This window comes from Alloalcanivorax balearicus MACL04, assembly GCF_025532145.1.
In the GTDB taxonomy this organism is placed as follows: domain Bacteria; phylum Pseudomonadota; class Gammaproteobacteria; order Pseudomonadales; family Alcanivoracaceae; genus Alloalcanivorax; species Alloalcanivorax balearicus.
Map to the genome: position 1 here is coordinate 112,899 of NZ_ARXS01000006.1, position 102,008 is coordinate 214,906.

Sequence of the window (102,008 nt, forward strand, 5' to 3'; positions counted from 1 at the left end):
CCGGGTCAATGACCGAGGAGTGCTTGCAGGTATTGGTGGCGGCGGTGCAGGGGCGGCGCAATATTCTGGTCAGTGGCGGTACCGGTACCGGTAAGACCACTATGCTCAATCTGATCAGTCAGTACATTCCCAAGAATGAGCGGATCTTGACTATTGAGGATTCAGCCGAACTGGTATTGAGTCACCCCCATGTGGTGCGTTTGGAGACGCGCCCCGCCAATACCGAAGGCCGTGGCAGGATTACTGCCCGGGAATTGGTGATCAACGCCCTGCGGATGAGGCCAGACCGAATTATCGTCGGCGAGGTGCGTTCGGGGGAAATTATCGAGTTGCTGCAGGCCATGAACACCGGCCATGAAGGTTCCATGAGCACTATCCATGCTAACGGCACTCGGGAAGCGTTGGTACGTATCGAGACCTTGCTGGCGGTAAGTGGCTACGATGCCAGCGAAAAGGCGATTGCCCGTCTTATTGGCTCGGCGTTGGATATGATCATCCAGCTTGTGCGGCTACCGGATGGACGCCGCATGATCAGTGAGGTGGTCGCGCTTGACCCCCGTGAGGATGCCCCCTATCACATGGAATACGTCTATCGGGGGAACTATGACGGCTGATGCCTTGCTTGGTGCCGCCCGCAATCTCGCAATCCTGGCGGTAGTGCTGATCGTAGCTCAACTGCTTTGGGTGGCACTGCGCGAAAAGCAACGGGTAAAACGGAACGTCGCGGGCCGTCTACAAATCCATACCGAATTGCCTGGTGGTGAAGAGACGGCACATATCGCCAACGGACGTTACCAGCGCTTTCTGGTTAAGGCCGGCATGTCCTTGGATCAGTCATCGTTGGTGATGGGCATGTTGCTAATCTTCGCCACTGCCGGGCTAGTGTTGGTGTTTCTGGGGCCGCTCTGGCTGCCGTTAGTGCCCGTCTCTGCCCTCCTGCTTCTCGCATTGCTATGGAAAGTACGCTACGAACGCCGCCGCCGGATCATTTTTGAAAGCCTGCCGGGCCTGATCGACAACGTGATTCGAGGCATCGACGCCGGGCGCTCCCTGGATCAGGCCATGGTGGACAGTTTCCGGGATGCCCCCTCCGTTTACGAGGCCCTGTCATTCCGTATCCGCAGTGCGGTGGAATCTGGCCGTGATTACACCGACCTTCTCGATGATTTTGCCGAGCTGTATCAGATTCCACCTCTGGTGTTCGTGGCTGTGGCATTACGGACGTCCAACCGCTTCGGCAGTGCGGTCCGCCCGATCCTGAAGCAGACTTCCCGGGCTCTGCGTGCTCAACAGGAGTTGCGACGCGAGTTCATGGCTGCCACGGCGGAGACCCGTTTCACCGCTATTGCCTTCTCTGTGTTGCCGCCGGGAATTGGTGTGGTGTTGATCGCCATGAACAAGGGTTTTCGAGATATTCTTCTTGATACACAAGCTGGACACATCATGTTAGCGGTGTCAGGAGGACTGGTTTTGCTGGGCGTAATCATCATTTTTAGAATGGTGCAAGGGGTGGGCCGTGGTTAGCTTCTTTATGGTCATCGTACTGGCTTGTGTCGCCGCTTGGCTGGCCCTATTCCAAAGTCGGCGTTGGGAACAGCGTCGCAATGTCCTGGAGCGGCTCAATCTGCAAAGAGGAGACGAAGAGCGAGGCAACTTAGCCCTGTCCAGCCTGTCCCATCGCCTCACCAGGATCGGATTCGTCCGGCAGGATTTCAGCGAGGTCCAAACAGCGCTCAAGATCACTGGGAGGAGTTCCGAAAACATACAGAACACTTATCTATTGGTGTGTTGGCTGGTTCCCATAGTAATGACTGTGTTGGGCGGTCTGGTTTGGGGTGTGCTCGGCGCTTTGGCTTTCGGAGCCATTGGCTTCATCGGATCCCGGCGTTATGTTCGCGCGGTGGCTAAACGCTCTTGCTACCAGCAGAACCTGGAATCTATTGAGCTGGCTCAGGTCCTGCGAATGCTGCTTGAAGCGGGGCTCTCCATCGAGCGTGCTTTCCGCATTGCCGCCCTGCAGGCCCGCCCTCTTATTCCTTCCCTGGTTTATCGTCTGGACCGTTTCAATCGCCTCATGGACAGCGGCGCTGATCGAGGAGATGCATTGGATGATATCGGAGAAGGCAAGGAAATACCGGTGCTGCACAACCTCACCCGTCTGCTGAAGCAGGCCGGGGTCTTGGGCGGTGGCATTACTGAGAGTATTGAACAGGTAGTAACCGAGGCACAGGAAATTGAAAAAAGTCACGTCAAAGAGCAGGTGAACAAACTTGGGGCCAAGATGACCGTGATCATGATGGCGCTGATGTTGCCGGCACTCTTCATCATTATTGGTGGTCCGGCTGGCATGAATATCGTACAGGCGCTGTCGCGCTGAATGAGGCAGGAGTAATCATAATGAAATGGACACAATGGGGTCTTGCATTCGGGATAATGGCGGCGCTGGGCGGTTGTGCCCATCAGCAACCGACTACGCTCGGCGATGGAATAGGTAATTTTGAACCAGAAATCAAATGTGGTTCTGAACCAGCCCCTGAGCAGAGAGTGGAGCTGGAGATGGTGGACACTTTGATGGCACGGGAGCGGAACTATGCCGCCCTTGCCCGGCTTCAGACGGCGGCTCAAAACAACGTCGAGTACTGGCAACGTTACGGGCAGCTTCTGGCGTTGACAGGAGACCTGGCCACCTCAAAACGTGTATTCAACATCATGCGTGAAGAATGCGATAGCGGTGAGTCTTACCACGGGCTTGGCATGGTGGCATTGAAACAAGGCCAGCTTGACCAGGCGCTGGCTAATCTGGAAAAGGCGGTGCGCAAGCTGCCCGCTTCCGCCGCGGTTAGAAACGATTATGGCTACGCCCTTCTTATGGCGAAAGATTACACCGCCGCCCAGCGCCAGCTCAGAACCTCCCTGGAGCTTCAGAATGGTACGGGCAAAGTCCGCCAGAATCTCGCGGTTGCCTATTTGTTGGACGGGAATGAACAGGGGATAAAGGATCTCCAGGAGCAATATCGCTTTACGGACGATGAGTTGAACCATGCCAGAGGCTTGGCCTTCCAGATCGCGGAGATTGATTATGAATAAATGGATGCTTATTACACTGACCTGCTTAGCTTCAACGGGAGCCGTTGCCCAGGAGAAGAGCTACGAATTCGGGCTGTCGGATAGCATATCTAACCCTAAGCATGAAACCGTGACGGACTGGCTTTTGGAGCAGCAACGTAAATCTCCTCTTTCTCAGCAGAGTGAGCTGCCTGCTCAGCTATACGTGGATAGCCAGCGGCGTATTGGCGACACTTTCAAAGCTAAGATCCCCGAGAGCCTGCAGGAGAAGGCCAGTTCGATGAAGAGGAACAGCAACTAACGGAAGGTGCGATTGTGAGGGCACTGTCATGAAGCAAATTGGGCTGCTACCTAAAAGTCAAAAGGGGACCGCTCTGACCTGGGTGGTTTCGCTGTTTTTTATCTTCATGATGGGGGCGCTGGTTGTTGATGGTTCGAGGCTTTATCACGATAAAAGGAAACTGCAGACGGTAGCCAATAGATTGGCAACAGAACTGGCTAATGAAGTCCAGGCTTGCGGCGACGTGGCTGGATCCATAGATCTAGGGTTTGAAGCCAAAAAAGCCATTTCAGGAATGAACAACCTTCCTTTTACGGCAGATGAGATCAACGTTGAGTACGCTGAACTGGTTTCTATTGATAGCCAGAAACTCGAAGGTGTTCGCGCCTATAAGGTTAATAGGATTGAGGACATATATAGAAGTAACGGCGTCTCCGTATCCATTTCGAAGAGTGTTGATGGTCTGATTGGATTTGCCATGGATAAGCCGCTGACCGCGGAGGCTTCAATCAGGAAGGAACTGATTGCCGGAGTTCGGATTGATAGCGGTATAGCCACCTTAGATCCCTCGTCATCCCAACTGCTTGGTTTGGTATTTGGGGAAATACTTGGTACTGACTTCTCTCTTAACGTAACAGGCTTGAACGATCTTGCTGGTGTGGTCACGGATATCGGTGGTTTGGTGAAGGATCTTGGTGTGAGCTCGGTTCTCGATACACTGGACGTTGCCACAGTGCTGGAAGCGGTGCTGAATTCCACGGAGGGGCTGACTACGCCGGCGATAAGCGCCCTTGATACCTTGATTGACGCCGCGGCGGGCAACAATCTATCTCTGGAGGATGTGATTCAGGGGGTTACGGAAGCGGAGGTTCCTCAAGGGTCGGAAGCTCCTACTCTAGATTTGATAACCTCAATCATTCTGAACGTCGATCACTCGCTCCCTAGCCCAATCGAAATTGATTTGAATGAGGGCCTTGGTATCCCTGTCGTTTCTGATCTATTGTCCAGCCTCGGTTTGGCAAAAACAAAACTAGAATTAGACATAACACCCGCTCCAGGTTTTATCCTGTCTTCGGCGAGAAAGAATAAAGATGGTGAGTGGCCTAGTGCACGATCTACCAATATTTCGGCGAGAGTGTTAACGGAGGTAGGATTTGGTAGTGCATTAAAGTTGGTTGAATTGGATGTTGGAATTAAGGCAGCCAGCGCGCTGGTGACGTTGACTGGTGCAGAATGTGTGTCAGGGTCCGATAATATTGTTGACTCTATATATATGTCTGGTTCTGCGGACCTGCTTAAGCTGGATGCGGATGTTAAAGTCTTGGAGTTGGGAACATTCTCGATCCTTGGCATATCATTTGACGATCCACCAAAAGAATGGGCAGGGGGAATTGATATTGATTTCAATAATATTGATTTGGGGTTTTATGGGGGGGAGGAAAATCCTTCTCGAAAAGCTGAGTTTGACGGGACGAATGAGGCTATTGGAAGTTTAGTTGAGAGGCTTCTAGATGGTTTAAAAGTGAAACTCTTGGGGCTCGATCTGACAGCCATATTGGGACCAGTTGTTGACCCCTTGTCTGGTGTGGTTGGAGAGCTGCTGAATGGTTTGCTAGGCCCGCTTTTGACCGCATTGGGTGTGTCTTTGGTTCCTTCTGAGTTGGTCCTTGAATCCGTCGACCAGTCCTACACTTTGATGGAACATGGTATTGACCAATAGTCTGACTAATACCCTTGCTCTTTATTGTGCCGGCGGGTTAAGTGACGATACGGCATCGACCAAGTGCAGAAGCTCAGCGAGTTAGGCCTTGCCATTTAACCCCATATAACGGGGTTTTTTATAGGGCAAGTAACACAGTGATAGGTGCTGAATTAGAAGCGCATATTCAAAACGACCCACTTTCGGAAAGTGGCGGTGCTCGTTATGGAAGATTATTTTAATAAATCGGCGAGAGATTTCTGTGCCAAACATAAGGGGGGCTGGCGGACTGCCTTGATGCGTCAGTGCCGGCAGCTATGGCATAAAGATGGAGATATAGTTTCGATCATTGTTTTGGTGGTCTTGATGGTATGGTTTCTCGTTGAGTCCATGGGTTTGAGTGATCATTTTTCCTTGCTTATATACCCAAAGCTGGCGATTAGAGTGGTTGGTTTCTTTCTAATATCAAATTTTATGATTTATGGAAGCTATGTGCTCTTCTTCGTCCGGCCAGAAAGGCCTTTGTCTTATGTTCTAAAACGGGCATGGAGGCTTGCAGATGAAGTGGGTTGGATAAGAATATTCTTGCTTCTCTTTCTGTTTACCTTTTTCTTTTCAGCCATTTCTTCGTTTAAAACACTGATTCCTTTGATTGTGCCATACCATTGGGATCATACATTCTCGCAATTAGATAGAGCGCTTCATGGTGAGGTCGATCCTTGGAGATGGTTTCATCCCTACATAGAAAAATACAATCTAAGTATGGCGATAAACATACTATATAACGCTTGGTTTCTTGTTGTATTTTCATTTCTTTTTTGGTTTATATTTGATAATAGAAGACCGGAGCTTAGGAAGCGTTATCTACTTTCTTATATTTTTTGCTGGGTTTTAAATGGCTCTTTTTTGGCTGTCCTCCTGTCCTCGGCTGGGCCATGTTTTTATGGCGCCTTATATCCTGGTGTGCAGAATCCATATGAGCCATTAATGGCATATCTCGGTTCTGCGAATGCAGGTGAGCCCGTATGGGCAATTGGGACGCAGTGGCATCTGTGGGACCTATATCTGTCGAGTAAATCCGGTATTGGGGCAGGGATTTCCGCCATGCCAAGTATGCATGTATCTATAGCTTGGTTGATGTTCCTTTTATCAATTCAGATCAGGGCCTGGCTGGCGGTGTTATTTTTCATTTACGCATTGATTGTTGTAATCGGATCAGTACATTTGGCATGGCATTATATGATAGATGGTTATGTTTCAATATTTTCAACTACATTGATTTGGTTAGGGGCTGGACTTTGGTGTCGAAAGTCCAAAAAGTGCGGAGAATCGAGCACAGTAACGACGTTTAATAGTATAGAAAGCTAGGGGAATAAAAATATCAGTTCTTACCTCTTAGGCATGACTGAAACCATAACAAGACGTTACTTCTGCTCAGGTAGCTGGGTTTAGCTTAGATTTAGGCGCAATGTAGGCTTTTCAATCGCCCCCCTACCGCAACTCCCGATTAATCTTCTCCGCCGTCTTCCGCAGCTCAGGCAATAACCGCTCAATCATACCTTCCTCATTGGCCTTGCTCGGCGCCAAAGTGAGGTTGATCGCGGCGATGGTTTTGTTTTCCCGATTCTTGATCGGCACGGAGATGCCGAACATGCCTTCCTCCAGTTCCCGGTCAACGATGGACCAGCCCTTGGCGCCGTCTTCCTGGATCGCTCGCTTGAGCTCCGCTTTGTCGGTGATGGTGAAGCGGGTGTAGGGGGTGAGTTCCAGGTTGTTGATGTAGTGGTCGAGTTCCTCTGGGGGCAAGTCGGCCAGTTGGATCCGTCCCAGGGAGACCACGTGCGCGGGCAGTGTGCTGCCCACGTTGAGGGTGCTTTTGAGCAGTTTGCGGGTAGGGACCCGCATCACATAGTAGATGTCATAGCCTTCCAGCACCGCGATGGAGCAGGATTCCTGGACGGTTTGCACCAGTTCTTCCATATAACTCTGGGCGAAGGACCAGATCTCCATTGAGGAGAGATAGGAGAAGCCCAGGTTCAGCATGCGCGGGGTGAGCCAGAACTGCTTGCCGTCGGTGTTGGCGTAGCCCAGGGCGGTCAGGGTGTGCAGCAGGCGTCTCGCGCTGGCCCGGGAGATGTCGGCCCGCCGGGCGACATCGGACAAGGACTGCCTGGCGGCCCCTTCACCGAAGGTGGTGATCACCTTCAAACCCCGCATGAATCCGCTGACCAGCAGGGAGTCATCCCGTTCTCCGTGTTCCGCCATCCGTACCACTCCGTGCAAAGACGTTTTGACATTAACGAAAGGTTGGTCTTATCGTGTTGGTGTTCTTTTAGAGAACAACATGTGCGTATAGCGAACAATAATCAAAATGGGGTTGGAAGACAACCCCAAACTCGGAGAAGGCTCCGAGAGAGCCCGGAGAGAGTCCCATGGCTAACAACAACAGCAATCCATTGATATCCGTGTTACTCGGCGGCCTGGCTGTCGTGGCGTCCCTGATGCCGACGTTGGCATCCGCGCGAGATCTTACCTATGCCAGTTATTTGCCACCGCACCATCCCACCAGCGAAGGGATCACCACCTTCATGGCGGCGGCCAAGGCACAGTCCGGTGGCGAGGTGTCCTTCAAATTCTTTCCTTCCGGGGCGGCGGCCTCGGGCAAGGAGATGCTGTCGGCGGTGAGCGACGGCATGATCGATGGCGGTTTCCTGGTGACCGTTTATTTCCCTACTTCCGTGCCGGCGAACATGATCATCAGTGATTTGTCGTTCTGGGATCAGGACTCGCTGGCTGCGTCCGCCGCGTCGGTGGACACCATTCTCAACGATTGCCCGCAATGCCTTGAGGAGTACAAGGAGCACGGCGTGCGCTTTCTCGCCAGTTACGCCACGCCGCCTTACCAGGCCATGTGCAAGGACCGGTTCGATGATGGCTTCGAAGCCGAGGGCAAGCGCATGCGCGTGGCTGGCGAGGAAATCGGCCGCTGGGTGTCGGGCATCGAGGGTATTCCGGTCAACATTCCCAATAGCGAATCCTACGAGGCCATGGAGCGCAGCCAGCTGGACTGTGTCATCGGCGCCACCAGCTGGTTGAAGTCCCTGTCGCTGATGGAAGTGGCCAACAGTGTTGTCGAGCTGCCCATGGGTGCTTTTCTTGGCGGTTCGTTGCTGAACGTGCGCGAATCCGTCTGGGAGGATCTGGATGAGAAAGGACGCCAGGCATTAATCGATGCGGCGCCGGTAGGGCTCGCTCGTACCTTGTATGCGTATCAGAAAGAAGAACAGGACGTACGAAAGCTGGCGCGGGAACAGGGCATCAACTTCGTTGAAGTGTCCGATGCGCTCAAGCAGCGTCGTGAGGCCTTCATGCAATCCCAGATCGAACAATCGGCTAAAAATGCCGCCGAGCGTGGTGTCGAGAATCCGGAAAAGATCGTCGAGAGTTTCATCAAGAATCTGGAGAAGTGGGAAAAGCTGCTCGAAGGCAAGCAACTCACCGAGCAGCAGTACGCCGAGTTGTTGAAAACCGAAATCTACGACAAGGCGTTTTGATGGCCCGTGCCGGTTCAGGGCTCTAATGGTTGCTACAAGGCCGCTGTGGGAGCTTGCCTGCAAGCGAATTGGGCTTGTCGGACGTCATTCGCCAGCAGGCTGGCTCCCACAGCGGCTTCGTAGTTCGCTCTATGAGAACTGCACCGGCTTTTTTTCACTTCACAGGTTATTTGATTGATGAATACAGCGACAACGCAGTTCAAGCCGTTTGATGGGGTCCGGGTCCTGGATATGAGCCAGGGACTGGCCGGGCCCTATGCGGCGCAGATGCTTCTGATGATGGGTGCCACGGTAGTGAAGGTGGAACCTCCCCAGGGCGATTGGGGCCGGGTGATGGGATTGGCACGCAACGGGCACAGTGCTTTGAGCGTGATCGCCAACTGGGGCAAGAAAGGCATTTGCGTGGATGCCCGCAACGAACAGGGCCGGGAGGTCATCAAACGCCTGGTCGGTTGTTCGGACCTGGTGATGGAAAGCTTCCGGCCCGGCGTCATGGAGAAGCTTGGGCTGGGGTATGACGTTCTGAAATCCCTGAATCCCGGCATTGTGCTGGGTTCTATCTCCGGCTTTGGACGCAGTGGGCCCCACGCGCTGCGAGCCGGCTCGGACAGTATTCTTCAGGCCGCCACCGGTATGGCGGCCATGAACGGCACTGACGAAGGGGCTCCCCGGCGGGTCGGCATGCTGGCGGTGGATATGATCACCGGTTTGTATGCCGGCTACGCGTTGTCCGCGGCGATCCATGAGCAACGCGCCTCCGGTGTTGGCCGGCACCTGGATCTGTCACTGCTTGGCGCCTCGATGGCTTTTCAGGCCATGCCCATGGTGGAGTCCTTTCTGCAGGGAGGGGAGAAAAGAAAACCGGTGACGGTGCCCTCGGGCAACTTCGACGCCGCCGATGGCCAGCTTTCGGTGGTGTGTTTACGCAATGAGATGTTCCACGCCCTGGCAAAGGCGCTCGGCCATGAAGAATGGGCAACCGACCCACGTTTTGCCGATAACGAGGCGCGCCAGCGCAATGTGGATACCTTGCATGATCTTCTGGCGGGCATCTTCCCGACACAATCCCGGGAATACTGGATCAACCGGCTCAACCAGGCGGGCGTGCTTTGCGGGCCGGTGAACAGCTACTCGTCGTTGCGTGAGGATGCCCAGGTGGAGGCCCTGCATTTGTTGGCGGATGTGGATCATCCGGACTTCGGTGCTTTTCCTTTCCCGGCGTTTCCGGGGGCGCAGAGGGCGGCGGACGAGTTGCCGCCGGCGCCGGCTTTGGGGCAACACACCGTGGATGCCCTGCGAGGCGCGGGCTTCGCCGAGGCGGAGATCCACAACTTGCTGTCATCCGGTGCCTGCATGCAGGCGTGACAAAGAATAAGGAGCAGGTGATGCGAGCAGTGCTTTGTGACCGGTTCGGGTCTTATCAGGACCTGGTGTTATCCGAGGTGCCCCGTCCGGCGCTGGCGGAGGGCAGTGTGCGTATCGCCGTGCACTTCGCCAGCGTCAGTTACGCCATCTCCCTGATGGTGGCGGGGACCTATCAACGCAAGATGACGCCGCCTTTTGTTCCCGGCACGGAGGTATCCGGTGTCATTACCGAATGCGGCCCCGGCGTTAGCGATCTCAAAGTGGGGGATCGGGTGGCGGCCATTGTCGATTGCGGCGCCTTTGCTGAAGAGGTGGTGATCGACCGGGCCACCGTCTATCCGGTCCCGGAGGCGGTGCCCTTGGAACAGGCGGTCGCCTTGCCCTTGTCGTTTGGTACCGCGACCACGGCGCTGAAGCGGGCCGGCGAACTGGCCGATAAAACGGTTTTGGTCACTGGCGCGGGCGGGGCTCTTGGGCAGGCCGCCGTGCAGGTGGCGTCCTTGCTTGGTGCCAGGGTGATCGCCATGGCCAGTTCACCGGAGAAACTGGACGCGGCGATGAAGGTGGGCGCTTCGGAAGGGATCGATTATTCCACCGGGGATGTGGTGAAGAAGGTCAAGTCGCTGACGGAAGGCCGGGGCGCCGATGTGGTGTTCGATCCGGTGGGTGGCGATGTGTTCGCGTCGCTGATTCGGGCCACGGCGGTGGAAGGCAGCATTTTGTCCCTGGGTTTTGCCAGCGGCAAGATACCCGCCGCGCCGGTGAATCTGTTGTTGGTGAAGAACATCGGTTTACTGGGAGTGAATTTTTCCGAGTACGTGGGTTGGGGAAAAGAAGACCGGCGTCATCAATTTTCCGATGAAATCCAGTCGATGATGCGCTGGCTGTTCCAGTCCGCGGCGGAAGGAAAAATAAGGCTCGCCACGCCCGAGCTGTTCCGTTTCGAGCAAGTGACGGAGGCCATCGATCAGGTGGTTCAGCGCCGTGCCGTGGGCAAGGTGGCGTTACGTATTCGATGAGGTTGGGTTATGAACCGGCTAATAAAAAAGACAAAGAATCTGGCCACCAATGTGGTCGGCGCGATGATCGTTTTGATGATGGTGCACGTGACCACCGAGGTGCTGCTGAGGCTGCTGTTCGGCATGCACATTCCCGGAACCATGGAAGTCGTTGCCTACTACTACATGGTGGCCGCGGTCTTTATCGGTATTTTCATCTGCGTCGTTGAGGACAGTCACATCCGGGTGGATGTGCTGGTTCAGCATTTCAGCGAGCGTATGCGATCCGCCACGGACATCTTCGGGCTGCTGGTAATGACGCTGTACTTCGCCCTGTTCTCCTACGGTTTGTACCTGCAGGCGGCTAAGAGCTGGGGGCGTCGGGAAGGGGTGGACGCGGTGTTTTTTGAACTGTCGATCTGGCCGTCCCGTTGGATTGCCTGGGCGGGCGTTTTCATGGCCGCCCTGGCGGCGGTGTATCTTCTGATCCGTTTGTTGCGCGGAAAATCCGGGCGGGAGGTTTCGTCATGAGCGCGGTGCAGATCGGGTTCGCTTGTATCGCCTTACTGCTGGTGCTGTTGGCATTGCGCGTGCCGATCGGGGTGTCACTCGGGGTGAGTGCCTTTACCGGGCTGCTCTCCCTTCGTGGCCTGGATGCGGCTTTCGCCCTGATGGGGTCCACCACTTTTCAGTTCATCGCCCATTGGTCGTTGACCGCCATTCCCATGTTTATCCTGATGGGCGCGATTGCCTTCCACACCGGTTTGACGCGGACCTTGTTCGATGCGGGCAAGGCCTGGCTGGGTTTTCTGCCGGGGGGGTTGGCGATCGCCACCAATGTTTCCAGTGCCGGTTTTGCCGCCGCCAGCGGTTCCAGCGTGGCGATGGCCGGTGCCATGTCCCGTCTTGCCGTGCCGGAAATGCTGAGGGCCAGGTACGACCCTGGTCTGGCCACCGGGGTGGTGGCGGCTTCCGGGACGCTGGGGGCGTTTATTCCTCCGAGTATTCCTTTTGTACTATATGCCGTGTTCATGGAGGCGTCCGTCGGGCAGCTGTTGATGGCGGGGATTATTCCCGGCCTGCTGACCATGCTGGCTTATGCCGTGCTGATCGTCACCCGGGTAAAACTGAATCCGGATCTGGCGCCGAGGACTACGCAGGCTTATTCCAATCGGGACCGGTGGCTGTTGCTGCTGAAGTCCTGGCCATTGCCGGTGATCGTCGCCGGCGTTGTCGGCGGGTTGTATACCGGAACGGTAACGGCCACCGAAGCGGGCGCCTTTGGTGCTTTCGTGGCGATTGCGGCCGCGCTGATTCAGGGCTCCTTCAGTTGGACGGCGATGCAGCAGGCGGTATCGGAAACCGTCACCAGCACGGCGTCGATTTTTCTCATCGCCATCGGCGCGGTGTTGTTCAGCCGTATGCTGACACTCAGCCAGATTCCCATGAACATCGGTGTCTGGGTGGAAGATTACGCGGTGGCGCTGTGGATGTTCCTGCTGGCGGTCACGGTGTTCTACATCGTTCTGGGTATGTTCCTGGATCCCATTGGTCTGATGCTGGTGACCCTGCCGGTGCTGGCGCCTTTCGTCATCGCGTTCGATATCGACGTGATCTGGTTTGGCGTTCTGGTGGTGAAGTTCATCGAGATCGGTTTGCTGACACCGCCGATTGGATTGAACCTGTTCGTGGTCAGCGCCGGTGTGGGGGACAAGGTGCCGTTCGGTCAGGTGGTACGAGGCACGGTGTGGTTCCTGGCCGCGGAAGCGGTGGTGCTGATTCTGCTGATGGCGTTCCCGCAGTTGTCCCTGCTGTTGCCATCGCTGATGTACTAGTTGGGATGACGCTATATTGACGAGATGCTGCATTTGATGCATGGTGGCATCAATAATGATGATGAAGGATCGATATGCGTACCACAATTACGATTGACGATGCTCTCTACGAGCAGGCATTGGAGCTGGCTGACTCAGGCTTGGATAAACCCGCGGATATTCTTCGGGAGGCCGTCAAAACCTATGTTCGGGTCCAAGCCGCGCGCCGCCTGGCCGCTTTGGGAGGAGCGTCACCTGATATGGCGGATATCCCGCGGCGGCGTGAGGAGCCGTTGCAGGAATGAACGTTTTGGTGGATACCTCGGTATGGGTGGCGCACTTCAGAGAAAAAAATGAGGCGCTGATTAATCTGATAGAAATGGATCGCGCCATGGTGCATCCCATGGTCTTGGGCGAGCTTGCCTGCGGGACTCCGCCTGAACCTCGGCAACGAACTTTGGGTTACATTGGTTTATTGCGGCTGAGTAATCAGGCCAGCCTTAAGGAGGTCATGACGTTCGTTGAGCAAGAACGCTTATACGGGCGAGGTTGTGGTTTGGTGGATATGATGTTGCTCGCTTCAACCGTCATCACTCCCGAAGGGAGGCTTTGGACGTTGGATAAACGCTTGGCTGGATTGGCGGATGAGTTCGACGTGGCGTACCAGCCGCATATGCATTAGGCAGAACCGCGAACGGAAACTTAGAGCTTTCTTTCTACAAGGCCGCTGTGGGAGCTTGCTTGCAGGCGAATTTGAGACCCAATTCGCCAGCAGGCTGGCTCCCACAGCGGCTCCGAGGATCCGGCTGTGGGAAATGATCAGGCCCGGGCCGGTTGGGGCTGGTAGCCTTTCAATGCGGTGACGAAATCCTGCAGAGCGTGAATGCCGGACTCCTCGGCTTCGCGGCACCATTGTTTCAATGCATCCAGCATTTCCGCGGAATTGCGGCTGGTCTGGCCCCAGATTTCCTGCAGGCGCAGGCGGTATTCGTAGATGGTGGCCAGCGTGTGATTGTGTTCGGTCAGCCGCTCCAGGCGTTGCTGATGACGCGGCTTGAAGAAACGCTGATCGCGGTACAGCAGGGCCCGGGCGCGACGGTAGAAACCACGGGTGGTTTCGCAGGCGCGGGCTCGCTCCTGCTGGAACACCGGTTTGATCACCGTGCGGCGGTAATGGGCCATCACCTGGAAACGGTGTTGCACCAGGGCACGCAGGGTATCCAGATCAATGCTCGGACGGGCGGCGGCCAGCACCGGCTTCGGCGCCAGTTTTTTCACTTTGGCCAGGCCCAGCATTTCAAACAGGCGGATCCAGGCCCAGCCCATATCGAACTCGAACCGGCGTACCGACAGCTTGGCGGAGCTGGGGTAGGTGTGGTGATTGTTATGCAGCTCTTCGCCGCCAATCAGAATACCCCACGGCAGAATGTTGCGTGAGGCGTCCTTGCATTCGAAGTTACGGTAGCCCCAGTAGTGGCCGATACCGTTGATCACGCCAGCGGCCAACAGCGGAATCCACATCATCTGCACCGCCCAGATGGTCACACCGGCGAAGCCGAACAGAACCACGTTGGTCAGTGCCATCAGCACAATACCGAGCATGGGGAAGCGGCTGTAGACGTTGCGCTCCATCCAGTCATCCGGGCAGCCGGCGCCGTATTTGTCCAGGGTTTCCTGGTTGGCGGCTTCGGCCTGGTACAGCTCGGCGCCTTCGCGCAGTACTTTGCGGATGCCAAGTACCTGCGGGCTGTGCGGATCTTCCTCACTATCGCAGTGGGCGTGATGCTTGCGATGAATGGCGGTCCAGGCGCGGGTGTTCATGCCTGTGGTCAGCCACAGCCAGAAACGGAAGAAGTGTTTCAGCACCGGGTTCAATTCCAGCGCGCGGTGGGCGGAATAGCGGTGCAGATAGACGGTGACGCTGACGATGGTCACATGGGTCAGGGCCAACGTGATCAGCACCAGACTCCAGGGGCCCAGGGCCAGCAGACCCTCGGACAGAAACATCAAGATGGTGTGCATAATAATCCGGCTTGCGGCGGTAGTAATCCATTGGAAAGCGAATGTGGCCGATTCGTTCCTTGATATACGGCTTTATAAAGAGGTAAGCAATAAATGGGCCGATGGATGCACCCGGGCCTGCCAATCAGCTTCTATATAGATGGTGCCTACCGGTTCAAAGATCAATGCGGGGCCGTAGATTACCTGATCGGCTCCTAATTCGTCCCGCCGGTATACAGGAATTTTGGTTTTGTTTCCTTCTTTGTTTTGGGCGGCACTTTTATCCCCTGCGGAGCCGTAAACCGGAGCCTCCCAGGCCGGCGTGCCCTCGCCCCGAGGCGCCTGGCCCGGAGAGGGCGGCCGCGCCTCGGCCAGACACCGGACCCGCAGGTTCACCCGCCGCACCGGCAATGACAGCCGGTGGCCATAACGCTGTTCGTGCAGATCGTGGAAGGCGGCTTCGCTTTGAGCGGGATCCTCCCCTTGCCAGGGTAAGGTCAGCACGGAGGACTGGCCTTGATAGCACAGGTCCAGGCCGGTTTCGGTGCTGATCCGGTCGGCTTCGATGCCTTCCGCTTCCAATTCCGCCCGGGCCTGGCGCTCCAACTGCCGAGCCAGGGTCTGAATATGCGCGGCCTCGGCATCCGCCGGCAGAGCCTGGATGCGTTCGCGCTGGCGCGGTGCGTAGACCAGCCCTTCCGCCGACAGCACGCCGGCACGTACCGGCACTACCGCCTGGTGCATGCCGAGATTGGTGGCCAGGGCGCACACGTGCAGGCCGCCGGCGCCACCGAAGCTCACCAGCGTGAAGTCCCGCGGGTCAAAGCCCTTCTGGATCGAGATCACCCGCAGCGCCTGGCTCATATGCTCGTTGGCCAGATCGATGATACCTTGCGCGGCCTGAGGGATCGGCATGCCGAGGCGTTCCGCCACGCGGGCAACGGCGTCGTGGGCCTTGGCGGGGTCCAGACGCAGGTTGCCGCCCAGGGCGAATTCCGGCTGCAGGCGGCCCAGCACCAGATTGGCGTCGGTGACCGTGGCTTGAGTGCCGCCCTGGCCGTAGCAGGCGGGGCCGGGGCTGGCGCCGGCGGATTGCGGTCCCACGTGCAGCAGGCCGGCATCATCCACTTGGGCCAGGGAACCGCCGCCGGCACCAATGGTGTGCATGTCGACCATGGGGACCGCCACCGGATAAGGCCCGATGCGGCCCTGGCGGGTGAGCCGGATGTCGCCATCCAGCAGCGCCACGTCGGTGGAGGTGCCGCCCATATCGAAGGTCATCAGATGATCGCGGCCGAGGGCCTGCCCCAGGCGGCGGGCGGCGTTGAGGCCGCCGGCGGGCCCGGACAGCAGCAGGTTCACCGCCCTTTCGGCGGCCTGATCAGCGGCAATGGTGCCGCCGTTGGACTGCATGATGGTCAGCGGCGCCGGAGCGGTGTGCTGTTTCAGCCGCGCCAGATAATCCGCCATGCGAGGGGAGAGCCAGGCGTTCAGCCAGGTGGCCATGCCGCGCTCGTATTCGCCCCGGGTAGGCAGGATGTCGCTGGAGAGGCTGACCGGATAGCCGGCCTGCCGGAGTGCCTCGCCGAGCCGTTGTTCCGCCGCGGGATCCAGGTAGCTGAACAACAGGTTTATGGCCACGGATTCCGGGTCATGGCGGCGAACCGCTTCCACCGTTTGCCGGATTGCCTCGTCGGTGAGCGGGATCAGGGTGGCTCCCTGGGCGTCCTGGCGGGTGTCGACGCCGATCACCGGAGTGTCGTGCAGGGCGGTGTGGGTGGGCAGCGGCCGCAAGTTGTATAACTCGGGCCGGTTCTGGCGGCCGATGAGCAGCAGATCCTCTATGCCGGAGTTGGTAATCACTACCGTTTTGGCGCCTTTGTTCTCCAGGGCTGCGTTGGTAGCCACGGTGCTGCCATGGACGATGACCAACTCCCCCAGGGCCAAGGCCCCGGAGAGCCCCATGTCCTCGATCCCCTGCAGGATGGCCCGCTCCGGGGCGGCCGGCGTGGAGAGTACTTTATGGATGCGCGGTTGCTCGCCGCCCAGCAGAACGAAATCGGTGAAAGTGCCGCCGGTGTCCACCCCTAGCCAGTACTGCATCTTTGCTCCGCTCGTGCTTAAACCCTTTACCGCCTGCGCAAGGACGGTGCCGCGGGTATCATAACCGTCCTGGCCGCGGGCTGCCCATTGCCGCTGTATTCGCGAGCAAGCTCGCTTCCCGCAGGGGGCTACAGGGTCCCTGTGGGAGCTTGCCCTGCAAGCGAATCTTTGTGTTCGCGGGCCAATTCGCTTGCAGGCAAACTCCCACAGCGGCTTCGTAGTGCAAACCGTGGGATATTCGCTTGCAAGCAAGCTTCCCACAGCGGCTTCGTAGCGTAATCTGTGGGAGCCAGCCCGCTGGCGAATCCTGTCCTGACCCATATTCCAAGGAGCCATTAATGCCCGAATTACCCGAAGTGGAAACCACGCGGCGGGGGATCGAGCCGCATTTGACCGGACGCCGTCTGCGCTCGGTGACCGTGCGCGAGCCGCGGCTGCGCTGGCCCGTGGACGAGCGGGTGGCGGCGTTGCGGGATCGGCCGGTGCTGGCGGTGCGGCGGCGCGCCAAGTATTTGCTGCTGGACCTGGATGGCCTGCATCTGGGGGTGCATCTGGGCATGTCCGGAACGCTGCGGGTGGTGCCGGAGGCGGCGCCGCTGCGCAAGCATGATCATGTGGATCTGGTGCTCGATTCCGGGCAGCTATTGCGCTTCAACGACCCCCGCCGGTTCGGCGCGGTGCTCTATCTGCCGGACCTGGAGCAACACCCGTTGTTCACCGGCCTCGGCCCCGAACCACTGGACGCGGTCTTCACCGGGGAATGGCTGCACCAGCGTAGCCGTGGGCGCAAGGCCTCGGTGAAGACGTTCATCATGGATAACGCCACGGTGGTGGGCGTTGGCAACATTTACGCGCAAGAAAGCCTGTTTTTGGCGGGCATTCACCCCTCCCGGCCAGCGGGACGCATCAGCCTGGCTCGCTACCAGAGTCTGGCGGAAGCCATCCGGCAAGTCCTGGCACGGGCCATCGTGGCTGGCGGCACCACGTTGCGGGACTTCACCCGGGTTGACGGTCAGCCCGGCTACTTCGCCCAGGAATTACGGGTCTATGGTCGAGCGGGGGAGCCTTGCCGGCAGTGCGGAACGCCGTTGCGGGGTGGGCGCCACGGTCAGCGCAGTACCGTGTATTGTCCCCACTGCCAGCGTTGAGGCGGGTTCAACCGTTTTCTGAGGTCAGTGTGCTATCGTATTGTTTCTCTACGAATAAAGATTTAGATTGTGAACCAGTAGTCAGCACGACTGCTGAATTGGGGTAACAATGCCCCGGCGACTCAGCAAAAGGGGGGAGCCCGGACCATCTTCTTGTGTGTGGGGGTTGAACCTGTGGGGGGTGAGTCGCCGCTCCCGCGGTCGAGGGACGGCCGCGGGGGCTCCTATTCAAAAGGCTGGGTCAAGACGGTTGGGACTGCCCGGCCAATCCTGCTATCCAACGAGAACCTGTCGAAGAGGGACTCACAATGAAGCGAGCCCTGCGCCTGCTGGCGGCCGCCACCATCATCTGCACCGTATCCCAAACCGCACAAGCCCGTCCCATGGACGAAGACGCCGATCAGCCGTCGGCGCTGGCCATGTTCGGGGACGCGGTGATCGTCCGGCCGGTCATGGCCGTCGGTACGGTGGGCGGTCTGGCCGTGTATACGGTAATGTTACCGTTCTCCGTGCTCGGTGATAATGAAGGCGAAGCCGCCGAAGTGCTGGTGAAGAATCCCGCCCGCGCCACTTTTTTGCGTTGTCTGGGCTGCACGCCGACGCAACATGAGCGCAAACAGGCGGAGAAAAAAATACGAGAAGCCAACGCGGCGCAATAATCGCGCCGCTACCGATTGATCTTTCGAGGAGTCCGCTATGCAACGTTGCGTGGCTGCATTGGCCGCCGTGGCCATGGGCATGGGTGTATCCGTGGCGCACGGCGAAGCCTACGTATCCCTGGGATACGGATATCATGAACAGGATGACCGCTTTTTCGGCGACGACCGCTTCGAGACCGGTGACCTGATCGCCAAACTGGGCGGCCGTATCAACCGCTGGTTCGCGGTGGAGATGCGCGGCGGTTCCACGCTGAACAGCAACGAAGACCGTCTCAATGGGACTCCCGTGAAAGGCGAGTACCGTCAGAAGTATTTCTATGGCGCCTATGTGAAGCTGAGTGGTCCCAACGCCACCATGGCCACGCCGTATCTGATTGGCGGTTATACCGAAGGCAAGGAAGAAATGGACGTGGACGGCGGCGGCAAGGTCTCGGACAAATGGTATGACTCGTCCTACGGTCTGGGGATCGATTTCGGTGTCAGCGAGCGCTTCGACGTCAACGTGGAATACATGTTCTATCGTGACAAGGACAACGTCACCCTGAAAGGCCCCGCCCTGTCCGCTTCCTGGACGTTCTGAATTCGCGATACGTAATCGCTCTCCCGCCAAGGGAGGACGAAGCCGCCGTGGGAGCTTGCCTGCAAGCGAATCTTGGGGCCGGAAGCTCATTCGCTTGCAGGCAAGCTCCCACGGCGGCTTCGTAGCACAATTGTAGGAGCCAGCCTTGCTGGCGAACCGCTTTCCTCAACCCCTCATCCACTCTCCGCCGGTTCCGGCAGTGTTTCCGTCTCTTCGTCACCATGCCCTTCGTTGCGGCCCAGCAGCATGTACATGGCCGGCACTACGAACAGGGTAAACAGGGTGCCGATGGTCATGCCGGCGGCCACCACCAGACCGATGGCGAAGCGGGCGCCGCCGCCGGGGCCGGCGGCGATCAGCAACGGAATCATCGCCAATACCAAAGCGGCGGTGGTCATCAGTACCGGACGCAGGCGCACGGCGGCGGCGTGTTCGATGGCCTCCCGCTTGCCCATGCCTTCTTCCTGCATTTTGTTGGCGAACTCCACGATCAGAATCCCGTGTTTTGATATCACCCCGATCAGGGTCACCAGCCCCACCTGCGTGTAGATGTTGAGCGTGGCCAGACCGAGGCTGACGAAGATCATGGCGCCGCACACGGACATGGGCACCGTGATCAGCATGATGATCGGATCACGGAAGGATTCGAACTGGGCCGCCAGAACCAGATAGATCACGATCAGGGCGAAGAAGAAGGTGATCATCAAGTCGCTGCCTTCCTTCTTGAACTGCCGTGACTGGCCGGAATAGTCCACGCTGTAGCCGGGAGGCAGCACTTCCTGCGCCGCGTTTTCCAGAATGCCGAGCGCTTCACCCAGCGTCACCCCGGGGCGCTGTACGCCGGAAATGGTCACCGAGTTCAGCTGCTGAAAGCGTTTCAACTGTTGCGGCTGCACGGTTTCTTCCAGGCGCACCAGGGTGGCCAGTGGAATCAGATCGCCGGAGCCGGTGCGAATGTAGTATTGCTGCAACTGCTCCGGCGTCAGCCGGTCGCTGCGCTGAACCTGGGGAATCACTTTGTAGGACCGGTTTTCCAGGGAAAAGCGGTTGGCGTAGGCGCCGGACAGCATGGCGCCCAATTCCTGCGCCAGCTGACGCATGGTGATGCCCAGCGACGCGGCTTTCTCCCGGTCGATCAGAATGTTGTAGCGCGGTTTGTCGATCTTCAGGTCCGTGTCCAGGAAGATGAACTTGCGGCTCTCCTGGGCCTTGCCCAGGATCTGGTTGGCCAGTTCCTGCAGATTCTCGGTCGGCTCGGTGGTGCCGATGACGAATTCCACCGGCAACATGCCGCCGCCGCTGGGCAGGGACGGCGGGACGAACACCGCCGATTGCAGACCGGCGATGCTGTTCACCTGTTCGGACAGTTGCTGCTGGAATTCGTTGGTGGTGACGTCCCGCTCGTTCCAACTGTCCAGCACGAAACCCGCCAGGGCGGTGTTGGAGGCGGCGGTACCGGCGCCGCCGCCGAGACCATTGAGCAGGAAAATGTTTTCCACCGCCGGGGCGTCGGAGGCAATCTGTTCCAGCTCCCGGGTGAACGGCTCCAGATAGTCCAGTGTCACGTAAGGGTCGGCGGTGGCGGATACCAGCACAAAGCCCTGGTCTTCCTGGGGTTCCAGTTCGCTCGGCGAGGTGACGAACAGGAAGTAACAGGACACCAGAATGATCAGACCGAACACCAGCACCGTGGGCACGTCGTTCAAAGCGCCGTGCAGTCGCCGCTCATAGCTGCCGGCCAGTTTCTCGAACTGGCGGTTCAGCCAGGCCTCGAAGCGATTGCCGCGATGCTCCGGGTCGTGGGCCTTGAGAATTTTGGCGCACATCATTGGTGACAGGGTCAGCGCCACCACGCCGGAGAGCAGCACGGCACCGGCCAGGGAGAAGGCGAATTCGACGAACAGGGTGCCGGTGAGCCCGCCCATGAAACCGATTGGCAGGTACACCGCCACCAGTGTGGTGGTCATCGCCACCACCGGCCAGGCCAGCTCGCGCGCGCCCTTAAGCGCCGCGTCCTTGGGCGAGAGCCCTTCCTCCACATGGCGGTGCACGTTTTCCAGAACAATAATGGCGTCGTCCACCACGATGCCGATGGCCAGCACCATGGCCAGCAGGGTCAGCAGGTTGATGGAGAAGCCCATCAGCAGCATCAGGAACAGTGCGCCGACCATGGAGAGCGGCACGGCGATGGCCGGGATCAGCACCGAACGCAGGGAGCCAAGGAACAGGTAGATCACCAGGATAACGATGATCACCGCTTCCACCAGGGTCTTCACCACCTCGTCGATGGAGTCCTGGATATACTCGGTGCCGTCGTAAGGAATATTGCCTTCCAGGCCCTCCGGCATTTGCGGGAAGATCTCGTCTTCCAGCACCTTCCTTACCTCGGCGATCACGTCCAGGGAGTTGGCGTCCGGCGCCACTTCAATGCCCATGAACGTGGCCTTCTGGCCGTTGAAGGTCACCGAGGCGGCATAGGACTCCGAACCCAGTTCCACGTCGGCCACGTCCTCGAGGCGCACGATGGCATTGTCCTGGGAGCGGATTACCAGACGGCGGAAGCCGGCGACGTCGTTGAGGTCGGTTTCCGCCTTGAGATCCAGCGCCACATTGGTGCCCTTGGTGCTGCCCACCGCGGCGAGAACATTGTTTTGCTCCAGCGCGGCGTAAACATCGGAAGGGGTAATGCCCAGCGCCGCCATGCGCTCCGGTTTCAACCAGGCGCGCATGGCGAAGGTGCGGTCACCAAGAATTCGTGCCCGTTGCACGCCGTTGATGGTGGCCAGTTTCGGCTGCACCACGCGCACCAGGTAGTCGGTGATCTGATTGTTATCCAGCACCTCGGAGGAAAACGACAGGTACATGGCGGCGATATCATCGCCGATGGCCAGCTCCACCGTGGGGTCCTCGGACTCCTCCGGCAGTTCGCTGCGCATCTTGTTCACCTTGGCGACGATCTGCGTCAGGGTTTCGTTGGGATCCTGGCCCAGCCGTACATAAGCCTGGATTGAGGATGCCCCCTGCAGGGACGTGGAAACCAGATAGTCGATGCCGTTCGCCGAAGCGATTTCCTGTTCCAGCGGCGTGGTGATAAAGCCCTGAATCAGATCCGCGTCGGCACCAGTATAGATCGTGGTGACGGTGATCACCGCGTTCTCCAGCTCGGGATACTGGCGCACGTTCAGTTCCGTGGCGGCGCGTAACCCGAGCAGGAAAATAAACAGGCTGACCACCGAGGCCAGAACCGGTTTATTGATGAAGATATCCGTGAATTTCATGAGCGACCTCAGCTGTTCGCCGGCTCGGGCGTGGCTTCCGCGGAAGGCTGTACGTCATTCTCAATGGCCACCGGCGCATCATTGCGCAACTTGAGCAGGCCACTGGTGGCGATGATCTCTCCGGGTTCCAGACCGGATTCCACCACCACCAGGTCGCCGCGCTGGCGCCCCAGCTTCACGAACCGCTTGCGCACTATCTTGCCGGCGCCGTCCTCACTTTGCTGTTCGGCCTGTTCGCCTTCTTTTGCCGGCGCGTCCTGGATCACGAACACCGCGTTGCCGTAAGGCGCGTAGGCCACCGCCGTGCGAGGGATCACCACCACCGGTTCGGATTGCGGCAACTGGATCGTTACGTTGGCGAACATGCCCGGACGCATACGCTGATCCGCGTTCTCGAAGGATGCCTGAATGGTGACGTTGCGGGTGGTCTCGTTGACGCCCGGTTCGATGGCGGTGATGGTGCCCTCGAACTTCTGATCGGGGTAGGCGTCCAGCGAAGCGCGGGCGGTCAGGCCGGTTTCGATTTTGCTCAGCGTTTGTTCGGGCAGGGCGAAGTTGACAAAGATCGGATCCAGTTGCGCCAGGCTGACCACCGGAGTACCGGGTTGCAGGTACTGGCCGATATCCACGCGACGGATCCCGAGGACCCCGTCGAAGGGAGCGCGAATGGTCTTGTAGCTGAGCTGCTGCCGCTGCGCGTCCGCCTGGGCCATGGATTGATCCCGCTGGGCTCGCCGGCTGTCCAGCTCGGATTGTGAGATCGAACCTTGTTTGAACAGCCGCTGATAGCGATCGTATTCCTGGGCCGCCAACTGAGCCGTGGCCTGCAACGCCTTCAACTGAGCCTGGTCGGCGCGGGATTCCAGCCGCACCAGAAGGTCGCCTTTTTTCACCTGGTCGCCGGAGGTGAACTCGATGGCCGCCACTTCGCCGCCCACCTGGCTGGTGACCTCGACGCCGTTGACCGCTTCCACGGTCCCCACGGCATCCAGTGACAGTGCCCATTCGTCCCGGGTTGCCTCGGCGGTGGAGACGTTCGCCACTGGCATGGGCATATTGTCGAAGAAGCCCGTCATCATATGGTTGACGAAAGCCTTCCAGCCAAAGATGGCGCCAAACAATACGCCAACGCAGACCAGCATAATCACCATGCGTTTTGTCATGATCGAAACCCCGATGTGCAACCTGCTTATTTAGATATGTTCGTTGCCTGGCAGCCTTGCATGAGAGCGTCCAAAACCAGAGGATCGCATTCGCCAGCAGGCTGGCTCCCACGGATTAGGCTACGAAGCCGCTGTGGGAGCTTGCTTGCAAGCGAATCTTTTGGGAAACAAGAGCCCTGCCTGCCGGTGGCTGTGCATCAAAAGCTGCGTCCCTGTGGTTTTGGTTTTTTCTCTCCAGGCTGGGTCGCTCGGGGCAAGGGCAAATCGACAAATCGGATCAAAATAATGAGGGCAGACCCGGCGGCCACGGCGTCCAGAAGGCCCGAGTGTGCCCAGAAATCAGGCGGGCATCAAGAGGCGGAGAGGGATTCCCCAATAAGCGCCAACACGGTGTTGAGGTGGCGTAATCCCAAAGCGGTGCAAACGATTCGATCTGGATCCGGTTGCAGCAGACCGCGTTCACGCAAAGGGGCCAGCAGAACCGCGATGCGTTCCTGATCCACGCCGCAGTATTGGCTCAATGTGCATGAGGGAACGCCGTTGATCAAACGCAGTGCGTTCAGCAATGCTTCGAACAGAGGATCTTCTATGGCGCTGACACTACGGCGTGTCTGTTCCGGCGCTCGCAGATAGGCTTCCGGTTGCCGGGTTTTTTGATAGCGCAAACGTTGTCCGTCACGGCGGGTCAGTTTGCCGTGGGCGCCAGCGCCGATCGCCAGGTAGTCGCCAAAGCGCCAGTAGTTGAGATTATGACGGCAGCGGCGTCCCGGCTGGGCGAAGGCGGAAACCTCATAACGCTCATAGCCATGGTGCTGCAACAGGGCAAACCCCTGTTCCTCGATGTCGGCCATGGTGTCCTCATCCGGCTGGGTCGGAGGGGCGCGGTAGAAGGCGGTATTCGGTTCAATGGTGAGCTCATACCAACTCAGATGAGCGGGTGATAACTCGATGGCTGCTTGCAGATCCGCCAGCGCCTGCGCCGGCGTTTGTCCGGGCAGCGCGTGCATCAGATCCAGATTGAAATTATCGAAACCGGCGGCGCGGGCCAGGGCCACGGCACGGCGGGCTTCCTCGGGGCCGTGAATACGCCCAAGAGCCGCGAGCTGGCCGGGATCGAAGCTCTGTACCCCGATGGACAGGCGGTTGATGCCGGCCTCGCGGAAGCCTTCAAAGCGGCCCGCTTCCACGGTGCCAGGGTTGGCCTCCAGGGTGATTTCCACGTCGTTGGCCATTGGCAGGCGCTGGCGTAGGCCATCCAGCAGGCGCCGGTAAAAATCGGCGCTCATCAGGCTCGGTGTGCCGCCGCCGATAAAGATCGAAACAACGGGCCGGTCCAACTCACCTTCCAGCCAGCGCCGGTCCGCGTCGAGATCCGCCAGCAGGGCGTCGAGGTATTGGGTTTCAGGGAGTGTGTCGCGCTGATGGGAATTGAAATCGCAATACGGACATTTGCGCACGCACCAGGGTACGTGCACGTATAACGCCAGGGGCGGCCGCTCCGGGGTCACGGCAGTGGATGCTCCCGCAGTTGCGCGATCAGCTGCTGCAGAGCGCGAGCGCGATGGCTGACGCGGTTTTTCTCTTCCGGCGGCATCTCGGCGGCGGTGCGGCCGTCACCACTGATCTGAAAGTGCGGATCGTAGCCAAAACCGAACTCGCCGCGTGGTTCAAGAACGATTTCCCCTTCCCAACTGCCCTGGCAGACCAGCGGCGTCGGATCCTCGGCGTGGCGCATCAGTACCAGCAGGGCCTGGTAACGAGCGGTGCGGGGGGCGTCGGGCAGGTCGCCGAGCATCTCCACCAGCAAGGCGTTGTTTTTCGCGTCGCTGGCACCGACACCGGAGAAGCGGGCGGAATAGATGCCGGGGGCGCCGTTAAGGGCGTCCACTTCCAGGCCGGAGTCGTCGGCAATGGCCGGCAGGCCAGTGTGTCGGGCGGCATTGCGGGCCTTGAGAATGGCGTTCTCGACGAAGGTCAGACCGGTCTCTTCCGCTTCCGGCACATCGAAATCGCTCTGCGGCACGATGGTCATGTCCAGCGGCGCCAGAATGGCGTTCATTTCCTCCAGCTTCTTGCGATTGCCGGAAGCCAGAACCAGGGTTGCCATGGTCTCTCCTTGAATGTGGTGCGCGGTTACCGGGTCACCCGATAGATAGCGATCTCGCCGAACAGATTCGGCAGCAGCCGGGGCAGGGTGCTGCTGCTGTGATCGCGGTTGACCACTTCCCGCTGAATGATGCGGATGTCGTTTTTGCGACAGTGCGTCTCGAAGTCATTCACCGTGCACAGGTGAATATTGGGAGTATCGTACCACTCGTAAGGGAGCGCGGAAGATACCGGCATGCGGCCTTTGAAGGCGAGATAGCTGCGCACCCGCCAGTGGCCGAAGTTGGGGAAGGTGATGATCGCCTCGCGGCCCACCCGCAGCATTTCCGCGAGGATGCGGTCCGGGCGTAACACCGCCTGCAGGGCCTGGGTCATCACCACGTAATCGAAGCGGTCGTTCTGGAAGTTGTCCAGGCCGTTGTCCAGGTCCTGTTCGATCACGTTGACGCCGTTCTCGAAACAGGCGGCCAGATTGTCCTGGTCGATCTCCAGGCCGTAACCGCGCACCCCTTTGTTGGCTTTCAGGTACGCCAGCAGCGCACCGTCGCCGCAACCCAGGTCCAGCACCGAGGCGTTGCGCGGAATCCAGTCGCTGATCAGGCTCAGATCATTACGCTCCGGCATCCACTCGCGGATCCGCTGTACATCATTGGCCATCGGCATCCACCTCATCGGCCACCCGGCGCAGGTAGGCGCCGAACAGTTTCACATACTCCGGGATCGGCAGCAGGAACGCATCGTGCCCCTTGGGCGTGTCGATCTCCGCGTAGCTCACGTCCCGGCCCACATGAGTCAGGGCGTTGACGATTTCGCGGCTGCGCTCCGGTGAGAAGCGCCAGTCGGAATTGAAGGACATCACCAGGAAGCCGCAACGGGTACGCTCCAGGGCTTGTTCCAGGGTCCCGCCCTGCTCGCGGGCGGGATCGAAGTAATCCAGCGCCTTGGTCATCAGCAGATAGGTATTGGCGTCGAAATTGCGGGAGAAGGTTTCGCCCTGGTGACGCAGGTACGACTCCACCTGGAATTCCACATCGAAACCGAAATGGAAGCGGCCGGAGCGCAAGTCGCGGCCGAATTTCATGCGCATGGCGTCGTCACTGAGATAAGTGATGTGCCCCACCATGCGCGCCAGGATCAGGCCCTGACGGGGATAGGTGTCGTGCAGATAATAGCGGCCGCCATGGAAGTTCGGGTCGGTGAGAATGGACTGGCGGGCCACCTCGTTGAAGGCAATATTCTGCGCCGATAGCTTGGGGGCCGCGGCAATGACCACGGAGTGGCGCAGGCGCTCCGGGAAATCAATCGCCCATTGCAGGGCCTGCATGCCGCCGAGGCTGCCGCCAACCACCGCCGCCCATTGCTCGATGCCCAGCGCATCCGCCAGCCGGGCCTGACTCTTGACCCAGTCCTTCACCGTCATCATGGGAAAATCCGGGCCCCAAAGCTGGCCGGTCTCCGGATTGGTGGAGGTGGGGCCGCTGGAACCGTGGCAGCCGCCCAGATTGTTCAGGCACACCACGAAGAAACGATTGGTGTCGATGGGCTTGCCCGGGCCGATGCAGCTGTCCCACCAGCCCGGCCGTTTCTCGTCCATGCTGTGATAGCCCGCGGCGTGGTGATGGCCGGACAGGGCATGGCAAATCAACACCGCGTTGCTGGCGCTGGCATTGAGATTGCCGTAGGTCTCGTAGACAAGATCGTAGGATGGCAACTGACGCCCACATTCCAACTCCAGCGGCTGGTCCACATGGAGGGTATGGGGCTGTACCAGGCCCACGGAGTCCTGGGGGATTGATTCGGGCATTTCGGGTCATCATCCAAAGGTGAGGCAAAGTCTATCGACCCCCCCCAAGGCATGCAATGCGGCCACCCCGGTATCGTGGTCCATGGACTCCGGGTTACCAAGCCCCCACAGCGGCTTCGTAGTGTAATCTGTGGGAGCCAGCTTGCTGGCGAATACGGCTTCCGGTGTTGGGACATTCGCTTGGGTGAGAAGGGGACATGATGAACAACGGGAACGTTCACGGCGCGGGGACACGGGCAACGGTGGACCGCCTTTATGCCCTGGTCGCCAACGACGAGGATGCGCGTACCTGTACCGATATCAGCGAAGAAGCCTGCCGCGAGGTGCCGGGCAACTTCTTCAAGATCATTGTCGCCAATCTGCTCTCCAAGGTCGGTGATCTGCTGATCAATCCGAAAACCATCCTCGCCTGGCTGATCGGCGCGGTGGGGGCGCCAGGGTTTCTCACCGCCGCCTTGGTGCCGATCCGGGAATCCGGATCACTGATTCCGCAGTTGCTGATCGGCGCCTGGATGCGCCGGCATCCCGTGCGCAAAGGGTTCTGGGTGCTGGGTTCGGTGATTCAGGGCGTGTGTGTGCTGGGCATGGCGCTGGCGGTGTGGCAATGGCAGGGGCTGGCCGCCGGTCTGGCTATTGTTAGTTTGCTGGTGGTGTTCAGTCTGGGGCGGGGTTTCTGCTCGGTGGCGATGAAGGACGTGCAGGGCAAATGCATCCCCAAAGCCCGGCGCGGCCGTCTTACTGGCCTTGCCGCGACCCTGTCCGGCCTGGTGACCCTGGGGGTTGGCGTGGTGCTGTTCCGCGGGGGCCAGGATCCGGGCATGGTGTTCTATTCGGTGTTGCTGGTGGGGGCGGCCCTGGCGTGGTTGCTGGCGGCGGGAGTATTCGCCTCGGTGGATGAATTCGCCGGCGAAACCGCGGGTGGCGGACACGCCCTGAGGGATGCCTGGCGCAGCCTTGGGTTGCTGATCAGCGATGCGCCTTTCCGCAACTTCGTGATTGCCCGGGCCCTGCTGATGGCGTCCGCTCTGGGCTCGCCGTTTCTGGTGGTGCTGGCGCAGAAACAGAACTCCGGCGCCGCGCTGCTGGGCGCGTTTCTGGTGGCGTCGAGTCTGGCCAGCACGGTCTCCGCCAGTGTCTGGGGCTTCATGGCCGATACCTCCAGCCGCAAGGTGATGATTCGTGGTGGTGGTCTGGCCTCGGCCACCTGCCTGCTGGTGGCGGTGCTGGCCCTGGCCGGGGAAGGCGCCGCCGCCTGGTTCTATCCTTTCGCCTTCTTCGTGTTGGCCATCGCTCATGCCGGTGTGCGCATTGGCCGCAAGACCTACCTGGTGGACATGGCCGGCGGCGTCAAGCGCACCGACTACACCGCGGTCAGCAATACCGTGATCGGCGTGCTGCTGCTGGTGGCCGGTGGCATCAGCGCGGCGGTGTCGCTGCTGGGCACCGAGTGGGCGTTGATCAGCCTCGGTGCGATGGGCGTGCTGGGGACGTTGTGGTCCTGGAAGTTACCGGAGGTGGAGTAGGGCGCTATCGCGAGTTGGCCGGGAGTGGATTGGGCGCTGTTTTTTCGGCCTTGGCGTCACGGTGACCTGTGCTAGGATTTGCGCTTCGGCCTCGATTTGGGGGAGGCCGGATCACAATAACCAACGGAGGGAAACCGTGAAAAAATCGATTGTTAAAATACCTGTTGTTCTGGCCGCTGTCGCGGCAACGCTGTCCCCGCTCGCCCATGCCGAGGATCCGCGCCTGCTGGTCGGCGGTTCGCTGATGCGTGACGAGAGTAATCTGGATGAGGTGGTGGAGAGTATCGATCCGTTCATCCATGCCAGTGCGCCTGATGCCGAATGGGGGACGGACCTCTATGTGGGGGTCGCTTTCAATCAGTATTTCCAGGCTCGTTTCGGGCATCGCCTGTTCGGTGACTCCGAAACCCGGATTTACAGCGGCAAGATGGAGGTGGAAGCAGACGGGGTCTATGTCGCCCTGGACGGTCTGATGCCAGTGACGGAACGGTTGTCACTGGGGGGGACGCTCGGCATACAGAGTGTGGACGTCACCCTGAAAGTCAGCGATGGCTACAATGGCTTCAAGGATGATGACGATGCCCGTGATTTCTTCTACGGCTTGCGGCTGCAGTATCTGGTAACCGACCAGCTCGCGGTGACCGCGGCCTATCACCGCTACAAGTTCGAGATCGACGCCAATGGCGTGGATGATCTGGAATACGACAGCGTGGGGATCGGTGCGCAGTACCGGTTCTAGGCATTACAGACCGGACTACGAAGCCGCTGTGGGAGCTTGCCTGCAAGCGAATCTTTTCCCGAGAGCCGATTCGCTTGCAGGCAAGCTCCCACAGCGGCTTCGTAGTGACGTCCGAATACAGGGGTTATACCGCCTCGAACAACAAATCCCAGACGCCATGCCCGAGCCGCGCGCCGCGGCGCTCGAATTTGGTTTCCGGCCGCCACGCGGGGCGTTCGGAGAACTGGCCGCTGCCGGCAAGATTGCGGAAGCCCGGCGTCTGGTTCATTACCGCCATCATCTGTTGCGCGTAGTCTTCCCAGTCGGTGGCCATGTGCAGCGTGCCGCCTTCCTTTAATTTGCCGCGCACCAGCGCCACCCACTCCGGTTGGACGATGCGGCGTTTGTGATGCTTCTTCTTGTGCCACGGGTCGGGAAAATAGAGTTGCACCCGTGACAGGCTGTGATCAGGGATGCACAGCGTGAGGATGTCCACCGCGTCATCGCAGTAGCTGCGCAGGTTGCTCAGACGCTGTTCCTCAATCTCCATCAGCAGCGCGCCGACACCGGGCCGGTGCACTTCCACGCCAATAAAATCCTGCTCCGGGGCGGCCGCCGCCATGGTGGCGAGGGAATGGCCCATGCCGTAGCCGATCTCCAGTACCCGGGGGGCGTCGCGGCCAAACACTGCTTCCGGTTCCAGCTGGCCGCCGGCACGTTCCAGGCCATAACGCGGCCACAGTGTTTCCAGGGCGTGACGCTGGCCGATGGTAAGACGACCTTCGCGCAGTACGAAACTGCGCACCTTGCGCATCACCTTACCGGTGACCGGGTCTTTGTCCTGGTTGATGAAGTCGAGCATGGCACCGGTCTTGATGGAGTCGGGGGGCGGGGATTGTAGCAGAGCCTGCAGGCTGATTCGCTGCCAAGGCAGCTTCCCACAGGGAGGAGCTACGGAGCCGCTGTGGGAAGCTGCCTTGGCAGCGAATTCTTTGTTTTACCGGCTCACGCCATCCAGCGGCGAGGACGCGGCGGCATAGGCCTTGCGTGGCATGCGGCCGGCCAGGAACGATTCGCGGCCGGCTTCGATGGCCTTGCGCATGGCCGAGGCCATCAGGATCGGCTTGTTCGCATGGGCCACGGCGGAGTTCAGCAGCACACCGTCACAACCCAGCTCCATGGCGATGGCGGCGTCGGAAGCGGTGCCCACCCCGGCATCGACGATGATCGGGACTTCCGCCTCTTCCAGGATCAGGCGAATGTTGTGCGGATTGAGAATGCCGAGGCCGGAACCGATCAGCGAGCCCAGCGGCATCACCGCCACGCAGCCCATGGACTCCAGTTCCTTGGCCACGATCGGGTCGTCGTTGGTGTACACCATCACCTTGAAGCCGTCGTCCACCAGGGTCTGGGCGGCTTTCAGGGTGTGGGTGATATTCGGATAAAGGGTTTTCTGATCGCCCAGCACTTCCAGCTTCACCAGATCATGGCCGTCCAGCAGTTCCCGCGCCAGCTTGCAGGTGCGCACCGCGTCCTCGGCGTTGAAGCAGCCGGCGGTGTTGGGAAGGATGGTGTATTTGTCCGGGCTGACGAAGTCCAGCAGATTGGGTTCGTCGGCGTTCTGCCCAATATTGGTACGGCGAATCGCCACGGTGACGATTTGCGCGCCGCTCTCCTCGATGGCCGATCGGGTCTCCTCGAAATCCTTGTACTTGCCGGTGCCGATCAGCAGCCGGGAGGAATAGGTTTTTCCTGCGATATCGAGTAGGTCGGACATGATGGCCTCGGGTTGAGATTGGTGGGTTAAGGAGAAGGGTGAGACGGAGGCTCACCCGCCCCCAATGGCGTGCACGATTTCCACGACATCCCCGTCGCGCAGCACATGATCGGCATGGGCGCTCTTGGGGACGATATCCCGGTTCACTTCCACCGCCAGTCGTCGCCCGCTCAGGTTCAGGGCCTGAACCAGATCGGCCACGGTGCGGCCGGAAAGGGAAAAGGGTTCGCCGTTAACGGTCAGGGTGGTCATCATTCAATCCACGGAACGGAATAAAGCCCAGGCCAGCATCAGCCAGCCCACGATCAGGGCCACACCGCCAAGGGGTGTGATCGCGCCCAGCCAGCGTTGGCCGCTGAGCACCAGTACATACAGGCTACCACTGAACACCACCATGCCGGCAAACATCACCCAGCCGGCGGTGACGGCGCCGCCGGCGGAGAATTGACGGGCCAGCAGGCCGGTCAGCAGCAGGGCCAGAGCATGGTAGAAATGGTATTGGCTGGCGGTCTCCCAGATGGCCAGATCGGCGGGGCTGACCCGCGCCTTGAGACCGTGAGCGCCGAACGCGCCCAGCATCACCGCGAGGGCACCGTTGAGCGCGCCGAGAGTGAGTAACGCATTCATTGAGAGTCGTCCCTCATGCGTGGATGATCGGGAGAGTGTCGCCGGGTAGCGGGAAAACGCCGGAATTATAACGCAAACGCCACCCGGAGGTGGCGTGCAAAAGGCAGAAAAGCAAACAAAGCAAAAGTAACAAAAACAAAATCAGCGCATTACGGGTTCGTGCAACGATCAGGCAGCAATGGCGTTACGCAGCTTCTTGATCGCGTTGTTCTCCAACTGGCGGATCCGCTCGGCGGACACGCCGTACTCATCAGCCAGTTCCTGCAGGGTGGACTTGCTGTCCGCCAACCAGCGGCGCTCGAGAATATCGCGGCTGCGATCATCCAGCGCCAACAGGGCGGAGCCCAGTTTGCGGGAATTCCGGTCCTGATCGTCCTGCTCGGCGAGCAGCTCAGCGGGGTCGCTGTTGTCGCTGTGCAGGTACGCGGCCGGTGACGGAATGGTGTTGTCCTCATCGTCATTGATGGGACCGTCGAAGCTGGCGTCATAGGCGCCCAGCCGACCTTCCATTTCCTTCACCTGTTCCGGGGTCACTCCCAGATCATCGGCCACCCGGGCGGCTTCTTCCGGCGTCAACCGGCCCAGACGTTTCTTCTGACCACGCAGGTTGAAGAAAAGTTTCCGTTGGGCCTTGGTGGTGGCCACTTTGACGATGCGCCAGTTACGGATCACGTATTCGTGAATTTCCGCCTTGATCCAGTGCACCGCGAAGCTGACCAGGCGCACGCCTTTGGCCGGATCAAAGCGTTTCACCGCCTTCATCAGGCCCACGTTGCCTTCCTGGATCAGATCACCCAGCGGCAGACCGTAGCCGGTGTAGCTGCGTGCGATATGCACGACAAAGCGCAGGTGGGCCAGTACCAGATTGCGGGCGGCATCCAGGTCTTCCTGAAAGTACAACCGCTCCGCCAGTACCCGCTCTTCCTCGGCACTGAGCACCGGCACGGCGTTGACCGCGCGGATATAAGCGTCCAGGTCATGACCCGGTACCGCCAGCGGCATGGCCTGTGCACGTTGCAGTTGTGTGTTCATGTATCCCTTCTCCCTTTTGGATGGGAAAGATATTAGCACTCGCTCCCTATGAGTGCTAATAGGGGTTTTGGTTCCCCGTTATCGTCGGAATCAATAATGATCCCGCTCTCCCCATCGGACCCCGATCTGGATCAATGATTCCATGGTTGGGTGACGAATCGATGTAACGGGAGGTAAAAAAGCAGGATCGCGAATTCGGATATGGCTACGAAGCCGCTGTGGGAGCTTGCCTGCAAGCGAATGTCTTGGCCCGCAAGAGCAATTCGCTTGCAGGCAAGCTCCCACAGTGGCTTCGCGAAGCGCTCACAAGCTGCGATCCCCCCTAGAACTGCGGCTCGATCTCGCCCAGATGTCGGCTCACTGCCAGCCAGGCGCCGAGCAGGCCCAGGGCGCCACTGAACAGCGGCAGGATCAGCGCGGTTGCCGGGGACATCCCGGTGAGCGAATACTCACTTTTGTACAGATCCAGCAACTGATTGACCGGGCCGCCCAGCCACCACAGGGCGGTGCCGACCAGGATCAGCGCCCCCAGCCCGCCGGCGAAACCGCAGCAGAAGCCGCTATAAAGGAAGGGGCGGCGGACAAAGCCGTCGGTGCCGCCGACGATCTTGATCACCACGATCTCCTCGCGGCGGCTCTCGATGGCCAGTCGTACCGTATTCACCACCACCAGCACCACGGCGGCGGCCAGGGCCAGAGTCAGCACCCCGATCAGGCGCTGCCCCAGCTCGATAATGGCATGCAGGCGCCGCACCCAGGCCACATCCAGCTGCGCCAGATCCACTTCCGGCACCTTCGACAGGCGTTGCTGCAGGGCCTCCAGCGCCGCCGGCTCGTTGTTGGACGGGAACACCACGATCAGCGGCGGCAGCGGGTTGTCCGGCAGGGCTTCGAGCACGTCGCCGAAGCCGGATTGCTCACGGAACTCATCCAGCGCCTGCTGGCGGGTGATCACTTCGGTGTCCGCCACGCCGTCCAGGCCTGCCCAATCCTTGGCCAGAGCCCGTTGCCGCTCCTCCTTGATATCCATCTTCAGAAAGACGGACAGATGGGCGCGGCCATCCCAGCCCTGGGTGATGACCCGGGCGTTGTCCAGCAGCACCGACAGACCGGTGGGCAGAGCCAGGGCGATGGCGATCACCAGGATGGTGAGCAGGGTGCTGCCGGGAGTACCACGCATACGCCCCAGGGCATCCGCCAGTGAGTCCCGGTGATGATGGCGCCAGGCGGTGAAGTGATCGCCCAGGGAAGTGCGGGCGCTGCGCGCGCCGGCTGGGCGTTTCGGGTTACGCGCCATACCAGTCTCCCGCAGTCGGAGTGGCGCTCTCGACGCCATCGTGAATCAGGTTGCCTTCGCGCAGAGTCAGCAGGCGGTGGCGGTAGCGGGCGATCAGTGACAGGTCGTGGGTGGCGATCAAAACCGCCACGCCGACCCGGGCGAAGTCGTGGAACAGGTCCATGATCTCCGCGGACAGGGCCGGGTCCAGGTTACCGGTGGGTTCGTCGGCCAGCAGCAGCGGCGGTTTGTTGACCACCGCCCGGGCGATGCCCACCCGCTGCTGTTCGCCGCCGGAGAGCATGATCGGATTCTGCTTTTCCTTGCTGAGCAGGCCCACCTTGTCGAGGGCGGCGCGCACCCGTTTGCCGATATCCGCCTTGGGGAAACCGGCGATCACCAGCGGCAGGGCCACGTTGTCGAACACGCTGCGATCGAACAGCAACTGGTGGTTCTGGTGGACCATGCCGATCTTGCGGCGCAGCAGGGGGATATGGCGGTTGCCGAATCCATTCAGGTTTTGCCGGCCGACCAGGATCTGCCCCTGGGTCGGGCGCTCGATCATCATGATCAACTTGAGCAGGGTCGATTTGCCGGCGCCGGAATGGCCGGTAAGAAAGGTGAGCTGCCCCGCGGGCAACTCGAACGACACCCTGCGCAGGGCGTCCTTGCCACTGGCGTAGCGCTTGCTGACCCGGTCGAATTTGATCATGGATGCTGGTCTCGTTGAGCGTGCTGGGGAGCTTCGATCAGGAGGTCACGTCCTCGAACAGGGCCTGCACGAATTCCTCGGCGTTGAAGGGCCGCAGATCCTCCAGGCGTTCACCGACACCAATGAAGCGGATCGGCAGACCGGTGCGTTTGGCCAGAGCGAACAGGATACCGCCTTTGGCGGTGCCATCCAGTTTGGTCAGCACCAGGCCGGTGACGCCGGCGGTCTCACGGAATTCCAGGGCCTGGTTGATGGCGTTCTGGCCGGTACCGGCGTCCAGCACCAGCAGCACCTCGTGGGGCGCTTCCGGGGACAGCTTCTTCATCACCCGGGTGACCTTGGACAGTTCTTCCATCAGGTTGCCGCGAGTATGCAGGCGGCCGGCGGTATCGGCGATCAGCACATCCGCCTGGCGGGACTGGGCGGCCTGTACCGCGTCATAGATGACGCTGGCGGAGTCGGCGCCGGTATGCTGTGCCACCACCGGAATATCATTGCGCTCGCCCCATACCTGCAATTGCTCCACGGCGGCGGCGCGGAAGGTGTCGCCGGCGGCCAGCATCACGTTGCGGCCCTCCGCCTTGAAGCGGCAAGCCAGCTTGCCGATGGTGGTGGTCTTGCCGACGCCGTTCACGCCCACCATCAGGATCACGTAGGGTTTGTGCCCGCCGTCGATGGCCAGCGGCTGATCCACCGGCACCAGCAGCTTGCGCAGCTCTTCCTGCAGCGCCTCGTAGAGGGCGTCGGCGTCCACCAGTTCCTGGCGGCCGACGCGCTCGGTCAGTGCCTGGATAATGACGTCGGTGGCTTCCACGCCGACGTCCGCCACCAGCAGCTGGGTCTCGATTTCCTCGAAGATCTCGTCGTCGATCTCCTTGGCGCCGACCAGCAGGTCCGCCAGGCCCTTGCCCAGATTCTTGCTGGTCTTGCTCATGCCCGCCTTCATGCGGGCCCAGAAACCGGCGTTGTCTTCTTCGGTCGGTTCTGGCGCGGCGGCCAGGGGGTCGGGTATGGCCGGGGGCTGCTCTTTTTCCCCATTTTCCACCGGCGCCGGAGCGGCTTCGGTCTGCTCCACCGGAGCAGCGGCGGGGGCCGGCTCGCTGGACTCTGTCTCGTCCGCGGAGGGTTCGGCCGGGGCCGCTTCCTCGCGGTCGCGGCGGAACATGCGCGAGAAGAAACCGCCTTTCTTTTGCTCCTTCTCGGCAGGGTTATCGTCGTCGCGGGAAACTTCGTCGTTCATGATCAGTCGTATCCATCGGGTTGTCCGGCTGAGGCCGGAAGAACCCGCCCTGGTGGCGGATTCGGAAAAAGCGCCGCCCGCGTTGGCGGGCGAGCGGGTATCCTACCACTGTCGCGGAGCCTGTTCATGGCCTATGCGACGCCACCGTGAACGCGGTACGGCGGCTGCTGCCCAACCGGCCGTTGGCAAAAAGGGGGGAGCCGGTGCGCCGACGGCGCGGGTCCGGCATTTCCGATCAGAGCATGAGAGGACGTTTGATGAGAATCCTGGTGGTAGCGTTAGTGCTGGGGATGCTGTCATCCCTGGCCCGGGCGGAGTTACCGACCCACGAATTCAGCCTGGATAACGGTCTGCGCGTGCTGGTGCGGGAGGACCACCGGGCGCCGGTGATCACCGTGATGATCTGGTTCAAGGCGGGCAGCATCGACGAGGCTCCCCATGAAACCGGGCTGGCCCATTTACTCGAGCATATGATGTTCAAAGGCACCAAACATCTGGGGCCGGGAGAATACTCACGGATCGTGGCCCGCTTTGGCGGCAGTGACAATGCCTTCACCAGTTACGATTACACCGCTTACTTCCAGCAGTATGAGTCCTCGCGGCTGCCCTTGGCGCTGGAGCTGGAAGCGGAGCGCCTGAAGAACCTGGAGATCGACGACCAGGAGTTCCATCGCGAGCTGCAGGTGGTGATGGAGGAGCGCCGGCAGCGCACCGACGATAACCCCAATGCTCTGGCCTGGGAGAAATTCCAGGCGGTGGCGCGACCGGGCACCGGCTACGCTCACCCGATCATCGGCTGGCGCGACCTGCTGGCCCAACTGCAACCGGAGCAGGCACGCAGCTGGTTCCAGCGCTACTACGTGCCGGCCAACGCCACCCTGGTGATTGCCGGCGACGTTACCGAGGAACAGGTGCGGCCGCTGGTGGAGCGCTTCTTCGCTAAGCTGCCGGCCGGGGAGACGCCGCCACGACCGAAACTCAGTCTGGAGCCGCCCGCCGGAGAACGGCGCCTGTCCCTGCACCTGCCGGTGAAAGTGCCGGCCCTTTACATGACCTATAACGTGCCGTCGCTGACCACCGCCGAGGACAAGAAAGCGTTCTATACCCTGACCATGCTGGCCGGAGTTCTGGATGGCGGCCTCAGTGCCCGCATCGAGACGGAGCTGGTGCGGGGGCAACGTCTGGCCGCCGGCGCCGGCGCCGGTTACAGCGGTTTGCAGCGGGGCAGCGGGACCTTCACCTTCACCGCCACGCCCAATCCGGACGTGACTCTGGAGCAGTTGGAACAGGCCTTGCTGGATCAGGTCCGCGCTCTGGCCGAAACGCCGCCCAGTGCACAGGAAATGGAACGGGTGCGCGCCAGTGTCACCGCCAGCCAGGTGTATCAGCGGGATTCGGTGATGGGCCAGGCCATGGAACTGGGCATGCTGAGCACGCTGGGCCTGGATTGGCGTCTGGCCGGCGAGTTCGAGGCCAATCTCGCCAAGGTTACCGCCGAGGACGTACGGGACGCCGCCCGCCGGTGGCTGGTGGATGAACGTCTCACCACCGCCCTTGTTTTGCCAGAGAAGGAGCTGCCTGAGACGACGCAGCCAGAGAATGCACAGCCGGAGGCACAATAATGCGCGCGATGAAAATAGCGATTTTGGGTGTGATGTGCGTGGGGTTGTTGGCCGGCTGCGCCAGTTTTCCCGCCTCGGAACGGCAGGTGCGCCAGGCGGAGCCGGCGGCGCCGGAGCTGGATATCCAGTCCTGGCAGACCTCCGGGGGCGCCCGGGTGATGTTCGTCCAGAGCGAGGCGCTGCCGATGCTGGATGTGCGTCTGGTAATGAACGCCGGCGGCGCCCGCGACGGTGACTTGCCGGGGCTGGCGGCCATGACCAGCGCGCTGATTGGCGAGGGGGCCCAGGGGCTGAGCGTGGATGACATCGCCCGGGGTTTCGAGGACAAGGGGGCGCAGTTCTCCTCCGGCAGCTACCAGGACATGGCGGTGGTCAGCCTGCGCACCCTGTCCGAGCCGCAATGGCGGGACCCGGCCCTGACCCTGCTGGCGCGGGTGGCGGGCCAGCCTGACTTCCCGCAGGATGCCCTGGAGCGCATTCGCACCCAGATGCTGCAGGGACTGAAAATGGAGCGGCAGGTGCCGGGCCCACAGGTTCAGAAGGCATACCAGAAACAGCTGTTCGGCAATCATCCCTATGGGCATGCGGAGGGCGGCACACTGGAAAGCCTGCCGCGTATTCAGCGGCAGGATCTGGTGGATTACCACCAGCGCTATTACACCGCCGGCAATACCGTCATCGCCCTGGTTGGTGATGTCAGCCGGGCCCAGGCCGAGCGGATCGCCCAGCGTCTCAGCGATGCCCTGCCGCAAGGCGGCGCGGCGCCGGCGTTGCCTCGGGCCAGGACGTTGGCCGCCCGCAAGGTGGAGCATCTGACTTTCCCGTCCACCCAAACCCATATTCTGCTCGGCAACCAGGCCACCTGGCGGGGTGATCCGGACCATGTCGCCTTGTATGTGGGCAATTACATCCTCGGCGGCGGTGGCTTTGCTTCCCTGCTTACCCAGGAGGTGCGTGAAAAGCGCGGCTATGTGTACGGCATTTCCAGCTACTTCAAGCCCATGGCCGCCGGCGGTCCGTTCACAGTTCAACTACAAACCGCCAACGATAATGCCAGCGATGCGCTCGCCCTGACCCTGGATCAAATCCGCCGTTTTATCGCTGAAGGGCCCAGTGAGGAGGAACTGGCCATGGCCAAGGACAACATTCTTGGCGGCATGGCACTGGAAACCGCCGACAACAGCGATATCATCGGCCAGCTCGGCGCCATCGGCTTCTACGATCTGCCTCTGAACTATCTGCAACAGTTCAACCAGCAGGTGCGGGATCTGACCGTGGCGGACATCCAGGCGGCAATGCGGAAAGCGGTGGATCCGGACCATCTGGCGATTGTCAGTATCGGCCCGGAAGCGCCCGGGCTGCCCGCCACGCAAACGGTTAAAAGCAATGAAAGCCAAGGGAAAAACCAGTAAAGGGCAGGTGCGGATCATCGGTGGCGAATTTCGCGGCCACCGCCTGCACTTCGTCGACCAGGGAGGGGATCTGCGCCCCTCCGGGGACCGCCTGCGCGAGACCCTGTTCAACTGGTTGCAGTGGGAGTTGTCCGGAGCCCGGGTGCTGGATCTGTTCGCCGGCTCCGGGGCCTTGGGCGCGGAAGCGCTGAGCCGAGGTGCCGAGCGCGCCATTCTGGTGGAGAAAAAAAAGGAGCGCTGCTCCGATCTGTCCCGTCAATTGCGCCCCTTGTTCGGGGAGCGGGTGGTGGTACAGTGCGCCGACGCCTTGAAATGGTTGCCGAGGACGGCGGAGCGCTTTGACCTGGTGTTCATTGACCCGCCCTATGATCTGGGGCTGGCGGAGCCTGCCTGCCGCGCCCTGGAGGACCTCAAGTTGCTGATGCCGGAGGCGTTGATTTACGTCGAATCCCGGCGCCAGGACGGGGCGCCGGAAGTGCCGGAGAATTGGCGGCTGCTGAAGGAAAAAAGCGGCGGCGATGCGCTGGCTCGATTGTTCCAGCGGGAGTGATGACTGGGATAAGGGCGCTACAAGGCCGCTGTGGGAGCTTGCCTGCAAGCGAATTTTTTCGGGCTTCAGTGCCGATTCGCTTGCAGGCAAGCTCCCACAGCGGCTTCGTGGTGACCCGGAATTGCGGCGTGCCAGCGAACTGCGAATAGCAGCGGTCCTCTTCATAAACGGAGGGTCCGCAATGTTTCAAAAACATTGAGGAAAGAGTATGTGGCTTGCCGTGGCGGCAGTGGTTGCCGGCCTGATTGTTCTTGTCTGGAGTGCTGACCGGTTTGTTGATGGTGCCGCCACCACGGCTCGTTACGCGGGCATGCCGTCCCTGCTGATCGGCATGGTGGTGATCGGATTTGGCACCTCGGCGCCGGAAATGGTGGTGTCCGCCCTGGCGGCCGCGGATGGCAATCCGGGGCTGGCATTGGGCAATGCCTATGGCTCCAACATTACCAACATTGCTCTGATTCTCGGTCTGGTGGCGGTGATCAGTCCGATTGCGGTGCATTCCACCGTATTGCGTAAAGAGCTGCCAATACTGCTGGTGATCACCCTGCTGTCCGCGGCGCTGATTTATGACGACCTGGTGAGTCGCATGGATGCGGCGGTGTTGCTGCTGGTTTTTGCCTTGCTGATGGGCTGGTCCATCTACCAGGGCATGCGGGGGGAAGGCGACCCTCTTGGTGGGGATGTGGACCAGGAAGCCTTCACCCATCCGATGAGCAAGAAGCGCGCTCTGTTCTGGCTGGTACTGGGGTTGGTCCTGTTGGTGCTGAGTTCCCGTCTGTTGGTCTGGGGGGCGGTGGAAATTTCCCAGGCGCTGGGGGTCAGTGATCTGATCATCGGTCTGACCGTGGTGGCCATTGGCACCTCCTTGCCGGAACTGGCCTCCAGCCTGGTGGCCATCCGCAAAAACGAGCACGATCTGGCGCTGGGCAATGTGCTAGGCTCCAACCTGTTCAATACCCTGGCGGTGGTGGGGATCGCCGGCGCGATCCACCCGGTGGCGGTGGAACCGGCGGTGCTTTATCGGGACTGGGCGGTGATGACCGGTCTGACCCTGCTGCTGTTCGTGTTCGGGTATGGCTTCCGTGGGCGGGGGCGGATCAATCGTCTGGAAGGCACGGCGTTGCTGGTTATTTATCTGGCCTACACCGGTTATCTGGTGACCACCATGATGCCTTGACGCCGGGGCCAACTCCGCCGTGAAAGCCACGGTAAAAAGAGGACAATGGAATGCGTGAGCGTCTGGAGCAGCAGTCTTTTCTGGCTTTTCTGATTCTGGTGACAGTGGCCTTCCTGCTGCTGCTGCGCCCTTTCTATGCGCCAGTGTTCTGGGCCTTCGCGGTGGCCCTGATCTTCTTTCCAATGCAGCGGCGCCTGTTGGCGCGCTGGCCGGGGCGGCGCAATCTGGCCGCCATGATCACCCTGCTGTTGAGCATCGTGGTGGTGGTGATCCCGGTGCTGGTGGTGGCGGCGTCTTTCATTCGGGAAGGGCTGGCGGTGTATGACCGCGTGCAACAGGGCGAATTCGATCCGGCCAGCTATCTGCAAAAACTGGAAGCGGCCTTCCCCTCCGCCCATTACTGGTTGCAGCGCCTGGGAGTGGACTTCTCCGATCTCGGCGCGCAATTGATGTCGGGCCTGAAGGCCGCCGGCCAGTTCCTGGCCAAGCGGGCGCTGGATGTGGGGCAGAATACGTTCCAGTTCTTCGTCAATCTCGGCCTGATGCTGTATCTCACCTTCTTTTTGCTGCGCGATGGCCCCGCGCTGGTGAACCTGTTGATCCGGGCGTTGCCGCTGGGCGATGACCGGGAGCGGATGATCTTCAGCAAATTCGCTGAAGTGACCCGCGCCACGGTGAAGGGCAACCTGGTGATCGCGGTGATCCAGGGGGCGCTGGGGGGCCTGATCTTCTGGGCCTTGGGTATGCCGGCGGCGGTGCTGTGGGCGGTGGTGATGGCGTTGCTGTCGTTGATTCCGGCCCTGGGGGCGAGCCTGGTGTGGGTGCCGGTGGCGCTTTATATGTACGCCATCGGAGATGTCACCGAGGCGCTGATTCTGGTGTTGTTCGGTGTCTTCGTCATCGGTCTGGTGGATAACCTGCTGCGCCCGGTTCTGGTGGGCCGGGACACCAAGCTGCCGGACTATCTGGTGCTGTTTTCCACCCTGGGCGGATTGACCCTGTTCGGTATCACCGGTTTCGCTCTGGGGCCGTTGCTGGCGGGTCTGTTTATCTCGTTCTGGCAAATCTTCATTCAGGAGTTCAATGTGGAGCCGGCCGGGAACCTGGCCGCCGCGGACGGGTCCACTGAGGAACAGTCGGTGCCGGAAGCCGAAGTCCGGATTCCGGGGGGAAATAAGGACGACAACGGTGATAACGAGGGATAATGATGAAATTCCTGCTGCTGCCCATGCTGCTGCCTTTCTTGATGGCCATGACCATGTCCGGTTGCGAGGACGAGGATGGTGATGGCGGTGGTCGCTTTCGTACCACGGCGTCGGTGCACTACTACAATCAGATGACTACACAAGGGGCCGAAGATCAGAGCACCCTGACTGTTGACGTGACACTGGAAGGCGAAGACGAGAGCGACAGCGCCACCGGGATCGGCTACTCGCGGGGAGACGAGGGCCCGGAGTTGAGTGTGCGGATCGATGATACCAACGACAATGAGGACAACAGCGTGTTGTTGGAAGGCGTGAATTCCAGTGGGGCTCGCTTGTTTCGCACATCAGAGCGCTTGAGCAATGATAGCCGCTACACGGCGGTATCTTATGGCGACACTTCTGATGGTGGTGGTACAGGAGTGGTGGTGATTCTGCAGGATCAAAGCGATGTGACATCTGGTTCGTCCCGGTTCCGAGTGATCAACACGGTGGAACCGATCAACGTCGGTGCTCATTCTTTTGATCTGCGCTATAACGATGCCGGCTCCGGTAACTACTTCGCTTCCGACCTGGAGCGTGGTGGCGATTCCGGCTATCAGACCACCAATGCCGGTGGCCTTAATCTGGTGGTGGTCAGCAACGGTTTCTCCACTGAGCGGATCCTGGCCCGGGTGGATTGTTCGTTGAGCGGCGGGCGCGCTTACGATGTGATCCTGGCGGCGAACGATCCTCTGAACCCGCCGCTGACCGAGGGGGAGGCGGAGGATGGACTGGTTATTTATTGCCATCCCCATGAACGCGACTGATTGATCTGATTCGCCCGCGGTGATCGCCGCGGGCGCAAGCCCCGCCACATTACTCTCCCGCTATGGCGCCCGCCCGGCTCCGGTATATACTCGCGCTCCTTTGATCCCGTTCCCATCCCGTTCCGTGGAGACCGTCGATGTTCAAGGTTAACGAGTATTTCGATGCCAAGGTGGCGTCCATTGCCTTCCAGACCGAGGATAAGCCCGCCACCGTCGGCGTCATGGCCCCGGGCGACTACGAGTTCGGCACCAGCCAGCACGAAACCATGACCGTGGTCAGCGGTGCCCTTACCGTGCAGCTGCCCGGCGCGGAGGACTGGCGCACCTACGCCGCCGGCGAGACCTTCGAAGTGGAGGCCGATCAGCGCTTCCAGGTGAAAGTGGCGGTGGATACCGCTTATCTGTGCCTGTACGGCTGATCGAAAAACGCTGTATTCGCTGGCAAGCCAGCTTCCCACGGAGGGGTACTACGGAGCCGCTGTGGGAAGCTGGCTTGCCAGCGAATCGGCGTGTGGAAGTGCTCGCCCCATGCTCCCCCACTTTTGCCCCACCTCCCCATTCTGATTAGTATTCCCTGCTTTCCAACGCCAGGAGTTGACGGTGCCCGCTATCCATACCCGCGAACCGGCCCTGATCCTTCGTGCCGGTGATGAGGCCATCGCGCACATCCGCGAGCATGGGCTGCGCGCGGAAGACATCGAGGTGCTGCCCGGTGCCGCCGGCGGGCCCAAGGGAATCGGGATTGCTGGTCTGGACCAGGCCATTTTCGGCGACTTTTTGTCGCGGGCGCCGCGCCAGCGCACCTTGATCGGGGCCTCCATCGGCAGCTGGCGTTTCGCCGCCGTGGCCAGTGGCAAGGATGGCGCCGCGCGCTCCACGGCGCTGGCGCGATTGGCGGATCTGTATACCCGCCAGCGTTTCCCCAAAGGCATTACCGCTCACGAAGTCACCCGCCGTTGCGCCGCCATGCTCTCTGACCTGCTTGATGAGCAGGACCACACCATCCTCGACAACCCGGACTATCGGTTGGTGGTGGTGGTGATCCGCAGCCGTGGCCTGATGACACGGGACGGCGGCCTGGGGTTGGGGTTGGGACTGGCCGGAGTGATTGGCGGCAATTTGCTGAGCCGTCGGGCGCTGGGCGCTTTCATGGAACGTGGCCTGGTCTACACTGGTGACGAGGACAACCTGCCGCTGGCCCAACTGGCGGATTTCGCCACCCACCATGTGCCATTGACCGCCGACAACCTGCGTGCCGCCCTGCTGGCCAGCGCCGCCATTCCCATGGTGCTGGAAGGGGTACGGGATATCCCCGGGGCCCCGCCGGGCGTCTACCGGGATGGTGGCATGCTCGATTACCATCTGGACTTGCCGTATCGCACGGAAGGGCTGGTGTTGTATCCGCATTTCACCGACCGGGTGATTCCCGGCTGGTTCGACAAGCCGCTGCGCTGGCGCAATGGCGACCCCGGGCGTTTGTCCCGCACCGTATTGGTGTCGCCGTCACCGCAGTATCTGGCCAGCCTGCCGCATGGCAAGCTGCCGGATCGCACCGACTTCAAGCGTTATCTCGATGATGACGCCGGCCGTGAACGCTATTGGCGCATGGCCATCGATGAAAGCCGGCGCCTGGGAGATGAATTTTTGCAACTGGTGGAGAGCGGTCGTTGCGCCGATCGCCTGCATCCTCTGCTGGGCCGCCGGCCCGCGAACTGATTTGGCCCGCAGGTTGCACGGCCAGGCTCCGTGTTTTCCTCATAGTCACGGAGTTTGTCATGTCCTCATCCGATGATTACCCGCTGAGCGCTGTTCCCGAGGACCAGCGTAAGGGGTTGCTGTCCACCTCGGTGGTGCTGCTCGGTTTCACCTTCTTTACCGCCACCATGTGGGCCGGCGGCAACCTGGGGACCGCGTTCTCGTTCCCTGAACTGCTCATGGTGATCCTGGTGGGCAACCTGCTACTGGGAGCCTACGCCGCCGCGCTGGCCTATATTGCCTGTCGCAGCGGACTGAACACCGTGCTGATGGGGCGCTACTGTTTCGGGGAGAAGGGCAGCAAGCTGTCTGACTGCTTGCTGGGCTTTACCCAGATCGGCTGGTACGCCTGGGGTACCGCCACCATCGCCATTGCTCTGGTCAACATGACCCCGCTGCCGCAATGGCTGGAGTTGCCGTTGATGGTGGTGTTCGGCTTTGGTTTTTGTGTCACCGCCATGGTGGGGTATCGCGGGTTGGACTGGTTGTCCCGGTTCGCGGTGCCGGCCATGCTGCTGTTCATCGGCGTCAGCCTCTATCGGGGCGTGGTCGATGTCGGTGGCTTCGCGGCACTGAGCGCCCGTGCCGGCGGCGGTGATATGGGCTTCGCCGCCGCCATCACCGTGGTGATCGGTACCTTTGTCAGTGGCGGTACCATGGCCACCAACTGGAGCCGCTTTGCCCGCAATGGCCGTATCGCGGTGATCGCCACCCTGGCGGCGTTCTTCCTCGGCAACGGTTTGATGGTGCTGGTCGGCGCCATGGGCACGCTGATTTACCAGCAGGCCGATATCGTCGATGTGATGATTACCCAGGGCTTCGTGGTGCTGGCGCTGTTGATGCTGTTCCTGAACATCTGGACCACTCAGGACAATACCATCTATAACTTCTCGGTGGCCGGCTGCAATCTGCTGCGCACCGACCGGCGTCGTGTGGTAACCGTCGCCGGGGCCGGCATTGGTACGCTGCTGGCGGTGTTCGGCATGTACGATCTGCTGGTGCCGTTCCTGATCCTGCTGGGAACTTTCATTCCGCCATTGGGCGGGGTGATCATGGCCGACTTCTGGGTGCGTTTTCGGGGGCAATACCCTTCTCTGCAGGGCACGGTACTGCCGGCTTTCCAATGGTCCGGCCTGGGCGCCTACGCTCTCGGCGCCCTGGCGGCCTGGAGCTCGCCGGTATTGCCGCCGGTGGTCGGGGTGGTGGTGGCCTTCCTGGCTCATGCCCTGATTTCCCGTCTGTTGCCAGCGGCAGAGGGCGTCCCGGAGCAGTCGTGAGCTTTTTTCAGCCTTAAGCCCGTTTTTGGAGTGATCATGGAAATCGTCAACGTCCGTCTGCGTCAGCAACCCGATCTGTACACCTTGCGTATCGAGGAGGGGCGCTTCGCCGCCATCGAGCGTCAGCCGGGTTCGGTGGCGGCGGCACAGGGGCAGCGGGATGGTCAGAGACGGCTGGCCTGTGCGCCTCTGGTGGAACCGCACATCCATCTGGACGCGGCCTTTACCGCCGGTGAACCGGCCTGGAACCAGAGCGGCACCCTGTTCGAAGGCATTGAGCGCTGGAGCGAACGGCGCCCCATGCTCAGCAACGAGGACGTGCGCCAGCGCGCGCTACGCACCATGGAACTGCTGGTGGGACGGGGTGTGCAGCACATCCGCACCCACGCCGACACCACCGATCCGGACCTGGTGGCGCTGCGGGCGTTGTGCGAATTACGCGATGAGTTGAAGGATTATATCGACCTGCAGGTGGTGGCGTTTCCCCAGGAGGGGCTTCTGTCCAGCCCGGGCGGGTTGGAGCGCATGGAGCAGGCGCTGGAAATCGGCGCCGACGTGGTCGGCGGCATTCCCCATTTCGAGTTCACCCAGGAACTGGGCAACGCCTCGATGAAGAAAGTCATCGAACTGGCGATGCGTTATGACCGGTTGGTGGACGTTCACTGCGACGAGATCGACGATCCCAATTCCCGTTTCCTGGAAGTGCTGGCCAGCGAGGCGTTGTTCAACGGGCTCGGCGGGCGTGTCACCGCCAGCCACACCACCGCCATGCACTCCTATGACAACGCCTATTGCTCCAAGCTGTTCCGATTACTCAAGCAGTCCGGCATCAACTTCATTTCCTGTCCCACCGAGAGCCTGCATCTGCAGGGGCGTTTCGACAATTATCCGAAACGGCGCGGCCTGACCCGGGTGAAAGAACTGAACGCGGCGGGCATCAATGTGTGCTTCGGCGAGGACTCCATTTTTGACCCCTGGTATTCCCTCGGTAATGGCAGCCTGCTGCGAACGCTGGATTTCGGGCTGCACATCTGCCACATGATGGGCTATCAGGATTTCAGCCAGGCGTTGGATCTGATCACCGACAACAGCGCGCGAACCCTGAACATCCATGACCGCTACGGCATCGCCGTGGCTAAGCCGGGTAATTTCATTCTGCTCGATGGCGAAGACGATTATTCGGTGCTGCGCCGTCAGGGAGAGGTGCTGCTCTCGGTGCGCGGCGGCAAAGTGATCATGGAACGCGAACCCTCTCGTCTGCTGACGCCCGCCTATCTGCCCGGCGCGGAATAATCCGCGCCGGGAATCTGTGCTACTCTTTGGTGCTTATACGTAACACGTCGATTCGCGAGCAAGCTCGCTTCCCACAGCGGCTCCGTAGTCCTCTCTGTGGGAAGCGAGCTTGCTCGCGAATTGGGCTTGCCGAAAACTGTCGGACAGCGACAACCTGACTCTCAACCCTTGACCGATCCGTGCAATCACAGTCTCTGACCCGCCAAATATGGCAACAAACCTGGCCGATGACCCTGGGCGTGATGTCGCTGCTGGGGTTCAATCTGGTGGACAGCGTTTTTGTCGCCCGCCTGGGCACCGAGCCGCTGGCGGCGCAGTCGTTCACCTTCCCACTGGTGTTTCTCAGCATTGGCGTGCAGGTCGGCGTGGGCATCGCCATCGCCGCGCTGATCTCTCGCGCCATCGGCGCCGGCGAATCGCACCGGGCCGGACGTCTGGGATTGCTGGTGCTGGCCGGTGGTGGCGGGCTGATGGCGTTGTTGCTGGCGCTGCTGTGGCTGGTGCAGGAGCCGGCTTTCTCTCTGCTGGGCGCCAGTGAGTCGATTCGTGAGCTGATCCGGCCATTCTGGACCGTGCAGGTGGTGGCTTCCTGGCTGGGCGCCCTGGCGTACTTTGGTTACAGCCTGTTTCGGGCGCACGGTAATACCCGTTTTCCCGGCACCATGATGGTGGTCACCAGCCTGATCAACCTGTGTCTGGACCCGTTACTGATCTTCGGCATCGGCTCCTGGCCGGGGCTGGGGCTGATCGGCGCCGCCTGGGCGTCTTTGCTGGCGTTTGGCTGCGGCGTGCTGGCGGTGGCCTGGGCGCTGCGCGGCCGTGGCTGGTTGGAGCGGGTGGGGGCCTGGCGGGAAGCGCGTGCCTCGGCGCTGCCGTTCGCCCACATTGCCGGCCCGGCCATGATCAGCCAGTTGATGCCGCCACTGGCCTCGATGCTGGCCACCGGCCTGGTGGCGCGCCTTGGCGAAAGCGCGGTGGCGGCGTGGGGGCTGACCAGCCGCCTGGAGAGCTTTTCCATCGTCCTGGTGCTGGGCATGACCATGGCGCTGCCGCCCTGGCTGGGCCGTTGTTACGGTGCCGGCAACTGGGCCGAGGTGGAGCGGCTGATGGCCGGCGCGGCGCGCATGGTGCTGTTTTGGCAGCTGGCGCTGGGCGTGGTCTTCGCCCTGGCGGCACGGCCGCTGGCGTCGGCATTGGTGGCCAGCGGGGAAGTGCGGGACACCCTTACTATCCTGATTCGCTTCCTGCCGCCCAGTTATGGCCTGCTGGGTGTCTGCATGCTGGTGGTTTCGGCCAGCAACGCCCTGGGCTGGCCCTGGCGGGCCATGGGGATCTCGTTCCTGCGCCTGTTCGCCTGTTATCTCCCCTTGCTGTGGTTGGGGTCGGTGCTGGCCGGTTTTACCGGCCTCGCGCTGGGGGCCGCCCTGGGCAATGTATTGGCCGGGGTGATGGCCTGGCGAATGTACCGTGGCGCGGTGGCGGTAAGGCTTGTGGGTCGGACGTCTGACGTCAGACCTTCTTAACCAATTCGTCGTCTTTTGCACTTGGCAGACCCGCCGGTATGGGGAACAGTATTCGGATGCCTGTTGGCGTATCACAAGAACATAAGAAAGAGCACAAGGAGAGACCATGAACCTGAGATCCGCGATTCGAGCCCCTCTGGCCGCCGCCGTGCTGTTGGCGGGCACTGCTGTTCATGCCGCCGATGCCGGTCTGGTGGAACGGGTGCAGCAGCTGGCCGAAGCTCAGAGTGGCGAACTGGAAAAGACCTTCAAGCATCTGCACGCCAATCCGGAGCTGGGTTTCCACGAAACCGAGACCGCCGCCATGGTGGCCAAGCGTCTCAACAAGCTTGGGTATAAGGTGCATACCGGTATCGGCGGTACCGGCATCGCCGCGGTGCTTGAGAACGGTGACGGTCCGGTGGTCATGTTCCGCAGCGACATGGATGCGCTGCCGGTGAAGGAAGACACCGATCTGCCTTATGCCAGTGACAAGCAGGTGACCCTGCCGGACGGCAGCCAGACCTATGTCATGCACGCCTGTGGTCATGACAGCCATGTCAGTTGGTTGTTGGGCATCGCCCAGGTAATGAAGGAGACCCGCAAGGACTGGTCCGGCACCCTGGTGCTGGTGGCGCAGCCGGCGGAGGAGTTGATCGAAGGCGCCCAGGCCATGGTGGACGACGGCCTTTACGACAAGGTGCCGGAGCCGGAATTGCTGATCGCCGCCCACGTCTTCCCGATCTGGGCATCGGGCACGGTGGCGGTGCGTGCCGGTCGCCGCATGGCCGGCTCCGACGCTCTGGATGTGACCCTGCATGGCGTCGGCGGCCACGGCTCCTCGCCGCAACACACCATTGATCCGGTGGTGCTGGGGGCTCGTTCGGTGATGGCTTACCAGACCATCGTCAGCCGTAATGTGGATCCGCAACAGCCGGCGGTGTTGACCGTGGGCAGTGTGCAGATCGGTGAGGCCAACAATGTGATTCCGGACAACGGCGTGCTCAAGCTGAACCTGCGCTGGTACGAGAAGCCGGTCCGTGAGCAGTTGATCAGTGCGATCAAACGGGAAACCAACGGTCTGGCCACGGCTGCCGGAGTCCCCGAGGACCGTATGCCGGAATACACCATGAAAGGCTACGCCGAGCCGGTCTATAACGATGAAGCCCTGGTGGACTGGGCCAAGCCGGTACTGGCCTCGGTGTTGGGTGAGAAGGCGCTGATGCCGGGCTTCCCGCCGGTAATGGGATCCGAGGATTTTCCGCTGCTGGTATCCGGGCTGGAGAATACCAAGACGCTGTTCATGGAAGTGGGTGGTGGTGCTCCGGACGTGACCAAGGTCTACATGGAAACCGGCAAGTTGCCGCCGCTGAACCACAATCCCAAGTTCGAGATCAAGAACCCGGCGCTGGCGATCACCACCGCGGTGAAAGCCGGCAGCATGTTGCTGCTGGATTCGTTGAAGCCGAAGGGCTGATCCCCGGGTCAGCCAAACCCCACTACGAAGCCACTGTAGGAGCTTGCCTGCAAGCGAATTGTTTGGGTCGAAAGCCGATTCGCTTGCAGGCAAGCTCCTACAGTGGCTTCGTGGTCGGGCCCGCGAGCCGCGATCCTGTTTGACCGATCAGGCGCTGCGCAGATGATGCGCGTGATAGCGCAAATGATCGTCAATAAAGCTGGCGATGAAGAAATAGGAATGGTCGTAACCGGGTTGCATGCGCAATGTCAGCGGCACTTCCGCTTCCTTGCAGGCGGCCTGTAAGGCTTCCGGCCGCAGCTGTCCGTCCTGGTAGAAATTATCGGCGTCCCCCTGATCAACCATCAGCGCCAGGTTGCTGCCGCGGCTTTTAACCAGCTCACAGGCATCCCATTCCCGCCAGTTGCTCTGATCCTTACCCAAATATCCGCTGAACGCGAACTCGCCCCAGGGGCACTGACTCGGGTTGCAGATCGGGGCGAACGCGGATACCGAAGTGTAACGTCCCGGGTTCTTGAGGGCGCAGATCAAAGCGCCGTGCCCGCCCATGGAGTGGCCGCTAATGGCCGCCTTGCCATTCAGCGGGAAGTGCGCTTCCAGCAGGGCCGGCAGCTCCCCGGTGACGTAGTCGTACATGTGGTAGTGGCGGTTCCAGGGCGATTCGGTGGCGTTGACATAGAAACCGGCGCCGGAGCCGAAATCATAGCGCTCGTGTTCTCCGGGGAGATCGGTGCCACGGGGGCTGGTATCCGGGCAGACGATGGCAATGCCCAGCTCCGCGGCTATGCGCTGGGCGCCGGCTTTCTGCATGAAGTTTTCGTCGGTGCAGGTGAGTCCGGACAACCACCACAGCAAAGGCACGGACTTTTCTTCCGCCGCTGGTGGCAGGTAGATGGCGAAGATCATTTCGCAGTGCAGCGCTTCACTGCGATGCTTGTAGCGTTTCAGCCAGCCGCCGAAGGACTTGGTGGCGGAGATCAGTTCCAGTTCGTCGGACATGTTCTTTCTCCGAAAGATTGCTTGCACGCTCCACGCTTGCACGCAAAGACGGTGTGAGCCCCGGGCTTAGCGTGCCAGCGTGTTGCGTGTAAGCGTGTGGGCGCGCCTTAGTAAAGAATCACCGAGCGAATGCTTTTGCCTTCGTGCATCAGATCAAAGGCGGTGTTGATCTCGTCCAGCGGCATGGTGTGGGTGACGAACTCATCGATCATGATTTCGCCTTTCATGTAGCGCTCCACATAGCCGGGCAGTTCGGTTCGGCCCTTCACCCCGCCGAAAGCGGAACCCTTCCAGACACGTCCGGTGACCAGCTGGAACGGGCGGGTGCTGATTTCCTCGCCGGCGCCGGCGACACCGATGACCACCGATTCACCCCAGCCCTTGTGGCAGCATTCCAGCGCCGAGCGCATGACGTTGACGTTACCGATGCATTCGAAGGAGTAGTCCACGCCACCGTCGGTCAACTCGACGATCACTTCCTGGATCGAGGCGCTGTGGTCTTTCGGATTGACGAACTCGGTGGCGCCGAATTGGCGGGCCAGGGCTTCTTTCTCCGGGTTGATGTCGATGGCGATGATGCGTTCCGCCTGGGCCATCACCGCGCCCTGGATCACGGCCAGACCGATACCGCCGAGACCGAACACCGCTACAGTGGAGCCCGGCTCCACCTTGGCGGTGTTCAGCACCGCGCCGATACCTGTGGTGATGCCACAGCCGAGCAGACAGATCTTGTCCAGCGGCGCTTCCTTGCTCACCTTGGCCAGGGAGATTTCCGGCAGCACGGTGTACTCGGAGAAGGTGCTGGTGCCCATGTAGTGATGCAGCATCTTGCCTTTATGGGAGAAACGGCTGGTGCCGTCGGGCATCAGGCCCTGGCCCTGGGTGGCGCGCACCGCCTGGCACAGGTTGGTCTTGCCGGAGAGGCAGAACTTGCACTTGCGGCACTCGGCGGTGTACAGCGGAATCACATGGTCACCGGGTTTCAGGCTGGTGACGCCTTCGCCCACTTCCTGCACCACGCCGGCGCCTTCGTGGCCGAGGATGGAGGGAAACAGGCCTTCGGGATCGGTGCCGGACAGGGTATAGGCATCGGTATGGCAGACACCGGTGGCGGCGATTTTCACCAGCACCTCACCGGCCTTGGGGCCGGCCACGTCCACTTCCTCGATCACCAGGGGTTTGCCTGCTTCCCAGGCTACGGCGGCTCTTGATTTCATGTTTCTCTCCATCTTCAGGCTGGGTGCGCGATTCGCGGGGGCTGACCGGGGGCATCAGCCGCTTCCGCGATTATCAGAGGATGCTGGCAGTGTAGTGCAGCGTGGGGGGGAGGATTAAGGCATTATGGTGCAATTGATTATTGCCTGGGAGCAATAATGCAGCATTGGGATCGTATCGAGGCGTTCGTGGAAGTGGTGCGACGCGGGTCCTTTGCCGGTGCCGCCAAGCGATTGGGGGTGTCCAGTTCCCATGTCAGCCGACTGGTGGCACGTCTGGAAACCCAGCTGGAAACCCAACTCTTGTACCGTACCACCCGGACCTTGCGGCTCACCGATGCGGGTTCGGTGTATTTCGAGCACTGTGCCCAGTTGTTCGACGGCTTCCAGGAGGCCCTGGCGGCGATTGGTGATTATCAGCAACAACCTTCCGGGGTGCTGCGGCTGACCTGCGCTTCCACCTTCGGTGAGAAGTACATCGCGCCGGTGGTCAACGACTTCCTCGCGCGTCATAGCCGCTTGCAGGTCCATATGGAGTTCACCAACCGGCGCGTGGATATCGTTGACGAAGGCTTCGATGTGGCGATCCGCACCGGCGCGCTGCCGGATTCGTCCTTGATCGCCCGGCGCCTGTGTGACCGCCGGGAGTACGTTGTTGGCTCGGCGGAGTATTTCGAACGGCACGCCCGCCCCCATACCCTGGGGGAACTGGCGGCGCACAATTGCCTGCACGGCTCCCTGGATCATTGGACCTTCGATGTGGAAGGGCAGCATCGCACCCAGCGGGTCCAGGGCGGCTGGCGCGCCAATTCCGGTCTGGCGCTGCTTGACGCGGTGCGCAAAGGGCTGGGACTGGCGCAGTTACCGGATTACTACGTGGAAGAGGATCTGGCCTCCGGGCGGCTGGTGTCCGTGTTGGATCAATACGCGTGCGGCCACACCGCGGTGTGGGTGGTTTATCCCCGTCATCGACACTTGTCGCCCAAGGTGCGTCAATTCGTCGATTTCCTCATCGAGAACCGGATTCGCTAGCGCCAATCCCTGGCGGTTTGCCCGTCCTTGTTCCGCGTTAGTGATGCATGGCGAAGGAGATGGATTCCGGGTGGCTCAATTTGAGGAAATCCCCCATGCCCATCTTGATCACTTCCGTATGGGAGCCGGCGTTGAACGCCAGCCAATCCTGCTTGAGCAGGCTTTCATCAATGAAGACGCGCATGTCGTAAAGGGTGCCGAACGGCGGCTCGCCACCCACTTCACAGAGCGGAAAGCGGTCCCTGAACTGGTCTTCCCGGGCCAGTGACAGGTGGCGGGCGCCCAGGGCCTGGCGCAGACGATCCGGGTCCACGTATTCATTGGCAGACAACAGGGCCATGGCCAGTTCGCCATCCACGGACACGATCACCGTTTTCGCCATGTGATCACCAGGGATGTGCGTGGATTGCGCGGTCTGCGCCGCGGTGGCGGTGGGGGGATGGTTGTAGCAGTGGTAGTTCACCTGGTTGCGGTCAAGCAACTCGGTCAAAGCGCGTACGGCCATGATGCACCTCCTGCCGGTAGCGAAAACCGTGTTTCATCCAGAATAGGAAGGGCGGGCCGGCGGGGAAAATACCGTTGGGCTATATGGGCATATCGGCATACAACCATGGGGTATGAGCCCGGGAGGGCGGCCGAAGCCGCCCGGGGGCGGGGCGGGATTACAGGCCCAGGTTGTCCAGAATACGCAGGCTCGCCTGGGACTGGTTCATGGTGTAAAAGTGCAGGCCCGGCGCGCCCATGGCCAGCAGGCGCTCGCACAAGCGGGTCACCACTTCCTCGCCGAAGGCCTTTACCGCTTGTTCGTCGTCCTTGATATCGTCCAGCTTGCTGCGCAGCCAGCGTGGAATGTCGGCGCCGCAGACGCCGGAAAAGCGGATCAGATTGGCCACATTGAGGATCGGCATGATGCCCGGGTAGACCGGAGCGTCGCAGCCGGTGCGCCGCAGGGCGTCCATGTAGTAGCCGTAGGCGTCGGCGTTATAGAAGTATTGGGTCAGCCCGCTGTTGGCGCCGGCATCGATCTTGCGCTTGAAGTGAGCGATGTCGTCTTCGAAGCTGCGCGCCTGTGGGTGCATTTCCGGATAGGCGGCCACTTCCAGAGTGAAATGGTTGCCGGTTTCCTCGCGGATCAGACGGACCAGGTCATCGGCGTATTTCACTTCGCTTTGCGCATAGCCCATGCCCGAGGGCAGATCGCCACGCAAGGCGACGATACGGCGCACGCCGCTGTCACGGTAACCGCGCACCAACTCCAGGATTTCCTCCCGGCTCTGACCGATGCAGCTCAGGTGCGGCGCGGTATCGGCGTGCTGCTCGCGCAGTTTGTCGACCATTTCACGGGTGTTGTCACGGGTGGAGCCGCCGGCGCCGAAGGTGCAGGAAAAAAACGCCGGCTTCTTCGCCAGCAGTTTTTGCTGTGTGGTCAGCAGTTTGGTACGTCCTTCATCCGTTTTCGGCGGGAAGAACTCGAAACTGATGCGTTTCATAGAAAACTCGCTTCGCGAGGCATACACGCCAGCACGCAACACGCTGACACGCTTTCTTGGCGTGTATGCGTGTCAGCGTGCCGCGTGGAAGCCTTAGTACTTGTAATGATCCGGCTTGTACGGGCCGTCGACGCTGACGCCGATGTAGCCGGCCTGCTCGGCGGTCAGCCTGGTCACCACGCCACCAAAGCCCTGCACCATGTACATGGCCACTTCTTCGTCGAGATGCTTGGGCAGCACTTCCACCTTCAGCATCTTTTCCTTCACCGCGTCGGAATGGTTGGCGTAGCCCTGATCGAACAAGTACATCTGCGCCAGTACCTGGTTGGCGAAGGAGCCGTCCATGATCCGGCTGGGGTGGCCGGTGGCGTTGCCCAGGTTCACCAGGCGGCCTTCGGAAAGCAGCAACAGAAAGTCGCCCTCCGCTTTGTCGCGCCATACCTTATGGACCTGCGGCTTCACTTCTTCCCATTCCCAGGTCTTGCGCATGAAGGCGGTGTCCACTTCATTGTCGAAGTGGCCGATGTTGCACACCACCGCGCCTTTCTTCAGAGCCTTGAGCATGTTGGCGTCACAGACGTTGAAGTTACCGGTGGTGGTGACCAGCAGATCGGTGTTGCCGAGCAGGTCGCTATTGATGGAGGCGGCGGTGCCGTCGTTGACGCCGTTTTTATAAGCACTCACCACTTCAAAGCCGTCCATGCAGGCCTGCATGGCGCAGATCGGGTCGACCTCGGTCACTTTGACGATCATGCCTTCCTGGCGCAGGGACTGGGCGGACCCCTTGCCCACGTCACCGTAGCCCACCACCAGTGCTTTCTTGCCGGAGAGCAGGTGATCGGTGCCGCGTTTGATGGCGTCGTTGAGCGAATGACGACAACCGTACTTGTTGTCGTTCTTGCTCTTGGTGACGGAGTCGTTCACGTTCACCGCCGGTACCTTGAGGGTGCCTTTCTTGAGCATGTCATACAGACGATGCACGCCGGTGGTGGTCTCCTCGGTGATGCCGTGGATGTTATTCAGCATCTCCGGGTAAGTGTCGTGAATATAGGCGGTCAGGTCACCGCCGTCGTCCAGGATCATGTTGGCGTCCCACAGATTGCCGTCGCCGTCGCGGCAGGTCTGTTCGATGCACCACATGTACTCTTCCTCGGTTTCGCCCTTCCAGGCGAACACCGGTACGCCGGAGGCGGCGATGGCGGCGGCGGCGTGATCCTGGGTGGAAAAGATGTTGCAGCTGGACCAGCGCACTTCCGCGCCCAGTTCCTTCAACGTTTCGATCAACACCGCGGTCTGGATGGTCATGTGAATGCAGCCGATGATACGGGCACCTTTCAGCGGCTGATCGGCACGATACTTGGCGCGGATCGCCATCAGTGCCGGCATTTCGGTTTCCGCGATCTCGATTTCCGAACGGCCCCATTGGGCCAGGGAAATATCCGCGACCTTGTAATCCTGCAACGCTTCCGGTTGTGCGTTCATTGCTCTCTCCATTCGTGGTTAGCGAATGGGCGCCGTTGAAAATGTCGCGCCGTTCCCCCGAGCCTCGCGGCCCTCGCCGCTGCAGCGCCCCTCGGGGGAGTGGCGGAGTCCGTCGTCAGAGCGCGTTCTTCAGCACGTCCGCTTTGTCGGTGTTTTCCCAGCTGAAGCCTTCCCGGCCGAAATGGCCGTAGCTGGCGGTGGGACGGTAGATCGGACGGCGCAGGTCGAGCATTTCGATAATGCCGCGCGGACGCAGATCGAAGTGCTCGCGTACCAGTTGCGCGATCTTGTCGTCGCTGATCTTGCCGGTGCCGAAAGTGTTGATGGCGATGGAGGTGGGCTCGGCCACGCCGATGGCGTAGCTCACCTGAATCTCGCACTTGTCGGCCAGGCCGGCGGCGACGATGTTCTTGGCCACGTAGCGGCCGGCATAGGCGGCGGAACGGTCCACTTTGGACGGATCCTTGCCGGAGAAGGCACCGCCACCGTGGCGCGCCATGCCGCCGTAGGTATCGACGATGATTTTGCGTCCGGTCAGACCGCAATCCCCCATCGGGCCACCGATGACGAAGTTGCCGGTGGGGTTGATGTGATAGAGCGTATCCTTGTGCAGCCAGTCCGCCGGCAGCACCGGTTTGATGATCTCTTCCAGCACCGCTTCGCGCAGATCGCTCAGCTTGATCTCCGGCGAGTGTTGAGTGGACAGCACCACGGCTTCCACCGCCACTGGCAAACCGTTCTCGTAGCGCAGCGTGATCTGGCTCTTGGCGTCCGGGCGCAGCCACGGCAGGGTGCCGTTCTTGCGCAGTTGCGCCTGGCGCTCCACCAGACGGTGAGAGAAATAGATCGGTGCCGGCATCAGCGTGTCGGTTTCATTGGTGGCGTAGCCGAACATCAGGCCCTGGTCACCGGCGCCGAGATCTTTGTTGTCCGCCTCATCCACGCCCATGGCGATGTCCGCGGACTGTTTGCCGATACCGTTGAGCACGGCGCAGCTGGCACCGTCGAAGCCCACATCGGAACTGTCGTAACCGATATCCAGGATTACCTGGCGGACGATGTCTTCCAACTCCACATAGGTATTGGTGCGCACTTCCCCGGCGACCACCGCCATACCGGTTTTTACCAGCGTTTCCACGGCCACGCGGGCGTGGGGATCGTCGGCGATGATGGCGTCCAGAACCGCATCGGAAATCTGGTCGGCCATTTTGTCCGGGTGGCCTTCGGAGACCGACTCGGAGGTAAAGATGCTGTATTCACTCATTACCGGTTTACTCCCTCGATTGGGGGTTGACGTTCCACACGGACCTCAGAGTCTGTTGTCGATCTCTGCGCCACCGCGTTGAAAACTGCGCACCTGTACCTGGAACCCGTTGCGCAGGGCCAGGAACAAACTATCGCGCAAAACCAGGCCGGCACGACCAGCCCAACTCACCAGATCGGCTTCGTCGAAGCCGAGCCAGAAATCACCGCAGGCCTCCACGGCCCACTTTTGGTTATGACGACACAAATCGGTGACCACCACCACCCCGCCCGGGGTTAATTGCTGGGCGGCGGCCTGCAAAGCGGTGGCGGGGGAGGCCAGATGATGGAGTACCATGTTCATCACCACCGCGTTCACCGGCGGCAATGCCGCTCCCGCCTCCGGCCATTCGCCCAGTACCAGCCGCACATTGTCCAGGCCCTGTTCCGCCACTTCCCGGCGGGCTCGCTCCAGCATGGCTTCGGCGTGATCCAGGGCCAGCACCTGCTCGAAACGCTGTGCCAACGGCACCAGGAAACGGCCGTCGCCGGGCCCGATCTCCAGCACCGTGTCGGTGCCGCCCGCGGCCCGATCCAATAACTCGCAGGCCTGCTCGGCGTACTGCTCGTGCTCGGCGATCAGGTCCTGATGGCGGGCCAGATCGTCCGCGTGGCGCACGAAAAACGCCCGGCTCTGGGCCGCGCGCTGGGCTTGCACGCCTTTCAGGCGCTGCGCTGTTACCGTATCCAGCGGGGTCTGATCCAATTGCTCGAACAATGCCCCGTGCAGAGCGCTGGTCTGGGTATCCGCCGGCGGCAGACGGCGCCGATAGAAGATGGAATTCCCCTCCCGGCGCTTCTCCACCAGACCGGCCTGGGCCAGCACCTTGAGGTGATGGCTCATGCCTGACTGCTTCATGGCCATGATCTCGCACAGCTCCAGCACGCCGAAGCTGTTCTGGCCGAGCACCTGCAAAACCTCCAGACGCAAGCCGTCACCGGCGGCCTTGAGAAAGACCGTCAGACCGTCGAGTCCGGATTGTGTGGCTTCAGCGGGTGCTGTCATGGCGGCGAGTGTAGCTTATTGTCGATAGTGCATCAAAATAAATTGATATAGATGAGGGGCGGACATCCAGCGCACTTCCTGACCAATATGAACAAAACGCCCAAAACGCAAAGAACGCCCATTATCGCCATTACATTTCACACCTTTTCGGTGGGGGGTAGCGTGCCGGTTGTAGAGAAACGCTTGTTTCTCCGATCAAAGCCGGGTGGCGTCTCCGTCGCCCGGGTGGCCGGTGCGCTACGGCGCGCATAAACAAAAGAAAAGGAACGCCCGATGATGCGAAGCTCCATGACCGTGGTGCTGGTGTTTGTTGGCCTCTGGCTGAGCGCCGGAGTCCGCGCCGACGATGATCTGTCCCGCCTCAAGCAGCAGATCGAGGAACTGAATCAGAAGGTCGATGCGCTCAGTCAGCGCGAAACCGCGCCCTCACCCTGGGACGGTCTTGAGATCGGTGGTGCCCTGCAACTCGACTACAACCATTTCGACGGCGCCTACAACGCAACCCATGAAGGGCGTACCGGCTCTGACTTGTTCCCTCGTCGGGTGCGCGCCTATATCGGCTCCGAGCACGGTGACTGGGACTACAAGCTGCTGATGGACTTCTCCGAGGATGCCGAGATCGTCATGGCGCGTCTGCGCTACAACGGTTTCGAGCGTGGCCCGGTGGTCCAACTGGGGAAACTGCGTGAGGACATTTCGCTGGAAGCGTTGTCCAGCAGTGCCCATCTGGTAATGATCGAGCGGTCCAGTCTGGCCAACACCGTCTCACCCTATTTTCGCTGGGGCGCGTCGGCTTATCAGTTTTTCCCTTCCAATGGCCTGCGCTATGCCTTCGGCGTGTATAAGAACGACGCCTTCGGTGACAGTGGCAAGGACGACAGCGAGCGTCTCAACTACGCCACCAGTGGCCGGCTCACCTGGGCCCCCAAGCGTGATCAGGGGGAAGTGCTGCATCTGGGACTCTGGGCCTCCTACCGGGACATGTCCGGCGATGAGCTGAGCGCGTCCTGGGCCCGGGGCGAGGTTCGCGAGACGCCCGTCAGACTGGTGGATTACGCCGCCGGTGGCGCGCCGGTGGCGGTGGACCACCTGACTCAGCAAGGGCTGGAGCTGGCGGCCCAATGGCACAGTCTGCTGTTCCAGGCGGAATACGCTCGCCGTGAACTGAGTACCGAGGATAGTGCCTCCGACCTGGACGGCCGCGATTTCGACGGCTATTCCGCCTCCCTCAGTTACTTCCTGACGGGGGAATCCCGCACCTATAAGGCCAGCCAGGGCGTATTCCGGCAGCCGGACGGTGTGCGCAATGCCTGGGAAGTGGCGGCCCGTACCTCGCGGGTGGACGCCAGCAGCGCCAACCAGGGTACCGACGTCACCAGCCACACCCTGGGCCTGTCCTACTACTACGACACCAATCTGAAATTCATGCTCAATCTGATCCGCTCCCGGGTCAGTGGCCCCGGCGCGCCCGCGCTGGTGGGCGATGAGCGTGATGCCAATGCCGTGGTGTTGCGGACGCAATACCAATTCTAGGAGGTTGCCATGACGTTGCCTGCTCACGCCGGTTGCCGGCGTCTGTGTCGCGGTCTGCTGGTCCTGTTGATGATGCTCGGTGCCGCGACGGTCCGGGCGGATCTCCATTTCCTGGTGCCCGGCGGTCCCGGCGGCGGCTGGGACACTACCGCCCGGGCCGCCGGTGAGGCACTGATCAAGTCCGGCCTGGAGAGCAATGCCTCGTTCCAGAACATGTCCGGTGGCGGGGGCGGCCGCGCTATTGCCTACATGATCAAGATGGGTACCAAGCAGGGCGATATGGTGATGATCAATTCCACCCCCATCGTGCTGCGGGCCCTGTCCGGGCAGATCCCCAACAGCTTTCGTGATCTCAAGCCGGTGGCCAATCTGATCGCCGACTACGGCGCCTTCGTGGTGACCGCCAACTCGCCTTATCAGAGTTGGAAGGAAGTGATGGAGGCTTACCGCCGCGATCCCCGCCTGGTCAAAGTGGCCGGCGGTTCCGCCCGCGGCAGCATGGATCACCTGGTGGCGGCGCAGGCGTTCCAGGCCTCCGGTGGTGACGGCCGCAAGCTGGCATACATTCCTTATGATGCGGGTGGCCAGGCCAAAGCCGGGTTGTTGTCCGGAGAAGTACAACTGCTGTCCACCGGTTTCAGTGAAGCGCTGGAGCTGATGCGCTCCAGTGATGCCCGCATTCTCGCCATTACCGCGCCGGAGATCATCGCCGACTACCCGGAGATTCCGACCCTGAAATCGCTGGGTTACCCGATGAGTTTCGTCAACTGGCGGGGGCTGTTCGCCGCTCCGGATACCCCGGACGAAAAAGTGGCGGCGTACTCCGAAGTATTCCGCAAACTGCTCGAGACCCCTGAGTGGGAAGCGGTACGTAAGCGCAACGGCTGGCTCAACAACTACGAGACGCCGGAGCGATTCCTCGAATCCCTGGAGCAGCAGGAAGAACAGATGGCGCGAGTAATGCGTGATCTGGGCTTCATTCGCTGAAGGAGGGGCTATGTCCGTCAGCAAAGATCGTATCGGTGCCTTTCTGTTTCTGGTGTTCTCCTGTGCCTATGGCATTTACGCCTGGCAAATTCCGTTGCTGCCCACCGAACAGGGCATTTCGGTCAGCGCGTCGACCTTGCCGAAAATCTATGCCGTGGTCGGTGTCGTGGTAAGCCTGCTGGCGCTGGCCGGATCCTTCCTGCAACAAGCGACACGGCCGCAAGGCAGCTCCGGTGCGCTGGCGCTGGGGCGCACGGCGCTGCTGCTGGTGTTGATGGTGCTCTACGCCCTGATGCTGGATCCGCTCGGCTTCCTGCTGGCCACCGAAGTGTTCCTGCTGGCCGGCTATCTGCTGATGGGCGAATACCGTCCGAAGGTGCTGTTCTGGGCCTCGGTGCCGGTGGTGGTGGTGTTCTGGTTGATCATGACCCGTGTGCTGGGAATCTACCTGGCGCCGGGCACGCTGTGGAGCTGAGACCATGATAGAAGGCATGTTGACCGGTTTGTCCGCGGCGTTGAGCTGGCAGGGCATCCTCTACGTAATGATGGGGTGCCTAGTGGGCACCTTTATTGGCATGTTGCCGGGGCTGGGGCCGATCACCGCCATCGCCCTGATGATTCCGGTGACCTACAGTATCGACCCTTCCTACGGCATGATCCTGATGGCCGGGGTGTACTACGGTGCGATTTTTGGCGGCTCCACCTCGTCGATTCTGATCAATGCGCCGGGGGTGGCCGGTACCGTGGCGACCTCTTTCGATGGCTACCCTTTGGCGCGCAAAGGGCAGGCCGGCAAGGCGTTGGCGCTGGCCGCCTACGCTTCATTCTCCGGCGGTACCCTGGCGGCGGTATTCCTGATGGTGGCGGCGCCGCTGCTGGCCAAGGTGTCGTTGAGTTTCTGGTCGGCGGATTATTTCGCGCTGATGGTCATGGGGCTCACCGCCATCGCCGCGTTCTCCAATCGGGGCCAGTTCCTCAAGGCGGTGATGATGACCCTGCTTGGCATCATGCTCGCCACGGTTGGTATTGACCCGTCCTCCGGCGCCGAGCGGTTCACCTTCGGCTCCAGCGATCTGCTCGACGGCATCAGTTTCCTGCTGGTGGCGATGTCGATCTTTGCCTTGTCCGAGGCGCTCTCCGGCGTACTGCGCCCGGACGGCAAAAAAGCGCCGGCGCCGTCCTCGAAAATGGGTGATCTGCGCTTGAGCAAGGAAGAGATCAAGGACGTGGCGCCGGTGATCGGCCGTTCCTCCATTCTTGGTTTTCTGATTGGCATTCTGCCCGGTGCCGGTGCCACCATCGCCAGCTTCCTGGCCTACGCCACCGAGCGGAATCTGGCCCGGGGTGAGAAGAAGAAACAGTTTGGCCAGGGTTCCCTGCGTGGCCTGGCGGCGCCGGAAACCGCCAACAATGCTGCCTGTACCGGCTCCTTCGTGCCGCTGCTGACACTGGGTATTCCCGGCTCTGGTACCACCGCGGTGATGCTTGGCGCTTTGATTGCCTACGGACTGCAACCCGGTCCGTTGTTGATGCACGATAACCCGGACGTGTTCTGGGCGGTGATCATGTCCATGTACGTGGGCAACGTGGTGCTGCTGTTCCTCAACCTGCCGATGATCCCGTACATCGCCAAGACACTGGCGCTGCCGAAACCGCTGCTGACCGTGCTGATCCTGTTCTTCAGCCTGATCGGTGTGTATCTGGTGTCGTTCAATACCTTCGACCTGTATCTGATGGTGGGCTTCGCGGTGTTGTCGCTGATATTGCGGCAGTTGAATTTCCCCATGGCACCGTTGATTCTGGGCTTTATTCTCGGCGGCATGCTGGAGAGTAATTTCCGCCGGGCGATGATGATCGCCGACGGTTCCATCGCGTTCCTGTGGGAGCGGCCGCTGACCCTGTGCATCACACTGGTGTCCCTGGCGCTGCTGCTGGTACCGCTGATGGACTTCCTGCGTGGACTGAAACGGCCGGCGCCGGAGGCGGAGCTGTCCGATAACCTGTAATACTCACCCTTGGCTGGCCGGGAGGAACCATGCGTCGCAGGCGTATTCAACGGTTGGAAACCCGGCTGATTCTGTGGGTGCTGGCGTTCAGTCTGCTGCAGGTGGTGCTGTTCGCCGCTCTGGGGCAGTACCTGCTGGAACGGGGCGTGCGGGAGGAGGCCGGTCGCAAGGCGCTGGATCTGGCGCAACTGGTGGCGGAGTTGCCGCAGGTGCGCCAGGCGCTGGCGACGCGCTGGCACCGTTTATCGACCATCTCTGGCGGCGGACCGACGCGGATTTCATCGTGGTCGGCGACACCCGGTTGCGGCGGCTGGCGCATCCGCAGCCCGACCGTCTGGGCAAGACCATGCAGGGCGGTGACAGTCAGGATGTGCTGGCCGGCCATGCCCTTGTTTCCGAAGCCCAGGGTTCCCTGGGCTTTTCCGTGCGCGGCAAGGCACCGGTGCTGGATGCCGACGGTAATGTCACCGGTCTGGTGTCGGTGGGGTTTCTCAATCGTTCGGTGGAATCCATCGCCGCCGGCCGTTATCTGCAATGGCTGCCGGTGGTGCTGGTGGTGTTCCTGGTCGGGATTCTGTCTTCGCTATGGATTGCCCGCCGCGTGCGCGCCGCTTTGTTCGGCTGGCAGCCCCATGAAATCGCCCGGGTATTCGCCGAGCAGAGCGCCATGCTGGACACGGTGCGCTCGGGCATTGTCGCCCTGGATCTGGACGGCTGGGTGCAGCGCAGCAATCGCCGGGCCCGGCAATTGTTGGGGGTGACCACATCACAGGAAAGCGCGCTGCACTTGCGGGATTTGTTTCCCGATCAGGCCGGTTTTCTGTTGCGGGATGTGGAGCAGGTGTTGGATGGCGTGGAGCTGTACGCCGCTGGCCAGGAACTGGTGCTGTTTCGGCGGCCGTTGCGGGTGGGTGGCACGGTGCGTGGCGTGTTTCTGAGTTTCCGTCCTCAGGACGAGGTTGCCCATGTGAGCCAACAACTGGCCCAGGTGGAAGCGTTCGCGGAGCTGCTGCGGGTGCAGACCCATGACTATTCCAACAAACTCAATACCCTGGGCGCGTTGATCCAGATGGGCGCCTACGGCAAGGCGGTGGAACTGATCGGCCTGGAAAGCCAGGGCCATCAGGCCATGGTCAACCGGCTGCTGGACAGTACCGGGGAACCGCTGCTGGCGGGATTGCTGCTGGGCAAATACCACAAGGCCAAGGAGCAGGGCGTCACGTTCGAGGTGGCGGAAGAGAGCGTGCTCGACGCGGCGGCGCCCAAAGCCCTGCTGGAGCGGCTGGTGTCGATTCTGGGCAACCTGATCGACAACGCCATCGAGGCGGCGCGCATCGGGCCGCGCCAGCCGGCGCGGGTGCGGGTGACGTTCGACGATCTTGGTGACCATCTGATCTTCGATGTGGAAGACAGTGGAGAAGGGTTGCACCGAGAGCGGCTGGAGGCGCTGTTCCGGCCGGACTATTCTTCCAAGAGCGGGCGTCAACACGGGGTCGGCTTGTATCTGGTGAAGACCTACGTGAGTGCCCTGAAGGGCACTCTGGAAGTGGGTCAGGCCGATCTGGGCGGCGCCCGGTTCACGGTGTACCTGCCCCGCCGGCCAACGGACGAGGACAACCGGTCATGACCTATTCAGTGGTGATCGTCGAGGATGAAAGCGAGGTGGCCCGCCTGCTGGCGGAATACCTGCAGCGGGACGATCAGTTCCGGGTCACCGCGGTGGTTGGCGATCTGGCTGGCGGGCGGGCCTTGCTGGAGCGTTACCAGCCCGATCTGCTGCTGCTCGACGTCTACCTGCCCGATGGCAGCGGCCTGGACCTGCTGGCGGAGTTGCGCGCCGCAGGCCACGGTTGTGAAGTGATGATGGTGACCGCCGCTTCCGAAGTGGCCGCTTTGGAAAGGGCCTTGCAGCTGGGAGCCTTTGACTTCCTGGTGAAACCGGTGCTGTTGCAGCGGCTGGACCGGGCATTAAACACTTTCATGCAACGCCAGCGGCGCTTGCGCCAGTCACCGGCGATCACCCAGTCCATGGCCGATGCGCTGTTTTCCCGGGACGCGGAGGGCGAACCGGCGGCTCCGGCGAGTAGTGGGCAGGCGCGCCTGCCCAAGGGGATCGATGCGCTTACCTTGTCCCGGGTACGGGCGGTGCTGGCCAAGGTTCCCCGGGATTTCCTCAATGCCCAGGAGGTGGGCAAGCGAGCCGGCGTCAGCCGTTCCACCGCCCGCCGCTATCTGGAATACCTGCTCCAGCGCCACGAACTGGAAGCCGATCAGACCTATGGCAGCATCGGTCGCCCGGAGCGCCGTTACCGGCCTCTGTCCCGTCAGGACGGCTAGGTCCGCACCCTTCTGGTCAGGAAAAAGCGTGTGAAAGGATGAACGCGGTGGTGAACCCGGCGGCGGTGATCAGTCCGGCCGCGTTATGGGTTTCATCGAAGGCTTCGGGAATCATGGTGTCGGCGATCATGGCCAGCATGGCACCGGCGGCGACGCCCTGGGCCACGGCGATGTACTGCGCCGGCGCGTTATCGAAGAGGAGGTAACCGCCCACGGCGCCGAGGCCGCACAACAAAGCGATGGCCGTCCACAATCCAAAAACATAACCGAACGACATGCCGGCCCGTTTCATGCCGACGGTACTGGACATGCCTTCGGGCACATTGGAGAGAAAGATGGCGGCGACGATCGGGATCGATACGCCGTTGCCTTCCAGCAGGCTCAGGCCGATCACCATGGATTCCGGTATGCCGTCGAACACGGAGCCCAGGGCGATGACCAGGGCGGCACTGGCCGTGGCGGCATTGGATTTATTCGACCGCTTGCGGTGGCGGGCGCCGTTGTCGGCGAGGATGACGGCACCGCAGGTGAAGGCGGCGGCACCGGCCAGAAAGCCCGCCGCCGAAGCCAGCAAGCCGCCTTTGTGCAACGCCTCATCCATAAGATCGAAGGCGATGGCGGAAACCAGAACACCGGAGCCAAACGCCATCACCGCCGCGGTCACCCGAGCCGGCGGCTTGGTGAACCAGCCCAGCAGTGTACCAACCAGCAGGGCACTGCCTCCCGCCAGCCCCCAGAACAGCGCGGTCATCAGATGCATGGCGGATCCCTCATTCACATCAGGGTTCTTGCGACTGGAATATCAGTACGCGGTTGTTCCCCTCGTCGGCCACCAACAACTTGTCCTGGTAAAAGCGCACACCGGTGGGGTAAGCCATCGCACGTGCGGAGGCGGCGCTGTCCAGGGTGCCATCCTGGTCATCGTCATTGGGGGCGTAGTGGGTGAAGTCACTCTGGCCCAATACCACATCGGCGGGCTGGAAATTCGAGGTCGGGAAGCTGTTCCAGATCAGCACGCGTCGATTCCCAGAGTCGGCAATAGCCAGTTGGCTACCGTTGGAATCCACTCCGTCATAGGGGTAGTACAGAGTGCGTGCCGTTGGCGCCTCGTCGGGTTCACCATCCTGGTCGTCATCGTTATGGATATTGCGGCTGAAGTCCGGCTGGCCAATGACGATATCGGCCGGTTGGAAATTGCTGGTGGGGAAGCTGTTCCAGATCAGTACCCGATTGTTGGCGCCGTCGATGACAATCAGGCGATTGCCGTCTGTCCAACTACCGGCTGGGTAAGCCAAAGAGCGCGCCGTTGGGGTCTCCTCCTCAACGCCATCCTGATCGTCATCGTTGGGCTCGCAATGGGTGAAATCCGCTTGCCCCAGTACCAGGTCGGCCGGTTGGCCGTGGGTGGTGGGCAGGCTGTTCCAGATCAGTACCCGATTGTGGTCGGAGTCGGTTACCACCAGCTTGCCGTTCCCGGTGATGTCCACCGTTTCCGGAGTGTCGACGTGAATCGCGTCGCAATCGGTATTCCAGGAATCGGGATCCGTCTGTCCTACCACGATGTCAGGTTCAGCGCCGGCGTCGGACGGAACCGTGTTATAGAGGAATACTCTGTTGCTGTCATAGTCCACCATCGCCATCTTGCCGCCGGCAATCGAGATTTGTTGCGGACCATTCAATTCCCCGGGCGCGGTGGTGGTGAAATCCGGCTGTCCCAGCACGAAGTCGGCAACGGCGTTGTTGACCGTGGGGATGCTGTTGTAGGCGAGAACGCGGTTATTGTCGTAATCGCTAATAAAGAGCGTCCCCGAGGCGCTTACCGCGGGATTGCCATACAGGCCTCGCAGGGTGTTGGCGTCCGGTTCGCCGTTCTGGTTCGGACGCATACCGGCGAAATCGGCCTGGCCGATGACAACAGCGGCGGGCTGGAAATTGCTGAGCGTCAGCTTCTTCGGCGGATTTTCGCCACCACCACCGCCACCACCACCACCGCCACCACCACCACCGCCGCCACCACAAGCGGAAAGGGCGAGTGTCGAGGCCAGGCCCAATACCGTCAGGCCGCGTGGTGTCATGTTCACGAGGTCCTTGTTTTTCATTATTGGCTCCTTGGTGTTTGTTATTGTGATTGGAATACCAGCACGCGATTGTTTCCAATCTCGGAAACCAGCAGTTTGTCCTGGTAAAAACGGACGCCTGTGGGGAATCTCAGCACGCGCGCCGAGGCGGTGGGGTCTTCTTCGCCATCCTGATTGTCGTCGTTTGCCTGAGTGTGAGCGAAATCGCTCTGGCCCAATATGATATCAGGCTGTTGGAAGTTGCTGGTGGGAAAGCTGTCCCAGATCAGCACGCGATTATTGGCGCTGTCGGCGACTGCCAATTGCCGGCCGTTGGAGTCGATGCCGTAGGGGGTGTCCAGAGTGTCTGCCGAGTCGCTGGCCGAGGTAAAATCCTCCTGGCCCAGCACGATATCGGCGGGTTGGAAATGGTTGGTGGGGAAGCTGTTCCAGACCAGCACCCGATTGTTGTTGTTATCAATCACCGCGAGACGATGGCCGTCCGTCCAGACGCCGGTAGGATTGTGGAGTGTGCGCGCTGAGCGGGGATTGCGACTGCGATCCTGATCACCGTCATTAGGGACGCAATGGGTAAAGTCGCCTTGGCCCAGTACCAGGTCCGCGGGCTGGCCGTGGGCGGTTGGCAGGGTGTTCCAGATCAGAACTCGATTGTGGGCGGAGTCGGCCACCACTAGTCTGCCATCCGCCGTGAGTGTGGCGGCTTCGGGGCTGTTGAGGTGGGTGGCATCGCAGGTGTCCTCCTGAGAATCGAAGTCCACCTGTCCGACCACGACATCGGGTTCGGTCCCGCCCCCGGCGGGGATCGTGTTGTAGATCAATACGCGGTCACCGTCAAAATTTGCCACCGCCATCCTGCCGCCCGCTATCGAAACCCCTTGCGGACTGGACAGCATGCCCGGCTCGTTGCTGGTGAAATCCGGCTGGCCCAGCACGAAATCGGCAGCGGCGTTGTTGACAGTGGGGAGGGACTGATAGCCCAGCACCCGATAGTTTTCAGTGTCACTAATGAACAGGGTGCCGGAGGGACTCACCGCCGGATTGCCGTACGGGGTGGCCAGAGAGTCGGCCGCGGGTGTTTCGTAGTCCGCTCCCTTGTTGGGACCGGTGCCGGCGAAGTCGGCCTGGCCGATAACGGTGGTGGCGGGCTGAAAATTGCTGAGTTCCAACTTCGGTGGGAGGGCTTCGCCGCCACCGCCGCCTCCACCTCCACCGCCGCAAGCCGAGAGAGTGAGAGTCGCGGCCAGGCCTAATGCCGTCAGGCCGCACGGTGTCATGTTCATGTGCTCCTTGTTTTTCATTGTTGGTTCCTTGGTGCTTGTTATTGCGACTGGAATATCAACACGCGATGGTTTGCCATGTCGGAAATCAACAGCTTGTCCTGGTAAAAACGGACGCCGGAGGGAAAGTTCAGTACGCGGGCCGAGGCGGCGCCGTCATCCACACCGTCCTGGTTGTCGTCGTTTGCTTGATTGTGATCCAAATCGCTCTGGCCCAGCACAATATCGGCCTGCTGGAAGTTGCTGTTGGGGACGCTGTTCCAGATCAGTACCCGATGATTGCGGCTATCGGCGACCGCAAATTGCCGGCCGTTGGAATCGATGCCATAGGGCGTGTCCAAAGTGCCTGTTGAGGCGCTGGCCGAGGTGAAATCCGCCTGGCCCAGGACGATATCAGCGGGTTGGAAGTGGCTGGTGGGAAAGGTGCTCCAGATCAGCACCCGGTTGTTGTCGTTGTCGATCACCGCGAGACGGCGGCCGTCCGCCCACAGGCCGGTGGGATAGTCGAGGGTGCGAGCGGAACGGGGGCCGCTGAGGCCATCCTGATCGTCGTCATTTGGATCACAATGGGTAAAGTCGCCTTGTCCCAGCACCAGATCCGCGGGCTGGCCATGGGAAGTGGGCAGGGTGTTCCAGATCAGGACCCGGTCGTGGCCGGAGTCGGCCACCACCAGCTTGCCGTCCGCCGTGAGCTCGGCGGCTTCGGGACCGTTCAAGTGGGTGGCATCGCAGGTTTCGTCCTTGGAATCGAAATCCGCCTGCCCGACCACGACATCGGGCTCGGCCCCGCCGCCAGCGGGAACCGTGTTGTAAATCAATACCCTGCTACCGTCATAATTGGCCACCGCCATCTTGCCCCCCGCTATCGAGACCCCTTCCGGGAGGAACAGCACGCCCGGCTCGTTGCTGGTGAAGTCCGGCTGTCCCAGCACGAAATCGGCAGCGGCGGTGTTGACGGTGGGAAGGGTGTGGTAGCCCAGTACCCGGTTGTTGGAGGAATCACTGATGAACAGGGTGCCGGAGGGGCTCACCGCCGGATTGCCGTAGGGCGTGGCCAGGGAGTCGGCCTCCGGTGTGTCGTAGCCCGTTTCCTTGTTGGGGCCGGTGCCGATGAAGTCGGCCTGGCCGATAACGATGTCGGCCGGCTGGAAATTGCCGAGGTTCAACAGCGGCGGGAGGTTTTCGCCACCCCCGCCGGAACCGCCGCCCCCTCCGCCTCCCCCGCAGGCCGAAAGGGTGAGGGTCGCGGCCAGGCCCAATACGGTCAGGCCGCGCGATGTCATGCTGATGCAGTCCTTGTCGCTCATTCGGTCTTCCTTGTGTGTTTTGGCGGATACAGTCTTTTTTAGGGTTACCACAAATGAGGCGGGCTCACGAGGTTACAGCTCGCTCCGAGGGCGGGTTTTACAAAGTGGATGCCGTCCCGAAGGAGGCCGGCCAGGGCGGTGTTCCGGCGTTCGAGGCCAGTCATCGCTTTATTTGCCCGCGACTCGCCCATGGGCGACAATAGCGCCCCTTTTTCAGCCACCAGTCAGTTTGGAGCCCTGCATGTCCAGTGCCCCCGCCAGCCGTGATCTCGCCAATGCCATCCGTGCGCTCAGTATGGATGCGGTCCAGCAAGCCAATTCCGGCCACCCCGGCGCGCCCATGGGCATGGCGGACATCGCCGAAGTGCTCTGGCGCGGTTTCCTCAAGCACAACCCCGGCAATCCGCAATGGCCGGATCGGGATCGCTTCGTGCTGTCCAACGGCCACGGTTCCATGCTGCTGTACAGCCTGCTGCACCTGACCGGCTACGGCGTCAGCCTGGAAGACATCCAGAACTTTCGGCAACTCGGCAGCCCCACCGCGGGCCACCCGGAATATGGTGACGCGCCGGGTATCGAGACCACCACCGGCCCGCTGGGGCAGGGCATCGCCAACGCCGTGGGCATGGCGCTGGCGGAGAAGGTGCTGGCGGCGCAGTTCAATCGCGAAGGCCACCAGATCGTCGATCACCATACCTACTGTTTCCTGGGTGATGGCTGCATGATGGAAGGGATTTCCCACGAAGTGGCGTCCCTGGCCGGGACCCTGGGGCTGGGTAAACTGATCGCCTTCTATGATGACAACGGCATCTCCATCGATGGCGAAGTGGAGGGCTGGTTCACCGACGACACGGTGGAGCGCTTCCGCGCCTACGGCTGGCAGGTGATCCCCAATGTGGACGGCCATGATCCGGAAGAAATCCGCATGGCGGTGGAAACCGCGCGCAAGAACAGCGAACAGCCCACCCTGATCTGTTGCAAGACCATCATCGGCTTCGGCAGCCCCAACAAGCAGGGCAAGGAAGAATCCCACGGCGCCGCGCTGGGCGAGGACGAAATCGCCCTGACCCGTGAAGCCCTGGGGTGGCAGCACGGTCCGTTCGAGATTCCCGAAGATATTCGCCAGGCCTGGGATGCTCGCGACACCGGTGCCGGGCAGGAAGCCGAGTGGCAGGTCCGGTTCGACGCCTACCGGGCGGAATTCCCGGAGCTGGCGGTGGAGTTCCAGCGCCGTATGGACGGCAAGCTGCCCACCGGATTCGATCATGCCGCCCAGGCCTTCATCAAGGAGTGCCAGGAAAAGGGCGAGAAAGTGGCCAGCCGCAAGGCCAGCCAGAATGCCCTGGACGCCTACGGTCCGCTGCTGCCAGAACTGCTCGGTGGCTCCGCTGATCTGGCCGGTTCCAACAACACGCTGTGGAAAGGCTGCAAGGCGGTGAATGCCGCTGACGCCAGCGGTAACTATGTGCATTACGGGGTGCGCGAGTTCGGCATGACCGCGATCATGAACGGCGTTTGCCTGCACGGTGGCCTGCGCCCCTACGGAGGCACTTTCCTGGTGTTCATGGAATACGCCCGCAACGCCGTGCGCATGGCGGCGCTGATGCACCAGCCCAATATTCTGGTCTACACCCATGACTCCATCGGTCTGGGCGAGGACGGCCCCACCCACCAGCCCATCGAACAGCTGGCCAACCTGCGCATGACGCCGAACATGAGCACTTGGCGCCCGTGCGACACGGTGGAAACCGCGGTGGCCTGGAAACACGCTCTGCAGCGTCAGGACGGTCCCACCGCGCTGATCTGTTCCCGCCAGGGGCTGGCCTGCATGCCCCGGGACGAGAACGTTCTGGACCAGGTGGAAAAGGGCGGCTATACCCTGCTGCAAACCGGTGAAGGCACCCCGGATGCACTGATCATTGCCACCGGCTCGGAAGTGGAACTGGCGGTGAAGGCCGCTGAAACGCTGGGGGCTGCCGGCCGCAATGTGCGCGTGGTGTCCATGCCCAGCGCCGATGCCTTCCTGTCGCAAAGCGCGGATTACCAGGAAAGCGTGCTGCCGGCGGCGGTCAGAGCGCGGGTGGCGGTGGAAGCGGCCATCACCGATTACTGGTATCGCTTTGTCGGCCTGGACGGCAAGGTGGTAGGTATGACCGGGTTCGGGGCTTCCGCCCCCGCCGGAGACCTGTACAAGCATTTCGGCATCACCGCCGAGGCGGTGACAGAGGCCGTGGAGAGCCTGCTTTGAGAAGAGAGAGTCCGACGTTCGACGTCCGACCATTATTATGAAAGTCGCCATCAACGGATACGGTCGTATCGGGCGCTCTTTCGTCAGGGCCCTGGCGGAGCGCTGGGAGCGGGGTTGGCAGGTGCCGTTCGCCCTGACGGCGATCAACGACCTCGGTGAGGCGGAAGATCTGCTGTACCTGACCCGCTACGACACCACCCACGGCCGTTTGCCGCAGGAAGCCAGCCTGCGGGACGGCCGTTTGCATCTGGCGGAGCAAACGCCCCTGCTGCTTAACGAGCCGCGGCCGGCGCGTCTGCCCTGGCGGGAACTGGGCGTGGATCTGGTGTTGGAATGCTCCGGGCATTTCCGCGCTTACCGGGACGCCGCGGTGCATCTGGAGGCCGGTGCCGGGCGGGTGATCCTCGGTGCGGTGCCGTTCGACCACGCCGATCAGGTGGTGGTGTACGGGGTCAATCAGGAGCATGTGGGCGGCAATGACCGCATCCTTTCCGCGGCTTCCTGCACCACTCACTGCATCGCCCCGTTGCTGCGGGCGCTGCACGCGGATTTCGGGGTGCGTCAGGCGCTGATGCAGGAAACCCACGCCTACACCTCCGATCAGACCCTGCTGGATCATGTGCATCGGGATCCCCGCCGTGGCCGGGCCGGCGCGCAGAACATCGTGCCGACCACCAGCAGTGCCATCGGCGCGGTGCAGCAGGTATTGCCGGAATTAGCCGGGCGTATCAGCGGTCACAGTATTCGTGTGCCGACGCTCAACGTGGCCATGGTGGAACTGACCCTGTCCCTGGAACGTCCCCCAGCAGCGGAAGGCGACGATCTGGACCAATGGTTGCGCCGTCTGGCGGCGGACAGCAACGGGTTGCTGGGCTACAACGATCAGCCGCTGGTCAGCGCCGATTTCAACCACCGGCCGGAGTCCGCCATCATCGACGGCTCCTTGAGCCGGGTGCAGGGCGAGCTGGTGCAATTGGTGGCCTGGTACGACAACGAGTGGGGCTATGCCAACCGGCTGCTCGACTGGGTAAGCGAGTTGTCCAGGGTGTCGAACGTCTGACGCCCGACGGAATCTTCGAACCGACAAGTTTTCATCATCCCGGATGGATGGTTTTAGACGAGGTAGCAAGACCATGAACTTCAAACGCATGACCGACCTGGATCTGAAGGGCAAGCGGGTACTGATCCGTGAAGACCTGAACGTGCCGGTCAAAGAGGGCAAGGTCACCAGTGACGCACGCATCCGTGCTTCCCTGCCGACCATTGAGCACGCGCTGAAGGCCGGTGCCCGGGTGATGCTGATGTCCCACCTGGGCCGCCCCAGTGAAGGGGAGTACGAAGAGCAGTTCTCCCTGAAACCGGTGGCCGAGCACCTGGGAACCCTGCTGGGCCGGGAAGTGCCGCTGGTGAAGGACTGGCTCGACGGTGTCGAGGTGGCCGAGGGCGAGGTCGTGCTGTGCGAGAACGTGCGTTTCAATAAAGGCGAAAAGAAGGACGACGAGGCGTTGTCACAGAAGATGGCGGCGCTGTGTGATATCTATGTGATGGATGCCTTCGGCACCGCTCACCGCGCCCAGGCGTCCACCCACGGGGTCGGCAAGTTCGCCCCGGTGGCCTGCGCCGGTCCGCTGTTGGCCAATGAGTTGGATGCGCTGTCCAAGGCGCTGGACAACCCGGCCAAGCCGCTGGTGGCGATCGTCGGCGGTTCCAAGGTGTCCACCAAACTGGAAGTACTGGAAGCGCTGGCCGACAAAGTGGATCAACTGATCGTCGGCGGTGGCATCGCCAATACCTTCCTGGCGGCGGAAGGGCTGCCGGTGGGCAAATCCCTGCATGAGCCGGATTTGCTCGACGCGGCTCGTAAAATCGCCACCAAGGTGCACATTCCGCTGCCGGTGGATGTAGTGGTGGCCACGGAATTTTCCGCCGACGCGGAAGCGGTGACCAAGAAGGTGGAAGAGGTGAACGAGGATGACATGATCCTCGACGTGGGCCCGCAAACCGCCCATGTCTTCGCCGCGCTGATGAAGGAAGCCCGCACCATCATCTGGAACGGCCCGGTGGGCGTGTTCGAGTTCGATCAGTTCGGTGAGGGCACCGAGGAAATGGCCGAGGCCATCGCCGACAGCGAAGCGTTCTCCATCGCCGGCGGCGGTGACACCCTGGCCGCGGTGGACAAGTATGAAATCGCCGACCGCATCAGCTACATTTCCACCGGCGGCGGCGCCTTCCTGGAGTTCGTGGAAGGCAAGACCTTGCCCGCGGTGGCCATGCTCGAGGCCCGGGCCAGGGACTGAGACGCTGGCACGCAACACGCCAGCACGCGCCCACGCCAAAGCGTGCCAGCGTGAAGCGTGTTGCCTGTAAGCGAAACAAGGTTACGGACGAAGTAATAGTGGTGTCGGTCACCACCAACGGATAATCAAGGGGTAAAACCATGGCACTGATCAGCATGCGCCAATTGCTGGACCACGCCGCCGAGCACGGCTACGGCGTTCCGGCGTTCAACGTGAACAACCTGGAACAGATGCGCGCCATCATGGAAGCGGCGGATAAAACCAATTCCCCGGTGATCGTGCAGGCCAGCGCCGGCGCCCGCAAATACGCCGGTGCCCCGTTCCTGCGCCACCTGATTCTGGCGGCGGTGGAAGAATTCCCCCATATCCCGGTGGTGATGCACCAGGATCATGGCACCAGCCCCGCCGTGTGCCAGCGCTCCATCCAACTGGGCTTTTCCTCGGTGATGATGGACGGCTCCCTGGGTGAGGACGGCAAAACCCCCACCGACTACGAGTACAACGTGCGGGTGACCCGCCAGGCGGTGGATATGGCCCACGCCTGCGGCGTCTCGGTGGAAGGGGAACTCGGTTGTCTGGGCTCCCTGGAAACCGGTCAGGCCGGCGAGGAAGATGGCATCGGCGCGGAAGGCACCCTGAGCCATGAGCAGATGCTCACCGACCCGGAAGAAGCAGCGGACTTCGTCAAGGCAACCCATGTGGACGCCCTGGCCATCGCCATCGGCACCAGCCACGGTGCCTACAAGTTCACCCGTCCGCCCACCGGCGACATTCTGGCCATCGAGCAGATCAAGGCGATCCACGCCCGTATCCCGGATACCCATCTGGTCATGCACGGTTCCTCTTCCGTACCGCAGGACTGGCTCGCCATCATCAACGAGTTCGGGGGCGAGATCCCGGAAACCTACGGGGTGCCAGTGGAAGAGATTCAGGAAGGTATCAAGTACGGGGTGCGCAAGGTCAACATCGATACCGACCTGCGCCTGGCGTCCACCGGTGCCATCCGCCGGTTCCTGGCCACCAACAAGGCCGAGTTCGACCCGCGCAAGTACCTGAAGGAATCCGTGACCGCCATGCGCGATATCTGTATCGCCCGGTACGAAGCGTTCGGTACCGCCGGTAACGCCGACAAGATCAAGCCGGTAAACCTGGAAGTGATGTTCCAGCGTTACGAAAACGGCGAACTGGACCCGCGCGTCAAGTAAGCCCGTAATTCGCTGCCCGCCTCTTCCCACAGTGGCGCTACAGAGCCGCTGTGGGAAGCTGCCTTGGCAGCGAATCGTGGATCTCCTGCCCCAACCTTCCCTTCCCCCATCGCCTTTCTTCTTCCTGTGCTGGCTTGCCTGAAAGTGTCGTTCACTTGGCGGATACTCCAGTCGGCGCTATGATGGTTACCTGGTGTTACACATAACAATAGTCGTAACTCATCTAAGCGACGCGAGAATTTCAGGGAGAGCCTCCATGGCGATCGACAATTGTGAAAACCTGCCCGGACAACGCGGGCCCGCCGACCACGAGCGGCGTACACAGATTCTGCAGGTGGCGGATGAACTGTTCCGAGTGCACGGTTACCGCAAGACCTCGGTGACCGACATTGCCAAGGCGATTGGAGTATCCAGCGCTTATCTGTACCGCTTTTTCGATTCCAAACAGGCGATCGGCGAGTCGGTTTGCGCCCTGGCGTTGTCGACCATGGGCGAGGCCATCCGCGCCGTCTCCGAGCGCGACGCCTCCGCCACTCAGCGCCTGCGCGACATGCTGCACACCTTGCTTTCCGAGGGGATGCGGCTGTTTCTCAAGGAGCGGTGCATACACGATATTGTTGTTGTCTCCATTGAGAATCAGTGGGCGGTCACCGAAGAACACAATAATGAGATCTACGAGGCGATCGAGAAAATCGTCTCGGACGGCCGTGAAAGCGGGGAATTCGAGCGTAAGACGCCATTGGATGAGGTTTGCATGGCGATCCGCGTCACCGCCGCCGCCTACGCTCACCCGGTGCTGCTCAGCCGGCTGGGGAACACCGAGGAGATGGAGACCAAGCTGGCGGCGGTTACCAACCTGATCCTTCGGAGTCTGGCACCTTGAAAATAATCGAAAGTTACAAGTTGACAATAACGTAACCTGTAACTATACTGGCTCCATCAGCGTGGGAGACCAGCAAGCACTCGCGAAATCGCCCTGACCTCCCGCGACATTCCCTGAATGTGAACGTGAGGAAAGGATGATGAAAAACGTAGCCCGTTTGTCCGTTGCCGCCCTGGTCGTTGCTGGTCTGGCTGCCGCACCGCTGGCCCAGGCCAACAGTTTCGAAGATCAGGTTCGTGCCGATTACCTGAGCGCCCGTGAGCAGATCGACTCCCCGGCGCTGGTTGACGGCCAGGTACAAAGAGCCGCCAGCGATCGCCTGCAAGCCGAGCAGCGTGGTCAGTCCCAGGGTGAAGGTCGTGATTTCCTGAGCGTCCGTGAAAATATCGACTCCCAGGACTACATCGCTTACCGCTCCCAGGAAGCTCAGCACAACCTGGCGGTCGCCAAGGAACGTGCTCCCCTGGCCAGCCAGACTCCGGTGGATCACCTGGGTCACCGCCTGAACCTGGACTCTCCGGAGAATCTGCAACGCGTCATCTCCGAAGTGCAGGCCCAGCAAGCGTTGCGAGCTCAGCAGGCACAGCTGTAAGAGACTCGCCAGCAAACCTGCAAGCTTGTAGTACCTCGCCCGGCTTCCCTGGCCGGGCCCATCAAAGCGCCCTTGACCGGGCGCTTTGTGGTTCGGGCGATGGCATGCCGGGCACGGAGTGCCTATCATTGACGGTTGTCATACACCGCCTGAATCGAGTTTCCCGCCTATGTCGATACCGTTTTCCCGCGACGCCATCACCCGCAGTTGGCATCCTCTGAATTGGGAACGGTTCGCCCCTCTCGATGACCCCAGCCTGGATTACGTCAGCTACTACGGCATTGATTTCGCCGCCCGGCTGCCGCGGCTGGAGCACGGTTTCGGCTATTTCGATGCCGCCGGCCATACTCTCGGTATCCATGTGTGGCGTCCCCCGTCGCCGAAGGGCACGGTGTTCGTATGTCATGGTTATTTTGATCATGTCGGTCTCTACGGCCATGTCATCGGGCATCTGTTGGAAAAAGGCTTCGCCGTGGTCGCCTACGATCTTCCCGGGCACGGCCTCAGTTCCGGCCCGCCGGCGGATATCGATGACTTCAAGGTGTATCGGGAAGTGTTGGAGCAGTGTCTGAGCCTGGCCCGGACGCATTTGCCCAAACCTTGGCACGTGGTGGCGCAGAGCACCGGCGGGGCCATCGTCATGGACTTCCTCCTGCACCACCGGTTCGATGCGGACGAGGCACCGTTCGACCAGGTGATCCTGCTGGCGCCCCTGGTGCGCCCATTCAAGTGGGGCACCGCTCGCTGGCTGCATACCCTGATTCGCCCCTTTGCCCGCTCGATAAAGCGGGTTTTCACCATCAATTCCGGGGATCCGGACTTCCTCGATTTCCTGGAAAACCGGGATCCCCTGCAGCCGCGGCGGCTGCCGGCCAGTTGGGTGACCGCGCTGAAGCGCTGGTTGCCCGGATTTGAACGGGCGACTCCGGTGCCGTTGTCGCCGGTGGTGATTCAGGGGGATCAGGATGAGACGGTGGACTGGCGTTACAACCTGGACATTATCCGCCGCAAGTTCCGGGAGCCCCGCATTCATATCCTGGAGGGCGCCCGCCATCAGTTGGCCAATGAGCAGGCGGATTATCGGGAGCGCATCTTCCGTATCATTGACGATTGTCTGAACGTGCCGAAGCACGCTGCCCGGCCGTAGACCTGAAGGTGTGCGATTTTACCTTGTGTTACTTGCCTGTCACGGCGGGAAATCTGGGACAATGGTACTAATCGGATACAAGTACTGTCCGGACACGGTGCCCGGGCGGGAGCAGGAGGTAAAGCCATGAAGTTCAAACCAGTATGGATGGCCGCGGGCGTGATGCTGGTGACGATGGCAGCACCGGCGCTGGCTCAGTTGGATAACCGGGCTGTGCCGTCGGCGGATCCCGCCACCCAGGCGGAGCAGCGGCGGCAGGATTTGCAGAACCGCCTGGACAGTCAGCGCCGCGCCGCGGAAGAGCGACGGAAGACCCAGCAGCAGCGAGCCGATGAACGGATGGAAGCCGCCGAGCAGCGCCGTAAGGAGATGGAACAGGAAGCGTTGCGTCGTCGCGAGGCGTTGACGCGATAGCGCAAAAGCCCCGGAGTGACCGGGGCTTTTCGTTTGAGGGAACGGCTTACTCTTTCGGTTTGGTGGCGCCTTCCTCCATTTCCTTCAGACGCTCCTTGATTTGATCCGGGTTGTCCAGATTTTGACGATCCTTGGTGTAGTCCGGGCTTCTCATGTCCTTGCCCATTTTCTCTGCTTCCTGACGAGCCTTGTCCCGGGTTGACCGGCCTTCCTCAAGCCGCTCCTCGATATTCTTGTCGATCTTGCTGCGGTCTTCGCCGTAGTTTCTGGCCTTGTCCGAAACGCCTTCGGCGGCCCGCCGCTTGGATCCGGCTTCGTCCTCGATCGCTTTCTTGTATTCCTTGGAGATGTTTTCCGGGCTGTCCAGATTACGGCGTTCGGTGGAGTAATCCCGCCCGGACGTGTCGTCAGCCATCGCGAGCGGTGCCGCCACGACACCGAGAGTAGCGAAGAGAAGGGGGATGAATGCTGACCGTTGCATGAGTCGTCTCCTTGTAGATCAATGGTTACTCCCTGAACATTCCGTGGAGTAGCGCTTTTTTGGATTCATTGTTTTAGTTCACCGCGGAGGCCGGCATGGGGCGGTCCGTACCGGCGACACGGTGATATGTTCAAGATGCGCGAACTGTACAAAAATTCAAGTCATACATTAGTAAAAAAGAATATCGCGGCTGGTGGAGCCGCGGCTGCGGGAAGCTGCCTTGGCAGCGAATTGCGTGACGTATTGGCGTAATATTCAGGTTAAACTGGGCGATCGTCGTGGAACTAATCGGTTTGAGGTGGGAAATGGATCAGAATGCGTTGAAGCAGAAGGTGGCGGAGGCCGCCTTGCGTCATGTGCCCGAAGGTGAGGTCATCGGCGTGGGTACTGGCTCCACGGCAAACTATTTTATTGATGCCCTGGCGACCATGAAGGGCCGCCTGGCCGGCGCCGTGGCCAGCTCCGAAGCCACCGCCGAGCGGTTGCGTGGACACGGTATCGAGGTGTTGGAGCTGAATCAGGTGGACAGTCTGCCGCTGTACGTGGACGGCGCCGACGAGGTCAACGACCATCGGGAGATGATCAAGGGCGGCGGTGGCGCCCTGACCCGGGAGAAAATCGTGGCGGCGGTGGCCGAGCGGTTCATTTGTATTGTTGACGGCTCCAAGCAGGTCAAACGCCTGGGCGACTTCCCGCTGCCGGTGGAAGTGATCCCCATGGCCCGTTCCTACGTGGCGCGCCGGCTCGCCGCGCTCGGCGGGCAGCCCCAGTACCGGGAGGGTTTTGTCACGGATAACGGCAATCTGATTCTCGATGTACGCAATCTGGATATTCTCAACCCCATCGAGCTGGAAGAGAAAATCAACAATATTACCGGGGTCGTCACCAACGGCCTGTTCGCCCGCCGCCCCGCCGATCTGGTGCTGGTCGGCCGTGGCGATGAGGTGATTTCGATTTGATTTGAAAACGGGGCATCGCGGTCCATGGCCGTGATGCCCGTAATCGTTTTAATCCCGCCCTCACCATTGCGCCTGAAAACGGCAATCAGGCTGCCTCAATTCTTTCTTCCGACCCCCGTCACAGAGCGACACGGTCTGTTACAGCTGCTAACCATCCGCCATCCCTGAGTACGGTTTTCCACCTTTTTTCATACGCCAATGTCTGTGCACATTTGTTTTACTGCCTGGACTACACAACAACAATGATCCGTACCGGAGGCAGTGTATGTTCGGACTTTCCCCCCTGCGTCGCGGTGGCATCGCGGCCCTGTCCCTTTCGGTCGCCGCTTCGATTGCTCCCCCGGCCTTCGCCGCCATGGGTAACACCGCCAGCAGCTATGGCCTTTTTCCCGGTGATGTGGCATCCGCTCAGGCCCTTTCCATGTTCAATCCGCAGGCGTCGTCGCTGTATTACAACCCGTCCTATCTGATCAAGGACCCCCGTGGTGAGCTGACCATCGGCTTCCTGCACGCCGAGCAGGAACTCGACGGCAGGAGTCTGGGGGGCGCCGCTCCGGCCACACGTGACGGTAACCTGCTCGATGACAGCCGCAGCCAACAGCAATTGATCGCGCTGAAAACCGATCTGTCCAGTATCACCAAGTTCGAACATCCGATTTACTTCGCCATCATCGCCGGCGTGGAAAAATACGGGAAAGAAATGCTCTCCTTTAATTCCACCACGTCCATGGGCGGGCAGTACATGGAGTACGGTCGTCAACCGTTGTTTCTGAATATCGGCGGTGGTACGGAGTTGCTGCACGGGATTGCCGTCGGGGCCTCCGCGCACGTCTCCCTGCGTTCCGACGCGAAGCTGGTGGCCAGCTCCAATCTGGCCGGTGAAACCCAGTATGAAACGCTCGAGGTCAACGCCAAACCGGTGATCCGGCCGGTGCTCGGCGTCACCCTGGACTGGGGCAAGCTGATCTGCGGCAAGGGCGACTGCATCACCGATGGCCTGGAAACCGCGTTCGCTTTTCGGGGCCATACCGAGGCGCGTACTTCGGTGGATTCGCGTATCACCATTCCCGGTACCGTACCGTCTCCAGGTATCGCGCTGTTGATCGATACCGTGGATTCCTACCAACCGGATATTTACAGCGCCGGAGTGCAATACCGTTTCAACGACCGGCTGCGTGCCGGGGTGACGGTGGAACGGCAGAACTGGTCGGACCTGATGGAGGTGCTGGAGGACGACACCGTCAAGGACCAGGCGGACATTCACTTCAAGGACATCACCGTGCCCCGGGTCGGGGTTGAGTGGAGCGCGCTCAAGAACGTGAGCCTGACCGCTGGCGTGGCGTTCCGGGAATCGCCCTTGGAAAGCGACCGCAGCCTGGACGTCAATTACCTGGACGCGGACAAGACCATCTACGGCGTCGGCGGCTCCTGGACCATCGAGCGACCCCCGATCCTGGCGTACCCGATGCGGCTGGATTTCGGTTACCAGTTCCACGACATCGACGAGCGCAAGTTTGATCTGACCAGCGACCGGGCTCCGGTGAATCCCTACGAAACCATCGAAACCGGCGGCGAAGTCCACGTATTCAGCGGTTCCGTCACCCTGAAGTTCTGAGGAGTGGTGTCATGCGAAGTAAACTGATCATTGCCGCCTGCGCCGGTATCCTGGCCGGTTGCGGGGGCGGCGGTAGCAGCAATCCGAGTTTCGACGGGCCCCAGTACAATCCCAAGGAGCTGTATTTCAACTATCCTTTCGACGGGCAGGCCTATGTGGCGCCGTCCGCTCCGGTGGTGCTGGAGTTCAGCGATCCCCTGGAGGTCACCGAGGAAAACTTCCGCTTCACCGGCCCCGATGGCGCGGCGGTGCCTTTTGCAATGAAGGTCATGAACGACGGCCGCAACGTGGTGTTGCAGCCGACCGCGCCGCTGGCGCCGATCAGTGATTACAAGGTCGCCATCATCGACCTGGCCCCGGATGGCCGGGTGGTCAATTTCCGTGACGGTGAATTGAACTTCTCCACCCGTCCCGCCCTGGAAGGGCCGTTGTCGCAACAACGTGCTTCGGACACCTTCGAGATCAGCGAAATTTTCCCGGACGACGATCAGTTTCCCACCGTGGATTTCTCCACCTTCCGGCTGCGCACCTCCCAGCCGCTGGACTCGTCTTCCGTGGCGTATGGGGACACCGTCAGCCTGACGCAGGGTGGTGAACTGGTGCCGGCTCTGGTCCTGAGCGGTCGCGACACACTCACCGTGGACCCGCTGGAGGACATGACCCCGGGACAGCAATACGTGCTGACGGTGAGCGGGCTCACCAGTGCCTTCGGAGAGACGCTGGCGCCGTTCGAGCGCACCGTGACGCCCCTGGATACCAAGTCCAGCACCGGTGAACGGGAAGTGCTGGTGACCGAGGCACCGGCCACTCACGACACCCTTGGCTGTCTTGAGGGGGGCGATCTGCAAACCTCCGAGTTGACCGGCGATCCGATCAACTGCGTGCCGCTGATCAGTACCCTGCTGGCCAATGGCACCGCGTCCAAGCAGTCCGGAGATATCTACGCCGAGCTGGCGTTCCCGCCGAACTTTCCGGACGTGACGCCGCTGCGCATCAAACGGGGTGGCATCCTGGTGGGCGAACCGCTGGATGTGTTGATCGGCGGGGAAGTGCCGGTGGGCTTCGATTCCGGCGCGGTGACCATTCAAGTGATGTCGGACGCCACCGGTTACTTGTTTCCCAACCCCAACTCCGATTCCCCCGACGCCGCCAAGAACGTGCGTCTGTTCATGGATCTCGCCGCCAACACCCAGGATGCCCGGGCCAACGGCGCTTTCACGCAGAACCTGATGCACGTGGAATTGGTGGGCAAGGCGATCGTCGAGGACGGCAAACTGGTTACTGATGCGCTTACCGTGGTGGAGCCCCGGGTGCTTGGCGTGGAGAACAGTCATGGTGTGCTGAGCTTCCATATGGAGTCCTATCGCGACCAGGAAAATGCGCCACCCCAGCCGGCGGACACGGTGCCGCCCACCTTGCTGGTAATGGACGACAATGGTGAGCAGCGGCTGTCCTGGACGCCGGGAGACGTGGCCGACCGCGCCGTGCCCGGTGAACCGATCACCCTGCTGTTCAGTGAGGCGCTGGACCCGCTCAGCGTTCGACCCGGCGAGACTGTCCGGTTGACCAAGGGCGGCGCGGCGGAGTCGTTCTCCTGGAGCCTGGACGGCAATGCTCTGGTGCTCCAGCCGGCATCGCCGCTGGCCTTCGGCATCCCTTATGAAGTCAGCGTCACCAACGGCTTGACCGATCTGGCCGGCAACGGGCTGCAGGTGCTGGATCCGCTGACCGGCCTCAACACCATTGGATTCACCATGCCGGAATACGTGGTGGAACAGGGTGGCGAGGATGTGCGCCGCGCCCCGTTCGCCATGGTGGTCTACCCGGGCTTCCCCTGCGCCAGCAGCCCCGCCACGGCATCCGATATCGCCGCCGGCGTGCAGGGCGTGTGCCTGTCATCGAGCTCTGAATCCGAGCAGGTGGAAGTGGACGAGCTGCCGATCGTTGGCATGCCGTCGAACCGGCCGATCCGGGTGCGCTTTTCCCAGAACATGGATGCCGACAGCCTGACCCTGGGCACCGCCTGCGGTCAGGGCGCGTTCCGTGTCGAGCGGGTAGGCGAGGATGGCACCTGCCAGAGCGTGGTGGACGGCGAACTGCAGGTGGAGACTCGCGCTCTGACCTTCGTGCCGGAGCTGCCCTGGGAAGAGGGCGCCTTGTACCGCTATACCCTGGCTTCGCAAAGCGCTGGCTGCAGCGGTGACGTGCTGTGCTCCAGCGACGGGTTCCCTCTGCAGACCGCCTTGCTGGAAGGCAGTGACGCCAAGTCCGGTGGTCCCGACATGGACATTCTGTTCCGCGGTGCCGGCGCCGTGACCACGGTGTTCCAGGAATTGAGCAACCTGCCGAGTGTCGACGCCAACAGTAACTTTGCCGTTGACGAAGGCGAGCCGAGGGTGCCGGAGGGAACTCCGGACCCGGCGACGCCGGCCAACGCCACCCTGATCCGTCCCAACGGCGATGGCGGCGGCGGTCTGGTCAGCACCGCCAACACTGGTTGCGGATTCGAGGGCACGCCGCCCTATACCGAGGAAAATCAGATCGATTGCGACAGCGAGCGGATTCTCTATCTCACCGGTGATCTGAATACGGAGATTCTCAATTACGATGCCGAGGCGGGCGGTGTCCCGGTGGTGATTTATCCGACCACCGTGGCGCTGAGCAACCTGGATGCCACCGCGGTGATCGGGTTGGATCTGGACACCTCCGACGGTGACAACTCGCTGACGGACCTGCCGATTGTTGGCGGCCTGCTTGGCGGGCTGGTGCAAACACTGGGGGACGTCCTCAATGTCCTGGGTCTGGAAGAGGCCGTGCTCGGCCAGGTGGGTAACCTGGGGCTGGTGCCGATCGACACCCACACCGGCCCGAACATCATGCGGGTGCGCTACAACGAGGATGCCGACGGCAATCGCACCACGCCGCCAGTGGGGCACATCATCACAACCCCGGATGGGCCAGTGTTCCGGATCACCTTCGATCTGCTGTTTGACGCGCCGGAGCTGAGCCTGCCGCTGGGTCTGCAGCACAATGTGAAAAGCCTGCCGATCGATAACGTGCAATTGGAAGGTCCGCTGGACTTCCTGCCCGATGGACGCCTGTTCATCGGACTGGAAAATCTGGAACCACTGAATGTGGATCTGGAAATCACCCTGGCCGGTTTGCCCGGTGGCGAGGTGAATCTGACCATTCCCACCGGCGGCATCAATCTGAGCTACCAGAGCGGCTCGATCAAATAGGTCAGTGAAGACGAGAAGGTTCGCGGCGCAAGGCCGCGAACCTCTTTGCCGGTGGACGACTTCCCCGCTCAAACCGTAAACTAGCCCCTTTCCGCCGTCCGGCGGTCTCGCGCTGATTTTCGGAACCTTCATGCTTGAAAAGTACGTCAAACGGATCCTGCAATCCCGCGTCTATGACGTGGCCCATGAGACACCCATCCACGCCGCGCCGCTGATTTCCCGGCGAATTGGCAACCGGGTGCTGCTCAAGCGCGAGGATCTGCAACCGGTGTTCTCGTTCAAGCTGCGCGGCGCTTATAACAAAGTGGCCCAGCTCTCCGAAGCCCAGCGTGAACGGGGCGTGATCTGTGCCTCCGCCGGCAACCATGCTCAGGGGCTGGCACTGGCGGCCACTTCCATGAACGTGCGCTCGGTGATCGTGATGCCGCGCACCACGCCGGACATCAAGGTCAAATCCGTGCGCCAGCTCGGTGGCAAGGCAGTGCTGGTGGGCGACAGCTTCGACGAGGCGCTGGCCCATGCCCGCAAGCTGGAAGAGAAGGAAGGTCTGACTTTCGTCCACCCCTACGACGACCCGGACGTGATCGCCGGCCAGGGCACCGTGGGCATGGAAATCCTGCGCCAGCAGAGCCGGGATCTGGACGCTATCTTTATCCCGGTGGGCGGCGGCGGCCTGGCCGCGGGTATCGCCGCCTACGTCAAATACGTGCGCCCGGACGTGAAGATCATCGCCGTGGAGCCGGAAGACGCCGCTTGCCTGAAAGCCGCCATGGAGCGCAAACGTCGGGTAACGCTGCCTGAAGTGGGGTTGTTCGCCGACGGCGTGGCGGTGAAGCAGATCGGCAAGGAAACCTTCCGGGTGTTGAAGGACACGGTGGATGAGGTGATCACCGCCACCACCGACGAGATCTGCGCGGCCATCAAGGACACCTTCGAGGATACCCGCACCGTGTGCGAGCCCGCCGGCGCCCTGGCCCTGGCCGGCCTGAAAAAATGGGTGGCGCGCACCAAAGCGGAGAACAAAACGTTGGTGGCGATCCAGAGTGGTGCCAACGTCAACTTTGACCGCCTGCGGCATATTTCTGAACGGGCGGAGTTGGGCGAGCAGCGCGAGGCGATTCTGGCGGTGACCATTCCCGAGAAGCCGGGCGCCTACCGTAATTTCCTGCAGGTGGTGGGGCGTCGCGCCATCACCGAGTTCAATTACCGGTACGCCGGGGAACACGAAGCGAATATCTTTGTCGGAATTCAGACCAGCTCCGGTGGCGCGGATCTTGCTCCGTTGCTGGAAGAGCTGCGAGCCGCCGGTTACCCGGTGGTGGACATGACCGGCAACGAGATGGCCAAGCTGCACATCCGCCATATGGTGGGTGGGCACACCTCGCGCCAGGACCTGGACGAAATGCTGTTCCGGGTGGAATTTCCCGAGCGCCCCGGGGCGCTGCTGAAGTTCCTCATGTCGCTTGGCCACAAGTGGAATATCAGCCTGTTCCACTATAGAAACCACGGCGCCGCCTATGGACGGGTGCTGGTGGGCTTCCAGGTGCCCTTCGGAGAAAGGGGCAACCTGCGCAAGGACCTCAAGAAAGTCCCCTATCCGATGGTGGAAGAGAGTGACAATCCGGCGTACCGGCTGTTTTTAAACTAGTCCGGACGTGAGCGATCACACACCTCGTAAACCACGGATCACGCCAGGTGAAAGTTGAGCGGTACTTTTGTTAAGAAAGGTGAGCATGTTGATGTAACCGCTTGACTTTTAAGAGGCAAGTGATCATTTTTCGATCCAGTTCTCGTTTTGTTACATAAATTTTGCATTAGTATTCCATGCTTCGGCATGGACAGCCTTTTGAGAGTGATGACTTTTTCTTGGGGATTGAAAACACAATGAAGAAAAGACCAGATGCACTGGTTGTCCTGGCGATCATTTTTGCCACCGGCGTTTTGGTGAGCACCCTCACCCACGGTGGCAATCAGCCGGATCTGGAGCGTTACGCCCAGTCCGCCGGCGTCAGCATCAAGGCCGATCAGTCACAATAGTCCGTTACGATAAGGTCCAGCGGCTGATCCCAGGGGGCTTCCGGCACCCTGGACAGCCGTTGACACTCAAAAGCGACGCCCACCAGCCGGGGGCGGCGTGGCCGTCGCGCGAAATTCGCCAAAGTCCGATCATAAAAGCCGCCGCCCATGCCCAGGCGATGGCCGCGATCATCGAATCCCACCAACGGAATCAACAGAACATCCAGCGCCCAGTCCGCCCGTGCCCGTTCCACGCGCCGCGGTTCGCCAATACCGAAACGGTTGGCGCGCAGCCGTTTTTCCCGGCGCCAGAGATGAAAGCGCAGGCGGCCGCGATAAACCGGATCCAGCACCGGCAGATACAGGCGGGTGCCCTGGAAGCGGCGTTGCGCCAGTCCCGGCAGCGGAGATAATTCGCCGTCGGCGACATGGTAGACCGCCACATGGCGAGCCCGCCGCGGTCCCAGTTCCCGCCGCAAATTACGCGCGAACCGCCTCTCCGCCAGACGCCGCTCACCCGCACCCAAAGCCCGCCGCCGCGCCCGTAACTCACGGCGCAACTGCTTGCGATCAACTTGCTCGGACGGATTCATGAATTAAAGGAGGAGCTATAGAAGGAAGGCCGATCCGAATAGCAGCATGCCTCTCTAACCGGCACCCTGCTATTCACTGTTCACTATTAACTCTTAACTGTTCTTGAGAAAGCGTGCCCCCCGGGCCGCCGCTGCGGGTGTGGCCCTTGAACCGTCAGGTTCAAGGCGGAAACCGCAGACCGGACCATCAGGCTTTCCGCTCGATGGCGGACATGCGCACAGGCCGGTCAATATTGGTTCCCTTTTGGTACAACATCGGCTCAGGGACATAACCCGGCTGGCGAACGGACCAGGGGACACTTGGGCTTAGTATATCAGGGCGGGGGCAACCGGTCAGGGCTTGACAGAAGAGCGGTTCTGGGGGGTGAGATCCTCAAGCGCGCGCAGTTCTCCCTCCAGCCGATCGATCAGCGCCTGCATACGGGCACTGCCAGTCTCATCGGAAGACGTTTTGGCGCGGGCTTCCAGTAACTCGTGGCTGATATTCAAAGCCGCCATGATGGCGATGCGTTCAAGACCAATCACATTGGCCTGTTTTACCTCACGCATCTGGGTGTCGAGATAGCGGGCGGCGCGCAGCAGATTGTCCTGCTCGCCGACCGGGCAGGCCACGCGGTATTCCTTGCCCAGCAAGTGAATCACCAGCGAACTGCTATCGTTCATGAGTCCTCCTGCTCCAGGGATTGCAGGCGCGTTATGATCGCCTCCACCCGGGAGCGGGCCAAGTCGTTTTTACGGATGAGCCGGGCCCGTTCATCGAGAAGACGGTGTTCCCGCTCGCGCAGCAGGCGATTCTCTTCGCGCAAACGGTTGGACTGACGCAGCAGGGAGTCCACCTGGGCTTCCAGTTGCCGCAGTTGTTGTTCCGTCGTCATGGCAAATCGGTCGCTGTTCGCCTAAGGTTAAGCCCCCGTGTCCCACTGCCGCGTGCCGCGCGTGTAGACGGAATTGAGAGCCAGCCGCCGGGAATGACGGCTTTTTGTACTATAGGTAGGGCCCCGGAAAGGGTCAATGGAATTCAAGGCTTAGCGCCTGTTCATAAACCGTAACGTGAAGAACCCCATGTCTGACACCTACGATTTCGAAAGCTGCGCGCGGGCCTTCGCCAGCGCCGGTGTCGCCCACTCCCCCAGCGAAGTGCAGGGTGTGATCTGCGGACTGCTGGTCACCGGCCACGGTCGCCGTGACGATGAACTGCTGGGCGTGCTCGCCGCCCATGTGGAGCTGCCTTCCGGCTTTGATAATGACGTCTCGGCTCTGTTGCTGGGTTGTCGCGACCAGGCGTTGGCCGCCTTCGCCGACACCGGACTCGACCTCACCCTGCTGCTGCCGGAAGATGAAGAAGACCTGGGCCTGCGAGTGGCGGCCCTGGGACAATGGAGCGAAGGCTTCCTGGTGGGCTTCGGCACCGGTGCCGCCGGTACCAGCGACAGCGCCTTGTCCATGGGCATCCAGGAAGCGCTGTCCGATCTGGCGGCGATCAGCCAGGTGGCGACGCCGGAGGACGATGATCCGGAAGGCGAGGATATGTTTGAACAGGTGGCGGAGCATTGCCGCATGGCCGCGCTGATGATCTACACCGAACTGGTGATGAAGGCGGAACGCAAAGGACAGCCCGAGCCGAAACCCGGAACCTCACCCCGGCAACATTGAGATTCGGCCACGAAACAGGACGTCATGCCGGACCTGATCCGGCATCTCTCTCCATCCGGTATAGCCTTTCCATCGGTATAATAGCCTTGAGCAGAGGCAACGAGAGCCGGCGGGAGACCCCGGATCGAGTCCGGGGTGACGCTATTGAAGGTGTGCCAGGCAAGGTGTGCCAGGAAAGTAACCACGTTTAAAGGCTCATGAGGAGGCCGCGTTCATGTCTATTTCCGCGCAGGAATTCCAGCGCCGCCGGCGCGAGCTGATGGAACAGATGGAACCCAACAGCATCGCCATTCTGCCGGCGGCGCCAGAGCGCACCCGCAACCGGGATGTGGAACACCCCTATCGCCAGGACAGCGACTTTTGGTATCTGAGCGGCTTCCCGGAGCCGGATGCGGTGATGGTGCTGTTGCCGGGGCGCGAGCATGGCGAATTCGTTCTGTTCTGCCGCGAGCGCGACCGCGCCATGGAAATCTGGAACGGCTATCGCGCCGGCCCGGAAGGGGCGGTGGCGAACTACCAGGCCGACGACGCCTTCCCGATCAATGACATCGATGACATCCTGCCGGGCCTGATCGAAGGCCGTAACCGGGTCTATTACGACATCGGCCATGATGACGATTTCGACCGGCAACTGATGAGCTGGGTCAACGCCATCCGTGAGCGTGTGCGCACCGGCGCGCAGCCGCCGGGGGAATTCGTCGCGCTGTCCCATCTGCTGCACGACATGCGTCTGTTCAAAAGCAAGGAAGAGCAGGCCATGATGCGCCGCGCCGCTTCCATTTCCGCCGGCGCCCATGTGCGCGCCATGCAGTCGGTGCGGCCGGGGATGCATGAGTACCAGCTGGAAGCGGAATACCTGCACGAATTCATGCGTCACGGCGCCCGCAGCCCGGCCTACCCGAGTATCGTCGGCGGCGGCGCCAACGGCTGCATTCTCCATTACGTGGAAAACAGCGACCCACTCAAGGACGGCGATCTGGTCTTGGTGGACGCCGGCTGTGAGCTGGACTGCTACGCCTCCGATATCACCCGCACCTTCCCGGTGAGCGGCACTTTCTCCGCCGAGCAGCGGGCGCTGTACGACGTGGTGTTGAAAGCCCAACTGGCGGCCATCGAGGTCACTCACCCGGACCACCACTGGAATTATCCCCATGAGGAAGCGGTGCGGGTGCTCACCGAAGGGCTGGTGGAACTAGGCCTGCTGAAAGGGGATCCGGCGGAACTGGTGGAAACCGAAGCCTACCGCCGTTTCTATATGCACCGCACCGGCCACTGGCTCGGCCTTGATGTGCATGATGTCGGCGATTACCGCATCGGCGGCGCCTGGCGGCAACTGGAACCGGGCATGGTGCTCACGGTGGAGCCGGGGCTTTATGTGGCGCCGGATGACGACACCGTGGAGGCGCGCTGGCGCGGCATTGGCATCCGCATCGAGGACGATGTTCTGGTGACCGCGGACGGCTGCGAAGTGCTGACCCACGAGGTGCCGAAGGCCGTCGAGGACATCGAGGCTTTGATGCGAGAGGCACGGGCATGAACCCGGACGGGCCGCTGATCGTCGGTGGCGGCATGGCTGGCGCCTTGCTGGCATTGCTGCTGCGCCATCACGGCTGCCCTTCGGTGACGCTGGTGGAAAGTCACCCGCTGCCCACCGAGGCGCCACCGGAAACGCCCAGCTTCGATGCCCGCAGTACCGCGCTGTCCGCCGGCAGCCTGCGGGTGCTGGAACAATTGGGGCTGCTGGCGCCCTTGCTGGAGCGGGCGGCCTCGATCAACGAGGTGCATGTTTCCCGTCAGGGGCGCCTCGGTCTGACCCGCATGCTCGCCGGGGAACATCGCCTGCCGCGCCTGGGCGCGGTGGTGGAGAACCGCTGGCTCGGCTATTTGCTGGTGAACGCGCTGTACCGGGATGACGCCATCGAAGTGCGGGCGCCGGATGGTGTCCAGGCTGCCCGCCGGGTGTCCGACGGCTATGTGATGACGCTGAACGACGGCGGCGAGCGGCACACGCCTTTGTTGATCGCCGCCGACGGTGCCAACTCGCGCACCCGGGACTGGCTCGGCATCACCGCCCGGCAACAGGACATTGGCCATGACGCGCTGATCGCCAACGTGGCGGTGGCGGAGCCTCACCAGGGCAGGGCCTTCGAACGTTTTCTCGATGACGGACCGATGGCGTTGCTGCCGTTGCCGGATCAACGCATGGCGCTGGTGTGGACCGGTCCCCGCGATCAAGTGGACGCCTGGATGGCCATGGACGACGAACAGGCTCTGGATGCCTTGCATCAACGCATGGGCGCGGCGCCGCCGGCGCTGACCGCCATCGGCGAGCGTCACCGCTATCCGTTGGTGCTCACCGAGGCCTGCGCCCAGGCGGTGCCGTTCGGTGCGGTGGTGGGGAATGCCGCCCATACTTTGCATCCGGTGGCGGGCCAGGGCTTCAATCTGAGCGTGCGCGATCTGGCGGCGCTGGCGGAAGCGGTGGGCGGCGCCGCGCATCCGGGCGAACTGGCGCACTTGTCGCAATGGCAGCAAGCGCGGCGTGCCGATCAGGCCTGGGTAACCCGGGCTTCGCGCCAACTGCCGGAATGGTTCCGGGTGCGCCAGCCGTTGTTCGCCCACAGCCGTCAACTGGGGCTGCTGGCCCTGGATCTGCTGCCCGGCCCGCGCCGGGACTTCGCCCGCCGTGCCATGGGACTGCAATGACCAAGACCCCCTCTCTTCACAGTGACGTTCTGATTGTTGGCGGCGGTATGGCCGGGGGCCTGCTGGCGCTGCTGCTGGCCGATCAGGGACTGGCGGTGCGAGTGCTGGACGGTGCCGCCGAGCCGGTCTGGCCTGAAGGCGCGCCGGCCCTGCGCGTCTCCACGTTGAACGAGGCCAGTTATTGGCTGCTCAGGCACACCGGCGCCTGGCAATACCTGAATCCGCAACGGGTGCAGCCTTATCGGCACATGCAGGTATGGGATCACGATGGCACCGGCGAAGTGAATTTCGATGTGACCGAGGCCGGAGCGGAAGCGCTGGGCTGGTTGCTGGAGAACGATCATATCGTCGCCGCTCTGTATCGGGCCGGTACCGACCGTGAGTGCCTGGATTGGCAATGCGGCGCGCAGGTCGCCGCCGTCCGGCGTACCCCTGAGGGCTGGCGGGTGAGTGCCGGAGACGGGGACTACAGCGCCGACCTGGTGGTGGGCGCCGACGGTGCCCGCTCGCTGGTGCGCGAGGCGGCGGGCATTCCCGGCGGCCCTCGCGATACCGGCCATCATGCCCTGGTGGCCACTATTGAAACCGAGCGGCCGCATGGCGGTTGTGCCCGGCAGGTGTTCCTGGAATCGGGGCCTCTGGCTTTGTTGCCGTTGTTCAACACCGCCGCCGATACAGAAGAAGGAACCGGTGATGGCCGGCATTGTTCCATTGTCTGGTCCGGCTGGCCCGGGTTTATCGAAGAGCGCCTGACGGAAGACGATGACGCCTTCGCCCGCGCCCTGAATCAGGCCACCGCCGAAGTGCTCGGCCCGGCCCGGCCGGTGAGCCCGCGGCGAGTGTTTCCGATTCAGGAGCGGCACGCCAGCAGCTACCGGGCGCCGGGCCTGGCGCTGGTCGGCGACGCCGCCCATGTGATCCACCCGCTGGCCGGGCAGGGCATCAATCTGGGCTTCCTGGATGTCGGTGTTTTGGCGGAAGAGCTGGCCCGGGTTCATCAGGCCGGGTTGCCGCTGGCCGATCCCGCCGCGCTGGCCCGTTACGAACGTCGCCGGCGCGCTGACAACCTGCTTATGCAGCAGGCCATGCGCGGCTTCAAAATGCTGTTCGAACGGCGGGAGCCGGCGCTGCGCTGGCTGCGCAATACCGGCCTTGGCATGGTGGACAAGTTGCCGCCGGCGCGGCGCCTGTTCATTGAGCATGCCCTGGGCCGGGCCGGGGATTTGCCGCAATTGGCACGTCCTTGCCAATCGATTATGGAGCCTTGATAATCGCGAATCATTTTCGTTTATGGAGCCATGCCCCATGACTGTCCTGCGCCGTTTGGCCCTGCCTGCGCTCGCCCTTCTCGTCGCCGCCTGTTCCGAGCAACCCGAGCCGAAAGACGAGGTGGTGGTCTATACCTCCCGTAACGACGAGCTGATCAAGCCGGTCTTCGACGCTTACACCGAGCAAACCGGGGTTTCCATTCGCTATATCACCGACAACGCCGGTGCTCTGGCGGCCCGTCTCAAAGCCGAGGGAGAACAGTCCCCGGCGGATCTGCTGGTCACCGTGGACGCCGGCAACCTGTGGCAGGCAACCGAGGAAGATCTGTTGCAACCGGTGGAGTCCACCGTACTGGAAGGCAATGTGCCGGAGCACCTGCGTGACGGGCAGGGCCGCTGGTTCGGTCTGACCCAGCGTGCCCGCACCATCGTTTATTCCTCCGAACGGGTGCAGCCGTCGGAACTGTCCAGCTATGAGGCGCTGGCCGATGAACAATGGAAGGGCCGTTTGTGTCTGCGCACCTCCAAGAAGGTCTACAACCAGTCCCTGGTCGCCACCATGATCGAGCGGCTTGGTGAAGAGGAGGCGGAGCGTGTGGTGCGCGGTTGGGTTGATAATCTGGCCACCGACGTGTTTGCCAACGACAACGCGGTGATGGAAGCCATCATTGCCGGCCAGTGCGACGTCGGCATCGTCAACACCTACTACTTCGGCCGTTTGCAGCGCGACAACCCGCAGCTGCCACTGAAATTGTTCTGGGCCAACCAGGACAGCAGCGGCACCCACGTGAACATTTCCGGCGGCGGCGTCACCAGGAACGCACCCAACCGGGAAGCCGCCGTGGCGTTGCTGGAATGGATGAGCAAGCCGGAAGCCCAGAAGCTGCTTGCCGACGGCAACCTGGAGTACCCGGCCAGCTCCGGCGTGGAAGCGGCGGAGCAGGTCAAAGCCTGGGGCGATTTCAAGGCCGATGATCTCAACGTCAGCGTGGCGGGCAGCCGTCAGGTGGAGGCCGTGAAGCTGATGGACCGTGCCGGTTACCGCTGATCGCCGTCCGGATCGCTATCTGATTATCGCCGGGGCGCTGGCCCTGGCGGTGCTGTTGCCGGTTGCCGTGCTGTTGTCCGCCTGGCGCGGCGACGAATCGGAAACCTGGCGCCATCTGGTCGACACCGTGCTCTGGCGTTTGCTGGGGCACACCGCCTGGTTGGTGATCGGCGTGGGCATCGGTGTGCTGCTGCTGGGTGTCAGCCTGGCCTGGCTGGTGGCCACGCAGGATTTTCCCGGCCGCCGTGTGCTCGATTGGGCTCTGTTGCTGCCGCTGGCGATGCCGGCCTATGTGCTGGCCTTCGTCGTGGTGCAGGGGCTGGATTACGCCGGCCCGGTGCAAACCGCGTTGCGCCAGTGGTGGCCGGGGTTTTCCGGCTTCAGCGCACGCCATCCGTTCTGGGTGATCGCCACCCTGTCCCTGGTGTTCTACCCCTATGTTTACATGCTGGCGCGGCTGGCATTTCTGACTCAGGGGCGTGCCGTGATGGAACAGGCCCGGCTGCTTGGCCGTGGTCCCTGGGCGGCGTTCTTCCAGGTGGCGTTGCCGATGGCCCGCCCGGCCATTGCCGCCGGCCTGGCGCTGGCGTTGATGGAAACGCTGGCGGACTTCGGCGCCGTTTCCGTCTTCAATTTCGATACCTTCACTACCGCCATTTATAAGAGCTGGTATGGCTTGTTCAATCTGGCCGCCGCCGCTCAGCTGGCGTCATTGCTGCTGCTGTTCGTATTGTTGGCACTGTGGCTGGAACGGCGTGGCCGGGGGCGTGCCCGCTATGGCGATCGTGGTGGTCGGCCGATGGTGGCGGTGCGTTCGCGCTGGGCCTGGCTGATGACCTGCTACGCCGGGCTGGTGGTGGTGCTGGCCTTTGTATTACCGGCGGCACGTCTGCTGTATTGGACCCTGGACGACGTGGCTCGCGGCCTGGATGCGCGGTTTATGTCCCTGGCGCTGCGCACGCTGACGCTGGGCATCAGCGCCGGCGTGCTGGTGGTGGGCCTGGCTTCGGTGCTGGCCTGGCTACAGCGCCTGCGCCCACACCGGTTGATGCGAGCGCTGGTGCGCACAGCGACGATGGGGTATGCGCTGCCCGGCTCGGTGCTGGCGGTGGGGATCGTCATCGGCTTCGCCGCCATCGACCGCCAGTTGGGGCAGTGGTTCGGTTGGAAGCAACTGCTGGTGGGCAGTCTCGGGGCGCTGTTCCTGGCCTATGTGATCCGCTTCATGGCGGTGGCCTTTGGCCCGGTGGAAAGCGCCCTGGAGCGGGTTCGCCCGGCTCTGCTGGAAGCTGCCCGGACTCTCGGCGCCCAGCCTCTGGAAGCGGCAAGGCGGGTGTTGCTGCCGATGGTGGCGCCGGGGCTGATCACGGCTTTATTACTGGTGGGCATCGACATCATGAAGGAAATGCCGGCTACGCTTCTGCTTCGTCCCTTCGGCTGGGACACCCTGGCCGTGCGCATCTATGAACTCACCGCGGAAGGGGAGTGGCAACGCGCCGCTCTACCGTCCCTGGCCCTGGTGGCGGTAGGCCTGCTGCCGGTCTATCTGCTGGTCCGCCGGCTACGCCATTTCTGACCGCAATCCACAGGTTGCCACGAAGCCGCTGTGGGAGCTTGCCCTGCAAGCGAATTTCCCTACGCCGGACGGCCCGTAATTCGCCAGCAAGCTAGCTCCCAGAGTTTTTGCTACGGAGCCGCTGTAGGAGTTTGCCTGCAAGCGAATGTGCCAATGCCGGACGGCCCGTAATTCGCCAGCAAGCTAGCTCCCACAGTTTCTGCTACGGAGCCGCTGTAGGAGTTTGCCTGCAAGCGAATGTGCCAATGCCGGACGGCCCGTAATTCGCCAGCAAGCTAGCTCCCACAGTTTTTGCTACGACGCCGCTGTGGGAAGCTTGCTTGCAAGCGAATATGGCAATGCCGGGGACGCATTCGCGTTGCAGACACCATGGAGCCTCCTCCTGTACTGCCAGTAACCAACATGTAACTTCCGGTAACGAATGTGCGCAAAATGTATAGCTGGGACAGCCGAAAAATTCGGTGAACACATGATGACTATTTAAATTTTCATATAAAAATAATGAGTAACAAATGCATCACTGTTCCCGAAAATTTCCGAAATTTTGCCGCTTTTTCTAATCCTAAATAATGAGATGGCCCTATATGACCGGATCCAAAGTAGTAAATTGAAGGATCAGTTAACAAATGAAAACTAAAGGTCGCTCAGAGCTCCATTCGCTCGTTATCCTGTAGACGATACTTGGCAGATTGTTACCCCCTCCAGGTATCCCTTTACCTCGAATAACAAGCGTCTTGCCGTTTCCCGAACGGCTGTATGGAGATGTACCCATGAAAAAGAACAAGGTGCTTCAGGGAGCTGCCCTGCTGGCTTCCATGGGCGTGCTCAGTGGCCAGGCCATGGCGAGCATGGGCAACATCGGAACGACCTATGGCGTGCTGCCGTCCGACATCGCTTCCGCTCAAGGGCTTTCCCTGTTCAATACCCAGGTTTCCGCCGTCTACTACAACCCGGCTTACCTCGCCAAGGATCCCCGTGGTGAGTTGACCTTCGGCTTGCTGCACGCGGAGCACGAACTGCGCGCCAACAGCCTGGGTGGCGCCGCGCCGCCGATCCGCAACGGGGATGTGCTGCAGGATTCCCCGTCCCAGCACGTTCTGGTGGGGATGAAAACCGATCTGAGTTCCATGACCCGTTTCAAACACCCGATCTACATGGGTGTGATGCTGGGCGTGGAAAAATACGGTGAGGAGATGATGGCGTTCGAGTCCGCCACCTCCAACGAAGGGCAGTACTTCGAATATGGCCGCCAGCCGCTGTTCCTGGTGCTCGGCGGCGCCACTCAGATCTGGCGTGGTCTGGACGCCGGCGCCTCCGCCCGGCTGACTCTGCATTCCGACGCGGAACTGCGCGCCACCACCACCCTGGGTGGTGAGACCACCTATGAGTCCCTGAACGTTTCCGCCAAACCCTCGATCCGTCCGATTCTCAGCATGAACATGGATTGGGGCGAGAGCTTCTGCCCCGATGGCGGGTGCTGGTACAACGGCCTGGAAACCGCGTTGTCCTATCGCGGCTACTCCAATACCAAGACCACCGTTGATGCCAACACGGTGATTCCCGGCACCATCGGCGAACCCGGCCTGTCCCTGGCGGTGACCACCCTGGACTCCTACCAGCCGGATATCTTTGCGTTGGGCATGCTTTACGGTAAGGAACGCTTCCGCGTCGGCGTTGGCGTGGAACTGCAGCGCTGGTCCGATCTGGAAGAGGAATTCGAAGGCGACACCATCAAGGATCAGGCCGTTGAGGACGGCATTGGCGTGCTCGAATTCAAGGACATTGTTATTCCGCGCATCGGCGTCGAGTTCAAGGTATCGCCGAACTACACCCTCACCGGCGGGGTCGCCTACAGCAAATCGCCGCTGGACTCCGACGCCTCACTGGACGTGAATTACCTGGATGCCGACAAGCTGATCGTCGGGCTCGGGCTCACCGCCCAGTTCGATGACCCCCACTTCTTCGCCTTCCCGGTGCGCTTCGACCTGGCCTACCAGTATCAGAAGCTGCGGCCGCGGGACTTCGACCTGTACGCCACCAATTCGCCCAGCTACCCGCAATCCTACGAGCGGGTGGAAGCGGAAGGTGACGTTCACGTCTTCGCCGGTTCGGTAACCCTGAAGTTCTAACGGAGGCCCCCCATGAACATGCGTATCGTGTTGGCGCTGTGTGGCGCCGCGTTGCTGACCGCCTGTGGCGGCGGTGGCGGCAGCAGTCAGTCCGTGGACTTCAGTCCCTGGGAACAAATCGAGCTGTATTACAGCTACCCCTATAACGCCCAGGCCGGTGTGTCCCCGAATGCGCCGCTGGTACTGGCGTTTTCCGAAGCCGTGCCGCAATTGAGCGCGGATCAGTTCTCCCTGCAAGGCCCGGATGGCGCCGTCGAGCTGACTCTGGAACAGGTCAACGGCGACAAGAGTGTGGTGCTGACGCCGGCCGCGCCGCTGGCGGTGAACAGTGAATACACCCTGACCCTGAACGGGATCGGCGAGGAGGGCGATAAGGAACTGCTGCCCGGCGGTCAACTGGCCTTCTCCACCCGGCCGGCGCTGGAAGGGGCCCGGCAAGAGCGCAGCACCGCCGAGGCTTTCCAGTTGGACCGCATCATCCCCAATGGCGATGATCTGCCGTTCCTGGACTTCTCCTCGGTGCAACTGACGCTGTCGCAGCCCATCGACCCGACCACGGTGAAGTACGGTGAGACCGTGCGTTTGACCCAGGGCGGCGAACTGATACCGGCCACGGTGCTGGCCAGTGGTCGCTTCCTGACCGTGGACCCCACCGACAGCGAGGACGCCGACGGCAATACCGTGGACGCCCTGAAAGCCGGTGAGGAAGTCACCCTGGAAGTGACCGACGGCGTGCAAAGCCTGTTCGGTGAACAACTGACCGCCATTAACCGCAGTTTCACACCGCTGGATACCAAGCCCCGTTCGGTAATGGTGCAGGAAGCCGCCCAGGCCGGTGATCCCGCGGCCGGCTGTCTGGCGAAGGGCACTACCCGATCACCGCTCAACAATGAGAGCATCAACTGTGTGCCGGTGAAGTCAAACCTGCTGGGTGACACCACCGTTTCCATGCTCTCCGGCGATGTTTTCGCCGAACTGGCGTTCGCCCCCAACTTCCCGGATACCACGCCGCTGCGCCTGCCGCGTGGCTCGCTGCTCGACGGCGAACCGCTGGATGTGCTGATCGGCGGCCAGGTGCCGGCCGGCTTTGATTCCGGTGACGTCACCGTGACCATCCTGTCGGACGCCAATGGTTACCTGATGAACGCCCCTTACAGCACGGACCCCAATGCGCCCCGGCGCCTGTTGCTGACCATGGACGTGGCGTTCGATACCGCCGACTCCCGCGCCAACGGCGCCTTCAACCAGGACCTGATGCAAGTGGAATTGGTGGGCACGGCGATCGTCGAGGGCGACCGCCTGGTAGTCGATGCCATCGGCGTGGTGGAGCCGCGCGTGCTGGGTGTGGAAAACGCCTACGGCGTGCTCAGCTTCCACATGGAGTCCTACTCCGACCAGACCATCCCGCGCGAACCGGAGCCGGATATGGACGGGCCGGTGCTGAGCTCCTGGGTGCCTGGTGACCACACCAACAAGCAGCGTCCCGGTGACCCGGTGATCCTGACATTTGATCATCCGCTGGATCCTCAGTCCGTTGAGAAGGACGTGAGCTTGCAATTGCTCGGTGCGAATACGCCGGTGGAGTTCGATTATGTGGTGGACGGTTCCTCCATCGTGATCCGTCCGGAAACACCACTGCAGCACAATACCGATTACCAGGTGCTGTTCGACGATCGCCTCACCGACGTGGCCGGCAACCCGGCGCAGCCGCAAACCCTGGATTTCCGGCTGCCGGAATATGTGCTGGATGATGGCGATCCGGAGACCCCTCCCGTGCCGGAACAATCCCCGGTGGTGCTGACCGCCTACCCGGGTTTCCCCTGCGTCACCACCGACCGCAACCTGGCCGCGAATGACGCCGGCCGCTGTGCCGGTGGCCAGGACGGCAGCGGCGGAGAGGATAAACCCGAAGACGACCACCTGCCGGTATTGCCCCTGGCCGCTAATCGGCCCATCGCGGTGACCTTCTCTCAGGAAATGGATGAACAGTCCATTCGCGACCATTTCATTGTGGAAAGCGTGGATGATGCTGGCAGCACCTTGGAGGTTGTCGAGGGCAAGCTGACCTATATGGGGCGCAAGATCGTTTTCGAACCCGACCAGCCTTGGGAAGAGGGCGTGCTGTACCGGTATACGCTGCCCTCCCAGGAAGGCAGTGTGGACGCGGCCAGCTGTCCAGGGGTTGCGATATGTGACGTCCGTGGCCTGCCACTGCAAACACAACTGCTGGCGCAAAACGCGGATGACGCCCCGGCGGCCACCGACGGCGGCCCCAACCTGGAAATCTTCTTCCGTGGCGCGCCCAACACCACCGCGACCCTGCAGCCGCTGCGTAACCTGCCCACTTCGGATGTGAATGCGAACTTTGTTTGGGACCAAGGTGGCGACAGCACTCCAGGTGAGGTTCCGCCTTCACAGGACGAGGAGGCGTTGCGTAATAGCGCGAATCTTTTGCCCCGCGATCCAGCTACGACAGGAGCATTGCTTGCGGACGCCAACGTCGGTTGTGAGGTCGGCGAATCTTGCCCTGATGACCAGTATCTCTTCCTGACAGGTAATCTGGATGTGGAGATCGTGGGTTATATGTCTGCTGCGGAAGTCGGAGTGGCTTACCCAAAGCCGGAACCGGAAAGTGGCGAAAAGGATGTGATTCCTGCCGAAGTGCGTAACGATGGTGGGGTTTTGGTCTATATCAACCCAACTCGCCTAGTTACGTCCAGTGTTACGGTATACGTAAAACCGACGACGTTGGGTAGCTTGGCGAATATTCCGCCAGTGCCCACTGGTACCCAGATGATGCGTATTCGCTACACCTGTGACGCTTCCAACGGAGATTGCGTTGCTCCGGATTATGGGAGAGTGAAAGGATGGATCGTAAGTGGCGAAGGCAACCCTCGTTTCCTAACCGATTTGGACATTTACATGGACTCGCCTCATCTGAAGCCGTCGGCGACGGTGCCGGTGCTGGGTACTTATTACCTGGGGCATGATCTGCACAGCAAGCAACTCAGCCTGCAATTGGCTGGTGATGTCACTTTCCTCAAGGACGGACGCCTCCAGATCGAGCAAATCAGCCAGAACGCGCTGAATGTGGATGTTCAACTGAATGGTAACGTGGCAGGTATCATCACGGTGAAGGACCAGATTCACCTGGCCATCCCCGCCGGCGACACCTTCCTCAACTACCTCAGTGAGCCCATTAAGCAATAACCCTTCCTTTGTGCATCACCTCTGTGCACCCTCCGCCGGCCCCTTGGGGCCGGCTTTTTTATGGTTCATCGCGGATTACC

Annotated in this window: 91 protein-coding genes, 1 other RNA gene and 1 riboswitch (1 of these 93 only partly in view); of the genes, 59 read left to right on the top strand and 33 right to left on the bottom strand. The window is 61.3% G+C overall.

Features of this window, described 5'->3' with window-relative positions; all coding sequences use genetic code 11:
- The 7 genes from MA04_RS07325 to MA04_RS07355 all read left to right on the top strand — a co-directional run.
- Nucleotides 1-614, top strand: partial view of a CpaF family protein gene (locus MA04_RS07325; RefSeq protein ID WP_262459957.1) — the 3' portion only. Its footprint begins 553 nt before the window's first position; only the last 614 of its 1,167 coding nucleotides appear in the window; its start codon lies off the left edge, out of view; the stop codon is at nt 612-614.
- Nucleotides 604-1,524: a type II secretion system F family protein gene (locus MA04_RS07330; protein ID WP_262459958.1), complete on the top strand. Its 921-nt coding sequence runs from the start codon at nt 604-606 to the stop codon at nt 1,522-1,524. Before MA04_RS07325 ends, MA04_RS07330 begins: the two co-directional genes overlap by 11 nt.
- A gap of 7 nt (nt 1,525-1,531) precedes the next feature.
- On the top strand, nt 1,532-2,377 hold the full coding sequence (locus tag MA04_RS07335; protein WP_262459959.1) for a type II secretion system F family protein: 846 nt from the start codon (nt 1,532-1,534) through the stop codon (nt 2,375-2,377).
- Nucleotides 2,378-2,397: 20 nt separating this feature from the next.
- A complete protein-coding gene (locus MA04_RS07340; RefSeq protein ID WP_262459960.1) occupies nt 2,398-3,087 on the top strand; it encodes a tetratricopeptide repeat protein in 690 nt (229 codons plus the stop codon).
- Complete coding sequence (locus MA04_RS07345) at nt 3,080-3,367, top strand: hypothetical protein (RefSeq protein ID WP_262459961.1); 288 nt, start codon at nt 3,080-3,082, stop codon at nt 3,365-3,367. Before MA04_RS07340 ends, MA04_RS07345 begins: the two co-directional genes overlap by 8 nt.
- 28 nt (nt 3,368-3,395) lie before the next feature.
- Nucleotides 3,396-5,066, top strand: coding sequence for a Tad domain-containing protein (locus tag MA04_RS07350; RefSeq protein WP_262459962.1), 1,671 nt, complete (start codon nt 3,396-3,398; stop codon nt 5,064-5,066).
- 204 nt (nt 5,067-5,270) lie between these two features.
- Nucleotides 5,271-6,413, top strand: coding sequence for a phosphatase PAP2 family protein (locus MA04_RS07355; RefSeq protein WP_262459963.1), 1,143 nt, complete (start codon nt 5,271-5,273; stop codon nt 6,411-6,413).
- A gap of 123 nt (nt 6,414-6,536) precedes the next feature.
- Here MA04_RS07355 and MA04_RS07360 read toward each other — a convergent pair whose 3' ends face one another.
- The gene (locus MA04_RS07360; protein WP_262459964.1) at nt 6,537-7,310 is read right to left on the bottom strand and encodes an IclR family transcriptional regulator domain-containing protein; all 774 of its coding nucleotides are present in this window, start codon (nt 7,308-7,310) and stop codon (nt 6,537-6,539) included.
- Between the two features lie 167 nt (nt 7,311-7,477).
- Between MA04_RS07360 and MA04_RS07365 the strand changes: the two genes are divergently transcribed.
- The 7 genes from MA04_RS07365 (at nt 7,478) to MA04_RS07395 (ending at nt 13,458) form a co-directional block, all read left to right on the top strand.
- Nucleotides 7,478-8,599 (top strand): C4-dicarboxylate TRAP transporter substrate-binding protein, encoded by a 1,122-nt coding sequence (locus tag MA04_RS07365; protein WP_262459965.1) that lies wholly within the window; start codon nt 7,478-7,480, stop codon nt 8,597-8,599.
- 177 nt (nt 8,600-8,776) lie between these two features.
- Nucleotides 8,777-9,964, top strand: coding sequence for a CaiB/BaiF CoA transferase family protein (locus MA04_RS07370; protein WP_262459966.1), 1,188 nt, complete (start codon nt 8,777-8,779; stop codon nt 9,962-9,964).
- 20 nt (nt 9,965-9,984) lie between these two features.
- Nucleotides 9,985-10,983 (top strand): NADPH:quinone oxidoreductase family protein, encoded by a 999-nt coding sequence (locus tag MA04_RS07375; RefSeq protein WP_262459967.1) that lies wholly within the window; start codon nt 9,985-9,987, stop codon nt 10,981-10,983.
- 9 nt (nt 10,984-10,992) lie between these two features.
- Nucleotides 10,993-11,493, top strand: a complete 501-nt coding sequence (locus MA04_RS07380; RefSeq protein ID WP_262459968.1) for a TRAP transporter small permease — start codon at nt 10,993-10,995, stop codon at nt 11,491-11,493.
- On the top strand, nt 11,490-12,797 hold the full coding sequence (locus tag MA04_RS07385) for a TRAP transporter large permease (protein WP_262459969.1): 1,308 nt from the start codon (nt 11,490-11,492) through the stop codon (nt 12,795-12,797). The genes MA04_RS07380 and MA04_RS07385 overlap by 4 nt, the downstream gene beginning before the upstream one ends.
- 74 nt (nt 12,798-12,871) lie before the next feature.
- Entirely contained in the window at nt 12,872-13,081 is a 210-nt protein-coding gene (locus MA04_RS07390; protein WP_022996546.1) for a type II toxin-antitoxin system VapB family antitoxin, read from the top strand.
- Entirely contained in the window at nt 13,078-13,458 is a 381-nt protein-coding gene (locus tag MA04_RS07395; RefSeq protein WP_022996545.1) for a type II toxin-antitoxin system VapC family toxin, read from the top strand. Before MA04_RS07390 ends, MA04_RS07395 begins: the two co-directional genes overlap by 4 nt.
- A gap of 137 nt (nt 13,459-13,595) precedes the next feature.
- On the opposite strand, the gene MA04_RS07400 is transcribed toward MA04_RS07395, so the two are convergent.
- Together MA04_RS07400 and MA04_RS07405 are read right to left on the bottom strand one after the other, a co-directional pair.
- A complete protein-coding gene (locus MA04_RS07400) occupies nt 13,596-14,798 on the bottom strand; it encodes a DesA family fatty acid desaturase (RefSeq protein WP_262459970.1) in 1,203 nt (400 codons plus the stop codon).
- A gap of 72 nt (nt 14,799-14,870) precedes the next feature.
- The gene (locus MA04_RS07405; RefSeq protein WP_262459971.1) at nt 14,871-16,880 is read right to left on the bottom strand and encodes a hydantoinase/oxoprolinase family protein; all 2,010 of its coding nucleotides are present in this window, start codon (nt 16,878-16,880) and stop codon (nt 14,871-14,873) included.
- Between the two features lie 338 nt (nt 16,881-17,218).
- Between MA04_RS07405 and mutM the strand changes: the two genes are divergently transcribed.
- The 3 genes from mutM (at nt 17,219) to MA04_RS07420 (ending at nt 19,267) form a co-directional block, all read left to right on the top strand.
- Nucleotides 17,219-18,028, top strand: coding sequence for a bifunctional DNA-formamidopyrimidine glycosylase/DNA-(apurinic or apyrimidinic site) lyase (gene mutM / locus MA04_RS07410; RefSeq protein WP_262459972.1), 810 nt, complete (start codon nt 17,219-17,221; stop codon nt 18,026-18,028).
- A gap of 308 nt (nt 18,029-18,336) precedes the next feature.
- Complete coding sequence (locus MA04_RS07415) at nt 18,337-18,687, top strand: hypothetical protein (protein ID WP_133492753.1); 351 nt, start codon at nt 18,337-18,339, stop codon at nt 18,685-18,687.
- 37 nt (nt 18,688-18,724) lie between these two features.
- On the top strand, nt 18,725-19,267 hold the full coding sequence (locus MA04_RS07420; RefSeq protein WP_262459973.1) for a porin family protein: 543 nt from the start codon (nt 18,725-18,727) through the stop codon (nt 19,265-19,267).
- 173 nt (nt 19,268-19,440) lie between these two features.
- Here the strand turns inward: MA04_RS07420 and MA04_RS07425 are convergent, their stop codons facing one another.
- From MA04_RS07425 to metX, 6 genes are all read right to left on the bottom strand, one after another.
- A complete protein-coding gene (locus MA04_RS07425; protein WP_262459974.1) occupies nt 19,441-22,545 on the bottom strand; it encodes an efflux RND transporter permease subunit in 3,105 nt (1,034 codons plus the stop codon).
- Between the two features lie 8 nt (nt 22,546-22,553).
- Nucleotides 22,554-23,708, bottom strand: a complete 1,155-nt coding sequence (locus MA04_RS07430) for an efflux RND transporter periplasmic adaptor subunit (RefSeq protein ID WP_262459975.1) — start codon at nt 23,706-23,708, stop codon at nt 22,554-22,556.
- Between the two features lie 350 nt (nt 23,709-24,058).
- Nucleotides 24,059-25,216, bottom strand: a complete 1,158-nt coding sequence (gene hemW, locus MA04_RS07435) for a radical SAM family heme chaperone HemW (RefSeq protein ID WP_262459976.1) — start codon at nt 25,214-25,216, stop codon at nt 24,059-24,061.
- A complete protein-coding gene (gene rdgB, locus MA04_RS07440; RefSeq protein WP_022997249.1) occupies nt 25,213-25,815 on the bottom strand; it encodes an RdgB/HAM1 family non-canonical purine NTP pyrophosphatase in 603 nt (200 codons plus the stop codon). Before rdgB ends, hemW begins: the two co-directional genes overlap by 4 nt.
- Nucleotides 25,816-25,841: 26 nt before the next feature.
- On the bottom strand, nt 25,842-26,471 hold the full coding sequence (gene metW, locus MA04_RS07445; RefSeq protein ID WP_229682969.1) for a methionine biosynthesis protein MetW: 630 nt from the start codon (nt 26,469-26,471) through the stop codon (nt 25,842-25,844).
- The gene (metX, locus tag MA04_RS07450) at nt 26,461-27,618 is read right to left on the bottom strand and encodes a homoserine O-succinyltransferase MetX (RefSeq protein WP_022997247.1); all 1,158 of its coding nucleotides are present in this window, start codon (nt 27,616-27,618) and stop codon (nt 26,461-26,463) included. The genes metW and metX overlap by 11 nt, the downstream gene beginning before the upstream one ends.
- Nucleotides 27,619-27,815: 197 nt before the next feature.
- Between metX and MA04_RS07455 the strand changes: the two genes are divergently transcribed.
- Complete coding sequence (locus MA04_RS07455) at nt 27,816-29,141, top strand: MFS transporter (RefSeq protein ID WP_262459977.1); 1,326 nt, start codon at nt 27,816-27,818, stop codon at nt 29,139-29,141.
- Nucleotides 29,142-29,277: 136 nt separating this feature from the next.
- On the top strand, nt 29,278-29,880 hold the full coding sequence (locus tag MA04_RS07460; protein ID WP_262459978.1) for a porin family protein: 603 nt from the start codon (nt 29,278-29,280) through the stop codon (nt 29,878-29,880).
- Nucleotides 29,881-30,004: 124 nt separating this feature from the next.
- Here the strand turns inward: MA04_RS07460 and trmB are convergent, their stop codons facing one another.
- From trmB to ftsY, 8 genes are all read right to left on the bottom strand, one after another.
- The gene (gene trmB, locus MA04_RS07465; RefSeq protein ID WP_262459979.1) at nt 30,005-30,721 is read right to left on the bottom strand and encodes a tRNA (guanosine(46)-N7)-methyltransferase TrmB; all 717 of its coding nucleotides are present in this window, start codon (nt 30,719-30,721) and stop codon (nt 30,005-30,007) included.
- Between the two features lie 135 nt (nt 30,722-30,856).
- Nucleotides 30,857-31,636 carry a thiazole synthase gene (locus MA04_RS07470; RefSeq protein ID WP_163127500.1) on the bottom strand — a complete coding sequence of 260 codons (780 nt, stop codon included), beginning with the start codon at nt 31,634-31,636 and terminating at the stop codon, nt 30,857-30,859.
- Nucleotides 31,637-31,687: 51 nt separating this feature from the next.
- Nucleotides 31,688-31,891, bottom strand: a complete 204-nt coding sequence (thiS, locus tag MA04_RS07475; protein ID WP_022997093.1) for a sulfur carrier protein ThiS — start codon at nt 31,889-31,891, stop codon at nt 31,688-31,690.
- Complete coding sequence (locus MA04_RS07480; RefSeq protein ID WP_014992598.1) at nt 31,892-32,263, bottom strand: DUF423 domain-containing protein; 372 nt, start codon at nt 32,261-32,263, stop codon at nt 31,892-31,894.
- A gap of 168 nt (nt 32,264-32,431) precedes the next feature.
- Nucleotides 32,432-33,295 carry an RNA polymerase sigma factor RpoH gene (gene rpoH, locus MA04_RS07485; protein WP_014992599.1) on the bottom strand — a complete coding sequence of 288 codons (864 nt, stop codon included), beginning with the start codon at nt 33,293-33,295 and terminating at the stop codon, nt 32,432-32,434.
- A gap of 322 nt (nt 33,296-33,617) precedes the next feature.
- Nucleotides 33,618-34,592 carry a permease-like cell division protein FtsX gene (gene ftsX, locus MA04_RS07490; protein WP_262459980.1) on the bottom strand — a complete coding sequence of 325 codons (975 nt, stop codon included), beginning with the start codon at nt 34,590-34,592 and terminating at the stop codon, nt 33,618-33,620.
- The gene (ftsE, locus tag MA04_RS07495) at nt 34,582-35,283 is read right to left on the bottom strand and encodes a cell division ATP-binding protein FtsE (protein WP_163127504.1); all 702 of its coding nucleotides are present in this window, start codon (nt 35,281-35,283) and stop codon (nt 34,582-34,584) included. The genes ftsX and ftsE overlap by 11 nt, the downstream gene beginning before the upstream one ends.
- Nucleotides 35,284-35,320: 37 nt before the next feature.
- Nucleotides 35,321-36,523, bottom strand: a complete 1,203-nt coding sequence (gene ftsY, locus MA04_RS07500; RefSeq protein ID WP_262459981.1) for a signal recognition particle-docking protein FtsY — start codon at nt 36,521-36,523, stop codon at nt 35,321-35,323.
- Nucleotides 36,524-36,780: 257 nt separating this feature from the next.
- Here ftsY and MA04_RS07505 point away from each other — a divergent pair, with 257 nt between their 5' ends.
- From MA04_RS07505 to MA04_RS07560, 12 genes are all read left to right on the top strand, one after another.
- Nucleotides 36,781-38,145 (top strand): M16 family metallopeptidase, encoded by a 1,365-nt coding sequence (locus tag MA04_RS07505; protein WP_262459982.1) that lies wholly within the window; start codon nt 36,781-36,783, stop codon nt 38,143-38,145.
- Nucleotides 38,145-39,557, top strand: coding sequence for an insulinase family protein (locus tag MA04_RS07510; RefSeq protein WP_262459983.1), 1,413 nt, complete (start codon nt 38,145-38,147; stop codon nt 39,555-39,557). Before MA04_RS07505 ends, MA04_RS07510 begins: the two co-directional genes overlap by 1 nt.
- Nucleotides 39,532-40,107: a 16S rRNA (guanine(966)-N(2))-methyltransferase RsmD gene (gene rsmD / locus MA04_RS07515; RefSeq protein WP_262459984.1), complete on the top strand. Its 576-nt coding sequence runs from the start codon at nt 39,532-39,534 to the stop codon at nt 40,105-40,107. Before MA04_RS07510 ends, rsmD begins: the two co-directional genes overlap by 26 nt.
- A 208-nt stretch (nt 40,108-40,315) precedes the next feature.
- Entirely contained in the window at nt 40,316-41,284 is a 969-nt protein-coding gene (locus tag MA04_RS07520) for a calcium/sodium antiporter (protein ID WP_163127514.1), read from the top strand.
- A gap of 50 nt (nt 41,285-41,334) precedes the next feature.
- Nucleotides 41,335-42,489 carry an AI-2E family transporter gene (locus MA04_RS07525; protein WP_080530203.1) on the top strand — a complete coding sequence of 385 codons (1,155 nt, stop codon included), beginning with the start codon at nt 41,335-41,337 and terminating at the stop codon, nt 42,487-42,489.
- Nucleotides 42,489-43,295 carry a hypothetical protein gene (locus tag MA04_RS07530; protein ID WP_262459985.1) on the top strand — a complete coding sequence of 269 codons (807 nt, stop codon included), beginning with the start codon at nt 42,489-42,491 and terminating at the stop codon, nt 43,293-43,295. Before MA04_RS07525 ends, MA04_RS07530 begins: the two co-directional genes overlap by 1 nt.
- 137 nt (nt 43,296-43,432) lie before the next feature.
- A complete protein-coding gene (ppnP, locus tag MA04_RS07535) occupies nt 43,433-43,714 on the top strand; it encodes a pyrimidine/purine nucleoside phosphorylase (protein ID WP_022997080.1) in 282 nt (93 codons plus the stop codon).
- A gap of 181 nt (nt 43,715-43,895) precedes the next feature.
- Complete coding sequence (locus MA04_RS07540) at nt 43,896-45,011, top strand: patatin-like phospholipase family protein (RefSeq protein WP_262459986.1); 1,116 nt, start codon at nt 43,896-43,898, stop codon at nt 45,009-45,011.
- 59 nt (nt 45,012-45,070) lie between these two features.
- On the top strand, nt 45,071-46,327 hold the full coding sequence (gene codB / locus MA04_RS07545) for a cytosine permease (RefSeq protein WP_262459987.1): 1,257 nt from the start codon (nt 45,071-45,073) through the stop codon (nt 46,325-46,327).
- 36 nt (nt 46,328-46,363) lie between these two features.
- Nucleotides 46,364-47,620: a cytosine deaminase gene (gene codA, locus MA04_RS07550; protein WP_262459988.1), complete on the top strand. Its 1,257-nt coding sequence runs from the start codon at nt 46,364-46,366 to the stop codon at nt 47,618-47,620.
- A 227-nt stretch (nt 47,621-47,847) separates the two neighbouring features.
- Nucleotides 47,848-49,143 carry an MATE family efflux transporter gene (locus MA04_RS07555; protein ID WP_262460020.1) on the top strand — a complete coding sequence of 432 codons (1,296 nt, stop codon included), beginning with the start codon at nt 47,848-47,850 and terminating at the stop codon, nt 49,141-49,143.
- Between the two features lie 106 nt (nt 49,144-49,249).
- A complete protein-coding gene (locus MA04_RS07560; protein WP_163127524.1) occupies nt 49,250-50,599 on the top strand; it encodes an amidohydrolase in 1,350 nt (449 codons plus the stop codon).
- A gap of 147 nt (nt 50,600-50,746) precedes the next feature.
- Here the strand turns inward: MA04_RS07560 and fghA are convergent, their stop codons facing one another.
- A complete protein-coding gene (fghA, locus tag MA04_RS07565) occupies nt 50,747-51,598 on the bottom strand; it encodes an S-formylglutathione hydrolase (RefSeq protein ID WP_316252586.1) in 852 nt (283 codons plus the stop codon).
- A 107-nt stretch (nt 51,599-51,705) separates the two neighbouring features.
- Nucleotides 51,706-52,815: an S-(hydroxymethyl)glutathione dehydrogenase/class III alcohol dehydrogenase gene (locus MA04_RS07570; protein ID WP_163127528.1), complete on the bottom strand. Its 1,110-nt coding sequence runs from the start codon at nt 52,813-52,815 to the stop codon at nt 51,706-51,708.
- Between the two features lie 156 nt (nt 52,816-52,971).
- Here MA04_RS07570 and MA04_RS07575 point away from each other — a divergent pair, with 156 nt between their 5' ends.
- Nucleotides 52,972-53,844, top strand: coding sequence for a LysR family transcriptional regulator (locus tag MA04_RS07575; RefSeq protein ID WP_163127530.1), 873 nt, complete (start codon nt 52,972-52,974; stop codon nt 53,842-53,844).
- Nucleotides 53,845-53,881: 37 nt separating this feature from the next.
- Here the strand turns inward: MA04_RS07575 and MA04_RS07580 are convergent, their stop codons facing one another.
- The 5 genes from MA04_RS07580 to MA04_RS07600 all read right to left on the bottom strand — a co-directional run bounded on the left by MA04_RS07580 (nt 53,882) and on the right by MA04_RS07600 (nt 59,124).
- Nucleotides 53,882-54,349, bottom strand: coding sequence for an aminoacyl-tRNA deacylase (locus MA04_RS07580; protein ID WP_262459989.1), 468 nt, complete (start codon nt 54,347-54,349; stop codon nt 53,882-53,884).
- Between the two features lie 157 nt (nt 54,350-54,506).
- Nucleotides 54,507-55,334, bottom strand: a complete 828-nt coding sequence (gene metF / locus MA04_RS07585) for a methylenetetrahydrofolate reductase [NAD(P)H] (protein ID WP_262459990.1) — start codon at nt 55,332-55,334, stop codon at nt 54,507-54,509.
- A 93-nt stretch (nt 55,335-55,427) separates the two neighbouring features.
- A complete protein-coding gene (gene ahcY / locus MA04_RS07590) occupies nt 55,428-56,816 on the bottom strand; it encodes an adenosylhomocysteinase (RefSeq protein WP_262459991.1) in 1,389 nt (462 codons plus the stop codon).
- 20 nt (nt 56,817-56,836) lie between these two features.
- Nucleotides 56,837-56,915: riboswitch (S-adenosyl-L-homocysteine riboswitch) on the bottom strand.
- Nucleotides 56,916-56,931: 16 nt separating this feature from the next.
- Nucleotides 56,932-58,080: a methionine adenosyltransferase gene (gene metK, locus MA04_RS07595; protein WP_262459992.1), complete on the bottom strand. Its 1,149-nt coding sequence runs from the start codon at nt 58,078-58,080 to the stop codon at nt 56,932-56,934.
- Between the two features lie 45 nt (nt 58,081-58,125).
- Entirely contained in the window at nt 58,126-59,124 is a 999-nt protein-coding gene (locus MA04_RS07600) for a metalloregulator ArsR/SmtB family transcription factor (RefSeq protein ID WP_262459993.1), read from the bottom strand.
- A 273-nt stretch (nt 59,125-59,397) separates the two neighbouring features.
- Between MA04_RS07600 and MA04_RS07605 the strand changes: the two genes are divergently transcribed.
- The 6 genes from MA04_RS07605 (at nt 59,398) to MA04_RS07630 (ending at nt 65,987) form a co-directional block, all read left to right on the top strand.
- Nucleotides 59,398-60,657 (top strand): OprO/OprP family phosphate-selective porin, encoded by a 1,260-nt coding sequence (locus MA04_RS07605; protein ID WP_262459994.1) that lies wholly within the window; start codon nt 59,398-59,400, stop codon nt 60,655-60,657.
- A gap of 9 nt (nt 60,658-60,666) precedes the next feature.
- Entirely contained in the window at nt 60,667-61,644 is a 978-nt protein-coding gene (locus MA04_RS07610) for a tripartite tricarboxylate transporter substrate binding protein (protein WP_262459995.1), read from the top strand.
- Nucleotides 61,645-61,654: 10 nt separating this feature from the next.
- Nucleotides 61,655-62,119 (top strand): tripartite tricarboxylate transporter TctB family protein, encoded by a 465-nt coding sequence (locus tag MA04_RS07615; RefSeq protein WP_262459996.1) that lies wholly within the window; start codon nt 61,655-61,657, stop codon nt 62,117-62,119.
- Nucleotides 62,120-62,123: 4 nt separating this feature from the next.
- On the top strand, nt 62,124-63,650 hold the full coding sequence (locus MA04_RS07620; protein ID WP_262459997.1) for a tripartite tricarboxylate transporter permease: 1,527 nt from the start codon (nt 62,124-62,126) through the stop codon (nt 63,648-63,650).
- A gap of 73 nt (nt 63,651-63,723) precedes the next feature.
- On the top strand, nt 63,724-65,277 hold the full coding sequence (locus MA04_RS07625) for a sensor histidine kinase (RefSeq protein WP_394356143.1): 1,554 nt from the start codon (nt 63,724-63,726) through the stop codon (nt 65,275-65,277).
- A complete protein-coding gene (locus tag MA04_RS07630) occupies nt 65,274-65,987 on the top strand; it encodes a response regulator (protein WP_163127553.1) in 714 nt (237 codons plus the stop codon). The genes MA04_RS07625 and MA04_RS07630 overlap by 4 nt, the downstream gene beginning before the upstream one ends.
- 16 nt (nt 65,988-66,003) lie before the next feature.
- On the opposite strand, the gene MA04_RS07635 is transcribed toward MA04_RS07630, so the two are convergent.
- The 4 genes from MA04_RS07635 to MA04_RS07650 are packed head-to-tail and all read right to left on the bottom strand — an operon-like array spanning nt 66,004 to nt 70,649.
- Nucleotides 66,004-66,747 (bottom strand): ZIP family metal transporter, encoded by a 744-nt coding sequence (locus MA04_RS07635; RefSeq protein ID WP_163127555.1) that lies wholly within the window; start codon nt 66,745-66,747, stop codon nt 66,004-66,006.
- A gap of 19 nt (nt 66,748-66,766) precedes the next feature.
- Nucleotides 66,767-68,086 carry a hypothetical protein gene (locus MA04_RS07640; RefSeq protein WP_262460000.1) on the bottom strand — a complete coding sequence of 440 codons (1,320 nt, stop codon included), beginning with the start codon at nt 68,084-68,086 and terminating at the stop codon, nt 66,767-66,769.
- Between the two features lie 20 nt (nt 68,087-68,106).
- Nucleotides 68,107-69,363 (bottom strand): hypothetical protein, encoded by a 1,257-nt coding sequence (locus MA04_RS07645; RefSeq protein ID WP_262460001.1) that lies wholly within the window; start codon nt 69,361-69,363, stop codon nt 68,107-68,109.
- Nucleotides 69,364-69,383: 20 nt separating this feature from the next.
- Nucleotides 69,384-70,649, bottom strand: coding sequence for a hypothetical protein (locus MA04_RS07650; RefSeq protein ID WP_262460002.1), 1,266 nt, complete (start codon nt 70,647-70,649; stop codon nt 69,384-69,386).
- 241 nt (nt 70,650-70,890) lie between these two features.
- Between MA04_RS07650 and tkt the strand changes: the two genes are divergently transcribed.
- The 8 genes from tkt (at nt 70,891) to MA04_RS07690 (ending at nt 79,435) form a co-directional block, all read left to right on the top strand.
- Nucleotides 70,891-72,897 carry a transketolase gene (gene tkt / locus MA04_RS07655; RefSeq protein ID WP_262460003.1) on the top strand — a complete coding sequence of 669 codons (2,007 nt, stop codon included), beginning with the start codon at nt 70,891-70,893 and terminating at the stop codon, nt 72,895-72,897.
- A gap of 37 nt (nt 72,898-72,934) precedes the next feature.
- A complete protein-coding gene (locus MA04_RS07660; RefSeq protein ID WP_262460004.1) occupies nt 72,935-73,957 on the top strand; it encodes a type I glyceraldehyde-3-phosphate dehydrogenase in 1,023 nt (340 codons plus the stop codon).
- A 73-nt stretch (nt 73,958-74,030) separates the two neighbouring features.
- Nucleotides 74,031-75,194: a phosphoglycerate kinase gene (locus tag MA04_RS07665; RefSeq protein WP_262460005.1), complete on the top strand. Its 1,164-nt coding sequence runs from the start codon at nt 74,031-74,033 to the stop codon at nt 75,192-75,194.
- A gap of 140 nt (nt 75,195-75,334) precedes the next feature.
- Complete coding sequence (fba, locus tag MA04_RS07670) at nt 75,335-76,399, top strand: class II fructose-bisphosphate aldolase (RefSeq protein ID WP_063140182.1); 1,065 nt, start codon at nt 75,335-75,337, stop codon at nt 76,397-76,399.
- A 256-nt stretch (nt 76,400-76,655) separates the two neighbouring features.
- On the top strand, nt 76,656-77,282 hold the full coding sequence (locus tag MA04_RS07675) for a TetR/AcrR family transcriptional regulator (RefSeq protein WP_014992635.1): 627 nt from the start codon (nt 76,656-76,658) through the stop codon (nt 77,280-77,282).
- 136 nt (nt 77,283-77,418) lie between these two features.
- Entirely contained in the window at nt 77,419-77,874 is a 456-nt protein-coding gene (locus MA04_RS07680; protein WP_014992636.1) for a hypothetical protein, read from the top strand.
- 169 nt (nt 77,875-78,043) lie between these two features.
- Nucleotides 78,044-79,021, top strand: coding sequence for an alpha/beta hydrolase (locus MA04_RS07685; RefSeq protein WP_163127567.1), 978 nt, complete (start codon nt 78,044-78,046; stop codon nt 79,019-79,021).
- Between the two features lie 126 nt (nt 79,022-79,147).
- Nucleotides 79,148-79,435, top strand: coding sequence for a hypothetical protein (locus MA04_RS07690; RefSeq protein ID WP_163127568.1), 288 nt, complete (start codon nt 79,148-79,150; stop codon nt 79,433-79,435).
- A 46-nt stretch (nt 79,436-79,481) separates the two neighbouring features.
- On the opposite strand, the gene MA04_RS07695 is transcribed toward MA04_RS07690, so the two are convergent.
- Entirely contained in the window at nt 79,482-79,916 is a 435-nt protein-coding gene (locus tag MA04_RS07695) for a hypothetical protein (protein ID WP_163127571.1), read from the bottom strand.
- A 305-nt stretch (nt 79,917-80,221) separates the two neighbouring features.
- On the opposite strand from MA04_RS07695, the gene rpiA reads away from it, so the two are divergent.
- The 5 genes from rpiA to MA04_RS07720 all read left to right on the top strand — a co-directional run bounded on the left by rpiA (nt 80,222) and on the right by MA04_RS07720 (nt 87,766).
- Nucleotides 80,222-80,875 carry a ribose-5-phosphate isomerase RpiA gene (gene rpiA, locus MA04_RS07700; protein ID WP_063140176.1) on the top strand — a complete coding sequence of 218 codons (654 nt, stop codon included), beginning with the start codon at nt 80,222-80,224 and terminating at the stop codon, nt 80,873-80,875.
- 265 nt (nt 80,876-81,140) lie between these two features.
- On the top strand, nt 81,141-82,490 hold the full coding sequence (locus tag MA04_RS07705; protein ID WP_163127572.1) for an outer membrane protein transport protein: 1,350 nt from the start codon (nt 81,141-81,143) through the stop codon (nt 82,488-82,490).
- Nucleotides 82,491-82,501: 11 nt separating this feature from the next.
- The gene (locus MA04_RS07710) at nt 82,502-85,729 is read left to right on the top strand and encodes an Ig-like domain-containing protein (RefSeq protein WP_262460006.1); all 3,228 of its coding nucleotides are present in this window, start codon (nt 82,502-82,504) and stop codon (nt 85,727-85,729) included.
- Between the two features lie 130 nt (nt 85,730-85,859).
- A complete protein-coding gene (ilvA, locus tag MA04_RS07715) occupies nt 85,860-87,377 on the top strand; it encodes a threonine ammonia-lyase, biosynthetic (RefSeq protein WP_080530219.1) in 1,518 nt (505 codons plus the stop codon).
- A 236-nt stretch (nt 87,378-87,613) separates the two neighbouring features.
- Complete coding sequence (locus MA04_RS07720) at nt 87,614-87,766, top strand: hypothetical protein (RefSeq protein ID WP_262460007.1); 153 nt, start codon at nt 87,614-87,616, stop codon at nt 87,764-87,766.
- Here the strand turns inward: MA04_RS07720 and MA04_RS07725 are convergent.
- The 4 genes from MA04_RS07725 to MA04_RS07740 all read right to left on the bottom strand — a co-directional run bounded on the left by MA04_RS07725 (nt 87,754) and on the right by MA04_RS07740 (nt 89,213).
- Complete coding sequence (locus MA04_RS07725; protein WP_262460008.1) at nt 87,754-88,338, bottom strand: 5-formyltetrahydrofolate cyclo-ligase; 585 nt, start codon at nt 88,336-88,338, stop codon at nt 87,754-87,756. The two genes, MA04_RS07720 and MA04_RS07725, sit on opposite strands and share 13 nt — an antisense overlap.
- 113 nt (nt 88,339-88,451) lie before the next feature.
- A non-coding RNA gene (gene ssrS / locus MA04_RS07730) (6S RNA) lies at nt 88,452-88,637 on the bottom strand.
- 34 nt (nt 88,638-88,671) lie between these two features.
- Complete coding sequence (locus MA04_RS07735; RefSeq protein ID WP_262460009.1) at nt 88,672-89,001, bottom strand: cell division protein ZapA; 330 nt, start codon at nt 88,999-89,001, stop codon at nt 88,672-88,674.
- The gene (locus MA04_RS07740) at nt 88,998-89,213 is read right to left on the bottom strand and encodes a TIGR02449 family protein (RefSeq protein ID WP_014992651.1); all 216 of its coding nucleotides are present in this window, start codon (nt 89,211-89,213) and stop codon (nt 88,998-89,000) included. The genes MA04_RS07735 and MA04_RS07740 overlap by 4 nt, the downstream gene beginning before the upstream one ends.
- 187 nt (nt 89,214-89,400) lie before the next feature.
- Here MA04_RS07740 and MA04_RS07745 point away from each other — a divergent pair, with 187 nt between their 5' ends.
- The 8 genes from MA04_RS07745 to MA04_RS07780 all read left to right on the top strand — a co-directional run bounded on the left by MA04_RS07745 (nt 89,401) and on the right by MA04_RS07780 (nt 101,928).
- Nucleotides 89,401-89,991, top strand: a complete 591-nt coding sequence (locus tag MA04_RS07745; protein WP_262460010.1) for a UPF0149 family protein — start codon at nt 89,401-89,403, stop codon at nt 89,989-89,991.
- A 214-nt stretch (nt 89,992-90,205) separates the two neighbouring features.
- On the top strand, nt 90,206-91,528 hold the full coding sequence (gene pepP, locus MA04_RS07750) for a Xaa-Pro aminopeptidase (protein WP_262460011.1): 1,323 nt from the start codon (nt 90,206-90,208) through the stop codon (nt 91,526-91,528).
- Nucleotides 91,525-92,697: an FAD-dependent monooxygenase gene (locus MA04_RS07755; protein WP_262460012.1), complete on the top strand. Its 1,173-nt coding sequence runs from the start codon at nt 91,525-91,527 to the stop codon at nt 92,695-92,697. Before pepP ends, MA04_RS07755 begins: the two co-directional genes overlap by 4 nt.
- Nucleotides 92,694-93,965 (top strand): FAD-dependent monooxygenase, encoded by a 1,272-nt coding sequence (locus MA04_RS07760; RefSeq protein WP_262460013.1) that lies wholly within the window; start codon nt 92,694-92,696, stop codon nt 93,963-93,965. Before MA04_RS07755 ends, MA04_RS07760 begins: the two co-directional genes overlap by 4 nt.
- A gap of 37 nt (nt 93,966-94,002) precedes the next feature.
- Complete coding sequence (locus MA04_RS07765; protein ID WP_262460014.1) at nt 94,003-95,013, top strand: Fe(3+) ABC transporter substrate-binding protein; 1,011 nt, start codon at nt 94,003-94,005, stop codon at nt 95,011-95,013.
- Nucleotides 94,997-96,589, top strand: coding sequence for an ABC transporter permease (locus MA04_RS07770; RefSeq protein WP_262460015.1), 1,593 nt, complete (start codon nt 94,997-94,999; stop codon nt 96,587-96,589). The genes MA04_RS07765 and MA04_RS07770 overlap by 17 nt, the downstream gene beginning before the upstream one ends.
- A gap of 770 nt (nt 96,590-97,359) precedes the next feature.
- Complete coding sequence (locus MA04_RS07775) at nt 97,360-98,718, top strand: OmpP1/FadL family transporter (protein ID WP_262460016.1); 1,359 nt, start codon at nt 97,360-97,362, stop codon at nt 98,716-98,718.
- A 12-nt stretch (nt 98,719-98,730) separates the two neighbouring features.
- Nucleotides 98,731-101,928: an Ig-like domain-containing protein gene (locus MA04_RS07780; RefSeq protein ID WP_262460017.1), complete on the top strand. Its 3,198-nt coding sequence runs from the start codon at nt 98,731-98,733 to the stop codon at nt 101,926-101,928.
- Nucleotides 101,929-102,008 lie beyond the last annotated feature (80 nt).

Coding starts and splice junctions, on each gene's coding strand:
- MA04_RS07365 (WP_262459965.1), top strand. CDS start 7,478: ATGGCTAACAACAACAGCAATCCATTGATATCCGTGTTACTCGGCGGC.
- MA04_RS07335 (WP_262459959.1), top strand. CDS start 1,532: ATGGTCATCGTACTGGCTTGTGTCGCCGCTTGGCTGGCCCTATTCCAA.
- mutM (WP_262459972.1), top strand. CDS start 17,219: ATGCCCGAATTACCCGAAGTGGAAACCACGCGGCGGGGGATCGAGCCG.
- MA04_RS07560 (WP_163127524.1), top strand. CDS start 49,250: ATGAACCTGAGATCCGCGATTCGAGCCCCTCTGGCCGCCGCCGTGCTG.
- MA04_RS07375 (WP_262459967.1), top strand. CDS start 9,985: ATGCGAGCAGTGCTTTGTGACCGGTTCGGGTCTTATCAGGACCTGGTG.
- metK (WP_262459992.1), bottom strand. CDS start 58,080: ATGAGTGAATACAGCATCTTTACCTCCGAGTCGGTCTCCGAAGGCCAC.
- ahcY (WP_262459991.1), bottom strand. CDS start 56,816: ATGAACGCACAACCGGAAGCGTTGCAGGATTACAAGGTCGCGGATATT.
- MA04_RS07425 (WP_262459974.1), bottom strand. CDS start 22,545: ATGAAATTCACGGATATCTTCATCAATAAACCGGTTCTGGCCTCGGTG.
- MA04_RS07400 (WP_262459970.1), bottom strand. CDS start 14,798: ATGCACACCATCTTGATGTTTCTGTCCGAGGGTCTGCTGGCCCTGGGC.
- MA04_RS07735 (WP_262460009.1), bottom strand. CDS start 89,001: ATGAACGATAGCAGTTCGCTGGTGATTCACTTGCTGGGCAAGGAATAC.
- MA04_RS07340 (WP_262459960.1), top strand. CDS start 2,398: ATGAAATGGACACAATGGGGTCTTGCATTCGGGATAATGGCGGCGCTG.
- MA04_RS07620 (WP_262459997.1), top strand. CDS start 62,124: ATGATAGAAGGCATGTTGACCGGTTTGTCCGCGGCGTTGAGCTGGCAG.
- MA04_RS07420 (WP_262459973.1), top strand. CDS start 18,725: ATGCAACGTTGCGTGGCTGCATTGGCCGCCGTGGCCATGGGCATGGGT.
- MA04_RS07650 (WP_262460002.1), bottom strand. CDS start 70,649: ATGAGCGACAAGGACTGCATCAGCATGACATCGCGCGGCCTGACCGTA.
- ftsE (WP_163127504.1), bottom strand. CDS start 35,283: ATGATCAAATTCGACCGGGTCAGCAAGCGCTACGCCAGTGGCAAGGAC.
- MA04_RS07680 (WP_014992636.1), top strand. CDS start 77,419: ATGATGAAAAACGTAGCCCGTTTGTCCGTTGCCGCCCTGGTCGTTGCT.
- MA04_RS07765 (WP_262460014.1), top strand. CDS start 94,003: ATGACTGTCCTGCGCCGTTTGGCCCTGCCTGCGCTCGCCCTTCTCGTC.
- MA04_RS07755 (WP_262460012.1), top strand. CDS start 91,525: ATGAACCCGGACGGGCCGCTGATCGTCGGTGGCGGCATGGCTGGCGCC.
- MA04_RS07725 (WP_262460008.1), bottom strand. CDS start 88,338: ATGAATCCGTCCGAGCAAGTTGATCGCAAGCAGTTGCGCCGTGAGTTA.
- MA04_RS07345 (WP_262459961.1), top strand. CDS start 3,080: ATGAATAAATGGATGCTTATTACACTGACCTGCTTAGCTTCAACGGGA.
- MA04_RS07455 (WP_262459977.1), top strand. CDS start 27,816: ATGATGAACAACGGGAACGTTCACGGCGCGGGGACACGGGCAACGGTG.
- MA04_RS07355 (WP_262459963.1), top strand. CDS start 5,271: ATGGAAGATTATTTTAATAAATCGGCGAGAGATTTCTGTGCCAAACAT.
- rsmD (WP_262459984.1), top strand. CDS start 39,532: ATGAAAGCCAAGGGAAAAACCAGTAAAGGGCAGGTGCGGATCATCGGT.
- MA04_RS07630 (WP_163127553.1), top strand. CDS start 65,274: ATGACCTATTCAGTGGTGATCGTCGAGGATGAAAGCGAGGTGGCCCGC.
- fba (WP_063140182.1), top strand. CDS start 75,335: ATGGCACTGATCAGCATGCGCCAATTGCTGGACCACGCCGCCGAGCAC.
- MA04_RS07525 (WP_080530203.1), top strand. CDS start 41,335: ATGCGTGAGCGTCTGGAGCAGCAGTCTTTTCTGGCTTTTCTGATTCTG.
- ilvA (WP_080530219.1), top strand. CDS start 85,860: ATGCTTGAAAAGTACGTCAAACGGATCCTGCAATCCCGCGTCTATGAC.
- MA04_RS07645 (WP_262460001.1), bottom strand. CDS start 69,363: ATGAAAAACAAGGAGCACATGAACATGACACCGTGCGGCCTGACGGCA.
- ftsY (WP_262459981.1), bottom strand. CDS start 36,523: ATGAACGACGAAGTTTCCCGCGACGACGATAACCCTGCCGAGAAGGAG.
- pepP (WP_262460011.1), top strand. CDS start 90,206: ATGTCTATTTCCGCGCAGGAATTCCAGCGCCGCCGGCGCGAGCTGATG.
- MA04_RS07530 (WP_262459985.1), top strand. CDS start 42,489: ATGATGAAATTCCTGCTGCTGCCCATGCTGCTGCCTTTCTTGATGGCC.
- MA04_RS07740 (WP_014992651.1), bottom strand. CDS start 89,213: ATGACGACGGAACAACAACTGCGGCAACTGGAAGCCCAGGTGGACTCC.
- MA04_RS07505 (WP_262459982.1), top strand. CDS start 36,781: ATGAGAATCCTGGTGGTAGCGTTAGTGCTGGGGATGCTGTCATCCCTG.
- rpoH (WP_014992599.1), bottom strand. CDS start 33,295: ATGAACACACAACTGCAACGTGCACAGGCCATGCCGCTGGCGGTACCG.
- MA04_RS07395 (WP_022996545.1), top strand. CDS start 13,078: ATGAACGTTTTGGTGGATACCTCGGTATGGGTGGCGCACTTCAGAGAA.
- MA04_RS07385 (WP_262459969.1), top strand. CDS start 11,490: ATGAGCGCGGTGCAGATCGGGTTCGCTTGTATCGCCTTACTGCTGGTG.
- MA04_RS07775 (WP_262460016.1), top strand. CDS start 97,360: ATGAAAAAGAACAAGGTGCTTCAGGGAGCTGCCCTGCTGGCTTCCATG.
- MA04_RS07405 (WP_262459971.1), bottom strand. CDS start 16,880: ATGCAGTACTGGCTAGGGGTGGACACCGGCGGCACTTTCACCGATTTC.
- MA04_RS07510 (WP_262459983.1), top strand. CDS start 38,145: ATGCGCGCGATGAAAATAGCGATTTTGGGTGTGATGTGCGTGGGGTTG.
- MA04_RS07480 (WP_014992598.1), bottom strand. CDS start 32,263: ATGAATGCGTTACTCACTCTCGGCGCGCTCAACGGTGCCCTCGCGGTG.
- tkt (WP_262460003.1), top strand. CDS start 70,891: ATGTCCAGTGCCCCCGCCAGCCGTGATCTCGCCAATGCCATCCGTGCG.
- MA04_RS07690 (WP_163127568.1), top strand. CDS start 79,148: ATGAAGTTCAAACCAGTATGGATGGCCGCGGGCGTGATGCTGGTGACG.
- MA04_RS07710 (WP_262460006.1), top strand. CDS start 82,502: ATGCGAAGTAAACTGATCATTGCCGCCTGCGCCGGTATCCTGGCCGGT.
- MA04_RS07720 (WP_262460007.1), top strand. CDS start 87,614: ATGAAGAAAAGACCAGATGCACTGGTTGTCCTGGCGATCATTTTTGCC.
- MA04_RS07330 (WP_262459958.1), top strand. CDS start 604: ATGACGGCTGATGCCTTGCTTGGTGCCGCCCGCAATCTCGCAATCCTG.
- MA04_RS07390 (WP_022996546.1), top strand. CDS start 12,872: ATGCGTACCACAATTACGATTGACGATGCTCTCTACGAGCAGGCATTG.
- MA04_RS07780 (WP_262460017.1), top strand. CDS start 98,731: ATGAACATGCGTATCGTGTTGGCGCTGTGTGGCGCCGCGTTGCTGACC.
- MA04_RS07635 (WP_163127555.1), bottom strand. CDS start 66,747: ATGCATCTGATGACCGCGCTGTTCTGGGGGCTGGCGGGAGGCAGTGCC.
- codB (WP_262459987.1), top strand. CDS start 45,071: ATGTCCTCATCCGATGATTACCCGCTGAGCGCTGTTCCCGAGGACCAG.
- MA04_RS07570 (WP_163127528.1), bottom strand. CDS start 52,815: ATGAAATCAAGAGCCGCCGTAGCCTGGGAAGCAGGCAAACCCCTGGTG.
- MA04_RS07415 (WP_133492753.1), top strand. CDS start 18,337: ATGAAGCGAGCCCTGCGCCTGCTGGCGGCCGCCACCATCATCTGCACC.
- MA04_RS07610 (WP_262459995.1), top strand. CDS start 60,667: ATGACGTTGCCTGCTCACGCCGGTTGCCGGCGTCTGTGTCGCGGTCTG.
- trmB (WP_262459979.1), bottom strand. CDS start 30,721: ATGCTCGACTTCATCAACCAGGACAAAGACCCGGTCACCGGTAAGGTG.
- MA04_RS07675 (WP_014992635.1), top strand. CDS start 76,656: ATGGCGATCGACAATTGTGAAAACCTGCCCGGACAACGCGGGCCCGCC.
- MA04_RS07380 (WP_262459968.1), top strand. CDS start 10,993: ATGAACCGGCTAATAAAAAAGACAAAGAATCTGGCCACCAATGTGGTC.
- MA04_RS07580 (WP_262459989.1), bottom strand. CDS start 54,349: ATGGCCGTACGCGCTTTGACCGAGTTGCTTGACCGCAACCAGGTGAAC.
- fghA (WP_316252586.1), bottom strand. CDS start 51,598: ATGTCCGACGAACTGGAACTGATCTCCGCCACCAAGTCCTTCGGCGGC.
- MA04_RS07430 (WP_262459975.1), bottom strand. CDS start 23,708: ATGACAAAACGCATGGTGATTATGCTGGTCTGCGTTGGCGTATTGTTT.
- MA04_RS07605 (WP_262459994.1), top strand. CDS start 59,398: ATGATGCGAAGCTCCATGACCGTGGTGCTGGTGTTTGTTGGCCTCTGG.
- MA04_RS07615 (WP_262459996.1), top strand. CDS start 61,655: ATGTCCGTCAGCAAAGATCGTATCGGTGCCTTTCTGTTTCTGGTGTTC.
- MA04_RS07665 (WP_262460005.1), top strand. CDS start 74,031: ATGAACTTCAAACGCATGACCGACCTGGATCTGAAGGGCAAGCGGGTA.
- MA04_RS07760 (WP_262460013.1), top strand. CDS start 92,694: ATGACCAAGACCCCCTCTCTTCACAGTGACGTTCTGATTGTTGGCGGC.
- metF (WP_262459990.1), bottom strand. CDS start 55,334: ATGAAACGCATCAGTTTCGAGTTCTTCCCGCCGAAAACGGATGAAGGA.
- MA04_RS07600 (WP_262459993.1), bottom strand. CDS start 59,124: ATGACAGCACCCGCTGAAGCCACACAATCCGGACTCGACGGTCTGACG.
- MA04_RS07360 (WP_262459964.1), bottom strand. CDS start 7,310: ATGGCGGAACACGGAGAACGGGATGACTCCCTGCTGGTCAGCGGATTC.
- MA04_RS07470 (WP_163127500.1), bottom strand. CDS start 31,636: ATGTCCGACCTACTCGATATCGCAGGAAAAACCTATTCCTCCCGGCTG.
- rpiA (WP_063140176.1), top strand. CDS start 80,222: ATGGATCAGAATGCGTTGAAGCAGAAGGTGGCGGAGGCCGCCTTGCGT.
- ppnP (WP_022997080.1), top strand. CDS start 43,433: ATGTTCAAGGTTAACGAGTATTTCGATGCCAAGGTGGCGTCCATTGCC.
- MA04_RS07575 (WP_163127530.1), top strand. CDS start 52,972: ATGCAGCATTGGGATCGTATCGAGGCGTTCGTGGAAGTGGTGCGACGC.
- MA04_RS07685 (WP_163127567.1), top strand. CDS start 78,044: ATGTCGATACCGTTTTCCCGCGACGCCATCACCCGCAGTTGGCATCCT.
- MA04_RS07705 (WP_163127572.1), top strand. CDS start 81,141: ATGTTCGGACTTTCCCCCCTGCGTCGCGGTGGCATCGCGGCCCTGTCC.
- rdgB (WP_022997249.1), bottom strand. CDS start 25,815: ATGGCAACCCTGGTTCTGGCTTCCGGCAATCGCAAGAAGCTGGAGGAA.
- ftsX (WP_262459980.1), bottom strand. CDS start 34,592: ATGGCGCGTAACCCGAAACGCCCAGCCGGCGCGCGCAGCGCCCGCACT.
- MA04_RS07640 (WP_262460000.1), bottom strand. CDS start 68,086: ATGAAAAACAAGGACCTCGTGAACATGACACCACGCGGCCTGACGGTA.
- MA04_RS07520 (WP_163127514.1), top strand. CDS start 40,316: ATGTGGCTTGCCGTGGCGGCAGTGGTTGCCGGCCTGATTGTTCTTGTC.
- MA04_RS07350 (WP_262459962.1), top strand. CDS start 3,396: ATGAAGCAAATTGGGCTGCTACCTAAAAGTCAAAAGGGGACCGCTCTG.
- MA04_RS07695 (WP_163127571.1), bottom strand. CDS start 79,916: ATGCAACGGTCAGCATTCATCCCCCTTCTCTTCGCTACTCTCGGTGTC.
- MA04_RS07555 (WP_262460020.1), top strand. CDS start 47,848: ATGACCCTGGGCGTGATGTCGCTGCTGGGGTTCAATCTGGTGGACAGC.
- MA04_RS07745 (WP_262460010.1), top strand. CDS start 89,401: ATGTCTGACACCTACGATTTCGAAAGCTGCGCGCGGGCCTTCGCCAGC.
- thiS (WP_022997093.1), bottom strand. CDS start 31,891: ATGATGACCACCCTGACCGTTAACGGCGAACCCTTTTCCCTTTCCGGC.
- MA04_RS07660 (WP_262460004.1), top strand. CDS start 72,935: ATGAAAGTCGCCATCAACGGATACGGTCGTATCGGGCGCTCTTTCGTC.
- MA04_RS07370 (WP_262459966.1), top strand. CDS start 8,777: ATGAATACAGCGACAACGCAGTTCAAGCCGTTTGATGGGGTCCGGGTC.
- metW (WP_229682969.1), bottom strand. CDS start 26,471: ATGGCCAATGATGTACAGCGGATCCGCGAGTGGATGCCGGAGCGTAAT.
- metX (WP_022997247.1), bottom strand. CDS start 27,618: ATGCCCGAATCAATCCCCCAGGACTCCGTGGGCCTGGTACAGCCCCAT.
- codA (WP_262459988.1), top strand. CDS start 46,364: ATGGAAATCGTCAACGTCCGTCTGCGTCAGCAACCCGATCTGTACACC.